Origin of the sequence: Rhizobium nepotum 39/7 (genome assembly GCF_000949865.1) — a bacterium.
Taxonomy (GTDB): domain Bacteria; phylum Pseudomonadota; class Alphaproteobacteria; order Rhizobiales; family Rhizobiaceae; genus Agrobacterium; species Agrobacterium nepotum.
Window position 1 is genome coordinate 1 of record NZ_JWJH01000007.1, and the last position, 114,023, is coordinate 114,023.

The 114,023-nt window shown below is 58.9% G+C and carries 110 protein-coding genes and 1 riboswitch (1 of these 111 running past the window's edge); of the genes, 70 read left to right on the forward strand and 40 right to left on the reverse strand.

Going from position 1 to position 114,023, the window contains the following annotated elements; translation table 11 throughout:
* Positions 1-287, reverse strand: a 287-nt coding sequence (locus RS75_RS26985) for a hypothetical protein (RefSeq protein ID WP_210165681.1), incomplete at its 3' end; no start/stop codon positions are given.
* Here RS75_RS26985 and hrpB point away from each other — a divergent pair.
* The 3 genes from hrpB (at position 286) to RS75_RS08310 (ending at position 4,767) form a co-directional block, all read left to right on the forward strand.
* Positions 286-2,772 carry an ATP-dependent helicase HrpB gene (gene hrpB, locus RS75_RS08300; RefSeq protein WP_045019220.1) on the forward strand — a complete coding sequence of 829 codons (2,487 nt, stop codon included), beginning with the start codon at positions 286-288 and terminating at the stop codon, positions 2,770-2,772. The two genes, RS75_RS26985 and hrpB, sit on opposite strands and share 2 nt — an antisense overlap.
* Before the next feature lie 29 nt (positions 2,773-2,801).
* Entirely contained in the window at positions 2,802-4,109 is a 1,308-nt protein-coding gene (locus RS75_RS08305; RefSeq protein ID WP_084686705.1) for an ActS/PrrB/RegB family redox-sensitive histidine kinase, read from the forward strand.
* Between the two features lie 70 nt (positions 4,110-4,179).
* A complete protein-coding gene (locus tag RS75_RS08310) occupies positions 4,180-4,767 on the forward strand; it encodes an ActR/PrrA/RegA family redox response regulator transcription factor (RefSeq protein ID WP_045019223.1) in 588 nt (195 codons plus the stop codon).
* Positions 4,768-4,827: 60 nt separating this feature from the next.
* On the opposite strand, the gene RS75_RS08315 is transcribed toward RS75_RS08310, so the two are convergent.
* A complete protein-coding gene (locus RS75_RS08315) occupies positions 4,828-5,313 on the reverse strand; it encodes an MmcB family DNA repair protein (protein WP_045019225.1) in 486 nt (161 codons plus the stop codon).
* Positions 5,314-5,496: 183 nt separating this feature from the next.
* Between RS75_RS08315 and RS75_RS08320 the strand changes: the two genes are divergently transcribed.
* Positions 5,497-6,210 (forward strand): L,D-transpeptidase, encoded by a 714-nt coding sequence (locus RS75_RS08320; protein ID WP_045019227.1) that lies wholly within the window; start codon positions 5,497-5,499, stop codon positions 6,208-6,210.
* Positions 6,211-6,287: 77 nt separating this feature from the next.
* Here RS75_RS08320 and RS75_RS08325 read toward each other — a convergent pair whose 3' ends face one another.
* From RS75_RS08325 to hslV, 4 genes are all read right to left on the reverse strand, one after another.
* Positions 6,288-8,456, reverse strand: a complete 2,169-nt coding sequence (locus RS75_RS08325; protein ID WP_045019229.1) for a malate synthase G — start codon at positions 8,454-8,456, stop codon at positions 6,288-6,290.
* A 121-nt stretch (positions 8,457-8,577) separates the two neighbouring features.
* Entirely contained in the window at positions 8,578-9,543 is a 966-nt protein-coding gene (locus RS75_RS08330; RefSeq protein ID WP_045019231.1) for a DUF1402 family protein, read from the reverse strand.
* Between the two features lie 189 nt (positions 9,544-9,732).
* Positions 9,733-11,040 (reverse strand): ATP-dependent protease ATPase subunit HslU, encoded by a 1,308-nt coding sequence (hslU, locus tag RS75_RS08335; protein ID WP_045019233.1) that lies wholly within the window; start codon positions 11,038-11,040, stop codon positions 9,733-9,735.
* Positions 11,041-11,126: 86 nt separating this feature from the next.
* Entirely contained in the window at positions 11,127-11,651 is a 525-nt protein-coding gene (gene hslV / locus RS75_RS08340; RefSeq protein ID WP_003516283.1) for an ATP-dependent protease subunit HslV, read from the reverse strand.
* A gap of 203 nt (positions 11,652-11,854) precedes the next feature.
* Between hslV and hisB the strand changes: the two genes are divergently transcribed.
* Genes hisB through coaA form a run of 7 tightly spaced genes read left to right on the forward strand, consistent with a single transcriptional unit; the run spans position 11,855 to position 16,479 of the window.
* A complete protein-coding gene (gene hisB, locus RS75_RS08345) occupies positions 11,855-12,451 on the forward strand; it encodes an imidazoleglycerol-phosphate dehydratase HisB (RefSeq protein ID WP_045019811.1) in 597 nt (198 codons plus the stop codon).
* Positions 12,452-12,474: 23 nt separating this feature from the next.
* Positions 12,475-12,966 (forward strand): DUF2628 domain-containing protein, encoded by a 492-nt coding sequence (locus tag RS75_RS08350; protein WP_045019235.1) that lies wholly within the window; start codon positions 12,475-12,477, stop codon positions 12,964-12,966.
* A gap of 1 nt (position 12,967) precedes the next feature.
* On the forward strand, positions 12,968-13,618 hold the full coding sequence (hisH, locus tag RS75_RS08355) for an imidazole glycerol phosphate synthase subunit HisH (RefSeq protein WP_045019237.1): 651 nt from the start codon (positions 12,968-12,970) through the stop codon (positions 13,616-13,618).
* Between the two features lies 1 nt (position 13,619).
* Positions 13,620-14,369, forward strand: coding sequence for a 1-(5-phosphoribosyl)-5-[(5-phosphoribosylamino)methylideneamino]imidazole-4-carboxamide isomerase (gene hisA, locus RS75_RS08360; protein ID WP_045019239.1), 750 nt, complete (start codon positions 13,620-13,622; stop codon positions 14,367-14,369).
* Complete coding sequence (gene hisF / locus RS75_RS08365) at positions 14,366-15,142, forward strand: imidazole glycerol phosphate synthase subunit HisF (RefSeq protein ID WP_045019240.1); 777 nt, start codon at positions 14,366-14,368, stop codon at positions 15,140-15,142. Before hisA ends, hisF begins: the two co-directional genes overlap by 4 nt.
* 15 nt (positions 15,143-15,157) lie before the next feature.
* On the forward strand, positions 15,158-15,481 hold the full coding sequence (locus tag RS75_RS08370; protein ID WP_045019241.1) for a phosphoribosyl-ATP diphosphatase: 324 nt from the start codon (positions 15,158-15,160) through the stop codon (positions 15,479-15,481).
* The gene (coaA, locus tag RS75_RS08375; RefSeq protein WP_200893621.1) at positions 15,478-16,479 is read left to right on the forward strand and encodes a type I pantothenate kinase; all 1,002 of its coding nucleotides are present in this window, start codon (positions 15,478-15,480) and stop codon (positions 16,477-16,479) included. The genes RS75_RS08370 and coaA overlap by 4 nt, the downstream gene beginning before the upstream one ends.
* 49 nt (positions 16,480-16,528) lie before the next feature.
* Here coaA and lysM read toward each other — a convergent pair whose 3' ends face one another.
* The 3 genes from lysM to RS75_RS08390 all read right to left on the reverse strand — a co-directional run bounded on the left by lysM (position 16,529) and on the right by RS75_RS08390 (position 19,241).
* On the reverse strand, positions 16,529-16,981 hold the full coding sequence (gene lysM / locus RS75_RS08380) for a peptidoglycan-binding protein LysM (protein ID WP_045019242.1): 453 nt from the start codon (positions 16,979-16,981) through the stop codon (positions 16,529-16,531).
* 87 nt (positions 16,982-17,068) lie between these two features.
* Positions 17,069-17,503: an alternative ribosome rescue aminoacyl-tRNA hydrolase ArfB gene (gene arfB, locus RS75_RS08385; RefSeq protein ID WP_045019243.1), complete on the reverse strand. Its 435-nt coding sequence runs from the start codon at positions 17,501-17,503 to the stop codon at positions 17,069-17,071.
* 127 nt (positions 17,504-17,630) lie between these two features.
* Positions 17,631-19,241, reverse strand: coding sequence for a phosphoenolpyruvate carboxykinase (locus RS75_RS08390; RefSeq protein ID WP_045019244.1), 1,611 nt, complete (start codon positions 19,239-19,241; stop codon positions 17,631-17,633).
* Between the two features lie 339 nt (positions 19,242-19,580).
* Between RS75_RS08390 and chvI the strand changes: the two genes are divergently transcribed.
* The 12 genes from chvI (at position 19,581) to trxA (ending at position 37,130) form a co-directional block, all read left to right on the forward strand.
* Positions 19,581-20,306, forward strand: a complete 726-nt coding sequence (gene chvI, locus RS75_RS08395; protein WP_084686707.1) for a two-component system response regulator ChvI — start codon at positions 19,581-19,583, stop codon at positions 20,304-20,306.
* A 56-nt stretch (positions 20,307-20,362) separates the two neighbouring features.
* Entirely contained in the window at positions 20,363-22,153 is a 1,791-nt protein-coding gene (gene chvG / locus RS75_RS08400; protein ID WP_045019246.1) for a two-component system sensor histidine kinase ChvG, read from the forward strand.
* Entirely contained in the window at positions 22,143-22,607 is a 465-nt protein-coding gene (locus RS75_RS08405; protein WP_045019247.1) for an HPr kinase/phosphorylase, read from the forward strand. The genes chvG and RS75_RS08405 overlap by 11 nt, the downstream gene beginning before the upstream one ends.
* 125 nt (positions 22,608-22,732) lie before the next feature.
* Positions 22,733-23,134 (forward strand): PTS sugar transporter subunit IIA, encoded by a 402-nt coding sequence (locus RS75_RS08410; protein ID WP_003516318.1) that lies wholly within the window; start codon positions 22,733-22,735, stop codon positions 23,132-23,134.
* A gap of 11 nt (positions 23,135-23,145) precedes the next feature.
* Positions 23,146-23,421, forward strand: coding sequence for an HPr family phosphocarrier protein (locus tag RS75_RS08415; RefSeq protein WP_045019248.1), 276 nt, complete (start codon positions 23,146-23,148; stop codon positions 23,419-23,421).
* Between the two features lie 128 nt (positions 23,422-23,549).
* A complete protein-coding gene (ahcY, locus tag RS75_RS08420; protein ID WP_045019249.1) occupies positions 23,550-24,950 on the forward strand; it encodes an adenosylhomocysteinase in 1,401 nt (466 codons plus the stop codon).
* 208 nt (positions 24,951-25,158) lie between these two features.
* A complete protein-coding gene (locus RS75_RS08425) occupies positions 25,159-27,741 on the forward strand; it encodes a sensor histidine kinase (protein WP_045019250.1) in 2,583 nt (860 codons plus the stop codon).
* Complete coding sequence (gene tsaE / locus RS75_RS08430; protein WP_045019251.1) at positions 27,738-29,249, forward strand: tRNA (adenosine(37)-N6)-threonylcarbamoyltransferase complex ATPase subunit type 1 TsaE; 1,512 nt, start codon at positions 27,738-27,740, stop codon at positions 29,247-29,249. The genes RS75_RS08425 and tsaE overlap by 4 nt, the downstream gene beginning before the upstream one ends.
* 16 nt (positions 29,250-29,265) lie before the next feature.
* Positions 29,266-30,003: a nucleotidyltransferase family protein gene (locus RS75_RS08435; RefSeq protein WP_045019252.1), complete on the forward strand. Its 738-nt coding sequence runs from the start codon at positions 29,266-29,268 to the stop codon at positions 30,001-30,003.
* Positions 30,000-33,185 (forward strand): double-strand break repair protein AddB, encoded by a 3,186-nt coding sequence (gene addB, locus RS75_RS08440; RefSeq protein ID WP_045019253.1) that lies wholly within the window; start codon positions 30,000-30,002, stop codon positions 33,183-33,185. Before RS75_RS08435 ends, addB begins: the two co-directional genes overlap by 4 nt.
* Positions 33,175-36,732, forward strand: a complete 3,558-nt coding sequence (gene addA, locus RS75_RS08445) for a double-strand break repair helicase AddA (RefSeq protein WP_045019254.1) — start codon at positions 33,175-33,177, stop codon at positions 36,730-36,732. The genes addB and addA overlap by 11 nt, the downstream gene beginning before the upstream one ends.
* A 77-nt stretch (positions 36,733-36,809) precedes the next feature.
* Positions 36,810-37,130: a thioredoxin gene (trxA, locus tag RS75_RS08450; protein ID WP_045019255.1), complete on the forward strand. Its 321-nt coding sequence runs from the start codon at positions 36,810-36,812 to the stop codon at positions 37,128-37,130.
* A gap of 49 nt (positions 37,131-37,179) precedes the next feature.
* On the opposite strand, the gene RS75_RS08455 is transcribed toward trxA, so the two are convergent.
* From RS75_RS08455 to RS75_RS08490, 8 genes are all read right to left on the reverse strand, one after another.
* Positions 37,180-38,559, reverse strand: coding sequence for a bifunctional folylpolyglutamate synthase/dihydrofolate synthase (locus RS75_RS08455; RefSeq protein ID WP_200893622.1), 1,380 nt, complete (start codon positions 38,557-38,559; stop codon positions 37,180-37,182).
* Positions 38,560-38,646: 87 nt separating this feature from the next.
* Positions 38,647-39,540, reverse strand: coding sequence for an acetyl-CoA carboxylase, carboxyltransferase subunit beta (gene accD, locus RS75_RS08460; RefSeq protein WP_045019256.1), 894 nt, complete (start codon positions 39,538-39,540; stop codon positions 38,647-38,649).
* Between the two features lie 27 nt (positions 39,541-39,567).
* Positions 39,568-40,407, reverse strand: coding sequence for a tryptophan synthase subunit alpha (gene trpA / locus RS75_RS08465; protein ID WP_045019824.1), 840 nt, complete (start codon positions 40,405-40,407; stop codon positions 39,568-39,570).
* Positions 40,408-40,411: 4 nt separating this feature from the next.
* Positions 40,412-41,632 (reverse strand): tryptophan synthase subunit beta, encoded by a 1,221-nt coding sequence (gene trpB, locus RS75_RS08470; RefSeq protein ID WP_045019257.1) that lies wholly within the window; start codon positions 41,630-41,632, stop codon positions 40,412-40,414.
* A gap of 1 nt (position 41,633) precedes the next feature.
* Complete coding sequence (locus RS75_RS08475) at positions 41,634-42,296, reverse strand: phosphoribosylanthranilate isomerase (RefSeq protein WP_045019258.1); 663 nt, start codon at positions 42,294-42,296, stop codon at positions 41,634-41,636.
* 102 nt (positions 42,297-42,398) lie between these two features.
* Positions 42,399-43,166: a M48 family metallopeptidase gene (locus tag RS75_RS08480; RefSeq protein WP_045019259.1), complete on the reverse strand. Its 768-nt coding sequence runs from the start codon at positions 43,164-43,166 to the stop codon at positions 42,399-42,401.
* A gap of 68 nt (positions 43,167-43,234) precedes the next feature.
* Positions 43,235-44,467 (reverse strand): polyhydroxyalkanoate depolymerase, encoded by a 1,233-nt coding sequence (locus RS75_RS08485; protein WP_045019260.1) that lies wholly within the window; start codon positions 44,465-44,467, stop codon positions 43,235-43,237.
* 229 nt (positions 44,468-44,696) lie between these two features.
* Positions 44,697-45,539: a fumarylacetoacetate hydrolase family protein gene (locus RS75_RS08490; RefSeq protein WP_045019261.1), complete on the reverse strand. Its 843-nt coding sequence runs from the start codon at positions 45,537-45,539 to the stop codon at positions 44,697-44,699.
* A 127-nt stretch (positions 45,540-45,666) separates the two neighbouring features.
* Here RS75_RS08490 and RS75_RS08495 point away from each other — a divergent pair, with 127 nt between their 5' ends.
* Entirely contained in the window at positions 45,667-46,269 is a 603-nt protein-coding gene (locus tag RS75_RS08495) for a nitroreductase family protein (protein ID WP_045019826.1), read from the forward strand.
* 103 nt (positions 46,270-46,372) lie between these two features.
* Here RS75_RS08495 and gyrB read toward each other — a convergent pair whose 3' ends face one another.
* The 5 genes from gyrB to RS75_RS08520 all read right to left on the reverse strand — a co-directional run bounded on the left by gyrB (position 46,373) and on the right by RS75_RS08520 (position 51,699).
* A complete protein-coding gene (gene gyrB / locus RS75_RS08500) occupies positions 46,373-48,808 on the reverse strand; it encodes a DNA topoisomerase (ATP-hydrolyzing) subunit B (protein ID WP_045019262.1) in 2,436 nt (811 codons plus the stop codon).
* 155 nt (positions 48,809-48,963) lie between these two features.
* Positions 48,964-49,329 carry a helix-turn-helix domain-containing protein gene (locus RS75_RS08505; protein WP_045019263.1) on the reverse strand — a complete coding sequence of 122 codons (366 nt, stop codon included), beginning with the start codon at positions 49,327-49,329 and terminating at the stop codon, positions 48,964-48,966.
* Positions 49,326-49,895: a Smr/MutS family protein gene (locus RS75_RS08510; RefSeq protein WP_045019264.1), complete on the reverse strand. Its 570-nt coding sequence runs from the start codon at positions 49,893-49,895 to the stop codon at positions 49,326-49,328. The genes RS75_RS08505 and RS75_RS08510 overlap by 4 nt, the downstream gene beginning before the upstream one ends.
* On the reverse strand, positions 49,892-51,004 hold the full coding sequence (mltA, locus tag RS75_RS08515; RefSeq protein ID WP_045019265.1) for a murein transglycosylase A: 1,113 nt from the start codon (positions 51,002-51,004) through the stop codon (positions 49,892-49,894). Before mltA ends, RS75_RS08510 begins: the two co-directional genes overlap by 4 nt.
* The gene (locus tag RS75_RS08520) at positions 51,001-51,699 is read right to left on the reverse strand and encodes a Tim44/TimA family putative adaptor protein (RefSeq protein ID WP_045019266.1); all 699 of its coding nucleotides are present in this window, start codon (positions 51,697-51,699) and stop codon (positions 51,001-51,003) included. Before RS75_RS08520 ends, mltA begins: the two co-directional genes overlap by 4 nt.
* Before the next feature lie 141 nt (positions 51,700-51,840).
* Between RS75_RS08520 and RS75_RS08525 the strand changes: the two genes are divergently transcribed.
* Both RS75_RS08525 and secB read left to right on the forward strand, forming a co-directional pair.
* Positions 51,841-52,389 carry an FxsA family protein gene (locus RS75_RS08525; protein ID WP_045019267.1) on the forward strand — a complete coding sequence of 183 codons (549 nt, stop codon included), beginning with the start codon at positions 51,841-51,843 and terminating at the stop codon, positions 52,387-52,389.
* Positions 52,390-52,478: 89 nt separating this feature from the next.
* A complete protein-coding gene (gene secB / locus RS75_RS08530; protein WP_003516359.1) occupies positions 52,479-52,961 on the forward strand; it encodes a protein-export chaperone SecB in 483 nt (160 codons plus the stop codon).
* Between the two features lie 120 nt (positions 52,962-53,081).
* Here the strand turns inward: secB and dnaQ are convergent, their stop codons facing one another.
* The 6 genes from dnaQ to RS75_RS26760 are packed head-to-tail and all read right to left on the reverse strand — an operon-like array spanning position 53,082 to position 56,852.
* Complete coding sequence (gene dnaQ / locus RS75_RS08535) at positions 53,082-53,780, reverse strand: DNA polymerase III subunit epsilon (RefSeq protein WP_045019269.1); 699 nt, start codon at positions 53,778-53,780, stop codon at positions 53,082-53,084.
* A complete protein-coding gene (gene coaE / locus RS75_RS08540; protein WP_045019270.1) occupies positions 53,773-54,381 on the reverse strand; it encodes a dephospho-CoA kinase in 609 nt (202 codons plus the stop codon). Before coaE ends, dnaQ begins: the two co-directional genes overlap by 8 nt.
* On the reverse strand, positions 54,381-55,241 hold the full coding sequence (locus RS75_RS08545; protein ID WP_045019272.1) for a shikimate dehydrogenase: 861 nt from the start codon (positions 55,239-55,241) through the stop codon (positions 54,381-54,383). The genes coaE and RS75_RS08545 overlap by 1 nt, the downstream gene beginning before the upstream one ends.
* Positions 55,234-55,833 carry a Maf-like protein gene (locus RS75_RS08550; protein ID WP_045019274.1) on the reverse strand — a complete coding sequence of 200 codons (600 nt, stop codon included), beginning with the start codon at positions 55,831-55,833 and terminating at the stop codon, positions 55,234-55,236. Before RS75_RS08550 ends, RS75_RS08545 begins: the two co-directional genes overlap by 8 nt.
* A 31-nt stretch (positions 55,834-55,864) precedes the next feature.
* Positions 55,865-56,686, reverse strand: coding sequence for a pyruvate, water dikinase regulatory protein (locus tag RS75_RS08555; protein ID WP_045019276.1), 822 nt, complete (start codon positions 56,684-56,686; stop codon positions 55,865-55,867).
* Positions 56,631-56,852 carry a hypothetical protein gene (locus tag RS75_RS26760; RefSeq protein WP_162484797.1) on the reverse strand — a complete coding sequence of 74 codons (222 nt, stop codon included), beginning with the start codon at positions 56,850-56,852 and terminating at the stop codon, positions 56,631-56,633. Before RS75_RS26760 ends, RS75_RS08555 begins: the two co-directional genes overlap by 56 nt.
* 241 nt (positions 56,853-57,093) lie before the next feature.
* Here RS75_RS26760 and hemE point away from each other — a divergent pair, with 241 nt between their 5' ends.
* The 8 genes from hemE (at position 57,094) to RS75_RS08595 (ending at position 65,837) form a co-directional block, all read left to right on the forward strand.
* Positions 57,094-58,128: a uroporphyrinogen decarboxylase gene (gene hemE, locus RS75_RS08560; protein WP_045019278.1), complete on the forward strand. Its 1,035-nt coding sequence runs from the start codon at positions 57,094-57,096 to the stop codon at positions 58,126-58,128.
* Positions 58,125-58,670: a protoporphyrinogen oxidase HemJ gene (gene hemJ / locus RS75_RS08565; RefSeq protein WP_045019281.1), complete on the forward strand. Its 546-nt coding sequence runs from the start codon at positions 58,125-58,127 to the stop codon at positions 58,668-58,670. The genes hemE and hemJ overlap by 4 nt, the downstream gene beginning before the upstream one ends.
* A 185-nt stretch (positions 58,671-58,855) precedes the next feature.
* A complete protein-coding gene (gene rho, locus RS75_RS08570; protein ID WP_084686639.1) occupies positions 58,856-60,121 on the forward strand; it encodes a transcription termination factor Rho in 1,266 nt (421 codons plus the stop codon).
* Between the two features lie 85 nt (positions 60,122-60,206).
* The gene (mnmE, locus tag RS75_RS08575) at positions 60,207-61,538 is read left to right on the forward strand and encodes a tRNA uridine-5-carboxymethylaminomethyl(34) synthesis GTPase MnmE (protein WP_045019283.1); all 1,332 of its coding nucleotides are present in this window, start codon (positions 60,207-60,209) and stop codon (positions 61,536-61,538) included.
* 60 nt (positions 61,539-61,598) lie between these two features.
* Positions 61,599-63,482: a tRNA uridine-5-carboxymethylaminomethyl(34) synthesis enzyme MnmG gene (gene mnmG, locus RS75_RS08580; RefSeq protein ID WP_045019285.1), complete on the forward strand. Its 1,884-nt coding sequence runs from the start codon at positions 61,599-61,601 to the stop codon at positions 63,480-63,482.
* A gap of 11 nt (positions 63,483-63,493) precedes the next feature.
* The gene (gene rsmG / locus RS75_RS08585; protein WP_045019286.1) at positions 63,494-64,111 is read left to right on the forward strand and encodes a 16S rRNA (guanine(527)-N(7))-methyltransferase RsmG; all 618 of its coding nucleotides are present in this window, start codon (positions 63,494-63,496) and stop codon (positions 64,109-64,111) included.
* Between the two features lie 19 nt (positions 64,112-64,130).
* A complete protein-coding gene (locus tag RS75_RS08590) occupies positions 64,131-64,925 on the forward strand; it encodes a ParA family protein (RefSeq protein ID WP_045019287.1) in 795 nt (264 codons plus the stop codon).
* 30 nt (positions 64,926-64,955) lie between these two features.
* The gene (locus RS75_RS08595; RefSeq protein WP_045019288.1) at positions 64,956-65,837 is read left to right on the forward strand and encodes a ParB/RepB/Spo0J family partition protein; all 882 of its coding nucleotides are present in this window, start codon (positions 64,956-64,958) and stop codon (positions 65,835-65,837) included.
* A 59-nt stretch (positions 65,838-65,896) separates the two neighbouring features.
* Here the strand turns inward: RS75_RS08595 and RS75_RS08600 are convergent, their stop codons facing one another.
* On the reverse strand, positions 65,897-66,097 hold the full coding sequence (locus tag RS75_RS08600; protein ID WP_045019291.1) for a DUF1674 domain-containing protein: 201 nt from the start codon (positions 66,095-66,097) through the stop codon (positions 65,897-65,899).
* A gap of 118 nt (positions 66,098-66,215) precedes the next feature.
* On the opposite strand from RS75_RS08600, the gene htpX reads away from it, so the two are divergent.
* From htpX to purH, 4 genes are all read left to right on the forward strand, one after another.
* The gene (gene htpX / locus RS75_RS08605) at positions 66,216-67,181 is read left to right on the forward strand and encodes a zinc metalloprotease HtpX (protein ID WP_045019293.1); all 966 of its coding nucleotides are present in this window, start codon (positions 66,216-66,218) and stop codon (positions 67,179-67,181) included.
* Complete coding sequence (locus RS75_RS08610; protein ID WP_045019295.1) at positions 67,178-68,563, forward strand: RsmB/NOP family class I SAM-dependent RNA methyltransferase; 1,386 nt, start codon at positions 67,178-67,180, stop codon at positions 68,561-68,563. Before htpX ends, RS75_RS08610 begins: the two co-directional genes overlap by 4 nt.
* Positions 68,564-68,715: 152 nt before the next feature.
* Positions 68,716-70,356 carry a heparinase II/III family protein gene (locus RS75_RS08615; protein WP_084686712.1) on the forward strand — a complete coding sequence of 547 codons (1,641 nt, stop codon included), beginning with the start codon at positions 68,716-68,718 and terminating at the stop codon, positions 70,354-70,356.
* Between the two features lie 153 nt (positions 70,357-70,509).
* Positions 70,510-72,126, forward strand: a complete 1,617-nt coding sequence (gene purH / locus RS75_RS08620; RefSeq protein WP_045019296.1) for a bifunctional phosphoribosylaminoimidazolecarboxamide formyltransferase/IMP cyclohydrolase — start codon at positions 70,510-70,512, stop codon at positions 72,124-72,126.
* A gap of 139 nt (positions 72,127-72,265) precedes the next feature.
* On the opposite strand, the gene RS75_RS08625 is transcribed toward purH, so the two are convergent.
* Both RS75_RS08625 and RS75_RS08630 read right to left on the reverse strand, forming a co-directional pair.
* The gene (locus RS75_RS08625) at positions 72,266-73,798 is read right to left on the reverse strand and encodes a UxaA family hydrolase (protein ID WP_045019297.1); all 1,533 of its coding nucleotides are present in this window, start codon (positions 73,796-73,798) and stop codon (positions 72,266-72,268) included.
* Between the two features lie 42 nt (positions 73,799-73,840).
* Positions 73,841-74,533: a FadR/GntR family transcriptional regulator gene (locus RS75_RS08630; RefSeq protein WP_045019298.1), complete on the reverse strand. Its 693-nt coding sequence runs from the start codon at positions 74,531-74,533 to the stop codon at positions 73,841-73,843.
* Between the two features lie 254 nt (positions 74,534-74,787).
* Between RS75_RS08630 and RS75_RS08635 the strand changes: the two genes are divergently transcribed.
* From RS75_RS08635 to RS75_RS08675, 9 genes are all read left to right on the forward strand, one after another.
* Positions 74,788-76,353 carry a sugar ABC transporter ATP-binding protein gene (locus RS75_RS08635; RefSeq protein ID WP_162484798.1) on the forward strand — a complete coding sequence of 522 codons (1,566 nt, stop codon included), beginning with the start codon at positions 74,788-74,790 and terminating at the stop codon, positions 76,351-76,353.
* A gap of 8 nt (positions 76,354-76,361) precedes the next feature.
* A complete protein-coding gene (locus RS75_RS08640; protein ID WP_045019299.1) occupies positions 76,362-77,384 on the forward strand; it encodes an ABC transporter permease in 1,023 nt (340 codons plus the stop codon).
* 74 nt (positions 77,385-77,458) lie between these two features.
* Positions 77,459-78,400, forward strand: a complete 942-nt coding sequence (locus RS75_RS08645; RefSeq protein WP_045019300.1) for an ABC transporter substrate-binding protein — start codon at positions 77,459-77,461, stop codon at positions 78,398-78,400.
* A 120-nt stretch (positions 78,401-78,520) separates the two neighbouring features.
* Positions 78,521-79,534 (forward strand): aldo/keto reductase, encoded by a 1,014-nt coding sequence (locus tag RS75_RS08650; protein WP_045019302.1) that lies wholly within the window; start codon positions 78,521-78,523, stop codon positions 79,532-79,534.
* Between the two features lie 4 nt (positions 79,535-79,538).
* Positions 79,539-80,360 carry an amidohydrolase family protein gene (locus tag RS75_RS08655; RefSeq protein WP_045019304.1) on the forward strand — a complete coding sequence of 274 codons (822 nt, stop codon included), beginning with the start codon at positions 79,539-79,541 and terminating at the stop codon, positions 80,358-80,360.
* 3 nt (positions 80,361-80,363) lie between these two features.
* Positions 80,364-81,374 carry a zinc-binding alcohol dehydrogenase family protein gene (locus RS75_RS08660; protein ID WP_045019306.1) on the forward strand — a complete coding sequence of 337 codons (1,011 nt, stop codon included), beginning with the start codon at positions 80,364-80,366 and terminating at the stop codon, positions 81,372-81,374.
* Positions 81,371-82,504, forward strand: coding sequence for a mannitol dehydrogenase family protein (locus RS75_RS08665; protein ID WP_045019308.1), 1,134 nt, complete (start codon positions 81,371-81,373; stop codon positions 82,502-82,504). The genes RS75_RS08660 and RS75_RS08665 overlap by 4 nt, the downstream gene beginning before the upstream one ends.
* 11 nt (positions 82,505-82,515) lie before the next feature.
* A complete protein-coding gene (locus RS75_RS08670) occupies positions 82,516-82,845 on the forward strand; it encodes an L-rhamnose mutarotase (protein ID WP_045019310.1) in 330 nt (109 codons plus the stop codon).
* A 36-nt stretch (positions 82,846-82,881) separates the two neighbouring features.
* A complete protein-coding gene (locus RS75_RS08675) occupies positions 82,882-84,159 on the forward strand; it encodes an L-fuconate dehydratase (protein WP_045019312.1) in 1,278 nt (425 codons plus the stop codon).
* Here RS75_RS08675 and cobD read toward each other — a convergent pair.
* The gene (gene cobD, locus RS75_RS08680) at positions 84,141-85,187 is read right to left on the reverse strand and encodes a threonine-phosphate decarboxylase CobD (protein ID WP_045019314.1); all 1,047 of its coding nucleotides are present in this window, start codon (positions 85,185-85,187) and stop codon (positions 84,141-84,143) included. The genes RS75_RS08675 and cobD overlap by 19 nt on opposite strands.
* Here cobD and cbiB point away from each other — a divergent pair.
* The gene (gene cbiB, locus RS75_RS08685; RefSeq protein WP_045019316.1) at positions 85,186-86,151 is read left to right on the forward strand and encodes an adenosylcobinamide-phosphate synthase CbiB; all 966 of its coding nucleotides are present in this window, start codon (positions 85,186-85,188) and stop codon (positions 86,149-86,151) included. The genes cobD and cbiB overlap by 2 nt on opposite strands.
* Here the strand turns inward: cbiB and RS75_RS08690 are convergent.
* Positions 86,138-87,595 carry a cobyric acid synthase gene (locus tag RS75_RS08690; protein WP_045019318.1) on the reverse strand — a complete coding sequence of 486 codons (1,458 nt, stop codon included), beginning with the start codon at positions 87,593-87,595 and terminating at the stop codon, positions 86,138-86,140. The two genes, cbiB and RS75_RS08690, sit on opposite strands and share 14 nt — an antisense overlap.
* Position 87,596: 1 nt before the next feature.
* Positions 87,597-88,214: a cob(I)yrinic acid a,c-diamide adenosyltransferase gene (gene cobO, locus RS75_RS08695; RefSeq protein ID WP_045019840.1), complete on the reverse strand. Its 618-nt coding sequence runs from the start codon at positions 88,212-88,214 to the stop codon at positions 87,597-87,599.
* Between the two features lie 138 nt (positions 88,215-88,352).
* Positions 88,353-88,563: riboswitch (cobalamin riboswitch) on the forward strand.
* A 118-nt stretch (positions 88,564-88,681) separates the two neighbouring features.
* Here cobO and RS75_RS08700 point away from each other — a divergent pair.
* The 7 genes from RS75_RS08700 to RS75_RS08730 are packed head-to-tail and all read left to right on the forward strand — an operon-like array spanning position 88,682 to position 96,999.
* Entirely contained in the window at positions 88,682-89,107 is a 426-nt protein-coding gene (locus RS75_RS08700; RefSeq protein ID WP_045019320.1) for a DUF1636 family protein, read from the forward strand.
* Positions 89,104-90,141, forward strand: a complete 1,038-nt coding sequence (gene cobW, locus RS75_RS08705) for a cobalamin biosynthesis protein CobW (protein ID WP_045019322.1) — start codon at positions 89,104-89,106, stop codon at positions 90,139-90,141. Before RS75_RS08700 ends, cobW begins: the two co-directional genes overlap by 4 nt.
* 4 nt (positions 90,142-90,145) lie before the next feature.
* Positions 90,146-93,496, forward strand: coding sequence for a cobaltochelatase subunit CobN (gene cobN, locus RS75_RS08710; RefSeq protein ID WP_045019330.1), 3,351 nt, complete (start codon positions 90,146-90,148; stop codon positions 93,494-93,496).
* Complete coding sequence (cobG, locus tag RS75_RS08715; RefSeq protein ID WP_045019332.1) at positions 93,493-94,848, forward strand: precorrin-3B synthase; 1,356 nt, start codon at positions 93,493-93,495, stop codon at positions 94,846-94,848. The genes cobN and cobG overlap by 4 nt, the downstream gene beginning before the upstream one ends.
* Positions 94,845-95,477, forward strand: a complete 633-nt coding sequence (locus RS75_RS08720) for a precorrin-8X methylmutase (protein WP_045019334.1) — start codon at positions 94,845-94,847, stop codon at positions 95,475-95,477. The genes cobG and RS75_RS08720 overlap by 4 nt, the downstream gene beginning before the upstream one ends.
* Positions 95,474-96,241 (forward strand): precorrin-2 C(20)-methyltransferase, encoded by a 768-nt coding sequence (locus RS75_RS08725; RefSeq protein WP_045019336.1) that lies wholly within the window; start codon positions 95,474-95,476, stop codon positions 96,239-96,241. Before RS75_RS08720 ends, RS75_RS08725 begins: the two co-directional genes overlap by 4 nt.
* A complete protein-coding gene (locus RS75_RS08730) occupies positions 96,238-96,999 on the forward strand; it encodes a precorrin-3B C(17)-methyltransferase (RefSeq protein ID WP_045019338.1) in 762 nt (253 codons plus the stop codon). Before RS75_RS08725 ends, RS75_RS08730 begins: the two co-directional genes overlap by 4 nt.
* Here the strand turns inward: RS75_RS08730 and RS75_RS08735 are convergent.
* Positions 96,966-97,748, reverse strand: coding sequence for a cobalt-precorrin-6A reductase (locus RS75_RS08735; protein ID WP_045019340.1), 783 nt, complete (start codon positions 97,746-97,748; stop codon positions 96,966-96,968). The genes RS75_RS08730 and RS75_RS08735 overlap by 34 nt on opposite strands.
* Between RS75_RS08735 and RS75_RS08740 the strand changes: the two genes are divergently transcribed.
* From RS75_RS08740 to cobM, 3 genes are read left to right on the forward strand one after another with little or no spacing between them, the layout of a single operon-like run.
* Positions 97,747-99,006 (forward strand): bifunctional cobalt-precorrin-7 (C(5))-methyltransferase/cobalt-precorrin-6B (C(15))-methyltransferase, encoded by a 1,260-nt coding sequence (locus RS75_RS08740; RefSeq protein WP_045019341.1) that lies wholly within the window; start codon positions 97,747-97,749, stop codon positions 99,004-99,006. The genes RS75_RS08735 and RS75_RS08740 overlap by 2 nt on opposite strands.
* Positions 99,000-99,419, forward strand: coding sequence for a cobalamin biosynthesis protein (locus RS75_RS08745; RefSeq protein WP_045019342.1), 420 nt, complete (start codon positions 99,000-99,002; stop codon positions 99,417-99,419). The genes RS75_RS08740 and RS75_RS08745 overlap by 7 nt, the downstream gene beginning before the upstream one ends.
* Complete coding sequence (gene cobM / locus RS75_RS08750; RefSeq protein WP_045019343.1) at positions 99,416-100,189, forward strand: precorrin-4 C(11)-methyltransferase; 774 nt, start codon at positions 99,416-99,418, stop codon at positions 100,187-100,189. The genes RS75_RS08745 and cobM overlap by 4 nt, the downstream gene beginning before the upstream one ends.
* On the opposite strand, the gene RS75_RS08755 is transcribed toward cobM, so the two are convergent.
* Entirely contained in the window at positions 100,144-101,274 is a 1,131-nt protein-coding gene (locus RS75_RS08755) for a cobalt-precorrin-5B (C(1))-methyltransferase (protein ID WP_045019344.1), read from the reverse strand. The two genes, cobM and RS75_RS08755, sit on opposite strands and share 46 nt — an antisense overlap.
* A 58-nt stretch (positions 101,275-101,332) precedes the next feature.
* Here RS75_RS08755 and cobA point away from each other — a divergent pair, with 58 nt between their 5' ends.
* The 3 genes from cobA (at position 101,333) to RS75_RS08770 (ending at position 104,808) form a co-directional block, all read left to right on the forward strand.
* Positions 101,333-102,121: a uroporphyrinogen-III C-methyltransferase gene (gene cobA, locus RS75_RS08760; RefSeq protein WP_045019345.1), complete on the forward strand. Its 789-nt coding sequence runs from the start codon at positions 101,333-101,335 to the stop codon at positions 102,119-102,121.
* Positions 102,118-103,434 carry a cobyrinate a,c-diamide synthase gene (locus RS75_RS08765; RefSeq protein ID WP_045019347.1) on the forward strand — a complete coding sequence of 439 codons (1,317 nt, stop codon included), beginning with the start codon at positions 102,118-102,120 and terminating at the stop codon, positions 103,432-103,434. The genes cobA and RS75_RS08765 overlap by 4 nt, the downstream gene beginning before the upstream one ends.
* A 123-nt stretch (positions 103,435-103,557) precedes the next feature.
* Complete coding sequence (locus RS75_RS08770) at positions 103,558-104,808, forward strand: cytochrome-c peroxidase (protein ID WP_045019349.1); 1,251 nt, start codon at positions 103,558-103,560, stop codon at positions 104,806-104,808.
* Here RS75_RS08770 and leuB read toward each other — a convergent pair.
* The 3 genes from leuB to RS75_RS08785 form a co-directional block, all read right to left on the reverse strand.
* Positions 104,789-105,901, reverse strand: a complete 1,113-nt coding sequence (leuB, locus tag RS75_RS08775; protein ID WP_045019351.1) for a 3-isopropylmalate dehydrogenase — start codon at positions 105,899-105,901, stop codon at positions 104,789-104,791. The genes RS75_RS08770 and leuB overlap by 20 nt on opposite strands.
* Before the next feature lie 225 nt (positions 105,902-106,126).
* The gene (leuD, locus tag RS75_RS08780) at positions 106,127-106,732 is read right to left on the reverse strand and encodes a 3-isopropylmalate dehydratase small subunit (RefSeq protein ID WP_045019354.1); all 606 of its coding nucleotides are present in this window, start codon (positions 106,730-106,732) and stop codon (positions 106,127-106,129) included.
* Positions 106,733-106,896: 164 nt separating this feature from the next.
* Complete coding sequence (locus tag RS75_RS08785; protein WP_045019356.1) at positions 106,897-107,127, reverse strand: hypothetical protein; 231 nt, start codon at positions 107,125-107,127, stop codon at positions 106,897-106,899.
* Between the two features lie 109 nt (positions 107,128-107,236).
* Here RS75_RS08785 and RS75_RS08790 point away from each other — a divergent pair, with 109 nt between their 5' ends.
* Both RS75_RS08790 and RS75_RS08795 read left to right on the forward strand, forming a co-directional pair.
* Positions 107,237-108,139, forward strand: coding sequence for an HpcH/HpaI aldolase/citrate lyase family protein (locus RS75_RS08790; protein WP_045019358.1), 903 nt, complete (start codon positions 107,237-107,239; stop codon positions 108,137-108,139).
* 5 nt (positions 108,140-108,144) lie between these two features.
* Complete coding sequence (locus RS75_RS08795) at positions 108,145-108,351, forward strand: DUF1737 domain-containing protein (protein WP_045019360.1); 207 nt, start codon at positions 108,145-108,147, stop codon at positions 108,349-108,351.
* A gap of 32 nt (positions 108,352-108,383) precedes the next feature.
* On the opposite strand, the gene RS75_RS08800 is transcribed toward RS75_RS08795, so the two are convergent.
* Entirely contained in the window at positions 108,384-108,824 is a 441-nt protein-coding gene (locus tag RS75_RS08800) for a metallopeptidase family protein (RefSeq protein ID WP_045019361.1), read from the reverse strand.
* Between the two features lie 329 nt (positions 108,825-109,153).
* On the opposite strand from RS75_RS08800, the gene rplU reads away from it, so the two are divergent.
* From rplU to RS75_RS08835, 7 genes are all read left to right on the forward strand, one after another.
* Positions 109,154-109,468 carry a 50S ribosomal protein L21 gene (rplU, locus tag RS75_RS08805; protein ID WP_003516451.1) on the forward strand — a complete coding sequence of 105 codons (315 nt, stop codon included), beginning with the start codon at positions 109,154-109,156 and terminating at the stop codon, positions 109,466-109,468.
* Between the two features lie 40 nt (positions 109,469-109,508).
* Positions 109,509-109,778 (forward strand): 50S ribosomal protein L27, encoded by a 270-nt coding sequence (rpmA, locus tag RS75_RS08810; RefSeq protein ID WP_003492686.1) that lies wholly within the window; start codon positions 109,509-109,511, stop codon positions 109,776-109,778.
* A 131-nt stretch (positions 109,779-109,909) separates the two neighbouring features.
* The gene (locus RS75_RS08815) at positions 109,910-110,542 is read left to right on the forward strand and encodes a GNAT family N-acetyltransferase (protein WP_045019363.1); all 633 of its coding nucleotides are present in this window, start codon (positions 109,910-109,912) and stop codon (positions 110,540-110,542) included.
* Positions 110,539-111,129, forward strand: a complete 591-nt coding sequence (locus RS75_RS08820; RefSeq protein ID WP_045019365.1) for a GNAT family N-acetyltransferase — start codon at positions 110,539-110,541, stop codon at positions 111,127-111,129. Before RS75_RS08815 ends, RS75_RS08820 begins: the two co-directional genes overlap by 4 nt.
* A gap of 205 nt (positions 111,130-111,334) precedes the next feature.
* Complete coding sequence (obgE, locus tag RS75_RS08825; protein ID WP_045019367.1) at positions 111,335-112,402, forward strand: GTPase ObgE; 1,068 nt, start codon at positions 111,335-111,337, stop codon at positions 112,400-112,402.
* On the forward strand, positions 112,399-113,568 hold the full coding sequence (proB, locus tag RS75_RS08830; RefSeq protein ID WP_045019373.1) for a glutamate 5-kinase: 1,170 nt from the start codon (positions 112,399-112,401) through the stop codon (positions 113,566-113,568). The genes obgE and proB overlap by 4 nt, the downstream gene beginning before the upstream one ends.
* Positions 113,561-114,023, forward strand: the beginning of a protein-coding gene (locus RS75_RS08835; RefSeq protein ID WP_045019375.1) for a glutamate-5-semialdehyde dehydrogenase. The gene runs 824 nt beyond the window's last position; 463 of the gene's 1,287 nt are visible here — the first part of the coding sequence; it begins with the start codon at positions 113,561-113,563; the stop codon falls past the right edge of the window. The genes proB and RS75_RS08835 overlap by 8 nt, the downstream gene beginning before the upstream one ends.

Consider the following 114,023-nt stretch of genomic DNA (forward strand, 5'->3'; position numbering starts at 1 on the left):
CCCATCGTCAAAAAACTGACATTTTTGCTATGATACTGAAAATACAGGATAATTTCGCAAACAGTGGGGCCGGGAGGGACGTGGAGGTGGAATCCTCCTCCGTTTTCGCCGCGCATGTGGGGTCCCATTCCCATGGGTTTTCGCAAATAGCCTGCCAAGAGCCGTGATTTTGCCGGAAGAGCCTTCGCTAAACCCTCAAAGCCGGCTGTCAAAGCACCGGGCCGTGCTTTAGAAACGGCATATGAGACGCTCAAACAACAACCCGATTGCCGCAGGCCTGTTTGCATGACCAGAACGCCAGCCCCTATAAAGACCGACTTACCCGAACTTCCCGTCAGCGACGTTCTGACCGATATCGCCGAAGTGTTGGGCAAAGCAAAGCGTGCGGTTCTCTCGGCCCCACCGGGTGCGGGCAAGACGACGCTGGTGCCTCTCCATCTTTTGCAGCAGGAATGGCGCGGCGACGGCAAGATCATTCTTCTCGAACCGCGCCGGCTTGCCGCCCGGGCTGCGGCAGGGCGCATGGCCGACCTGCTTCACGAGAATGTTGGAGAAACCGTCGGCTACCGCATGCGACTCGACAACCGTATCTCCTCGAAAACCCGGATAGAAGTGGTGACCGAAGGGGTATTCGCCCGGATGGTTCTGGACGATCCCGAACTTGCCGGCGTTTCGACCGTGATTTTCGACGAGTTTCATGAACGTTCACTGGATGGCGATTTCGGACTGGCGCTTGCGCTCGATGTGCAGGAGGGATTGCGCGAGGATCTGCGCATCCTCGTCATGTCCGCTACCCTTGATGTCGAGCGCATCAGTGCGCTGATGGGGGAGGCTGCGGTCATTCAGAGCCTTGGCCGGACATTCCCGATCGACATTCGCTACGAGGATCGCTGGCAGGGCGTTCCGGTCGAGGAGAAGGTTAGCAAGGCCATCACTGAAGCCCATGCATCGGAAACAGGTTCCATCCTTGCTTTCCTGCCGGGTCAGGCGGAAATCACCCGCACGGCCAACCGGCTGGAGGGTCGTTTTTCCGACGATACGGATATTATCCCGCTTTATGGCAATCTTTCCCAGAAGGAGCAGGATGCGGCGATCAAGCCGGCACCGGCCGGACGGCGCAAGATCGTGCTTGCCACCTCGATCGCCGAAACGTCGATTACCATCGACGGCGTGCGTGTGGTGATCGACAGCGGATTGCAGCGACTACCGGTCTTCGAACCAGCCACAGGAATAACAAGGCTGGAGACCGTGCGGGTGTCCAGGGCTTCCGCCGACCAGCGAGCCGGCCGCGCCGGGCGAACGGAACCCGGCATTGCGGTCCGCCTGTGGCATCCGGGACAGACGGCGGCGCTCAACGCCTTTACGCCACCACAAATTCTGGCGAGCGATCTTTCCGGTCTCGCGCTCGATCTTGCCCATTGGGGCGTTCATGATCCTGCCGCGCTTGCTTTTCTGGATGCGCCTCCCGAGGCGGCGCTGAAGGAATCGATTGCGCTTCTCAAAAATCTGGGTGCGCTTGACGAAGGCGGCGCACTGACACGACGCGGCCGCCTGATGCGCGGCCTTTCACTGCCGCCACGGCTCGCGGCAATGGTGATTGCGGCTGCGAGCGAAGGCAGCGGGAAAACGGCGGCGATGCTCGCCGTCATGCTGACGGAACAGGGCCTGGGCGGAAACGACATCGATCTCGATGAAAGACTGCGGCGCTTTCTTTCCGAGAGAAGCGAAAGGGCGCAGGCGGCGCGCAAGCTGGCATCGAGACTTCTCGATGCGATCGGCGGTGCAAAAGCGATAACCGAACAGGCAAGCGAGGCTGGTCCCCTGCTACTGCACGCCTATCCGGACCGGATTGCCCTTCAGCGCGGAGCACGCGGCCGCTATGTGATGGCGAATGGCCGCGGCGCCGAACTTGCCGAGACCGAACGGCTGGCGGCGAGCAGGATGCTGGTGGTGGCCGATGTTACCGGGCGGGCGGCGCAACCGCGCATCCTTTCTGCGGCAAGCATAGAGCGGGCCGATATAGAAGAGCGGATGCCACACCTTATCGCACAGCAGGATCAGCTGCTTTTCGACAAAGCGAGCGGCCAGGCGCGTGCACGCCGCGTCACGCGTCTCGGCGCGATCATCCTCGACGAGACGCCCCTGCCCCGCCCCGAAGGCGAACGGGCAGCGCAGGCTCTGGCCAACGGTGTTCGGGAATTCGGCATCGGCATCCTTCCCCTCTCGAAAGAAACCCTGCAGCTGCGCGACAGGATCGGCTTTCTGCACACCAGCATCGGTGAACCCTGGCCGGATGTCAGCGACGAGGCATTACTTTCGCGACTGGATGACTGGTTCGTTCCTTTCCAGCACGGCGCGCGCAGCCTGCAGGATATCCGGCCCGGCAGTCTTTCCGAGGGGCTTTTGTCTTTGGTACCCCATGAGGTCGCGCGCGATCTCGGCAGGCTGGCGCCAACGCATTTCGAAGCACCGACGGGCCAGCGGCATCCCATTCGTTACGACGCCAGCGAACCGACCCTTTCCATTCGCGTGCAGGAGCTTTTCGGACTGACCACCCACCCGGCCATCGCGCAGGGGCGGTTGCCGCTGCTGCTGGAATTGACCTCGCCGGCGCACAGGCCGATACAGACGACACGCGATCTTCCCGGTTTCTGGGCGGGATCATGGAAAGACGTGCGGGCGGATATGCGCGGGCGTTATCCGCGCCATCCATGGCCGGAGGACCCGGCATCGGCATTGCCGACCAGCCGCGTAAAACCGCGCGGAACGTGACGACGATGAAAAGCGTAGAGGAGACGAAGGTGGCTGGCCATCCGATCGAAACGACAAGGCTTGGCCGCGCCAGCCGCAGGATAAGGCTGCAAACCATCGTATGGCTGCGCTGGCTGGCTGTAGCGGGACAAAGCGCGACGATCCTGTTCGTTGCATCCGCGCTGCATTTTCCCCTGCCGCTTCTGGCTTGCAGCCTTTTGATTGCGGCACTGGCGCTCGCCAATCTGTTTCTCACCGCCCGTTTCCCCTCCACCTATCGTCTGGAGCCGTGGGAAGCGACGTTGCTGCTTGCTTTCGACCTGCTGCAACTGACGGCACTCATCTACATCACCGGCGGTCTTTCCAATCCTTTCGCCCCGCTGATCTGCGTTCAGGTCATCATCGCCTTTGCCTCGCAGCCGCTTCGGCACTCGCTTATCCTCCTCGCCTTTGCCGTCATCTGCTCGACGGCGATCGCCTTTTCGCCGTTTCCGGTCCCCTGGTATCCCGGCGAGGTGTTGCCGATCCAGCTTCTGCTACATGTCGGCACCTGGGTCGCGATCGTCGCCACGACCTCTTTCGCGGCATTCTACGCCTATCGCGTTTCGCACGAGGCGAACCAGCTGGCCGACGCGCTGGCCGCAACCGAGCTGGTGCTGGAACGGGAAAAACACCTTTCCCAGCTGGACGGGCTGGCCGCCGCCGCCGCGCACGAGCTGGGCACACCGCTGGCGACAATCAGCGTCGTTGCCAAGGAAATGGAGAGGGAACTCGGCAATGATGAAAGGTTTGGCGAAGACATAGCGCTGCTGCGCAGCCAGAGCGAAAGGTGCCGCGATATTCTACGCCGCCTCACATCGCTTTCCACCGACAATGAGGAACATATGCGGCGCCTGCCGCTCTCTTCGCTGATCGAGGAGGTGATGGCGCCGCATCGTGAATTCGGCATCCGTCTCGATCTCGTCGAAAAGAACAACCGGGTCGACGAGCCGGTCGGTATCCGGAATGCCGGCGTCATTTACGGGCTGGGCAACCTCATCGAAAACGGCGTGGACTATGCGCGGGAAAAAGTAACCGTGACCGTGGACTATGATTCGCAGAATGTCGCAGTCACCATCGAGGACGATGGGCCGGGATATGCCCATGACGTGCTTGCCCGCATCGGCGAACCCTATGTGACCGAACGTCACAACGACACGCGAGCGGGCGGGTTGGGCCTTGGGCTTTTTATCGCCAAGACACTGCTGGAACGGTCCGGCGCCACCGTTACCTTTGAAAATCGTGGCCTGAGCGGAACTGGAGCGCGGGTTACAATCGTCTGGCCTCGGGCGCTTATGGACGATAAAAGAAGCCGTTGACTTTACCATCCACGTTGAAGCGGCGATAAGAAGAAGAAAAAGCCGACTAAGTTGCCGAAAGGCCGGAAACATGACGACAGAAGACCAGACCCCATCCATCAGCGTGCCGACGGATAACGACGACCCGATCGGGCCTGACAGATCGCTGCTGATCGTTGATGACGACGGCCCCTTCCTGCGCCGGCTTGCCCGGGCGATGGAAACACGCGGATTTGTGGTCGATACCGCCGAGACGGTCAGCGACGGCATTGCGCGCTCCAAGGCTGCGCCGCCCAAATATGCCGTCGTCGATCTGAGGCTTGCCGATGGCAACGGTCTGGAGGTCATCGAAGCCATCAGGCAGAACAGGGACGATACGCAGATCGTCGTTCTGACCGGTTACGGCAATATCGCAACCGCCGTTACCGCCGTGAAACTCGGGGCGCTGGATTATCTGGCCAAACCTGCCGATGCGGACGATGTCTTCAATGCGCTGACGCAGCGCAAGGGGGAAAAGACCGAAGTTCCCGAAAACCCAATGTCAGCAGACCGGGTGCGGTGGGAACATATTCAGCGCGTTTATGAAATGTGCGAACGCAACGTCTCGGAAACCGCCCGCAGGCTCAACATGCACCGGAGAACGTTGCAGCGCATTCTGGCCAAACGCGCGCCGAAATAGAGCATTTCCAGTACAAAGTGCGAAGCGGTTTTACGTCTGGAAAATGCGCTGGAACCGGCATCACTCTCCGAAGCTGCGCCCGGTCGTCCATTCCGCCAGCATCAGCCGGGTTGCCGCCGTTCTGGAGAAATCCAGCGTCACCGATTTGCGGGTCGCCGGCGGCAATTTATGTTCCGGCGCATCCCGAAGCATATGGGCGCCATAGCCATCCGACAGGATAAGCCCGCATTCTTCCGGGAAGATTTCGAGCGGTACTTCCGGATGGGTGGCGAAAAACAGCCGGTCGCAATGCAAACGGTATTCCGGCCATTTGCGATCGACACGGAAATCCTCAATGGAGGATTTGATTTCGATGATCCAGATTTCACCTTTTGCCGACAGGCTGATGAGATCTGCCCTTCTCCCGCTCGCAAGCGGCAGTTCCGGCAACACCGAATGGCGCATCTCGTGCAAAAGCACCTGAACACCGCGACGCACCAGCATCGCCTTGTCCGACTGGCGGCCGTCGATTAACGGATTATTGTTGGTAACGGAAAGAATAGTCATGGATAAAGGCTGCTGAAACGTTTGGCCTATTGTTGCAAAAAGACAATCAACAGGCAATTTTAAATGCACATCCGTTCTGTGGCAGCGTAACCGCTTGCCAAGTCGGGTTTAATAGAAAATAACCGATTTATCCAATTAAGCCTACTCCTTCGCACAATTTGGCGAATTTTCCGCGAGAACGATATGCGCATCCGTACCTCATTGACCGTACTTGGTCTGACGGCAGCACTGGCTCTGGCCGGCTGCGCCGAAACCACATCACAAACATCTGGCCAGACATCCGGCAAGGTAGCGGCGTCAGTGCCGGTCGCCGACCCGGTTCCGGCAAAGGTCGAAACCGTCCAGATCTTCAACGATGTTTACGGCTCTGTGACCGACGCGGGCTATGCGCTGCCAGCCATTCCGATCAATCGTGTGAACGAGAAGTACCGTCGCCAGATCGTCGAGTTCCAGACGAACGAACGTCCGGGCACGATCATCGTCAACACGCGTGAGCGTTTCCTTTATTATATCATGTCCGGCAACCGCGCAGTTCGTTACGGTATCGGCGTCGGCAAGGCTGGTTTCGCCTGGGCTGGTGAAGCCTATGTCGCCTGGAAGCAGGAATGGCCGATGTGGCATCCGCCGAAGGAAATGGCGGACCGCAAGCCGGAAGTCGCCAAGTATGTCGAGGCAGGCATGGGTCCGGGCCTTTCCAACCCACTCGGTGCGCGCGCCATGTACCTCTTCAACGAAAAGGGACAGGACACGCTGTTCCGCATCCATGGTTCGCCCGAATGGGCCTCGATCGGCACCGCCGCCTCTTCCGGCTGCATCCGCATGATCAACCAGGACGTCATCGACCTTTACAGCCGCGTTCGTCCCGGCCGCAGCACCAAGGTCGTCGTGATCCAGTAAGATCAGATATCGGACAAAGAAAAAGCCGCCGTGGAATTCCCCGGCGGCTTTTTTGTTTATTAAAGCCTGGCGCGGCTTCAGGCCGCCTGCTTCGCCTTCAGTTCCAGGCGACGGCGATGCAAAACCGGTTCGGTATAGCCATTCGGCTGCTCCCGGCCCTTCAGTACGAGCTCGACGGCGGCCTGAAAAGCGACCGATCCTTCAAAGTCGGACGCCATCGGCAGATAGGCCGGATCGCCGGCATTTTGGCTATCGACCACACCGGCCATGCGCTTCATGGTCTCAACGATCTGCTCTTCCGTGACCACACCGTGGCGCAGCCAGTTGGCCATATGCTGTGCGGAGATGCGAAGCGTGGCGCGGTCTTCCATCAGCCCGACATTGTTGATGTCAGGCACCTTGGAGCAACCAACGCCCTGATCGACCCAGCGCACGACATATCCAAGAATGCCCTGCGCGTTATTGTCGAGTTCGCGCTGGATTTCCTCCGGCGTCCAGTTGGGACGCGGCACGACCGGCACTGAAAGAATATCGGAGAGCTTTGCGCGACCGCGGCTTTTCAAACCCTCCTGAACCTCCGCGACATCGACCTTGTGATAATGCGTGGCATGCAGCGTCGCCGCCGTCGGCGAAGGCACCCAGGCGGTGTTCGCGCCAGCCTTGGGATGCGCGATCTTCTGCTCCAGCATGGCGGCCATCAGGTCAGGCATGGCCCACATGCCCTTGCCGATCTGCGCATGGCCGGAAAGGCCGCATTCCAGTCCGATATCGACGTTCCAATTCTCGTAAGCCGCAATCCAGGGCGCTTGTTTCATATCGCCCTTGCGGATCATCGGGCCTGCCTCCATCGAGGTATGAATCTCGTCGCCCGTGCGGTCGAGGAAGCCCGTATTGATAAAGACGACCCGGTCTTTTGCCGCGCGGATGCTTTCCTTGAGGTTGACCGTGGTGCGGCGCTCCTCATCCATGATGCCCATTTTCATGGTGTTAGGCACCATGCCGACGAGGTTTTCGACCTGCGTGAAAATCTCGTTGGCGAAAGCGACTTCCTCCGGTCCGTGCATTTTCGGTTTGACGACATACATGGAACCGGCGCGGGAATTCTGACGCCGCCCGGACGGGCCGACATCGTAAAGCGCGATCAGTCCCGTCACGACGGCATCCATGATGCCTTCCGGCACCTCACGGCCATCCCTGTCCAGGATCGCCGGATTGGTCATGAGATGACCGACATTGCGCACCAGCATCAGGGAGCGCCCCGGCAAAGTGAGTGCCGAACCATTGGGGGCTGTATAATAACGATCGGGGTTAAGGCTGCGGGTAAAGGTCTTGCCGCCCTTCAAAACCTCTTCCGTCAGATCTCCGCGCATCAGGCCAAGCCAGTTGCCGTAGACCAGCACCTTGTCCTCGGCATCAACAGCAGCAACCGAATCCTCGCAGTCCATGATGGTCGTCAGAGCCGATTCGAGAACGACGTCCGATATGCCCGCCCTGTCACCCTTGCCGATTTCAGTCGTCGGATCGATGACGATCTCGGTGTACAAACCGTTCTTGCCAAGCAGGATCGTGGCCGGGTTACCTGCCTCACCGGTGAAGCCCTTGAATTGCGCGGCGTCCTTCAGCCCCGTCGTGCCGTCACCGATTGCAAACTGCAATACGCCGTCAACGATCCTGAAGCCGGTCACATCCGACCAGCCTACCGTTCCGAGCGGAGCCGATTCGTCGAGGAAGTTTCGCGCCCAGGCAATGACCTTGTCGCCGCGTTTCGGATTGTAGCCCCTGCCCTTTTCCGCACCATCCGCATCGGAAATCGCATCCGTGCCATAGAGCGCATCGTAAAGCGAACCCCAGCGTGCATTCGCAGCATTCAGGGCATAACGCGCATTCATGACCGGCACGACGAGCTGCGGGCCTGCGACGGCAGCAATTTCCGGATCGACGCTGCTCGTTTCCACCGTGAAGCCGGGACCTTCCGGCAGCAGATAGCCGATTTCCTTCAAAAACCCTTCATAGGCATCGAAATCCGTCGGCGCGCCGTTCTGCCGGTACCAACCATCCAGTTTTTCCTGCAAGGCGTCGCGCTTTGCGAGCAATTCACGATTAACAGGGGAAAGCTCATGGACGATGGCCGAAAAGCCTTCGAAGAAAGTTTCTGCATCGAGACCCGTGCCCGGCAAAACCTCATCCGTCAAAAAAGCATAAAGCCTGTCATCGATGGAAAGACCGAATTTATTCGTGCGGCTCACATGCGCCTCCTCTTTATCTTAAGAGCGCAGATTGGACGCGGAGGCAGGCGTTCGTCAATTGCGAGGCGCAACCAAATATTATTTCCATTTTGGAAAGAATGCGGACGATAATCGCCTTTTTCTACAAAAGCGCCTGCAGGTCCTTGATGCGGTCGTTCACTAGCCAGCCGTAATAGTTTTCTTCCGGCAGCAGCGGCTGCTCCCCGCCTGCTGCACGCTGACGGTTCTTCTGGGCGAGCGCGGCCGCGCGCTGCGTCGAGCCACCGACATTATAAAGCGTGGAGGTAACGCCCGGATTTTTGGAAACATCCATGTCGGCAATCGATCTGTAGTCGTCGATCGATTTGCGGATAGACGCCGCCATGAAGGCCAGCGAGCGGTCTGGATCCATGATCGCCGTATAAACGGCGGTAGCGTCGTTTTCGTCCAGCTTCTCGTAACCCGAGGTTTTTGACACCATGTCGGACAACATCAGCGCCGTCAGCGGATTGATCTGGCCGAGACCGAAGGTCTGTCCGGCGTAAAAGGGCTGGAAAAATACGGCACTGAGACGATTGTTCGGATAGGCGACGCCATCCACCGTCTTGCCGCGGAAGCTGTCTTCCCAGACATCTTCCCGACAGTTCCACAGGCTGTAGGAATCCTTCTTCGACTGGCACTTGGCAAATTGCGAATGCGCCAGAAACTGCGCGATGGTTTCGTCCTTGTAGCCGAAACGGAAGCTGCTGCCGGCATAGGAGGCGGCCTTGACGTAATAGGATTGCAGGCGGTCATAGGCGTCGACATTATAGGTATGCTCGCCGACGATCGCCCCGATCATATGGATCGGATCGATACCATAGCGCCCGGCGGTGGCCTTGATCTTGGCGACCAGCGCCTTGTCGGAGGACAGCAGATCGATCACCTTCTGATATTTGCGCTCGAAAGAGGTATTGGAGGCCTTGGTCCTGCGTGCGGAGGCGCCTGGAACGCCCGGCTGCTCGGCATTGCGATTGCCCGGCGGAACGACCGTTGCTGCCTCGGCATAAGAAGGCGAGACGACGGTAAACGTCAAAGCGGCGGCAAATGCCAGAAGAGTTTTGCGCACGAGCGAATGCCTTTTCTCAAGCCGGTCTTTCCCGGAACAAGGGGAAACCGGACCATTCCAACAAAGCGGTTCCAACCGGAATGCAGCCTTTCCCATAAACAAAATGGGGGCTGAATGCGAGACAAGGCGATAAAATAAAAGAGTGCGGCAAATGTGGCCGCACTCTCCTGGCGTTACTCTCCGAAATGTTCAGAGAATGTAGCGGGACAAATCCGTATCGGCGGCAAGATCACCGACATGTTTTTTGACGTATTCCTGATCGATCTTGACGGCGGAGCCGCCTCGATCCGGTGCGTTGAAGGAAATCTCGTCGAGAACACGCTCCATCACCGTCTGCAGGCGGCGCGCACCGATATTTTCGACCGACGAGTTAAGATGAACGGCCACATCGGCCAGAGCATCGATCGCATCGTCGGTGAAATCGAGGTCGAGTTCTTCCGTCGCCATCAGCGCCTTGTACTGGCGGATGAGGCTCGCTTCCGTCTCTGTCAGGATGCGGCGGAAATCCTCCTTCGTCAGCGGCTTCAGCTCGACGCGGATAGGCAGGCGACCCTGAAGCTCCGGCAGAAGGTCGGACGGCTTTGCCACATGGAACGCGCCGGATGCGATGAACAGGATGTGGTCCGTTTTCACCGGGCCATATTTCGTCGAAACCGTCGTGCCTTCGACCAGCGGCAGGAGATCGCGCTGCACACCTTCACGCGAGACGCCGGCACCCATGCCGCCATCGCGGGCGGCGATCTTGTCGATCTCGTCAAGAAAGACGATGCCGTCATTTTCCACCGACTTCACCGCTTCGCGCTGGATCATTTCATTGTCGAGCAGCTTGTCGGATTCGTCGCGGACGAGATCGATGTAGGATTTGGAGACCGTGGTGCGCACCTTCTTGGTACGACCGCCCATGGCCTTGCCGAACATTTCCGACAGGTTGAGAACGCCGATATTGGCGCCCGGCATGCCGGGAATCTCAAAGCCGGGCATGCCCGAGCCGCTGTCTGCAACCTCGATGTCGATTTCTTTGTCGTCCAGCTCGCCATCGCGCAGCTTCTTGCGGAAGTTTTCGCGTGTCGCAGGAGAGGAGGTCGATCCGACAAGGGCGTCGAGCACCCGTTCTTCGGCGCTGGCATGCGCCTTTGCCTGAACTTCGGCGCGTTTCTTTTCACGTACGAGACCGATACCGATCTCGACCAGATCGCGGATGATCTGCTCGACATCGCGGCCGACATAACCGACTTCGGTAAATTTGGTCGCCTCGACCTTGATGAAGGGCGCGCCGGCAAGCTTGGCAAGGCGGCGGGAAATCTCCGTCTTGCCGACACCGGTCGGCCCGATCATCAGAATGTTTTTCGGCATGACTTCGTCGCGCAGGCTCTCATCGAGTTGCTGGCGACGCCAGCGGTTGCGCAGCGCAATCGCGACCGCACGTTTCGCATCATGCTGGCCGATGATGTGGCGGTCGAGTTCCGAGACAATCTCCCGGGGAGAAAAAGTGGTCATTCTGTCCTCTCGGCTTTCCTGTTCCGACCGGCCATTCCGGCCCGGCCCACAGGACCCTTGGGTGAGAAATGGGGTGAGAAATATGCTTACTCGGCGTCGAGGGTTTCGATGACGAGGTTATGGTTGGTATAAACGCAGATATCGGCGGCTATATCGAGCGACTTACGCGCCACCTCCTCTGCCGATTTGTCTGTGTCCATCATGGCGCGGGCGGCCGCAAAGGCGTAGTTGCCGCCGGAACCGATGGCGATTGCGCCATGTTCCGGTTCCAGCACGTCACCATTACCCGTGATGGCGAGTGTCGTGGATTTGTCGGCCACCAGCATCATGGCCTCGAGGTTGCGCAGATATTTGTCCGTGCGCCAGTCCTTCGCAAGCTCGACGGCCGCGCGCATCAACTGGCCGGGATATTGCTCGAGTTTCTTTTCGAGACGGTCGAGCAGCGTAAAGGCATCGGCCGTAGCACCGGCAAAACCGGCAATCACTTCACCCTTGCCGATGCGGCGAACCTTGCGGGCGTTGCCTTTCATGACGGTCTGGCCAAGGCTTACCTGACCATCGCCAGCCATGACGACCTTGCCGCCCTTCCTGACTGTAATAATCGTTGTCATCAAACACCTGTCTGCCCTGCCGGGCCTGCTGTTAACGGGCCGGCATCCGGCCCTTCTCGAGTTCTATGTAAGTTTGCTTTTCACGATTGCAAATCCTGCCCGCAACGCACCGTTTTGCGCAGATCGGGCAAGACGATGGAACAACTGGATATTTGTGTCCCGTGCTGATAAGGAACGGCGACATTTTCACGGAGCGGCCACAGATGGCAGAACGTAAAGGCGAGATCATCCGCAAGACCAACGAAACCTCGGTTTCGGTGCGCGTGGATATCGACGGCACCGGCAAATCGACAATTTCCACCGGCGTGGGATTTTTCGATCATATGCTGGACCAGCTCAGCCGCCATTCGCTGATCGACATGGACATCGATGTGAAAGGCGACCTGCATATCGACGACCACCACACCGTGGAAGATACCGGCATCGCCATCGGCCAGGCCATCGCCAAGGCGTTGGGCGACCGGCGCGGTATTACACGTTATGCCTCGCTCGATCTCGCCATGGATGAGACGATGACCAAGGCCGCCGTCGATATTTCCGGCCGTCCCTTCCTCGTGTGGAATGTGAACTTCTCTGCACCGAAGATCGGCACCTTCGATACCGAACTGGTGCGTGAATTCTTTCAGGCGCTAGCTCAGAATGCCGGCATCACGCTGCATATCCTGAACCATTACGGCGCCAACAACCATCATATCGCCGAAACTTGCTTCAAGGCCGTTGCCCGCGTTCTTCGCGCGGCAACCGAGATCGACCCCAGGCAGGCAGGCCGCGTTCCCTCGACAAAGGGCATGCTGGCCTGACCGCCAAAGCTGTCAGGAAGCCCATGACAAGCTATCTCGTTCTGGAAGCCCCCAACGGGCCGGACAGGGACCACAAGACGACCCGTTTCATAGCAGACCGGTTCGTCTGGCTGGCTCTGATTGCGCCCTGGCTATGGCTGGCCGCAAACCGGCTATGGCTGGCGGCAATCGTCGTCTTTACGATTCTCGTTCTGGCCGGCTGGGCGTCAATGTTACCCGGATTCGAACCGGTGAGCATTCTGTGCTGCGTCGCCATTGCCCTCCTCACCGCACTGGAAGGGCGCGATTTTCTTATTCGGCACCTGATCGGCAAGGGCTGGACGATGACCTCGATCATTTCCGCCCCTGATCTTTCGAGTGCCGAAGAGATATATTTCTCCGGTCTCTCCGACACCGAAACGACGGAACAGCTGTCTCAGCCGGTGTGGACCCCCTCACCGCAAAAGAGCGGCGGCAAAAATTTCGCTAACGATCCCGCCGGATCGTTTCTTTTCGACTTGAATGGAAGGCGCTGACATGCGTGTCGCGATCATCGACTACGGTTCTGGCAACCTGCGTTCGGCCACCAAAGCTTTCGAGCGCGCCGCCCGCGAAGCCGGTATCAATGCAACCATCGACCTGACCGACAAGCCGGATCACGTCGCATCGGCGGACCGTATCGTCCTGCCTGGTGTCGGCGCCTATGCGGATTGCCGCGCCGGTCTCGATGCGGTTCCCGGCATGCATGAGGCGCTCATCGAAGCCGTCGAGAAAAAGGCCCACCCCTTCCTCGGTATCTGCGTCGGCATGCAGCTGATGTCCTCGCGCGGCTTGGAAAAGACTGTCAGCACAGGGCTTGGCTGGATCGAAGGCGACGTCATCGAGATGACCCCTTCCGATCCGACGCTTAAAATTCCGCAGATCGGCTGGAACACGCTGGAAATACGGCATGCCCATCCTCTGTTTGACGGCATCAGGACTGGCGCGGACGGCTTGCACGCCTATTTCGTGCATTCCTATCATCTGGCGGCGAAACATCCGGCGGATGTCATCGCCACCACCAGTTACGGTGGCGCGATGACGGCTTTCGTCGGCCGCGACAATATGGCGGGCGCCCAATTCCACCCGGAAAAAAGCCAGACGCTCGGCCTTGCCCTGATTTCCAATTTCCTGCGCTGGAAGCCCTGACATGATCCTTTTTCCCGCAATCGATCTTAAAGACGGTGAGTGCGTTCGCCTGAAACTCGGCGATATGGACCAGGCTACCGTCTACAACACAGACCCAGGCGCGCAGGCGAAAGCCTTCGAGGACCAAGGTTTCGAGTGGCTGCATGTCGTTGATCTCAACGGTGCCTTCGCGGGCGAGACCGTGAATGGCGAGGCCGTCGACGCAATCCTCAAAGCCACGAAAAATCCGGTGCAGCTCGGCGGCGGCATCCGCAATCTCGACCATATCGAAGCGTGGCTGAGCCGTGGGCTGGCCCGCGTCATTCTCGGCACCGTGGCGGTACGTGATCCGGTTCTGGTTCTGGAAGCCTGCAAGCGTTTCCCAGGCCAGGTTGCCGTCGGCATCGATGCCAAGGGCGGCAAGGTCGCCGTTGAGGGCTGGGCGGAAGCCTCGGAACTCGGCATCATCGAACTTGCCAAACGTTTCGAAGGTGCCGGCGTCGCCGCCATCATCTACACCGATATCGATCGGGACGGCATTCTGGCCGGCATCAACTGGGCCTCGACGCTTGAACTGGCGGATGCCGTGTCGATCCCGGTCATCGCCTCCGGCGGCCTTGCCTCCATCGAAGACATCAAGCGCATGTTGCAGCCGGATGCTGCAAAGCTCGAGGGCGCAATTTCGGGCCGCGCGCTTTATGATGGGCGCATCGATCCGCAGGAGGCGTTGGCGCTGATCAAGGCCGCCTCAGCCAAGGAGGCAAGAGCATGACCCTCAAAGCCCGCGTTATTCCCTGCCTCGATGTGAAAGACGGCCGTGTCGTCAAGGGCGTGAACTTCGTCGACCTGATTGATGCCGGCGATCCCGTCGAGGCGGCGAAAGCCTACGATGCGGCGGGAGCGGACGAACTCTGCTTTCTCGACATCACCGCCTCGTCCGACAATCGCGACACGATTTTCGACGTCGTATCTCGCACCGCCGACCATTGCTTCATGCCGTTGACTGTCGGCGGCGGCGTCCGCGCCGTCGCGGATATCCGCAAGCTGCTTCTCTGCGGTGCCGACAAGGTCTCGATCAATTCTGCAGCGGTGAAGGACCCCGACTTCGTTGCGCAGGCGGCCGACAAGTTCGGCAACCAGTGCATCGTCGTCTCCATCGACGCCAAAAAGGTTTCGAAGGACGGGGAAGCGGGCCGCTGGGAAATCTTCACCCATGGCGGACGCCAGCCGACCGGTATCGACGCCGTGGAATTCGCCGTCAAAATGGTCGAACGCGGTGCCGGCGAACTGCTCGTCACCTCGATGGACCGCGACGGCACCAAAAGCGGATACGATATCGGCCTGACCCGCAGCATTGCCGATCAGGTTCGTGTGCCCGTCATCGCCTCGGGCGGCGTCGGAACGCTGGACGATCTGGTGGCCGGGGTTCGTGATGGTCACGCAACCGCAGTGCTTGCCGCTTCGATCTTCCACTTCGGCACCTATTCGATCGGTGAAGCCAAGACCTATATGGCAGAGCATGGCATCGCCATGCGTCTCGGCTGATTGCAGGAACCTCTCATGAGCGCATTTTCCCTTTCCGATCTGGAACGCATCGTCGCGACACGCGCCGCCGCATCTCCTGACGAATCCTGGACAGCCAAACTCGTTGCGGCGGGCCAGGAACGTGCGGCGAAAAAACTCGGCGAAGAGGCGGTTGAGGCCGTTATCGCCGCCATCGCGAAAGACCGCGACGGGCTGACGAACGAGGCCGCCGATCTGCTTTATCATCTGCTGGTGGTGCTGAAGATTGCCGATATCCCCCTGGACGACGTTTTTGCCGAACTGGAGCGCCGAACCGGACAGACGGGGCTTGCGGAAAAGGCGGCGAGGCCGACATCATGAATGTAAAGGCAGGCAGCGGGGAGAGAGGCATGCCGAGTACACTCGATCATTTCCGGCCGGATGAATATTCGCCCTATCACTTCTTCAGTTCGGAAGAATGGGCGAAATTTCGAGCCGACACGCCGCTTACCCTCTCCGGCGACGAGGTGAAAAGGCTGCGTTCGCTGGACGATCCGATCGACCTCGACGAAGTGCGGCGGATCTACCTGTCGTTGTCGCGCCTCCTGTCATCGCATGTGGAGGCATCGCAGCTGCTTTTCGAACAGCGCAACCGCTTTCTGAACATGGCGGATATCAACAAGACGCCATTCGTCATCGGCATTGCCGGTTCGGTGGCCGTTGGAAAGTCAACGACGGCGCGTATCCTGAAGGAGCTTCTGGCCCGCTGGCCCTCCAGCCCGAAGGTCGATCTCATCACCACTGACGGGTTTCTTTACACGAACGAGGTGCTTCGGCGCGAGAACCTGATGGAGCGCAAGGGGTTTCCGGAAAGCTACGATATCGGCGCCCTGCTGCGTTTTCTCTCGGCGATAAAGGCGGGCCAGCCGAATGTGAAGGCGCCACGTTATTCGCACCTGACCTATGACGTGCTGCCGAACGAATTCACGGTCATCGACCGGCCGGATATATTGATCTTCGAAGGCATCAATGTGCTGCAGTCGCGCGATCTGCCGGCGGGCGGGCGGATCGTGCCGATCGTTTCCGACTTCTTCGATTTCGCGATCTATATCGACGCCGATGAGGACTTCATTCACAATTGGTATGTGAACCGGTTCATGAACCTGCGGCAAACCGCGTTCCGCGACCCTAATTCATTCTTCAACCGCTATGCGTCGATCAGCGAAGAAGCGGCGCTCAGTATTGCCGAGGGTCTCTGGCAGAATATCAACCTGAAGAACCTGCGCCAGAACATCGTGCCGACGCGTCCGCGTGCCGACCTCATCTTGCGCAAGGGAAAGAACCACCTGATCGACACGGTGGCGCTTCGCAAATTGTGAAAGATGCCGCGCAAGGCGGCATCTCGATAGCAGCGGTTAAAACCCGTTCTTACGCAAGGTCCGGGATACGCAGGACCTGTCCGGGATAGATTTTATCGGGATGGGTCAGCATCGGCTTGTTGGCTTCGAAGATGATGTTGTTCTTGCCGCCATTTGCCTTGCCATACTGGGCTTCCGCGATCTTCCAGAGATTGTCGCCCTTCTTGACCGTGTATAAGACGGGCTCCTTCGCCGGTGCCGCAGCCACTGTCAGCTCGCCGGCCTCGACCTTGGAAATGCCGAGCGTATTGCCGACTGCTATGACCGCTTTTTCGAAAGCGGACTGATCGGCCACTTCGCCCTTCAGAACGACCTTGTCATCCACCACCTCGACCTGAACCTTGTCCGTGCCGAGATCATGGGAAGCGAGTTCCTTTTTGACCGCTTCAACATCGGGGGCATCATCGCCACCGCCGATACCAAGCTTTTTTCCCGCGTCCTTGATGAAACTGAATAGACCCATAGCACCCTCCTTGGTTGTAGAGAGGCTTACCAGACGATATATGAAGCTCTATGACAAGTGCGAAACATTTTGCCATCCAGCTGCGACCTAGTCGCCTGATGGCTTGCCACGCATTTTCTTGACGTCCGAGCGTCCGGATTTCGCCTTGAGGCGGCGCTCGACCGAGCCTTTGGTGGGCTTGGTGGCCTTGCGCACCGGTGGCGGCGGGGCGGCTGCTTCAAGGATCAGTTCCTTCAGCCTTTCGCGGGCATCTTCGCGATTGCGCTCCTGGCTGCGAAACCGGCTCGCCTCGAGCATCAGAACGCCTTCTTTCGAAACACGCCGGCCACCCAGGCGCAGGGCATTTGCCTTCACCCGGTCCGACAGGGAGGGCGAATTGGCGATATCAAAAAACAGCTGAACCGCCGTCGAGACCTTGTTGACGTTCTGGCCACCCGGCCCACCGGCCAGCACGAATTGCTCCGTCAGCTCCCAGCCGGCGATGGTGATACGGTTATTGATGTAAAGCGGGTCGCTGGCCATGATCTTTCTCCGCGCCGGTGATGCCACAGATCGCAAAAAATGAAAACAGCCGACAAAATGAAACAAGCAGGCAAAAAGAAACCCGGCACAAGGCCGGGTTCCCTCCCCCTCACGTATGAGGCTTCATTCATTCAGCCGCAAGCAGCAGGCCGGGTGCCGCATCGCGAACCTTGCTGTCGACATGATCCTCGAACTTGGTGAAGTTGGTGACAAACATCGACACCAGCTTCTTCGCCTGCGCATCATAGGCTGCGCCATCGGCCCAGGTCGAACGCGGATCGAGGATTGCGCTGTCCACGCCTTCCAGCGACAGGGGCACGGCGAAACCGAAATTCGCATCGGTGCGGAATTCGGCACCCTTCAGTTCGCCGGTGAGAGCAGCCGTCAGAAGCGCGCGCGTCGCCTTGATGGGCATGCGCTTGCCGATGCCGTAGGCACCACCGGTCCAGCCGGTGTTGACCAGCCAGCAATCCACGCCATGCTTGCCGATCAGCTCGCGCAGCAGGTTGCCGTATTCCGCCGGGTGGCGCGGCATGAAGGGCGCACCGAAGCAGGTGGAGAAGGTCGCTTCCGGCTCCGTCACGCCTTTTTCCGTGCCCGCGACCTTTGCCGTGTAACCGGACAGGAAGTGGTACATGGCCTGTTCCGGCGTCAGACGGGCAATCGGCGGCAGCACGCCGAAGGCATCCGCCGTCAGCATGATGATCGTCTTCGGATGACCGGCAAGGCCCGTTTCCGATGCATTCGGAATGAAGTGCAGCGGATAGGCGCTGCGGGTGTTTTCCGTCAGCGAGTTGTCGTTGAAATCAGGAACGCGGTTTTCGTCCAGCACGACGTTTTCGAGAACCGTGCCGAAACGGCGGGTCGCGGCGTAGATTTCCGGTTCGGCTTCCGCCGAAAGCTTGATTGCCTTGGCGTAGCAACCGCCTTCGAAGTTGAAGATGCCGTGCTCGCCCCAGCCGTGTTCGTCATCGCCGATCAGCGTGCGCGACGGATCAGCCGAAAGCGTGGTCTTGCCGGTGCCGGAAAGGCCGAAGAACACAGCGGAATCACCCTCAGGGCCGACATTGGCCGAGCAATGCATCGGCATGACGCCCTTTGCCGGCAGGAGATAGTTCAGAACCGTGAAGACCGACTTCTTGTTTTCGCCGGCATAGGAGGTGCCGCCGATGAGGACGAGACCATTGGTGAGATCGCAAGCGATCACGGTTTCCGAACGGACGCCGTGACGGGCCGGATCGGCCTTGAAGCTCGGCAGATTGATGATGGTCAGCTTTTGGCTGAAACCCGCCAGCTTCTCCCGCTTCGGCCGGATCAAAAGGTTGCGGATGAACAGCGAATGCCAGGCAAGCTCGGTGACGACGCGTGTCGGCAAAGCGTTTTCCTCATCGGCGCCGCCGATCAGGTCCTGAACATAGAGCGTCTTGCCGGCGGCATGGGCCAGCATATCCTGGCGCAGCAATGCGAAATTTTCCGGCGACAGCGGCTTGTTGTTGTCCCACCAGATGGTGTCTTCGGTGGAGGCATCGCGGACGACGAATTTGTCCTTCGGCGAACGGCCCGTATGCTGACCGGTGACGGCGCGCAGCGCGCCATCGATGGTCAGTTCGGCTTCGCCGTTGCGGATCGCCTCTTCGTATAATTCGCCTTCGTTGAGGTTATAAAAGACGCGGGAAGCCTCGCCGAGTCCGAGTTTCTCAACTCCATTGGCAGGATTATGAACCCCAAGCTCGTTCATGACGCGTTCCTTGTTAATGACGATAAGGCCGTTGAAATTTGAACGGAAAATACGTGGCAGCTTTTAGAAACGCAAGAGTGAAACTTTAAATAATTGAGTGATTTCAATATATTAATCGATTTAAAAGATTTTATTTCTTTTTAAATCGGTTGAAGACGCATTAAAATCCAGCTGTGGCGTTTTCCCGGAAATGGCCTCTCCGCGCCCTGCGATTTTACCGCGAGTTTTCCTTTGCCACAATTTGTTCCACCTTTATACTCATGAGAGTGGCTCGCGGCGCGCAACCTAGGCTGGGTGAATGTCGGGAGTTATGAGAAAATGACGATGGAGACCAACTACATGCAGACTATCGCGCTTGTCGACGATGACCGGAATATTCTTACTTCGGTATCGATCGCGCTCGAAGCCGAAGGCTACCGGGTCGAAACGTATACGGACGGCGCCTCCGCGCTTGACGGGTTGATCGCCCGTCCGCCGCAGCTCGCCATTTTCGACATCAAGATGCCCCGCATGGACGGCATGGAGCTTTTGCGGCGTCTTCGCCAGAAATCGGATATTCCCGTTATCTTCCTGACTTCCAAGGATGAAGAGATCGATGAATTGTTCGGCCTGAAGATGGGCGCCGACGATTTCATCACAAAACCCTTCTCGCAGCGCCTTCTGGTGGAGCGCGTCAAGGCCATCCTGCGCCGCGCCAGCAGCCGCGAGGCTTCCGCCGCAACCGGCAGCACGCAGAAACCGACTGCTGATCAACAGGCACGGACGCTGGAACGCGGCCAGCTCGCCATGGATCAGGAACGCCACACCTGCACCTGGAAGGGTGAGCCGGTAACGCTCACCGTTACCGAATTCCTCATCCTGCATTCGCTTGCACAGAGGCCGGGCGTGGTGAAAAGCCGCGACGCGCTGATGGATGCCGCCTATGACGAACAGGTCTATGTGGACGATCGCACGATCGACAGCCACATCAAGCGCCTTCGCAAGAAGTTCAAACTGGTCGATGGCGACTTCGATATGATTGAAACGCTTTATGGCGTAGGATATCGCTTCCGCGAAGCGGCTTGAACGAGCGCGCCAAGCGGGAGAGACCACCCGAACTTGTGGTGGCGAGGACTTAATACGTGTTGAAGAAAACGCCGCAAACCGTCTCGGACAGTGACGATGCCGAAGATCGCGGCAGCGAACGCCGCCACCGTATCCATCCGCTGACGATCGTCCGACGCATTTTCGGCAATGCAGTGTTTTCCAGCCTGACGCGCCGTATCCTGTTCTTCAACGTGGCGGCGACCGTGGTTCTGGTCGGTGGCATTCTCTACCTCAACCAATTCCGCGAAGGGCTGATCGACGCGCGGGTGGAAAGCCTTCTGACGCAGGGCGAAATCATCGCCGGCGCCATTTCCGCCTCCGCTTCGGTCGACACCAACTCCATCACCATCAACCCGGAAAAGCTCCTCGAATTGCAGGCGGGGCAAAGTATCACGCCTGCTCCGAATGACGAGGACCTGAATTTCCCGATCAATCCGGAACGGGTAGCCCCGGTGCTGCGCCGGCTGATTTCGCCGACGCGGACCCGTGCACGGCTTTTCGATGCCGATGCCAACCTGCTTCTCGACTCCCGCCATCTTTATTCGCGCGGTCAGGTTCTGCGCTTCGATCTGCCGCCTGTAACGCCGGAAACCCAGACCTGGAGCGAATGGTTTACCAGCATGTTCAACCGCATGCTGCAACCGAGCAGCCTGCCGCAATACAAGGAAGCGCCGGGCGGTGACGGCTCGATCTATCCCGAAGTGATGAACGCGCTGACTGGCGTGCGCGGCGCGGTCGTGCGCGTGACCGAAAAGGGCGAGTTGATCGTCTCGGTCGCCGTGCCGGTGCAGCGCTTCCGGGCCGTGCTCGGCGTTCTGCTCCTGTCCACGCAGGCGGGCGATATCGACAAGATCGTGCATGCGGAGCGCCTTGCCATCATGCGCGTGTTCGGCATCGCCACGCTGGTCAACATCGTCCTGTCGCTGTTGTTGTCCTCCACCATCGCCACGCCGCTGCGGCGGCTTTCGGCCGCCGCGATCCGCGTGCGCCGCGGGGCGAGAACTCGTGAGGAAATACCGGATTTTTCGGCGCGCCAGGATGAAATCGGCAACCTCTCCATAGCACTGCGTGAAATGACGACGGCGCTTTACGACCGTATCGACGCGATCGAAAGTTTCGCCGCCGATGTCAGCCACGAGCTTAAAAACCCGCTGACCTCGCTGCGCAGCGCCGTGGAAACCCTGCCGCGCGCCAAGACCGAAGAGTCCAAACAGCGACTGACCGAGATCATCTTCCACGATGTCCGCCGCCTCGACCGTTTGATCAGCGATATTTCGGATGCGTCGCGGCTCGATGCCGAACTGGCGCGCGCCGATGCCTCGCCGCTCGATCTCGACGTGCTGATGAAGGGTCTGGTGGATTTATCCCGCCAGATCAGCACCAAGAAAAAGAGCGTGGCCATCGACTATGTCGCCGACCGGAAGGCGGGAGCCAAAACCTCTTTCGTGGTGAACGGACACGATCTTCGTATCGGGCAGATCGTCACCAACCTGATCGAGAATGCACGATCTTTCGTTGCCGAGGAAAGTGGCCGCATCACCGTGCGTCTGTCCCGTCACAAGGACCGCTGCATCGTGCAGGTGGAAGATAACGGCCCCGGCATTCAGGCCGAGGATATCGACCGGATTTTCGAGCGCTTTTACACGGACCGGCCGGCGAGCGAAGGGTTCGGACAGAACTCCGGCCTTGGTCTCTCCATCAGCCGCCAGATCGCCGAAGCCCATGGCGGCAGCCTCAGGGCGGAAAATGTGGTCGACAAATATGGCGTGATTTCCGGCGCGCGGTTTACCCTGTCGCTGCCGGCGGCTGAGACCCATGAACGCTGAACGCTTCAACCTGCACGCAACCGCTATCGTCGTCGACAACACCGGCATTCTCTTCACGGGACCGTCGGGAAGCGGCAAGAGCGAGCTTGCTTTCAGCTTTCTGACGGAGGCGGAACGGTGCGGATTGCCGGCGGCGCTGATCGCGGACGATCAGATTTTCGTGTATCGGGATGGCGAAAACATCATCGCCGAGCGGCCGGAAGCAATCGCCGGATTACTGGAACTGCGCGGCAGCGGCATTGTTTCCGTCAACAGCATCCCGAGCGCCGTACTACATTTCGCCGTGACGACAGTTCTTTCACCGGAAAATCCAAGACTTCCGGAAGATGACGAAGCGTTTTCCCTGCCCTGCGGCGGGCATCTTCCGCTTCTGCGTATTCCGCGTTCCAGTCTTGTGCCTTATGGAAAATTTGCTGCACTTGCTCACAATCTTTTTAAAACGAATGTGAAGTGACCATGATTCAGGCGATTTTAGGCTTGCGATTCGCATTTTCCTCATCAAGATGAAATCCCACCGATGGACAGGATTGCCGCGTTGCGATAGTCGGCAATGAGAGTGCGTGTGCAAGGGAGCATTTCATGATCGGACTAGTGCTTGTCACCCATGGCAAGCTGGCTGAGGAGTTTCGCCATGCGTTGGAGCATGTCGTCGGTCCCCAGAAATTGATCGAGACGGTTTGTATCGGTCCCGAAGACGACATGGATCAGCGCCGGCAGGATATCATCGACGCCGTTACGCGCGTCAATGATGGGAACGGCGTCATTATTCTGACTGATATGTTCGGCGGTACACCGTCCAATCTCGCCATCTCCGTCATGAACAACGGCAATGTCGAAGTCATCGCAGGCGTCAATCTTCCCATGCTGATAAAACTCGCCGGCGTTCGCAGCGAAGACAACATGGACAAGGCGCTTCAGGACGCATCCGACGCCGGCCGCAAATACATCAACGTCGCCAGCCGCGTTTTAAGCGGCAAATAAGAAGTCAGCCCATGTCGCCTCACTCCCGGGAATTGTCGATCATCAACAAGCGCGGTCTCCACGCCCGGGCGTCTGCGAAATTCGTGCAGATGGTCGAGGGGTTCGACGCGACGATCACGGTTTCCAAGGATGGCATGACGGTTGGCGGCACCTCCATCATGGGTCTCATGATGCTGGCGGCCAGCCCCGGATGCAGCGTCTATGTCGAGGCGAGCGGAAATCAGGCTGAAGAGGCGCTTGCCGCACTCGAGGCGCTCGTGGCCGACCGCTTTGGCGAAGAAGCCTGATCCCGCCCCATATAAAGACATAAAGACTTCTTTATATCGTTATTGCCAGATCGTTTTTGGCCTGCTAAACCCCTGCTACGTTTAAAAGCCGGGCCAATAGGCATGGCATTTCTGATCTGGAGAACCTCATGAGCCTTGAGAAGGACTACATCATCGCCGATATCAACCTTGCCGCATTCGGCCGCAAGGAACTGGACATCGCCGAAACCGAAATGCCCGGCCTGATGTCCTGCCGCAGTGAGTTCGGCGCGAGCAAGCCGCTGAAGGGCGCACGTATCACCGGTTCTCTTCACATGACGATCCAGACCGGCGTTCTGATCGAGACGCTGAGGGAACTGGGCGCGGATATCCGCTGGGCGTCCTGCAACATTTTCTCGACACAGGACCATGCGGCAGCCGCCATTGCAGCGGCCGGCATTCCGGTCTTCGCCGTCAAGGGTGAAAGCCTGACGGAATATTGGGAATATACCGACAGGATCTTCCAGTGGACCGATGGCGGCCTCTCCAACATGATCCTTGACGATGGCGGCGATGCCACCATGTACATCCTGCTCGGCGCGCGTGCCGAAGCCGGCGAGGACGTTCTTTCCAACCCCGGTTCGGAAGAAGAGGAAATTCTTTTCGCGCAGATCAACAAGCGCCTCAAGGCTTCCCCCGGCTGGTTCACCAAGCAGCGCGACGCGCTGAAGGGCGTGACGGAAGAAACGACGACCGGTGTTCATCGTCTTTACGATCTCGCCAAGAAGGGCCTCCTGCCCTTCCCGGCCATCAACGTCAACGACAGCGTCACCAAGTCCAAGTTCGACAACAAATACGGCTGCAAGGAATCGCTGGTGGACGGCATTCGCCGCGCAACCGACGTGATGATGGCCGGCAAGGTTGCCGTGGTCTGCGGTTACGGCGATGTGGGCAAGGGTTCCGCCGCCTCGTTGCAGGGCGCCGGCGCCCGCGTGAAGGTCACGGAAATCGACCCGATCTGCGCGCTTCAGGCCGCCATGGACGGTTTCGAAGTGGTTCGTCTGGAAGACGTGGTTTCCTCCGCGGATATCTTCATCACCACCACCGGCAACAAGGACGTGATCCGCATCGAGCATATGCGCGAGATGAAGGACATGGCCATCGTTGGCAATATCGGCCATTTCGACAATGAAATTCAGGTCGCATCGCTGCGTAACCTCAAGTGGACGAACATCAAGCCGCAGGTCGACATGATCGAGTTCCCGAAGGGCAACCGCATCATCCTTTTGTCCGAAGGCCGCCTGCTGAACCTCGGCAACGCCACCGGTCACCCGTCCTTCGTCATGTCGGCGTCCTTCACCAACCAGGTGCTCGGCCAGATCGAACTCTTTACGAAGCCGGGCGAATACAAGAACGAGGTTTACGTGCTGCCGAAGCACCTCGACGAAAAGGTTGCGCGCCTTCATCTCGAGAAGCTTGGCGTGCGCCTGACCGAACTTTCCGACCTTCAGGCCGATTATATCGGCATCTCGAAGCAGGGTCCGTTCAAGGCAGAACACTACAGATATTAATTTCATAGTTAATATCCACTGAAATTACACAATATGTAGATGCCGTGCGCTTGACAAAGCGCACGGCATCTTTTTTGCGCGCTCCCTTTCCGCAAATTTATGAAGGCGGTATTGTCATCGAACTTGATTCGGACACGCCAAAGGGCGGCGTGGACGAAATGGGATGTCTTGTCGAAGATGCGGCACATAGGACGGAGACAGACCGGGGATGACGGTTCACAATTCGGATCTGCGCGAGCAGACAGTTCAACGCGTTGAAAACACGCATGCTGGCGTGGCATTGAGCGCGGCTATGGCGCGTTGCCGGCTGGCGATCAGTGCTGTCCGGACAGGCCTTGCGCGGATTCCCGTTCTGATGTCTGGCACTGTTCTCGCTGGCTCTGCAAGCGTGGCATTGGCGCAGGACGGTCTCGTCGCAAAGACCGGCGCGCGACTGTTTTCGTCCGGTGAAACCATCACCTATTCGCTTTTTGTCGGCATGCTTTCGGCAACGCTGTTTTCCGTTGTCTGGCTGGTGCGCCAGCGCGGCAATATCGAGGCGGAAAGCAGCGAATACCGCCAGGCGCTTGCGCAGTCCCACCACAAGATCGCGAAATACGAAGCACTGATTTCGGACAAGAGCCGGCGCATCGTCATCTGGGACGGCGCGGACAAACGCCCCGAATTTCTGGGGCAATTGCCCGTGGAGACGGGTGCGCCGCAGGCCGATCACGATTTTCTGGCCTTCGGGCGCTGGCTGAAACCGTCATCGGCGAGCCAGCTTGAAAAATCCCTCGAAAAACTTCGCAGCCATGCGCAGAGTTTCGATCTGACCATCGAGACGCAGCGCGGCGAAGTCATTGAAGTTCAGGGGAGAGTTTCCGGCGGCAATGCCTTTGCGCGTTTCGTCGCTCTCAACAACCTGCGCGCCGAACTGGCCGAATTGCAGGTGGAGCGTGAGCGTCTGGTCGCCTCGGTGTCGACATTTCAGGAGCTTCTCGATTCGATCGAGCAGCCCGTCTGGCGGCGCAATGGCGAAGGCGAACTCATCTGGGTCAACCACGCCTATGCGCATGCTGTGGATGCGCGCGATGGCGAACAAACCATCCACGAAAAACGCGAGCTTCTGAACACCGTTACTCGGCAGAAGATACGCGCGGCCGCGACGCCGAGTTCGCCCTATCACGACCGCATTTCGACGGTTGTTTCCGGAAACCGCACCTTCTTCGACGTTGTCGATATCAAGACGGCAGGCGGTTCGGCGGGTATAGCCATCGATGCCACCGAAGCGGAAACCATTCGTGAGGAACTCAAGCGGGTTCTGAAAAGCCACGCCGAAACGCTGGATCACCTGGCAACGCCTGTCGCCATTTTCGACGGCCGGCAGCGGCTGCAATTCTACAATCAGGCATTCGCGGCTCTCTGGGGTTTCGATCTCGTTTTCCTCGAATCAGGCCCTGATAATTCCGAGCTTCTGGACAGGCTGCGCACCGCCGGCAAACTGCCCGAGCAGCTGAACTGGAAAAACTGGAAAGAGACGGCGCTTTCCGTCTACCGCTCGCTCGATACCAAGACCGATCTCTGGCATCTGCCCAACGGCCAGACGTTGCGGGTAATCGCGACCGCCCACCCGCAAGGCGGCGCGACATGGGTCTTCGAAAACCTGACCGAGCAGGTCGATCTGCAAATGCGCTACAACACGCTCGTAAAGGTGCAGGGCGAAACCATCGACCATCTGGCCGAAGGTGTGGCCGTGTTCGGGGCGGATGGCCGCATTCGCCTGTCCAACCCCGCATTCCGGGCGCTCTGGGGCGTTACCGCGGAACAGGCCGAGACAGGCACCCACATCCGCGCCATCGAGACCACCTGCACGCAATCCTATGACAGGCCGGACGGCTGGCGCTCCTTCAGCCAGTTCATCACCAGCTTCGATGATGAACGCCCGTCGAGACAGGGAACGCTCGAACTGCTTTCCGGCCTCGTGCTCGACTACGCCATCATTCCGCTACCGGACGCACAGACCATGCTGACATTCGTCAACATGACCGACAGCGTGCGGGCCGAGCGGGCGCTCAAGGAAAAGAACGACGCGCTTCTCAAGGCCGACGAGCTGAAGAACGATTTCGTGCAGCATGTCTCCTACGAATTGCGCTCGCCGCTGACCAATATCATCGGCTTCACCGATCTCCTGAAGACCCCGGGTATTGGAAGCCTCACGGAACGTCAGGCTGAATATCTCGACCATATTTCCACCTCCTCCTCGGTCCTTCTGACCATCGTCAACGACATTCTCGATCTCGCGACCGTCGATGCGGGCATCATGCAATTGAATTACGCGGAAAACGACCTTAACGAATTGCTCGACGACGTTTCGGTGCAGATCGCCGATCGGCTGCAGGAGAGCGGCATTTCGCTGGAGATCGTCGCGCCCGCACATCTTGGCAGTCTGGTCGCGGATCATCAGCGCCTGAAGCAGATCCTCATCAAACTGCTGACCAACGCCATCAATTTCGCGCCTGAGGGATCTTCCGTTCAGCTTTCCTGTCAGCGCAGCGAGGGCGACTTCCTGTTCTCCGTGGCGGATAAGGGACCGGGCATTCCCGAAGACATGATCAAGGCCGTGTTCGACCGCTTCGCAACACGTGGCAATGGCGGGCGACGCACTGGCGCGGGGCTTGGCCTTTCCATCGTGGAAAGCTTCGTCAGCCTCCATCATGGCACCGTCAGCATAGACAGCCGGCCCGGCAACGGCACTATCGTCACCTGCCGCATTCCTTCCGGCACGCGCCCGCATTCCATCGCCGCAGAATGAGCGCCGACATCTTGCCGATCACCCTTTCCCTCGAGGGAGAAAAAGACACCATCAGATTGGGTGAGGACCTCGCGCTGGCTTTGAAGGCCGGCGATTGCCTGGCGCTCATCGGCGATCTCGGTGCCGGCAAATCCACCCTCGCCCGTGCCTTCATTCGCGCGATGGCGGATGCACCGGATCTGGAAGTTCCAAGCCCTACCTTCACGATCATCCAGACCTATCCCTTGCGCATTCCGGTTGCGCATCTCGATCTTTACCGGCTTTCGGATGTCTCCGAGCTGGACGAGCTCGGCATCGACGAGTTGCTGGAAGATGGTATCTGTCTGATCGAGTGGCCGGAAATGGCCGCCGAGGTTCTGCCACCGGACCAGACCATCAGCCTGCGGCTGACCCATTCCGGCGAAGGACGCCTGGCCGTCATCGATGCCCCGCCAAAACAGAAAGCGCGGCTCGAGCGCGTTTTCGCCATTCGCGAATTCCTCGCGAAAAATGGCAGAGGTGATGCGGCCCGCCATTTTCTGAGCGGCGATGCGTCCACACGCGCCTATGAGACCATTTCCACTGATGGCCCGGACCTTATTCTGATGGACTGGCGACGCCCCTTGAGAGGTGCGATCGTCGCGGACGGCAAAACCTATGCGGAAATCGCCCATCTTGCCCAAGACGCACGTTCCTTCGTGGCGATCGGCAATTATCTGGGAAATAGCGGCTTTTGCGCGCCTGAGATTCTGGCGGCGGATATCGATCAGGGTATTCTTCTGCTGGAAGACCTCGGACGGGACGGCGTGCTTGCGCCTGACGGAACGCCGATAGAGGAACGTTATCTGCAAAGCGTCGCGTGTCTTGCCGCCCTTCATCAGGCCCCGCGGCCCGACGTCCTGCCGGTGGGTGACGGCAGCGTCTATGAGGTTCCCGCCTTCGACCGGGAGGCGATGAAGATCGAAGTTTCGCTGCTGGCGGAATGGTATCTGCCGCATAAACGCGGCAAACCGCTGTCCGATGCCGAGAAGCGGGACTATTACGCCCTTTGGGACGGCCTGATAGATACGCTAGCCAGCTGCGAAACGGGACTTTTGCTGCGCGACTTCCATTCGCCGAACATCCTTTGGCAGGAGCAGAATGTCGGCATCCGGCAAGTCGGCATGATCGATTTTCAGGACGCGATGATCGGGCCGACGGCCTACGATCTTGCCTCCATCGTGCAGGACGCCCGCGTCACCATCTCACCTGAGCTGCAGGCCCGCCTGCTTTCGCACTATCTGGAACGCAGAAGAAAAACGCCGTCTTTCGACGAGGCGTCTTTTCTCAAGGCTTTCGCCATCATGTCGGCGCAGCGAAACTGCAAGCTGGCCGGTATCTGGGTGCGGCTGATGGAACGGGATGGAAAACCCGGTTATATGAAACATATGCCGAGGACGTTCCGCTATCTCACCGCCACGCTTTCGCATCCCGAACTGGCACCGCTCAAAGACTGGTGCGTCCGCATGGGCATGGAATTTAAAGACTGAAAGACGGTTGACCACGATGACGATCAAGAACGCGATGGTGCTGGCCGCAGGGCTTGGCACACGGATGCGCCCGATTACGGATACGATCCCGAAGCCGCTCGTCAAGATCGCCGGCAAGCCGATGATCGACTATGCGCTCGACGCCCTCGTCGAGGCCGGGGCGGAGAAGATCGTCGTCAATGTGCATCACCATGCCGAACAGATGATCGCCCATCTCGAAAACCGCTCCGACGCCGAAATCCTGATTTCCGACGAGCGGTCGCAACTGATGAATTCCGGAGGCGGGCTTGCCAAGGGCCTGAAACTTCTGGAGCCCGGTCCCGTCTTCGTCATGAATGCCGATCTTTTCTGGATTGGCGAACAGCTGAATGCCGTCAGCAACCTGCGCAAGCTCGCTCAATTCTTCGACGCCACGCGCATGGATATGGCGCTGCTCTGCGTCGACATGGACCGCACCACCGGCCATAACGGCAAAAGGGATTTCAACCTTTCTGCCGATGGAAAATTGGTGAGATATAGTGATAGCGACCCGAACCCCGTGGTTTATGCCGGCGCCATCGCCATGGATTCGCGCCTGCTGGACGACGCCCCGGCGGATGCCTTCAACCTCAATATCTATTTCGACCGCGCCATCGAAAACGACCGGCTTTTCGGGCTTTCGCTTGATGGCCACTGGATCACCGTCGGCACGCCCGACGCGATAGAAGACGCCGAGAGCATCATCCGGCAATTCAGGGAAAAGCGCTCTGCATGACTTTGACCCACCACGCAAAGCGCGTCCTGACGATCGCTGCGGGAACACCGTTCCTCAAAACGCTCGCGGAAACGCTGTGTGACGGGACACTGACAGCAGGCTATCAATATGACCCGGCCGATCCCCTTTCGCTCGCCAAAGTGACGATCTATGTGCCGACCCGGCGCTCCGCCCGCGTGTTGCGCTCGGAATTCGTTGATCTTCTGGGTGGCCGTTCCGCCATTCTGCCGCTGATCCGGCCGCTCGGCGAAACGGATGACGACAGCGGTTTCTTCGAAATCGAAAATCCTGAGATCATGGATCTGGCGCCGCCGATTTCCAGCACCGGCCGGCTGGTCGAACTGGCGCGCCTCATTCTCGCGTGGCGCAACAGCCTGCCGGACGCCATCCGGGCGATCCATTTGGATTCGCCGCTCGTCGCTCCCGCCAGCCCCGCCGATGCCATATGGCTGGCGCGCGCGCTTGGCGAAGTGATCGATGCGATGGATACGGAAGAAAAGGAATGGGAGGCGCTTGCGCATCTCGATACCGGCGATCACGCCCAATGGTGGCAGCTGACGGCGGATTTCCTGAAGATCGCCAGCGTGTTCTGGCCTGCCCGTCTTGCCGAACTCAACCGCACCTCCGCAGGCCGACATCGCAACGGCATCCTGCGGGCGGAGGCGAACAGGCTTGCCAACCTGCCGGATACGGGACCGATTATCGTGGCCGGCTCCACGGGCTCCATTCCGGCGGCAGCAGACCTCATCGCCTCCGTCGCTTCCCTGCCCCAGGGCGTCGTCGTGCTTCCGGGCCTCGATCTTTTGATGCCGGAGGAGCAATGGGAGGCGATTGCCGAGGATCCCACCGATCCTTCGAGCCGCACCCATTCGCAATATGGGCTCTACATGCTGTTGCAGAAGCTTGGCATCATGCGCGACGATGTCGTTCAGATCGGCGCCATCGATGACGATCTCGAAAAGCGTGCGACGGTATTTTCGGCGGCACTCGCGCCGGCCAAATCCACCAGCGACTGGAACCGGTGGCGCGAGGACCGGCAACCCGGCTTTTTCGACGATGCTTTCGCAGCGGCGTCCCTGATAGAGGCTGCCAACGAGCGCGAAGAGGCTACCGCGATCGCGGTGGCACTGCGGCTGGCGCTTGAAGCGCCGGGCGCTGGCCGCCCGTCTCAGGCAGCGCTGATAACCCCGGATCGCGGGCTGGCGCGGCGCGTGGCGACGGAGTTGCAACGCTTCGGCATCGAAGCCGACGATTCTGCCGGCACACCATTATCCGCCACACCACAGGCGGGACTGACGCAACTGGCGCTGGAAGCGATTTTGAGACCCGGAGACCCGGTGCCGGTCATTTCCCTTCTGAAACATCCGCTCAGCCGTTTCGGGCTTTCTGAAGAAGCATTCACGAAAGCATCGAAAGCACTGGAGCTGATCGCACTCAGGGGAGGCCGCGTCGAAACCGAAATCGGCAATCTGGAAGCGGTTCTCGATGCGCAACTGGCAGCACAGCGCGATGACAGGCACCCGCCCGCTTGGCGGCTGGCACTGCCGGAAGGAAGCGTCGATGCCGCGCGCGATCTTGCCCGCCGGATCGCCGTTTCGACAGACCCCCTTGGCAGTGCATTCATCCGCCGCGATCGGTCGGGCCGGTCTTTCACGGACAAATTGCCGCTTTCCGACTGGGCGGAGCGCACAGGCCGGGTGATCGAAGCCATCTGCGCGGATGAAAACAACGAACTTGCCGCGCTCTGGTCCGGCGAAGCGGGTGACAAGCTTTCCGGCCTGTTTGGCGAATTGATGGAAAGCGGCGAAATCCTCGATGCAGACGGTCCGCAATGGGCTGATATCTTCGCGGCACTGGTGGCCGGCGAATCGATCAAGCCACGATCCATGCGCCATCCGCGCATCTTCATTTTCGGCGCGCTCGAAGCACGATTGCAGAGCGTCGATACCGTCGTGATCGGCGGCCTTAACGAAGGGCTTTGGCCGGGGCAGACGGCAAACAATCCGTTTTTGTCCCGCAACATGAAGACAGCCATCGGTCTGGAACCACCGGAACGACGCATCGGCCAGCTGGCGCATGATTTCGAGATGGCGAACGGCACCCGGCAGATCTTTTACACCCGGGCGCTCAGGCAAGGCTCGACACCTGCCGTCACATCACGCTGGCTGCAACGGCTTCTGGCACTCGGCGGCGAGGATTTTGCCGGCCAGCTGAAAAAGCGCGGCGAGACCTATCGCCACTGGGCGGCCCTTATGGATGCAAGCATCGACCAGGAGACGGCAAAGCGCCCTGCCCCGAAGCCGCCGGCCGAGTTACAGCCGAAGAGTTATTCCTTCAGCGAAGTTGGCAGGTTACGCCGCGACCCCTATTCGATCTATGCGCGACGCATCCTGAAGCTCGATCCTCTCCACCCGTTCAACCGTGACCCAAATGCCGCCGACCGTGGCACGCTCTATCATGCGATCATCGAGCGTTATTCCCGCGAGGGGCATATTCCCGGTACACCGGCATCGCTCGAAGCCATGCAGCGTATTCTGGATGAAAGTTTCGACGCGCAAGACCTTCCCTTGCATGTCGATGTCATCTGGCGTCCGCGTTTCGAGGCGGTGGCCCGCGCCTTCATCGACTGGGAGAAGGAACGGTACCCATCCATCCGTCGCAGCTTTTTCGAAGCCCGTGCCGGACAGGAAATCCCCGAAGCGGGCGTAAGACTGACCGGCATCGCCGACCGTATCGACATCAAGACCGGCGGTCAGGCGGATATTATCGACTACAAGACGGGGCTTGCGCCTTCGGTCAATCAGGCACGTGCCCTGCTCGACCCGCAGCTTGCGCTGGAAGCAGCGGCGCTGATGCGCGGCGCGTTCCGCGAGGCGGGTTCGCACACGCCGGAAAACCTCATCTATGTGCGCCTGCGGCCGGGTGAACGTTTTTTTGCCGATCAGGTGAACAACGAGCATTCCAACCGGGGCGGCAAGAAAGCACCTAAATCAGCAATTGAGCTGGCAACCGAATCGATCGACCAGCTGGCCAAATTCGTGCGTTCGCTGCGTGATGGCGAAAACGGTTTTGCTTCGCGGCTGGTGCCGGAGGAGCAACAATCCTACGGCGGGGAATATGACCATCTCGCCCGCGTTTCGGAATGGTCAACGGCGGAACCGGGAGACGGCGATGATGATTGATCCTATCGATCACGGGCCTGCCACGGACACCCCTCAAAGCTGGATCGACTGGACCAGCGACCGGCAGCGGCTCGCCTCCGATCCCGCGAGTTCCGCGTGGGTTTCGGCCAATGCCGGTTCCGGCAAAACCCACGTGCTGACCCAGCGCGTCATCCGCCTTCTTCTGGCCGGATGCCGCCCCTCCGCTATTCTGTGCCTGACCTATACCAAGGCGGCGGCGTCCGAAATGTCGAGCCGCGTTTTCGATCGTCTGGCGGAATGGGCGACTTTGCCGGATGCCGATCTTAGGGATCGCGTCGCCGCCATCGAAGGAAAAACGCCGGATCGCATCAAGCTCGCCGAAGCGCGGCGGCTGTTCGCCAAGGCGCTGGAAACGCCGGGCGGGCTGAAAATCCAGACAATCCACGCTTTCTGCGAAGCACTGCTGCATCAGTTCCCGCTGGAGGCCAATGTCGCCGGCCACTTCTCCGTTCTCGACGACCGCGCCGCAACCACCCTGCTGGCCGAGGCGCGGCGCTCGCTTTTAACGGCAGTTTCGACGGAGGGAGACACTGATCTCGCGCAATCGCTCGCCTATGTGCTTGATCTCGCGGATGAAAGCGGGCTGGAATCGCTACTCACCGCCATCATCGCCAATCGCAGCGCCCTTCGCGCCTTTTTGCTCGAGGCAAAACAGACGGGCGGCATCGATGCGCGATTGCGGCAGGCGATGCAGATAGAAGCGGGTGAAACCGAAGAAACGGCGGCGGCGGCGTTCTGGCCCCTGCCCGGTCTCTCGGGGCTTTCCCTCGACACCTATCTGACGCTTGCCGATGAAGTAGGCGGATCGCGCGTCATCGATGTCGCCTATGCCTTGCGGGAAGCAAAACGGCAGGCGGATCCCGTGCGGCGCATGGAATTCATCGAAGCAGCCTTACTGACGGCCAAGGGCGAGAAAAAATCCGATGCCTTTGTCATCAACAAGGGCATGCAGAAATCGGCACCCGATCTTGTCGACGCGCTGACGCTTGCGCGAGATCATGTCGTTGCCTGCCGCAACCGCTATCGTCTGGTGCGGATGCTGGAGGCGACGAAATGCGCCCTTGTTCTGGCCGAAAGGTTGATCGGCGATTTCGAGGACCTGAAAAAGCAGCGAAGCCAGCTCGATTTCGAGGATCTGATCGAACGCGCCGCCAACCTCCTCAACCGCGATACGGCGGGCGCCTGGGTGCATTACAAGCTGGACCAGGGTATCGACCATATTCTCGTCGACGAGGCGCAGGATACCAGTCCGGTGCAATGGTCGATCATCCAGTCGCTGGCGGCGGATTTCTTCACCGGCGAGAGTGCCCGCTTGGGCCGGCGCACGCTTTTTGCCGTGGGTGACGAAAAACAGTCTATCTATTCGTTTCAGGGCGCGCGGCCGGAACGATTTTCGCAGGAGCGCGACGAGACCAAAAGGCGTGTCGATTCGGTGGAGCAGGCGTTTCACCGCATCCGCCTGCCGCTTTCCTTCCGTTCTACCGAAGATGTGCTGGCCGCCGTCGATCAGGTCTTCTCCGACCCCAAAAATGCCAGCGGCCTCAGCGCCGATAACGAGCCCGTCGAGCACCGCTCCAACCGCGCCGGCCACCCCGGCACCGTTGAAGTCTGGGATATTGTAGCGCCGGAGACCGCGGAGGACGAGGAAGACTGGACAGCACCTTTCGACGCATTGCGGGAAAGCGCGCCGGCCACCATCGTTGCCCGCCGGATCGCTGCGCGCATTGCCGGAATGATCGGGAATCAGACCATCATTGAAAAGGACGTGGAACGGGCCGTCGAGCCGGGCGACATTCTGGTGCTGGTCAGAAAACGCCACGCTTTCGTCAACGCGCTGACCCGTGAGCTGAAGCGACGCAAGAATATTCCCGTCGCCGGTGCCGACCGTCTTCGCCTGACCGACCACATCGCCGTGCAGGATCTTCTGGCGCTCGGCCAGTTTGTCGTCCTGCCCGAAGATGATCTTTCACTGGCCGCACTTTTAAAAAGCCCGCTTTTCAATCTTGCCGAAGACGACGTTTTCGACGTCGCTGCAACGCGATCGGAGACGGAGAGCGTGTGGCAGAGGTTACGAACGCTTTCGCAGGAAGAGAACAGCCACTTTCCCACAGTCGTCAGCAAGCTCGAAAACTTCATCGCGCTTTCAAAAACGGCAACGGTGCATGATTTCTTCGCGGCGGTTCTGACCCTGCATGACGGGCGCAAAAAGTTCTTGGGTCGTCTCGGCAACGAGGCGAGCGATGTTCTGGACGAGTTCCTGTCCTTTGCGCTGGACCATGAAAGAACGGGCCTGCCCGGCGTGCAAGCCTTCCTTTCCGTTCTGGAAACCGATTCGCCGGAGGTGAAGCGTGAACAGGACAAGGATCGCGGCGAAGTGCGCATCATGACCGTGCACGCCTCCAAGGGCCTGGAAGCGCCGGTTGTTTTTGTCGTCGATGGCGGTTCGAAAGCCTTCAACCACAGCCATGTGCCGAAACTGCGCTTCATCGAAGCGGATGGGGATGCCGTCCCCGTCTGGCTGCCCGGCAGCGGCTTTTCCAATCATCTCATTCGCGCCGACGAGGACCGCCTGAAGACGGCCGCCGAAGACGAATATCGCCGGCTGCTTTATGTGGCGATGACGCGCGCTGCCGATCATCTGGTCGTTTGTGGTTATCGCGGCCAGAAGGAAAATCCCGAGTGCTGGCATGCCATCGTCAAGGCAGCGCTTGCCGACAATGAAAAGCACAGCCAGCCGCAGCTCTTTACGGCCGATGGCGAGGAATGGCAGGGGCTGGTCTGGCGCAAGTCGGAGGCTCGCTCGACACCTGCCCCGCAAAGGCTGCCGGAACCGCAGGGGCAAGAAGAATATGCTCTTCCGGCAGGACTTCTCGCCCCCTTGCCTGCCTTGCCCTCATTGCCAAGGCCGCTTAGTCCTTCCGGCGCTGGCACCATCATCGATGACGGCGCGGACGATCTGGCCGTGCGTTCGCCGCTGTTCGGTGAAAAGGCCGGTGCTTCCTCCCTGGCGCTGCAACGCGGTCGGCTGGTGCATCGCATGCTGCAGGCCCTGCCGGATTTTGCCGAGGCCGAACGCGAAGAAGCGGCCCGCCGCTATGCCGACCGTGCTGCCCGTTTCTGGCCGTCCAGTGAGCGCGAGCAGCTGATACAGGCGGTTTTGCGGGTCATGTCCGAACCGGCCGTGCAACCGGCATTTTCACCCAACAGCCGCGCGGAAGTTTCCATCATGGGGACCATGACGATCGGCAGGCAGCATTATGCCGTTTCCGGCCGTATTGACCGGTTGGCGGTGGATGGCAACCGCGTCATTCTGGTCGATTACAAGACGAACCGCGTTCCGCCGCGCGACGCGCGCGAGATCCCCTTCTCCCATACGGCGCAGCTTGCCATTTATCGCGAAATTCTGGCACCGCTTTACCCCGGCAAGGAATTTGTCTGCGCGCTGATCTATACCGAAAATGCCGCATTTGTGACGGTTGGCGATGATGCGATGAAGCAAGCCCTTGCCGCAATAAAGACAAAGTGAGATACCGGGGCATTGAAATTCCGACGCGCCCGCATCACATCGATAGCGGAAAAGATTCACTGAAAGGAGAGCCAGATATGGCTACCGTAAAAGTCGACGCCGCCAACTTCCAGTCCGAAGTCCTCGAATCCTCCGAACCTGTCGTGGTGGATTTCTGGGCCGAATGGTGCGGCCCGTGCAAGATGATCGCGCCGAGCCTTGAAGAAATTTCGTCCGAGCTTGCCGGCAAGGTCAAGGTCGCAAAGCTCAATATCGACGAAAACCCGGAACTGGCCGCCCAGTTCGGCGTTCGCTCCATCCCGACCCTTGCAATTTTCAAGGGCGGCGAAGTGGCCGACATCAAGGTTGGCGCCGCACCCAAGACAGCGCTTTCGGCCTGGATTTCCGGCGCCGCTTAAATCGTTTTTGATGGAATAAAGAAAAGCCCGGCAGCGATGCCGGGCTTTTTTACTGGGGAACCGTACCGTTCAACGCAAGTGCGTTTCCGGCGAGATAAAGCGAGCCGCCGATCAGGATGCGCGGCGGCGGCCCTTCAGGATCAACCCGGCGCGACAACTCGTCCAGCGCTTCGGTCAGGGAAGAAGTCGGTGCCGCCACCAGACCGGCATCGAAGGCCGCATGGGCGAGCACGACGGGATCGATCGCCGCATCGGTGCCGCCGATCGGCACAGTGAAGACATATTCGGCAATATCGGCGAAAGCCTTGAAATATCCCACTGGGTCCTTGGTGTTGATCAAGCCCGCTATGATGAAAAGCGGGCGCGGTGTCTTTTCTTCAAACCCTGCCATGGCCTCGGCAATGACTTCGCCCGCGCCGGGATTGTGACCGCCATCGATCCAGATTTCCGCGTCCTTCGGGGCCATTTCGGCGATCTTGCCGGTTACGATGCGCTGTAGACGGCCGGGCCATTCCACCGAAGTCATGGCCTTTTCGATCATCCGTTCCGTCACTTCGAAACCTGCGGCCTTGACGGCGCGGATCGCGGCGGCGGCATTGGCGAGCTGGTGGCGACCGGGAAGCCGAGGCAGCGGCGCATCGGTCAGGCCGAACTCGTCCTGATAGACCATGCGGCCAAACTCTTCATGCGCGGAAAAATCCTGTCCATAGACAGACGCCGGGCAACCAAGCCGCTCCGCCGTGGCAACGAGGGTATCCAGCGCCGCATCATGCTCCTGATGGCCAATGACGACGGGTGAACCCTTCTTCATGATGCCCGCCTTTTCGGCGGCGATCAGTTCAACCCGGTCGCCGAGATAGGCCTCATGATCGAGCGATATCGGCATGATGATGGAAACGGCCGGGTGGTTGATCACATTGGTCGCATCGAAACGCCCGCCAAGCCCCACCTCAACGATGGCCGCATCGGCTGGATGTTCCGAAAAAAGGAGAAACATAACCGCAGTCAAAATTTCGAAAACGGTGATTTTTTGTCCTTCGTTCGCCACTTCGATGCGACGCAGGGCGTCCGCGAAGACGGCATCCTCGACAAAGCGGCCTCTCTCGCCAGCGACGCCGATACGATAACGTTCGTGCCAGTTTACGAGATGCGGCTTGGTATGGACGTGCACCGCCAGTCCGGCCGCCTCCAGCAAAGCCCGGCAAAAGGCGCTGACCGAACCCTTACCATTCGTGCCTGCGACATGGATAACCGGCGGCATCCTCTTTTGAGGATCGTCGAGTTTTTCCAGAAGACGGGAAATTCTATCCAGCGAAAGATCAAAACCCTTGGGGTGGAGCTGCATCAGCTCTTCGATGATCTGTTCGGCCTCGCCGATTGCGGGCTTCGTCATATCTTCTGTTCGCCTTTCAGGCGTCGTCTTGGCCATTTTGTCCGCCGCACCCGAGATGAAATCATACAACGTATAACATCATCCCGAAGGCGATTTCCCGCCTCCGGGCGACATATTTTTCCGTCAGGCCGAAGCCGCAAGCGGAACGACCGCGTTCGCTTCTGCCGGAGCCTTCGTCATGATCTTGAGAAGGCTCGCCAGCGTATCGGGAATTTCGCGGCGGTCGATCACCATATCCACCATGCCGTGCTCGAAAAGGTATTCCGACGTCTGGAAGCCTTCGGGGAGCTTTTCGCGAATGGTCTGCTCGATCACGCGCTTGCCAGCAAAACAAATCTCGGCACCCGGCTCGGCGATATGGACGTCGCCCAGCATCGCGTAGGAAGCGGTCACCCCACCCGTCGTCGGGTTTGTCAGAACCACGATGTAGGGCATGCCCGCTTCTTTGAGCATGTTCACCGCAACCGTGGTGCGCGGCAGCTGCATCAGCGAGAGAATGCCTTCCTGCATGCGGGCACCGCCGGAGGCCGGAAACATGACGAGCGGGCAACGCTCGGAAATGGCGCGCTCGAACGCCTTGACGATGGCTTCACCGGCCGCAATGCCGAGCGAGCCGCCCATGAACTGGAATTCATGCACGACGGCAACGATCTTCAGCCCCTTTAGATGACCGACGCCGGCAAGGATCGTGTCTTCCTGTTCGGTCTTCGTCCGACTGTCGCGCAGACGATCGGTATATTTCTTGGAATCGCGGAACTTCAGCGGATCCTGCGCCACCTTCGGCTGGGGCAAGGCCTCATAGACGCCGCCATCGAAGAGATCGATAAGGCGCGCCTTTGCCGGCATCTTCATGTGATAACCGGAAGCCGGAATGACCCACTTGTTGTCTTCCAGATCCTTGTGGAAGACCATTTCGCCCGTTTCCGGGCACTTGATCCACAGGTTCTCCGGAACCTCCGGGCGGCGGCCAAGCATGGAATTGATCCGGGGCCGTACGTAATTGGTGATCCAGTTCAACTGACTACTCCTTACTGGGCCGCGCGCTTATACCGCAGCGGCAAGGCGCGACGCACGCACGCCCGTTGAAAGTCCCTTTACCAGCGTCGTAACGGCCGGCACGGTATCGGTGGTCGCCTGTCCGTCCTTCGTCAGGCTACCGGCGATCTGGTTGACGATGGCCGAACCGACCACCACACCATCCGCCACAGCACCGATTGCCTGAGCATGATCGGCCGTCTTGACGCCAAAACCGACACAAACCGGCAAATCCGTATGCGCCTTGATACGACCGACCGCGCCCGAGATCAACGAGGGATCTGGAAGTGCGGAACCGGTAATGCCGTTCATGGAGACATAATAGACGAAGCCTGAGGTATTTTTAAGAACGGCAGGCAGGCGCTTGCCATCCGTCGTCGGCGTGGCGAGACGGATGAAATTGACGCCGCGCGCCAAGGCAGGCACGCAAAGCTCGTCGTCCATTTCCGGCGGCAGATCGACCACGATCAGGCCATCGACACCGGCCGCCAGCGCATCGTCCAGAAACCTGTCGACGCCGTAGATATAGATCGGATTGTAATATCCCATCATCACGATCGGGGTCGCATCGTCGTCTTTGCGGAACTCGCGGGCGAGATCAAGCGTGGTTTTCAGCGTCTGGCCGCCTTTAAGCGCCCGCTGTCCTGCCAGCTGGATCGCCGGGCCGTCCGCCATCGGGTCGGAAAACGGCATGCCGAGCTCGATGACATCGGCACCCGCTTCCGGCAAGGCCTTCATGATGCCGAGGGAAGTTTCGAAGTCCGGGTCGCCGCCCATGAAATAGGTGATCAGGGCCGGGCGATTTTCCGCCCGCAGATCGGCGAAGCGCTTGTCCATACGTGCAGTCATGATCTTATACATCCATTCCAAGGAACTTGCTGACGGTGTGGACATCCTTGTCGCCGCGACCGGAGAGGTTCATCAGGATGATTTCGTCCTTGCCCATCTTCGGCGCGCGCTTGATGACTTCCGCCAATGCGTGGCTTGGCTCCAACGCCGGAATGATGCCTTCAAGGCGGGTCAGCATCTGGAAGGCTTCCAACGCCTCATGATCCATGATCGGCACATATTCCACGCGGCCGATATCGTTCAGCCAGGAATGCTCAGGGCCGATGCCGGGATAATCGAGACCTGCGGAGATGGAATGGCCTTCCTTGATCTGGCCGTCGCCGTCCTGAAGCAGATAGGTGCGGTTTCCGTGCAAAACGCCCGGCGAACCGGCCGTGATCGATGCGCAATGTTCATCACCCGAAAGACCCTTGCCGCCAGCTTCTACGCCAACGATGCGGACATTCTTGTCATCAAGGAAAGGATGGAAGATGCCGATGGCGTTCGAGCCACCGCCGACAGCCGCAATGATCATATCCGGCAGACGGCCTTCCGCCTCCAGCATCTGTACCTTGGCTTCCTCGCCTATCACCGCCTGGAAATCGCGGACCATTTCCGGATAGGGATGCGGACCGGCCGCCGTGCCGATCAGGTAATAGGTATCGTCGACATTGGTGACCCAGTCGCGCAGGGCCTCGTTCATGGCATCCTTCAGGGTGCCGTGACCGGCCGTCACCGGCTTCACTTCAGCGCCCAGAAGCTTCATGCGGAAAACATTCGGCGCCTGACGGGCAACATCCGTCGCGCCCATATAAACGACGCAAGGCAGGCCAAAGCGCGCCGCGACGGTGGCGGAGGCAACGCCGTGCTGGCCGGCGCCGGTTTCGGCAATGATGCGGGTCTTGCCCATGCGCTTGGCAAGCAGGATCTGGCCCAGACAATTGTTGATCTTGTGCGAGCCGGTGTGGTTCAGCTCTTCGCGCTTGAAATAGATCTTCGCGCCGCCGAGTTCCGCCGTCAGGCGTTCCGCGAAATAAAGCGGGCTTGGACGGCCGGTATAGTGGGTGCCGAGATATTTGAGTTCGGCCTGGAACTGAGGATCGGTCTTGGCCTTGTCCCATTCCGCCTGCAAATCCAGAATGAGCGGCATCAGCGTTTCGGCAACGAAGCGGCCTCCGTAAATGCCGAAGCGGCCGTCCTCATCGGGACCAGCGCGGAAAGAATTGGGTGTTGGCGCGTCGTTCACTTCAAGCTCCCTTTGGGCCTTTCGACCAATCATTCACCACATCGAAGAATGCGTCGATCATGGCCAGATCCTTGACGCCCGGCGCGCTTTCGACACCGGACGATAAATCTATTCCGCTTGCCCCCGTCTCGGCCAGAGCCTCGGCGACATTATCCTTATTCAAGCCCCCGGAAAGCATGTAATCTATACTTCCGTCAAGAGAGCGCAGGATGGTCCAGTCGAAGGAGACGCCGTTGCCGCCCGGCAGATCGGAACCGGCAGGCGCCTTGGCATCCAGCAGGAAACGGTCGGCTATGCCGATATAGGGATCGATCTTGGCAAGATCAGCGGCATCGCGAACGGAAAGGGCTTTCATCACCGGGAGACCGTAGATCGCCTTGATGTTCAGCACCCGTTCCGGGCTTTCGCTGCCGTGCAACTGCAGAATATCCGGCTTCAACAGATCGACGATCTCATCCAGATCGTCATTATCGGCATTGACGGTAACGGCGACCACCTTGGCGGCGCCACGGGCGGCTTCCGCCAGCCTGCCGGCGATATCGGGCTCGATGTTGCGCGGGCTTTTTTCAAAGAAAATAAAGCCGACATGGGAGGCACCGCGCCTAACGGCACGTTCCAGCGCTTCCGGTGTCTTCAATCCGCAAATCTTGATATCCGGTTTCATATCCGCGACCTGACACGAAATGCGACAAGAGTCGAGCCAAATCGCACCCGTTTTCCATGGAATGTTTCACGTGAATCCAGATGGCGATCCACGTCTCCACTTTCAATCAAAATCGATGGCGTGGAGTTTGGAGCCATGGCGTTTCAGCCATTCCTTGGCTTCCTGTGTGTGTGGGCAAAGCTTTTCGCACAGCGCCCAGAATTTCGGGCCGTGGTTCATTTCGCGCAGATGCGCAACCTCATGGGCGGCGAGATAATCGATGATCTTCTCCGGTGCCATGACGATGCGCCATGAGAAACTCAGATTTCCATCATGGGAGCACGAACCCCAGCGGCTGCGGGTATCTTTCATGCTGATGGACCGCACCGGCTTTCCGGCGGCGCTTGCATGAACGGCAACCAGTCTTTCCAGATCGGCCTTCGCTTCCTTTTTCAGAAAGGTCGCCACCCGTCTGCGCAGATGTTCGGGCGCGCCGCTGACCTTTAAAACCGCCGTGCCGTTCTCGTCTTTGGCGATATGGGTCAGGCCCCGCAGGCTGCCAGTGTGGTGGATATGATGGGATATGCCGCGAATATCGATGGTCGCACCGTGATGCAAGCCGTCATCGGCGCCGAACTTTAAAAGCTTGCCTTCCAGCCAGCCTTGATGCCTTTCGAGAAAATCATCCACCTGGCCGTGGTGAAGCCCGATCGGGATCGTCAGCGCCAATGCCCGACCACCGGGTTCGATGCGCAGGGTGATACGCGTGGCACGCGGATTTTCCTTCACCGTAATCGGCACATGCCGACCGGCGACCTCGACCGTGCGCTGGCTCGGTGCCGTCTTTTTTTGCGCCGGCGACTTCACGGATTTTCTGAGGAACGAAAACATGAGTGGTTCATAGCCGATTCGACACCGGCTTGGCCACGCAAATGCGCGGCTTCGCCTGCCATTCCACTCTATGCGGTCTCATGCTTGCGGATGAATTCCAGCATACGCGGCACGATCTCCTTGCGGAAACGCGACCCGTTGAAGACACCGTAATGGCCGACATCCGGCTGCATATAGTGGGCGCGTTTTTCATCAGGGATATTCCGGCAAAGATCGTGGGCCGCCCTGGTCTGGCCAACGCCGGAAATATCGTCATTCTCGCCTTCCACGGTGAACAATGCGACATTGCGAATGGCAGCGGGATCGACCGCCCTGCCCCTATGCAGCATGTTTCCCTTCGGTAATGCGTGTTCGATAAAGACCGTTTCCACCGTCTGTAGATAGAACTCCGCCGTCAGATCCATGACGGCCAGATATTCGTCGTAAAAATCGCGGTGCTTTTCGGCGGAATCGCCATCGTTCTTGACGAGATTAAGGTAGAAATCCTTGTGCGCCGTCATGTGCTTGTCGAGGTTCATGGACATGAAGCCGGATAATTGCAGGAAGCCGGGATAAACGGTCCTGCCGAAAGCGGGCTGCGGCCACGGCACCTGCATGACGACATTGTCGCGGAACCATTCGATTGGCTTGGCCGTGGCAAGACCGTTGACCGCAGTGGGATTGATGCGCGTATCGATCGGGCCGCCCATCAATGTCATGGATGCCGGCGCGAAACTATTCCCATCGGCTTCCATGAGAGAGACGGCGGCCAGCACCGGCACCGACGGCTGGCAGACGGCGACCACATGCGCGCCCGGCCCGATCTCGCGCAGCATATCGATGACATAGCTGATGTAGTCGTCGAGATCGAAGGTCCCGTCGCTTACCGGCACCATGCGGGCATCGATCCAGTCGGTGATGTAGATATCCGCCGATGGCAGCAGTGCTTCGACCGTCCCCCGCAGCAATGTGGCATAGTGGCCGGACATCGGCGCTACCAGCAACACCTTCGGATCGGACTTGCGGGCCGTATCGAGTTCTTTTTTGAAATGAACGAGATTGCAGAATGGATGCGACCAGACGATTTCTTCGGTCACAGCAACGGTCTCGCCATCGACAACCGTGGTGCCAAGACCGAATTCCGGCTTGACGTAACGGCGTGTCAGGCGTTCGAACACCTCAAAGCCGGCATCGAGGCTGCGCCCGAAAGCGGTGCTGGAAAGCGGGTTCAGAGGATTGCTGCAGGCCTGGCGCATCATATCGGCACCTGCGCGCAGTGGCGCCATTGCCGCATGGTTCATTTCATAAAGGTGGTAGAACACTGATTACGCCTCCCTCGCGGATCAAGCTCTTTTTTTGACCATAGCAGCTTTTCGCAACTGCACAAAACCGAAGACGCCGACGGTTTCCCGCCGGCGTCTCAATTCAGTTGAACGCTAGAGCACGTCCAGTTTAAACGGAATCGTTAGACGTGCTTTATCTGTTTGGCGTTACGCATTTTCCGGACATAAAACCCCTGCGCGCTTTTACTGGAAATGCTCTGGTCGACAATCAGATGTCGGCGACAAAAGTCTGCTTCTGGGAACCGAGGCCCTCGATGCCGAGTTCAACGACATCGCCGGACTTAAGGTAACGCGGCGGCTTCTGGCCCATGCCGACGCCGGGAGGCGTGCCGGTGGAAATGACATCACCGGGATGCAGGGACATGAACTGGCTGAGATAGGAAACGACATGCGCGACGCCATAAACCATGGTCTTGCTGGAGCCATCCTGCATCGTCTGACCGTTGACCTTCAGCCACATGCCGAGGTTCTGCGGTTCAGTGATTTCTTCCTTCGTCACCAGCCAGGGGCCGATCGGACCGAATGTGTCGCAGGACTTGCCCTTGGTCCACTGTCCGGCGCGCTCCGTCTGGAAGGCGCGTTCGGAAACATCGTGCGAAACGCAATAACCGGCGACGTAATCGAGAGCATCGGCTTCCGAAACATATTTAGCCGTCTTGCCGATGACCACGCCAAGCTCGACTTCCCAGTCGGTCTTTTCGGAACCGCGCGGAATGACGACATCATCATTCGGGCCGACGATCGCAGACGTTGCCTTCATGAAAATGACAGGCTCCGGCGGTACGGTGGCACCGGTTTCAGCGGCGTGGTCGGAGAAGTTGAGGCCGATGCAGATGAATTTTCCGGTTCCGGCAACGCAGGCGCCAATGCGCTCTTCGCTAAGCACGGGAAGAGTGCCAAGGTCGATGGCGGCGATCTTCTTCAGGCCTTCCGGAGAAATGGCTTCCCCACCGATGTCTTTGACATGGGCGGACAGATCGCGGACTTTTCCTTCCGCATCGAGGATCGCAGGTTTTTCCTGGCCGGGCTGGCCAACGCGCATCAATTTCATGGAACTCTCTCCCGGTTGTCAGACAAGATAATGCATATATGAACGATGCATTCATACTTGTCACCCCTTGACTGCTCTGACTTTCGAAAAATACCTTTTCCTTCCCGTCAACCAAAAGGACACGTCTGTGACGAACAGCAATTCCCGGCAATCCGAATATCCCGTCGATCCCCTCTTCCTCGATCGCTGGTCTCCGCGCGCCTTTGATGGCGGCGCCATGCCGCACGAACATCTGCTGACCATTCTCGACGCAGCGCATTGGGCGCCCTCGGCTTCCAATCAGCAGCCGTGGCGGTTTGTCTATGCGCACAAGGATAGCGAAAACTGGCCGCTTTTCGTGGAACTTCTGGTGGAGGCAAACCAGCGCTGGGCGAAAAATGCCTCCGTGCTGCTCTTCGTCATCTCCCGCAGCTACAATATCTCGCGCGAGGGCGAGAAAAAACCATCCGGGACCCATTCCTTCGATGCCGGCGCGGCGTGGTTTTCGCTTGCCATGCAGGCGCATCTGCTTGGTTACCACGCCCATGGCATGGCTGGCATATTGAAAGACCAGATCGTTGAAAAGCTTGATGTTCCTGATGGATACAAGGTGGAGGCGGCGGTTGCCATCGGCACCATGACCGACAAGGGCGTTCTTCCAGACGATCTGGCGGAACGGGAAGTGCCGAGCAAGCGGCTGCCCCTTTCAGACGTAGCTTTCGAAGGGCGGTTCATCGTCAAGGCCGATTGATATGCGGCAAGTCCGATGACAAAAGGCCCAGAGGAAATCAACCACCGGGCCTTTTGTTAAAGTTTCGTTTCACGTGAATCGTTATGCGAGACGCCCCACAGGACTAGATATCGAGGTTCGCAACGCTCAGGGCATTTTCCTGAATGAAGTCGCGGCGCGGTTCCACCTCGTCGCCCATCAGGCGGGAAAACAGGCCATCGGCATCCGTCGCATCAGGGACCTTGACCTGCAGCAGCGATCGGGCATTGGCGTCGAGCGTCGTTTCCCACAGCTGCTCGGCATTCATTTCGCCGAGACCCTTATAACGCTGCATGGAAAGACCCTTGCGGCCTGCAGCGAAAATCGCCTCCAGAAGCGCCCGCGGACCGGGGAGTTCCATCGTACCGTCCTTGCGTTGCAGGACCGGCGGGGTGGCGTAGATGTCGCGCGTGCGAGCTGTGAGCTGATCGATATGCCGGGCATCGGCCGAACCGATGAGGCCCATATCCAGCGTCGAGACTTCTTTTACGCCGCGCACCATGCGCTCGAAGCGCAAACCGCCGTCTTCCAACACCGTGCCAGACCAGCCGCGTTCGGTTTCTTCCGCAATCATGTCGAGACGCCGCGCCACTTCGGCAACGGTTTCCTCGGCACGCGCGGCATTGGCCGAAAGCTCGGGGTTGAGCGCACCGGCAATGGCGGCCTGCTCCACAATCGAGCGGCTGTAGCGGGAGTGCAGGCCATCGATCAGCATGCGCATGCGCACAGCGTCGAGAATGACCTCGCGGAGATCGGCGCCGATGCGCACTTCTCCAGAGCCGAGCGTGAGCGACGCTTCCTCAAGGCCCATGGAGATAAGGTATTCTTCCAGCGCCTTCTCATCCTTGAGATACTGCACGGATTTGCCGCGCGTCACCTTATAAAGCGGCGGCTGGGCGATGTAGAGATGGCCGCGCTCGATCAGTTCCGGCATCTGGCGGAAGAAGAAAGTCAACAGCAGGGTACGGATGTGGGCGCCGTCGACGTCAGCATCCGTCATGATGATGATCTTGTGGTAACGCAGCTTGTCCGCGTTGAATTCATCCTTACCGATCGACGTGCCGAGCGCGGTGATCAGTGTGCCGATTTCCTGGCTGGACAACATCTTGTCGAAACGGGCGCGCTCAACGTTCAGGATTTTACCGCGCAGCGGCAGGATGGCCTGCGTTTCGCGCGAGCGGCCCTGCTTGGCCGAACCGCCAGCGGAGTCGCCCTCGACGAGGAAGAGTTCGGATTTCGCCGGATCACGCTCGGAGCAGTCGGCAAGCTTGCCGGGCAAAGAGGCGATATCGAGCGCACCCTTGCGGCGCGTCAGTTCGCGCGCCTTGCGGGCGGCTTCGCGGGCAATAGCCGCTTCCACCACCTTGCCGACAAGGATCTTCGCGTCAGACGGATGTTCTTCGAGCCAGGTGGACAGAGCCTCATTGACGAGACTTTCCACGACCGGGCGTACTTCGGACGAAACGAGCTTGTCCTTCGTCTGCGAGGAAAACTTGGGGTCTGGGACCTTGACGGAAAGAATGGCTGTCAGACCTTCGCGGCAGTCCTCACCCTGCAAGCTCACCTTTTCCCTTTTCATGATGCCGGATGTCTCGGCATAGGATGTCATCTGGCGTGTCAGCGCTGCGCGGAAGCCGGCCATATGGGTGCCGCCGTCGCGCTGGGGAATGTTGTTGGTGAAGCAGAGTACATTTTCATGGTAGCTGTCGTTCCACCAAAGGGCGACCTCAACCGTGATGCCGTCCTTTTCGCTATAAATGGCGATAGGCTTGTCCACCAGCGGTTTCTTGGCCCGGTCGAGATAACGCACGAAGGCTTCAAGACCGCCATCGTATAGCAACTCTTCCTGCTTGATATCCGAATGACGCTTGTCGGTGAGCACGATACGCACGCCGGAATTCAAAAACGCCAGTTCGCGCAGGCGGTGTTCCAGCGTACCAAAATCGTAATCCGTCATGGTGAAGGTTTCGGGACTGGCCAGGAAGGTGACTTCCGTGCCGGAGCGGCCTTCATATTCGCCAATGACGGAGAGCGGCGCATCGGCAACGCCATGGGTGAAGGAAATCTCGTGCAGCCTGCCGCTGCGGCGGATCCTGAGCTTCAGCCAGACGGAGAGCGCATTCACCACCGACACGCCAACGCCGTGCAGACCGCCGGAAACCTTATAGGAGTTCTGGTCGAATTTTCCGCCGGCATGAAGCTGCGTCATGATGACTTCCGCAGCGGAAACGCCTTCGGACGAATGGATGTCGGTCGGGATGCCGCGTCCGTTATCCGTTACCGTCACAGATCCATCGGCGTTCAGCGTCACCGTCACCAGATCGGCATGACCCGCGAGTGCCTCATCGATGGCGTTGTCGACCACTTCGTAGACCATGTGATGCAGGCCGGAACCGTCATCGGTATCGCCGATATACATGCCGGGCCGTTTGCGCACAGCATCAAGACCCTTGAGGACCTTGATCGAATCGGCTCCGTATTCAGTGTTCGCGCCGACTTCGCTTGACGATGTTTCGGTCATAAGTACTCTTTCCAAAATTTCCTGGCCAAGTTTTCAGTGAGAAGGCCCGAAGCCTGCGAATCACTCAAATCCGACATACGACTATAGAAATTCTACACCCAAACCCAAAGGCTGCATGCCTCAGGACGCTGCATAAAGCAGGGGATAGAGGGGTTTCAATCGCAAGAACGGCTTTTTTGCAGCACCGCTGACAGTTCCTCTATCACACTCGGCGGCAGCTTGCGAATATCCCGCGCCAGCCGATTGGCGAAAGCCGTATATTGCGGCGGCAGACCCACCGTGTCGATCGCCACCTTCGGGTCGGAGGAACCGGCGAGAAAGAACAATTCCTCTGCCTCGTCCCAGATAATGTTGAAATATCCGGCGATGCGCTGGAGAAGATCGAAGCTCGGCTTGCCGCGTTTCCCGTGTTCCAGCGCCGAGAGGTAAGCGGGAGAGACGCCGATTGCCGCCGCCATTTCCCTCTGCGTTACACCCTTGCGCTCGCGAAGCAGCCGCACGGCCTCGGCAAAGGGCGTCATGATTTTTCACCCTTGCGGCGCGCCAGCCGGACATAGAGCGCACCATCGCCGCCGTGATTGGCCGATGCATCCTCATAGGACGAAATCAGGTGACGATATTCCGGTTTGGAGAACCACATGGGCACAGCTCTTTTCAGCGCACCGTCACTGCCGATGGAGCGCCCCTTGCCGGTGATGACGAGCACATGCCGAAGGCCCCGTTCGTGCGCCCGCAACAGAAAATCGAGCAGAACCGCATGGGCTTCGCTCTGGAACATGCCATGCAGATCGATACGTCCTTCCAGCGGCAGCCGGCCGCGCGTCAGCTTACGCTTGACCGGCTTTTCCATCGGCTGATGAATTTTGAGCTTCTTGTCCGGCGTGGCGGGCAGCACCTCCACCGGCTCAGCAAGCATGCGCGGGAAGACACCGATGCCGGTTTGCGGAACGACGGGTTCCGCCGGGGTTTCCTCAATATCGTCGAAAGCCAGCAAATCCTCCAGCCTGCCGGAGATCGGCCGCGCAGTTCTTGCGACTTTACCCCACAGAATGCGTTCTTCCTTGCCGAGCTTCCGACTACCCTTCATCGCCGATACCTTTCCGCAGCAACATGCGGCAACAGTATATAAAAATCGGCATCGTTGCGCACCGTGCCCGCAAGTTCTCCCGCTTCTAAACCGGAACCGGTGAAAATATCTCCCCGGGCAGGTCCGACAATGGCCGACCCCGTATCAAGCGCCAGCATCAGCCGCGCGAAGGATTTTCCTTCATCCAGATGGGTCAATGACGGCGCATGGATGAAAAAGGGAAAACCGAAAGTATGGATAAGCCTGTCCACCGCAAGCGCCCGTCCAGCGACCAGCGGCACTTTGGCGGCGGCGATCGGTCCCATGCCCAGCTCGGCGACATCGGCCACCCGGAAAAAAATATAGGAGCGGTTATGCCACAACACCCCGTCCACCTCATCCGGATGGTCGGCAAGCCATTTGCGGATCGTCTGCATGGAGACCGTTTTAGGATCGAGTTCCCCACGATCCAGGAGCAGCCGGCCGATCGGCGAAAACGGATGCCCGGCCTTGGCGGCGTAGGTAATGCGTTTTACCTCTCCGTCAGGAAACAGAAGACGGGCAGCGCCCTGAACATGGACGAAAAACAGATCGACCTTGGATTTAGCCCAGGCGATCTCAAGTCCCCTGCCCTCCAGATATCCTTCATCGATCGCGCGGCGATCGGGAAAAAAGGAAATACCGTCCTCGTCTTCCTTGCCGAAAGCAAAGGACGGATCAAAACCGGCGGGACGATTATTATCGTCTATATCCACCAACTCCGGCGGACGACTGTAGATTGGATACCGCCAGGTATCGTCACGGGCGGACGATACCTCGATCTCCGGCTCATAAAAAGCAGTTACGAAACCGCTTTTTCCTCCGGGCGGTGAAATTTTAAAAGGCACACAATTCGTTTCGAAAAACCGGCGCGCCTGTTCCGGACTATCGGCCTGTCCCTGATCGGCCATATCCAGAAGAGAAACCAGATCGGCGGCGGTGAGCCCGAGAGCGCCGGTCCTGTAAGGTTTTGCGGTCCGGAGATGCGACAGGATGGTCCGCATCGTCGGGAAAAGCGTGCGCGGATCGTCTTCCTGCCATCCCGGCAGATCACCGAAAGAAACTTCTTCGAACGAAAAGGGCGTATTCATTGCTCGGATTCGGTGGCAATCAGCTTCCAGTTCGGGTCACGCGAGCGAACGTCACGCGAGAAGGTCCAGATGTCGTCCACTTCCGCAACGTTATCCGGATCGCCATCCACCAGCTTGCCGTCCTTGTCATAGGTGGCCGAAATCAGCTGGCTGACAATTCTGATCGTGATCTGCTCTTCGGAATCGCGGATACCCGCCTGGGTGATATCGGCTTTTTCTATTCCGATGAAAGTGGACTTCACGACCTCGCCGCGACCTTCCCGCTCGGAAATAGCCGCATCGAACCCGTCGAAAACCTCTTTCGACAGCAGGTTCCTGAGTGTCTTGCGATCGCCATCGGCAAAACCCATAACGATCATCTCATAGGCCATGCGGGCGCCGTTCAGGAATTCCTTGGGGCGGAATGTCGGGTCCTTGGTCATCAGCTCGCGCAGGGATGTATTCAAGGCGGTATCGACAGGTGCCAGAGCATCCGCCTCGGCAAAGCGGTTTTCATCCTCCCCCTCGGCGCGTTTCGGCAGGGTCACGACCTTGTTATCGTCCGTGACCGGGCCTTTCGCGACATCGCGCGGGCTATAGGGATCGAATGGCGGCTTCTCATTGCCGGTTCGGCGCCCGAGAACGCTGCGCAGCTGAAGAAAGATCAGCACCGCCGCAACGAGAAAGAACAATGTGATAAAGTCGCTAAAGCCCATCTTTTACCAAAACCGCCATTTAAATTCAAAAACCTGAACATCATATAGTCTGCATCTTATCATCATTCAAATGTGCAGATTCAATCATCGGTGTTCTCGGGAACCCGCAATCTGCCAGAGAAGCACACGCAAGGCTAGAAGATGCGTTTTTCCTTTCTCCCTATCGTCATCCTCATGATGCCAATTCTGGAAATCGCCGGTTTCATCATCGTCGGCAAAACGATCGGCCTGTGGCTGACATTGGCGCTCGTTCTGTTCACGTCGTTTCTGGGGTTACTGATCCTGCGGCTCGGCGGCATTGGCCTGGTGAGAAATCTCCAGGCTGCCGGGCGCACCGGCGCCCAACCGGCAGATGAGCTGGTCAATGGTGCGATGCGGGTCGTCGCCGGGATCCTGCTTTTCATTCCCGGTTTTATCACCGACATTCTCGGCCTTCTGCTTTTGTCGCCGGTGGTCCGCCGTTTTTTCTGGAAAGCGTTTGGGCCGCGTGTTGTCGTGGCGGGCTCTTTTCGCCAGCCAGGTAGCCAGGCCGGTCCTCAGCCCGGCGATTATTCCGGGTCTCGCAATGATCAGGGAAATGCCGGCAATTCGAAGGTGGTGGACCTCGACGAGGAAGAGTTTCACCGCGAAGGACCGAAGGATTCTCCCTGGTCCAACAAGCCGGATGATCGCGACCTGCCCAAACCCTGACGGCCCGGCGGAAGGGATCGCGAAGGGTTGTAAGGCTCGGGTCGAAATGATAGACCGCCTTCCACGAATTCACGCCGCGAGGAAACGTAATGACCGCTGAAAATGGCGCACAGGGCGCAGTAAGTCCTTCCCTCAACATTCTTACCCAGTACATCAAGGATCTTTCGTTCGAAAATCCGGGTGCTCCTCGTTCGCTTCAGGCTCGTGACAATGCGCCGTCGATCAACATCAATGTCAATGTCAACGCAAACCCGATCTCCGGTTCGGATTTCGACGTTGTGCTGACACTGAACGCCGAAGCCAAGGATGGCGACAAGGTTCTGTTTGCAGCCGAGCTGGTTTATGGCGGCGTGTTCCGCATTGCCGGCTTCCCGCAGGAACATATGCTGCCGGTGCTGTTCATCGAATGCCCTCGCCTGCTGTTCCCCTTCGCACGCCAGATCATCGCCGACGTGACCCGCAATGGCGGCTTCCCGCCGCTGATGATCGATCCGATCGATTTCGCGCAGATGTTTTCGCAGCGCGTTGCCGAGGAACAGGCCAGAGCAAAGGTTCAGGCCGTACCGAACTGAATGGCGCACGACGCCGCTCTTTTTAGAATTTAGACAAAACAAAACCCGGGTTCCTCGCCCGGGTTTTTTATTTGATGGCATTCGTCATTTTTCAGCGTTGCATCTCAGCGCCTGGCGCGCTCAATTCTGGTAACGGTTCCAGATCGCCTTGTCGCCCATGCCGAGAACGAGCTTGCCATGCGCCGCGACGGTCTCTGCATCCAGTCTTGATGGTAGAGGATGCGGCCTTTGCAGCGGCTCATGCGATACGTCATCTTCAATAATGACCGTTTGCTGTTTGGCAGCGGAACCGAAACCGAGCGCCGTCTGACGTCCGCCGATCATTTCGATATAGACTTCTGCAAGCAACTCGGAGTCGAGCAACGCACCGTGCTTGGTGCGGTGGGAATTATCTATCCCGTAACGCCGGCACAGGGCATCCAGGGAATTTGGACCCATGGGATGCTTGCGGCGGGCGAGTGAAAGCGTGTCCGTCACCAAATCGGCTGAGACCGGCGCAATACCGAGACGGGCAAATTCCGCATTGATGAAGCCCATGTCGAATGTCGCATTATGCGCCACCCAGCGGGCACCTTCGAAAAAGTCGCGGATCTGGTCGACGACATCGGCAAACTTCGGTTTGTCTTTCAGAAAGTCGTCGGTAATGCCATGAACTGCAAGCGCATCGGGGTGAACCTTCCGGTCTTCCGGGCTGATGAAAAGATGCAGCGTTTTTCCGGTTGGAAAATGGTTGATCAGCTCAATACCGCCGATTTCGATCACACGGTCCACTTTCGATTCCAGACCTGTGGTTTCCGTATCGAAAATGATCTCACGCATTGTTTTCTCCTTGGCCTGAATCGGTAGCCAATCTCTGCAAAATCCCTCTTACCTGATCCTGCGCCGCTTCGACACCCTTTCCGGTATCGATGACAAAATCGGCGCGACGGCGCTTGTCGGCGTCGGGCAGCTGTCGGGCAAGGATCATTTCAAATTTCTCTTCAGTCATGCCCGGTCGGGATAAAACCCGCTGGCGCTGTATTTCCGGCGCGCAGCTAACGACGACGATTTTATCGACACGTGCGTCCGCCCCGGTTTCAAACAGCAAGGGAATATCAAGAAGAGCAAATCGCTGATCTTCCTTCCTCGCCTTCTCAAGGAAGGATTCCTGTCTCTCGCGAACCAGCGGATGGACGATCGCTTCCAGCTTGCTGAAATTAGCCGGATTCTTCCGCAGGACACCGCCGAGTTTTTCACGATCCACCACGCCGGAAATAGTTGTTCCCGGAAAGGCGGATTCGATCAGCGGTACAGCTTCTGCCCGATAAAGATCGTGCACGACCGCATCCGAGTCGAGGACCGGAACACCTTCCCCGGCAAACAGCTTCGCCGTCGTCGTTTTTCCCATTCCGATCGAGCCGGTAAGACCGATGACGATCATCAATGTTTCTCCATATCCTCGATGATGAGGGAGCGGAGGGTTTCGTCGACCTCAGGCGTTTCGCCAAACCATTTTTTGAAGCCGGGTTTTGCCTGATGGAGGAGCATGCCAAGCCCGTCGACAGTCACGATATCCTGCGCCTCGGCCATCTGCAAAATAGGCGTTCTCAGGGGCACGTAGACGATATCGGTCACGACGGCATTTGCTGCGAGCGGCGAAAAATCGAGTTCGGGCGCTTCGGTCCCGTCCATACCGAGCGATGTGGTGTTCACGAAAAGCCCGGCACCCTGCATGACCTCATGAAGCGCGCCCTGAGGATGGGAAAAGACCCGCGGGCCAAAACGGTCGGCCAGTTCCCGGGCGCGTTCGATCGTGCGGTTCAAAACGTGGATCTCAGCAATGCCGCGGTCCCGTAGCGACTGAACCACAGCCCGGCTAGCCCCACCGGCTCCGAACACCACTGCGCGGTCGGTTTTATCCCAGCCGGGATGACGCTCATCGAGATTGGAGACGAAACCGTAACCATCCGTGTTAGTGGCGCGAAGCCTGCCCTCTTCCATCCAGATGGTGTTGGCGGCACCCAATTCCTCCGCCAGTTCGTCAGGACTATCCGCCAACCTGTAGGCGGCTTCCTTATGTGGAATAGTGACATTTCCACCGACTGCGGATCCCGGATCTTGCTCCTTCAGCGCCGCAATGAAATTCGGGAAGGCATCCGGGGAAACTTCAACAGCCTTATAGGAACCGGCAATGCCGAATTTCTTCAGCCAGTAGGAATGGATGATCGGCGATCTGGAGTGCTTGATCGGGTAACCGACGACGAAGGCGTTTATAGTTAATGTTTCACGTGAATCAGCCATCGATGACATCCATGTCGCGCAGTTTCGATAAAAGAGGCAGAAGCGGCAGACCAAGAATGGTGAAGTAATCCCCCTCTATCGAGGTAAATAGCTGGATTCCTTCCCCCTCAAGCTGATAGGCGCCGACACTACTCAAGGCCCTGTCTCCCACGCGTTGCAAATGACGGGAGACAAATTCGGCGCTTAAATTGCGCACGGAAAGCTCAGCGCTGGAAACCGTCTGCCATACCACCTCACCGCCGCGGACAAGAACGGCCGCACTGTTCAGGCGATGAACCTTGCCGGACAATGACAGCAAGTGCGCTTCAGCTTCCGCCATGTTTTTCGGTTTGTGGTAGACACGCGCGCCGAGCGCCATGGTCTGGTCACATCCAAGAACAAGCGCTTCTGGATGCAGCCTACCGACAGCGAGGGCCTTGGCCTTGGCGAGTTCCAGTGCGACCTCTTCCGGCCCAGAACCGTTTTTTTCCAGCTGTTCATCGAGCGCGCGCTCGTCGATATCCGCCGGGATCGCCGAAAATATCAGTCCCGCATTGCGCATCAGCATCTGGCGGGATGCGCTGGACGAGGCGAGGATCAACTCTTGTTTCATCGACTGTCTGCTCCTGATGGTGCGATCCGGATTATCGCGTCCTCGAACGAAGGGCAAGGATGGCCGCAGCCGTTTCCTCAATGGAACGGCGTGTGACATCGATCAGCGGCCAATTATTACGGGCGCAGAGCGCGCGCGCATATTTCAGCTCCTCCATGATGGTGGCGCGATCCGTGTAACGACCGCTGTCAAATCCACCGGTGGTGCCGAGTTCCCGGTTTTCGCGCACCTGCGATATACGATCCGACGTCGCGACGAGACCGACGATCAGCGGCCTTGTGGCCGCGTAGAGGCTTTCCGGCAAAGGCACATTGGGAACGACCGGAATGTTGGCGGTCTTTATTCCCCTGTTGGCGAGATAGATGCTGGTCGGGGTTTTCGATGTCCGGCTGATCCCGATGATGACGATATCGGCCTCGTCATAGGTTTCCGGCATTTGCCCATCGTCGTGATCCATGGCGAAATTGAGCGCTTCGATCCGCGCGAAATATTCAGCGTTCAACGCGTGCTGCGCTCCGACCCGCCGTCTCGATGGCGCACCGAGATAGGTCTGGAAAATGCCGATGATCGGCTCAAGGACGTTAACACAAGGCACCCCGATCGCGTGGCAGCGCAAATCCAGGAATTCGGCCAGCTGCTGGTCGACAATGGTATAAAGGACGATCCCGGGTTCCTTGTCGATCAGATCCACCACCTGGGCGAGCTGCTTCTGGTTCCTGATCATCGGATAAACGTGTTCCACCGGCATGGAGGCATGGAACTGCGCCGAGACGGCACGGCCAGCCGACATAAGAGTCTCACCCGTTGAGTCCGAAATCAGATGCAAATGGAAGAAACTTTTTTTGTTCTCCACGCTGTTTTTCTCCCGCTGTTGATAAACCGGGACAAACTCCCGAATTGTCCTGCGGGCCGATCCGCGACGTGAATAAGGTGGTGTTTTTCCACAATTCGCAAGTGGCTGCATTGCTATTGGGCATGCCTGTGAATTGTTTGAAGAAGGTGGACTTGCTAAAATCCATCCACAATCAGTCCACAGATAGATTCCCTTTGATTGTTATTTTAACTTGCTGAAAATATTATATAAACTCCTGTTTTCCAATTTATCCGAAACAGGCAGGCTTTTGAGATGCCCAAGCCACCAGATCAAGGTCCCGCTGCGGCATTTCGACTGGAAAGATTTTAATCCTTGCTACTCACCGACTCTAAGAAATAGAAAATCTTTTAAATCTCTTAGATTTTATTTTTTAGAAGACGGATGCGATGAGCGAGCGTAAGATTATCACGGTGTTGAATGGGCAGACGGTCACACCTCCACCCATCTGGCTGATGCGACAGGCAGGTCGCTATCTTCCCGAATACAGGGAAACACGAAAGAACGCCGGAAGCTTCCTCGATCTCTGTTATAATCCTGAATTGGCAACGGAGGTCACTCTTCAGCCAATTCGCCGATTTGGTCTGGATGCGGCAATTCTCTTTTCCGATATTCTGGTGATACCGGACGCCCTTCACCGCAACGTTTCCTTCAGCGAGGGAAAAGGCCCAGCCATGGACCCGATCGATGTGGCCGGCATAGACCGACTGGATACGGCGGATGTCATGACGCATCTTTCGCCCGTTTTCAAAACGGTCTCTCGCTTGCGCAGGGAGTTGCCGGATGAGACGACGCTTCTCGGATTTTGCGGCGCGCCCTGGACGGTGGCCACCTACATGATTGCTGGCCACGGAACACCGGATCAGGCGCCGGCGCGGCTATTCGGTTATCAGGAGCCGGCCGCAATGGAGAAGCTTCTCGCTTTCCTGGCAGAGGTTTCCGCCGATTATCTGGTGGCGCAGATCGATGCCGGGGCCGATGCGGTCCAGATATTCGATTCATGGGCCGGCGTGCTCGGCGAAAGGGAATTCGAGGAATTTGCGATAAAGCCTGTCGCGCGTATCATCGCCTCGGTGCGTGCCCGCCGTCCGTCCGCGAAGATCATCGCGTTTGCCAAGGGCGCGGGTTATCTTCTGAAGGATTATCGCCGTAAGACCGGTGCGGATGCCATCGGGTTGGACTGGTCGGTGCCGCTCGGTTTCGCGAAGGATTTGCAGAAGGAAGGTCCCGTGCAGGGCAACCTTGACCCCATGCTGATGGTGGCGGGGGGCAAGGCGTTGCAGGACGGTATTGACGCCGTGTTGCAGGCTCTTGGACAGGGCCCGCTGATTTTCAATCTCGGCCATGGCATAACCCCGCAAGCCGATCCGGAAAATGTCGCGAGACTGGTGCAGCGGGTACGCGCCGGCGGAGCTGGGGCATGAGCGACGAGAAACAGACCTCCGCCCGATCCGGAAACAAGGCCGCTCTTCGTGCAGGCATCGCGCTTAGCGCCTTTGCTGCTTTTGTCGCCCTGTTGTTTTACAGCGATCCGGCCGATCTCTATCTCTGGATCAAGGCGCTTCATATCATCGCGGTGATTTCCTGGATGGCGGCGATTTTTTACCTGCCGCGGTTGTTCATCTACCACACCGATGCGCCCGCCGGTTCGCAGCAATCCGAAACCTTCAAGGTGATGGAACAGCGGCTGATTAAGGTCATCATGAACCCGGCCATGATGATTTCCTGGACATTAGGGCTTTATCTCGCCTGGTCGGTTTATGGTTTTTCCGGCGGCTGGCTGCATGCGAAGATCACGCTGGTGGTGCTTCTGACCGTCACCCATGTATACTTCACCCGCAGTGCCAAACGTTTCGCGCGGGATGAAAATACCAGGCCTGCCCGTCACTGGCGGTTGATGAACGAGGTTCCGACGGTATTGATGATCCTCATAGTCATACTTGTGGTTGTGAAACCCTTCGCTTAGGAGGTTTCGACGATAAATTTCGCGGAATTCGTGCTTTCCTCTTGCAGTAGCTCTATTCAATCGCTATTTTCGCATTACTCATCTCGTGGCATGTGAATTATTCAGTCATCTGCGGCATCTCCCACAGCATCTGATTCGCGAACACGCCCTCCCCCGACATTACATTATCAAACGGTCTTTCCTTCATGGCTGAAATGAAGCTTCAGGAACTTAAGAGCAAATCGCCTACCGACTTGCTGACTTTTGCTGAATCCCTGGAAGTTGAAAATGCGAGCACCATGCGCAAGCAGGAGCTTATGTTCGCAATCCTCAAGGTTCTCGCGAGCCAGGACATCGAAATTATCGGCGAAGGCGTCGTTGAAGTCCTTCAGGACGGTTTCGGTTTTCTGCGATCCGCAAATGCGAATTATCTGCCCGGTCCGGACGATATCTATATTTCGCCGTCACAGATTCGCCGCTTCTCGTTGAAGACGGGCGATACTGTCGAAGGCCCGATCCGTGGACCCAAGGAAGGCGAACGTTATTTCGCGCTTCTCAAGGTCAACACGATCAATTTCGACGATCCTGAGAAGATCCGTCACAAGGTTCACTTTGACAACCTGACGCCGCTTTACCCGAATGATCGGTTCAAGATGGAACTGGATATTCCGACGACCAAGGATTTGTCGGCGCGGGTCATCGATCTTGTCGCGCCGCTCGGCAAGGGCCAGCGTGGACTGATTGTCGCGCCGCCGCGTACCGGTAAAACGGTTCTGCTGCAGAACATCGCTCATTCCATCACGGCAAACCATCCGGAATGTTACCTGATCGTTCTTTTGATTGACGAACGCCCCGAAGAAGTCACCGACATGCAGCGTTCGGTCAAGGGTGAGGTCGTGTCCTCCACCTTCGACGAACCCGCTGTACGCCACGTCCAGGTCGCTGAAATGGTCATCGAAAAGGCGAAGCGCCTCGTCGAACATGGCCGTGACGTCGTCATCCTGCTCGATTCCATCACCCGCCTTGGCCGCGCGTATAACACCGTCGTTCCGTCTTCTGGCAAGGTTCTGACCGGTGGTGTGGATGCCAATGCGCTGCAGCGGCCGAAGCGTTTCTTCGGGGCCGCGCGTAACATCGAAGAAGGCGGTTCGCTGACGATTATCGCGACGGCGTTGATCGATACGGGTAGCCGTATGGACGAAGTGATCTTCGAAGAATTCAAGGGTACGGGCAACTCGGAAATCGTGCTTGATCGCAAGGTCGCTGACAAGCGTATCTTCCCGGCGCTTGATATTCTGAAGTCCGGTACACGTAAGGAAGACCTGCTCGTGCCGCGTCAAGATCTGCAGAAGATCTTCGTGCTTCGCCGAATTCTTGCACCGATGGGAACGATGGACGCCATCGAGTTCCTGATCGACAAGCTGAAGCAGACCAAGACCAACTCGGATTTCTTCGAATCCATGAATACCTGATCCGGAGTTCTACCGGGCCCATCGACAAAGCTTTAAAGCCGCATCCGTTTGCTCGGATGCGGCTTGACTGTTTTAACCGAGGTGAATGATGCCAGCTTCCGCCGATACCATTTACGCGCTCTCAAGCGGGGCACTGCCGGCCGGTGTCGCCATCATCAGGATCAGTGGGCTTAAGGCATTCGAAGCCTTTGTGAGGCTGACTGACAGGGAACTTCCTGCGCCGCGGCAGGCGATATTGTGTTCGATTCGAAACCGAAACAAAGAGACAATCGACCAGGCGCTGATGATCGTTTTCCCCGGTCCGAATTCCTTTACGGGTGAGAACTGTATCGAGATTCACAGCCACGGCAGCCGGGCGGTTGTCGCCTCCATTTTTTCCGAGCTCGAACAGCTCGATGGATTTCGGCCGGCGGATGCCGGTGAGTTTTCTCGCCGCGCTTTTGAAAATGGCAAGATGGATCTTCTGGAAGTCGAGGGTCTTGCAGATCTGTTGCAGGCTGAAACGGAGATGCAGCGCCGATTGGCGGTTGAACAGAGCACCGGCAAATTGTCGGCACTCTACGATGGTTGGGCTAGTCGATTGACGCGCGCCCGCGCCCTGATCGAGGCGGAACTGGATTTTGCCGACGAGGAGGACGTGCCGGATTCAGTTGCAGCGCAGGTTTGGGATGCGATGAGGCTGCTGAAGGGTGAAATCACCGGTCACCTGCAGAACGGTGGAAGCAGCGAAATCATCCGTGACGGGTTCAAGGTGGCGCTGGTGGGAGAACCCAATGCGGGGAAATCCACACTTCTCAACGCTTTGAGCGGCCGCGACGTTGCCATCGTTACTGACATTGCCGGCACCACCAGAGACGTCCTAAGTGTTGATATCAATCTCGACGGGTACCTGGTTCGGATATTCGATACGGCTGGAATTCGGGAGACTCTGGATGTTGTTGAAAAGGAAGGTGTGCGGCGCGCCGTTCTAACGGCGGAAACCGCTGATCTGATCTTGTTGCTACAGGATAACGATTCGACTCCGAAACAATTTCTCATATCATTCGAGAATGCACGTCGTTTGCGTGTGCGGACAAAAGCAGCACTGTCATCTTCTTCGGCTAATGATGATTTTGATCTATCCATCTCGGCCAAGGAAGGTCTTGGTCTGGAAGAATTGCGGTTATTGATCAAGCAAGAGATCGAAAGCCGCGTTGGCGCGGTGCAGACATTGGCCCCTGCCCGCGCTCGCCACAAAAAACGACTTGAAGAGACGCTGAACTATGTTAGTGATGCACTCAATTCCGAGACCATGGACCTTGCGATAAGGTCGGAATATTTGAGGCTCGCCGGGACATCGCTCGGACGTATTACCGGTCGGGTAGATGTCGAAGACTTGCTGGGCGTGATCTTCTCGGAATTCTGCATAGGAAAATGATTCACGTGAAACATTGGCGGCGATGGAGCAAGCCGGTGATCTAGGATAAGGCGCAACGATATGCACCAGTCATTTGACGTCATTGTTATCGGGGGCGGTCATGCCGGCAGCGAAGCTGCTGCTGCTGCTGCGCGGCATGGGGCGAAAACCGCTCTTGTCACTCATAAGCGTGATACGATTGGCGTTATGTCCTGCAATCCGGCGATCGGCGGCCTGGGCAAAGGGCATCTCGTCCGCGAAATCGATGCGCTGGATGGTCTGATGGGTCGTGTTGCTGATGCCGCCGGGATCCAGTTCCGTATGCTCAATCGCAAAAAAGGTCCTGCTGTTCGCGGCCCGCGCACCCAGGCTGATCGGAAGCTTTACCGCGAGGCGATGCAGCGGGAAATCAGTGCGATTGAAAACCTGACTATTATCGAAGGTGATGCGTTCGATATTGAAATGGCCGAAGACCGGGTCTCCGCCGTTATCATGGCGAATGGTAGCCGGATTCCCTGTGGCGCGGTTGTATTGACCAGCGGCACATTTCTGCGCGGCCTTATTCATATCGGCTCCGAAAAGATTCCTGCTGGCCGAGTTGGCGAAAAACCCTCGGTCGGTCTCTCTGACACGCTCGCCCGCCTAGGCCTTGCCATGGGGCGACTGAAAACCGGCACCCCTGCCCGGCTTGACGGCCGTACGATCGACTGGAACGCCGTCGATCGGCAGGCGGCTGACGAGAATCCCGTTCCGTTTTCCTTTATCACGGATCGCATTCTCAATCCGCAAATCGAATGTGGCGTAACGCGAACGACGCCGGCAGGGCATAAGGTCATTCAGGACAACATCCACTTGTCGGCGATGTATTCCGGGCAAATCGAAGGGGTCGGTCCGCGCTATTGTCCGTCGATAGAGGACAAGATTACCCGTTTCGGGGAACGGGACGGTCACCAGATTTTTCTGGAACCGGAAGGTCTGGACGATCACACCATTTATCCCAACGGGATTTCAACATCGCTTCCCGCTTCGGTTCAGGAGCAATTTATCCGCACCATACCCGGTCTCGAGCAAGTGACTATTCTTCAACCGGGTTACGCAATCGAATATGACTATGTCGATCCGCGGGAGCTTAAACCTTCACTGGAATGCCGCAAAATTGCGGGCCTGTTCCTCGCTGGACAGATCAATGGCACGACGGGTTACGAAGAGGCTGGCGCCCAAGGCCTGGTTGCCGGGCTGAACGCTTCGCTTTACGCGGGCGATGCCGATCCAATCTATTTCAGCCGAACGGAATCCTATATCGGCGTGATGATCGATGATCTTACTTCGAAGGGTGTCAGCGAGCCCTATCGCATGTTTACGTCCAGAGCGGAATATCGGCTTTCGCTACGCGTCGATAACGCCGATCTACGGCTTACACCTATTGGTCAGATGGCTGGTATCGTGGGTCATGACCGACAAAAACGCTTCACGGATTTCATCTCCGATCTGGATCGAGGTCGCGAGCTGATGAAGAACATTTCCATCAGCCCTTCCCAGGCTGCCAAACAGGGATTGAAACTTAACCAGGACGGTCAGCGTCGTTCGGTTTATGAAATGCTCGCCTACCCTGATATCACGATGGAAACTCTTACTGGACATTGGCCGGAACTACTAACGCTTAGTGGCAAGGTTGCGGAGGTTTTGGAAATCGAAGCGAGTTACGCTGTCTATATGCAGCGTCAAAGCGCGGATATTGTCGATATCAAGCGGGATGAAGACAGAAAGATTCCGGACGACTTTGATTTTCAGACGTTGTCCGGTCTCTCCAACGAATTGAAACAAAAGTTGGAAAAGGCCCGTCCGGAAAACATTGCACAGGCTGCCCGTGTTGACGGTATGACACCGGCTGCGATATCGCTGCTTCTCGCACTTCTGCGGAAAAGCTCCGCAATAAGAAGCGAAAAATTGCATATGCACCAATAGCGAGTCGGACAATGAAGATAAACGGCCAGAGTGTTTCACGTGAAACACAAGAGAGGCTCGAACATTTTGTCGAGCTTTTCAAGAAGTGGAATAGAACCACAAATCTGGTGGCGCCTTCGACCCTTACCGAGCTTTGGAGCCGGCACGTTGCCGACAGCGCGCAGATATTTCAACTCTCCCCGTCGCCGCAAAAATGGATCGATCTGGGTAGTGGCGGCGGCTTTCCGGGTGTCATTACTGCGATTTTTCTGGCGGAACTTGGCGACGGTTGGGTCGATCTCGTTGAAAGCAACAATAAAAAAGCTGCATTTTTGCGAATCGCCTTGAAGGAAACCAGCGCAAGAGGTGCCGTTCATCCCGTCCGGATTGAAAAAGCGCCTGAAACCGTTGAGAATTGCGATGCGGTTTCCGCAAGAGCGCTTGCGGAGCTGGACTTACTTCTCGATTATATCCATCCATGGGCGCGGAATAATCCAAATCTCAAGGCTTATTTCAACAAAGGCCGGGATTATGATTCCGAAGTGCAGAAAGCGCATGGCCGCTGGCTGTTCGATCTGATAAAACACCAAAGTGCCCTTGAGGCAGATTCTGTTGTTCTTGAAATCAGTAACCTCACTCTGAGGCGCTGACGAGCTAGTCAGGTGCGGTATGACTTCTGAAAAAAACCGGATTATCGCAGTTGCAAACCAGAAGGGTGGCGTCGGTAAAACGACGACAGCCATCAATCTGGCCACTGCACTCGCGGCTATCGGCGAGCGTGTGTTGATCATCGATCTCGATCCGCAGGGTAATGCCAGCACCGGGCTCGGTATCGACCGCAAAGAGCGCAAACTTTCGTCCTACGACCTTCTGGTGGGTGATAATACCGTTGCTCAAGTTGCAGTACCGACGGCGGTTCCCAACCTCGACATCGTGCCTTCGACGATGGATTTGCTTGGTTTTGAGATGCAGGTCGCGAATGTTGCCAACCGCGTCTTTCTTTTGCGTGCCGCCATGGAAACGCAGGAAGCCAGGGATTATTCCTACATTCTCGTCGATTGCCCCCCTTCTTTCAATCTTTTGACCATGAACGCCATGACGGCCGCACATTCTGTGCTTGTGCCGCTGCAGTGTGAGTTCTTCGCGCTGGAAGGCCTAAGCCAGTTGCTGGATACGGTCAGTCAGATAAGGGGCTCGGTCAATCCGCAGCTGGATATTCAGGGTATCGTTCTGACGATGTTCGACGCGCGGAACAATCTCGCGCAACAGGTCGTCACCGATGTACGCGCGCATCTGGGTGAAAAAGTTTATCACACCCTCATCCCGCGTAATGTGCGTGTTTCCGAAGCGCCGTCTTATGGCAAGCCGGCAATTCTTTACGACCTGAAATGCGCTGGTAGCCAAGCCTATCTGCAACTGGCGTCTGAAGTGATCCAGAGAGAGCGTCTGCGCAAGGCCGCGTGACGTTTGCCGGAATGTATGGAGTAATATCTTATGAGTGATGATCTTTCCAAGCGTCGACTCGGACGCGGTCTTGCGGCGTTGATCGGAGAAATGGATCAACCCGTCCCCGTGGGCGAACCGCAGCGTGCCGTCAATGCCGACCGCACTATTCCGATCGAGTTCATCGCTCGCAGCCAGAGAAATCCGCGACGTCATTTTGATGAGAACGAGTTGCAGGATCTTGCTGCATCCATTCGCCAGCACGGAATTGTTCAGCCTGTGGTCGTGCGAACGATCGGCGTCAACCGTTACGAGATTATTGCCGGCGAACGGCGCTGGCGGGCAGCGCAACTGGCCGGTTTTACGGATGTGCCCGTTATTGTTCGTGATGTGGACGACCGCACGGCGCTGGAGTTGGCCATTGTCGAGAACGTGCAGCGTTCCGATCTCAATCCGCTTGAAGAAGCCATGGGTTACGAGCAGCTGATTGCCGAACACGGATACACCCAGAACGACCTCGGTGAAATCATCGGCAAAAGCCGAAGCCATGTTGCAAACAGCCTTCGGCTTCTGAAGCTTCCCGATCCTGTACGGGATATGCTGGCGGATGGTTCCCTTTCCGCCGGTCATGCGCGGGCGCTTGTTTCCACGTCCGATCCGTCAAGCCTGGCGCGAACCATCGTTTCCAAGGGTCTCTCGGTGCGCGATGCCGAGCGTTTAGCGCAAAACGATATTAAATCGCATGGTGATGTTGCTGAGAAGCGCGCGCCGGCTGAGAAGGATTCCGATACGGTCGCGCTCGAACGCAGCTTGTCGGATGCTCTCGGTCTGGATGTGAAGATTCACCACAAGGGCGGCTCGGGGCAGATCCGCATTGGATATCGCACGCTCGAGCAATTGGAAGCAGTGTGCCGATTGCTGGAGCAAAAATAAGTAAGTATCTGTTTTTATTGAAAAATACCCGCTTTTAGCGGGTATTTTTGTATTGGTGCTCAAAAGTCGATGGCACGGCCGTTTATTTCGTAGTCACCGAACCGAACCGGTTCTGCACCGCCGCGTCCGCCGGTCTCCAGTGGCAATTGAATATCCGCCTGCTGTTTGCGCCGTTCTTCCGCTTCCTTCAGCGCACGTTCCGCCGCTGGCGACAGCCGCGTGCGCATTTCCGTGCCGTTGTCATTGTCCGCATCTTGCATGAGTAATCCTCCCTATGACGGGATATTGAAATATGTTCGCCGTGCACCAGATTATATAAAGAGACCGGCTTTATAAACCCCTGGATATTCGCTGATGGGCGACAAGGAGAGTTGACTGATGAACATGATGCGCACGGCAATGCTTCTGGCCTTCATGACGGCATTGTTCATGGGCGTCGGCTTTCTGATCGGCGGTACGGGCGGCATGATGATTGCCTTGCTTATTGCTGCCGGTATGAATCTGTTCTCTTACTGGAACTCGGACAAGATGGTTCTCTCGGCCTATCATGCGCGGGAGATCGACGAGGCAAATGCGCCTGAATTTTTTTCGATGATTCGCGATCTTTCGCACAATGCCGGCCTGCCAATGCCGAAGGTCTATATTTACGACAGTCCGCAGCCTAACGCCTTCGCGACTGGACGAAACCCGCAGAATGCTGCTGTCGCCGCGTCTACGGGCCTGCTGGAACGGCTGACCCCTGAAGAGGTCGCGGGTGTGATGGCGCATGAGCTGGCACATGTGCAGAACCGCGATACGCTGACGATGACTGTTACGGCGACACTGGCCGGCGCCATCTCCATGCTCGGCAATTTCGCCTTTTTCTTCGGCGGCAATCGCGGAAACAACAGCAATCCGCTGGGATTTATCGGCGTGCTGGTAGCGATGATCGTCGCACCGCTGGCTGCGATGCTGGTGCAGATGGCGATCAGCCGCACCCGGGAATATTCCGCCGACCGGCGCGGCGCGGAAATCTGCGGAAATCCGCTCTGGCTCGCTTCGGCATTGCAGAAAATTTCGAGCATGGCGCAGCGCATTCACAATGACGATGCCGAGCGTAACCCAGCAACGGCGCATATGTTCATCATCAATCCGTTGTCCGGTGAACGCATGGATAATCTCTTCTCCACACATCCGAATACGGAAAACCGGGTGGCGGCACTGCATGCCATGGCGCAGGAGTTTCCCCCGCAAGGATCGACGCCAGCGCCATCGGGTGATAAGCCTCAGCGCAAATCAACCTCCGTTCCCAATACGGGCTGGGGACGAGGCAATGAAAACGAGCGCAAGGGGCCGTGGTCTTGACATCCGATACTCAGAATAAGCCATCGCGGTTCAAAAAGCCGAGGGCGGAACATGGAGGGGGCCGTGAAGACGGCCCTTCGTCTTTCCAGGATAAACCCGGCCTTGCCGCACGTGTTGCCGCGACCCGCATTCTTGCAGCCGTTCTGGAAAAGAAAACTTCGCTGGACGGTATGTTGGACAGCGAAAACGGCAATCCCGTCTATCGCGCGCTGTCTCTTGCGGACCGGGCGTTGGTGAGAGCCATCGTCAACAGCGCGCTTCGCCATCTCCCGCGCATCGAAGCGGCGCTGCCGATGCTGCTTGACGGGCCTCTGCCACAAGGTGCGCGATCGCTGCACCATGTCCTTGTCATCGGTGCGGCGCAGATGCTTTATCTCGACGTTCCCGATCATTCGGCAGTCGATCTTGCTGTGGAACAGGCACATCGCGATCCGCGCAACAAGCGTTTCGTGAAATTGGTGAATGCCGTTCTCAGGCGATTGGGCCGGGAAAAAGCGGAAATCGAGAAGGCCATCGCTGATGTGCCGGTACTGCCGGGCTGGTTCCACGATCGGCTTGTTTCGGCTTACGGCGACGAGGTTGCCCAACGGATTTCCGAGGCGCAACTGACACCCGCTTCCATCGATCTCACGGTGAAGGCCGATCCGGCTCTCTGGGCTGAAAAACTTGGTGGTACGGTTTTGCCGAATGGCAGCGTCCGTCTCGGACAATTCGAAGGTCAGATTCCGTCACTCGAAGGCTTTGCCGAGGGCGCCTGGTGGGTGCAGGATCTTGCTGCCAGCATACCGGTGAAGCTGATGGGCGACATCTCCGGCAAGCGTGTTGCCGATCTCTGCGCGGCTCCGGGCGGCAAGACCGCCCAGCTTGCCCATGCGGGTGCGAAAGTGACCGCGCTCGACCAGTCCGGTAATCGCCTTCGTCGCCTCAGGGAAAATCTCGACCGGCTTGGCCTTCAGGCCGAAACGGTGGAGGCCAATATGCTGAAATACCAGCCGGAACAGCTTTTCGACGCCGTCCTCCTCGATGCGCCCTGTTCTTCAACGGGGACCCTGCGCAAACATCCCGATGTCTGCTGGACCAAGGATGAAAACGACATCGCCAAACTTGCCGCCCTCCAGGGCCAGATGTTGCGACATGCGCTCACTCTTGTTGGACCCGGTGGCATTGTGGTGTTTTCCAATTGTTCGCTTGATCCCTCGGAAGGCGAAGAGATGATTGCGCAGGTCCTGACGGAAAACCCCACCTTCGAGCGTGTTGCCGTTCGTAAGGAGGATTGGCCTGGAATGGAGGCCGCCGTTACCGCCGAGGGAGATCTTCGCACGACGCCGGATATGTTCGGCGGTGTCGATGGGTTTTTTAGCAGTGTCTTGCGTAAGAAGTAGAAAAAAGCCAAGATTCCGCGAATCATTGGATAATTGCAGATAACGTTCCGATCATCACGGTTCACTCATAAAAACAAAACATGTGAAACGGGAAACACAGCTTGTCAGGGTCCTTTGCAGGCAGCATCAATGCCGCCGGTCTTCTTTCGCGAATGGCGTATCGTCATCTGTGTATGGGCCTTGCCCCTTTGCGCCTGCATGTATCCCGGTTTGCCAATCGAGTTCCCGATGGCCTGGTAGCTGCGCCGACCGATCTCAGGGCGATCGATCCCTATTTTGCCGAGGAATTGCTGCGGGGCCGGATCGCGCTTGCCGGTCGCGTCGTTGAAACCGAAGGTCTCTCGCCATTTCAGGTGGATTACCCTTCGCTGGTTTTCGAAGAGCGGCTGCATGCATTCGGTTGGTTGCGGCATATCCGTTCCGACAGATCGAGCGAGGCCAGCAAACGGGCACGCCGTATCGTTGCCGAGTGGATCGCTATTCATGGCAAGCGCATTGCAGGGATCGCGTGGTCACCCGAAATTGCGGCGCAGAGGCTGATCGCGTGGCTTTCGCATTCTCCCGTCGTTTTATATGAGGCCGATGCGGGCTTTTATCGCCGCTTTTTGAAAAGTCTCGCCTTTCATGTGCGTTATCTCGACAGGATCGTCAAACACGCACCGGATGGCGAAGTACGGCTGCGGATCAGGATCGCGCTCGCCGTCGCGTCCATCGCTATGCCTACCCGCCTGTCGCGGATCACCCGGCATGGAATGAAGCTGGCTCAGGAAATGGAACGTCAGATTCTTCCCGATGGCGGTCATGTTTCCCGCAATCCGCGGGTCATGCTGGATTTGCTGCTCGATCTTTTGCCGCTTCGGCAAAGCTACATCAATCTCGGTCACGATCTGCCCTCGGGGCTTGTGCCGGCGATAGACCGCATGTTTCCGGCAATCCGGTTTTTCCGGCATCAGGGCGGCGATCTGGCGCTGTTCAACGGTGCGACCGCCACGCTCGCCAACGAGCTTGTGTCGGTACTTCGTTATGATGAAACGGCGGGCCGACCCTCTAAAATGCTGCCGGATGTGAATTACCATCGGCTTGCAACCGATGAGACGGTTATCATCGTGGATACGGGTCATCCCGGTTCGGCGGAGCTTTCGCGAAACGCCCATTCGGGCTGCCTGTCTTTCGAAATGTCGTGCGGGAAAAACCGGTTCATCGTCAATTCCGGCTTTCCGAAAAATGCAGCACCTGAATATCAACGGGCGAGCCGATCGACGGCGGCCCATTCTACCGTCACACTCGCCGATACGTCGTCCTGCAGGCTGTCCCGGTCAAGGTTGCTCGGGCCGATCATGATTTCCGGTGTCAGCCAGGTCGATAGCCATCGCGGAACGGATGCGAACGGCAATGATGTCCTGTGGGCGTCACATGACGGCTATTTGCAGAATTTTGGCTGTTATCACGAGCGGGAAATTGAGCTGAATGCGGCCGGCACGAAGATAAAGGGCCGCGACGTGCTTCGGGCCGACGAGAATGCGGCGAAAAGGCCGCTGCAATCGGTTTCGGCGGTGTCACGTTTCCATATTCACCCTCATATCCAGCTGGAGCAGCGGGATGAGGAGTCGGTTTATCTGGTGGCTGCAGATGGGACCGCCTGGCTGTTTTCGACGCCGGGGCTGGAGCTTTTCGTGACCGAGGATGTTTTTATGGCTGATGCATCCGGCATGCGGCCTTCGCAGCAGATCGAGCTGCCTTTCAATCTGGCGAATACACGCGAGATCCGCTGGATCATCGAACGCAAGGCATAGATGTTTCTGGGCGGGTTTCCGGCAAAAACCGTCCATAGTTTCGCTGTCCCGCATCCACGCTGTTTATTAATCAGGTAAGCTGTGTTAACGCGGCGGCAATTGCTGGATCAATCCCAGTCCAGCCTGTCCTCCCCGTAGAACGGAGTATGCCTGATGGCTGTCGTTTCCAAAAAAATCCCCGCTCCCGATAAGGTCAAAATCCGCACGGCTCTTCTTTCGGTGTCCGATAAAACGGATATCATCGAGCTGGCGACGGTTCTTTCCAAGCTTGGTGTCAAGCTTCTGTCGACGGGCGGAACGGCAAAGGCCATCGCAGATGCGGGATTGCCGGTGACGGATGTTTCCGATGTGACCAACTTTCCGGAAATCATGGACGGCCGCGTCAAGACCCTGCATCCCAACGTGCATGGTGGGCTTCTGGCTATCCGGGATGATGCGGATCACGTCGAGGCGATGAAGGCTCACGGTATCGAGGCGATCGATCTCTCCGTCATCAATCTGTATCCCTTCGAGGAAGTTCGCGCCAAGGGTGGCGACTATCCCACGACTGTCGAGAATATCGACATTGGCGGCCCGGCGATGATCCGCGCTTCTGCCAAGAACCATGCCTATGTCACTGTTGTCACAGACCCGTCGGACTATCCTGCCCTCGTCGAAGCCCTGCAGGCCGATGACGGTCAGACTTCCTACGCGCTCCGCCAGACATTTGCCGCCAAGGCCTATGCCCGGACGGCTGCATATGATGCAGTGATCTCCAACTGGTTTGCGCAGGCGCTTGCGATCGAGACGCCACATTATCGCGCTATCGGCGGTGCACTGAAGGAAAAGATGCGTTATGGCGAGAACCCGCACCAGAGCGCAGGTTTTTATCTGACAGGCGAGAAGCGCCCCGGCGTCGCAACGGCGACGCTTCTCCAGGGCAAGCAGCTTTCCTACAATAACATCAACGATACGGATGCGGCCTACGAGCTGGTGGCGGAGTTCCTGCCGGAAAATGCGCCGGCCGTTGCGATCATCAAACACGCCAATCCCTGCGGTGTCGCGACAGGTCCCACGCTTGCCGAAGCTTATCGGCGGGCGCTGGCTTGCGATTCCGTTTCGGCCTTCGGCGGCGTCATCGCCCTGAACCGCACGCTCGACGCGGAAACGGCGGAAGAGATCGTCAAGCTCTTCACGGAAGTCATCATCGCACCGGATGTTACGGAAGAAGCCAAGGCCATTATCGCTCGCAAACCTAACCTGCGCCTGCTGGCGGCCGGTGGCCTGCCCGATCCGCGCGCGGCCGGCATTACGGCCAAGACGGTCTCCGGCGGTTTGCTCGTTCAAAGCCGCGACAACGGCATGGTCGAGGATCTGGAACTGAAGGTTGTCACCAAGCGTGCGCCGACGCCGCAGGAACTTGAAGACATGAAATTCGCCTTCAAGATCGCCAAGCATGTGAAGTCCAATGCGGTCATCTATGCTAAGGACGGCCAGACGGTGGGTATCGGTGCGGGCCAGATGAGCCGGGTAGATTCCGCCCGGATCGCCGCCCAGAAGGCGGAAGATGCGGCCAAGGCGCTCGGCCTGAGCGAGCCGTTGACGCGCGGCTCCGCTGTGGCTTCGGAAGCGTTTTATCCGTTTGCCGATGGTTTGCTTGCCGCGATCGCCGCAGGCGCCACCGCAGTTATCCAACCTGGCGGTTCCATGCGCGATCAGGACGTGATCGATGCGGCCAACGAGTATAATGTGACGATGGTCTTTACCGGAATGCGTCACTTCCGCCACTGAGCAGGAACGTCACAGACAAATTGAAAAGGCCCGGAAGCGATTTCCGGGCCTTTTGTTTCACGTGGGACAACGTGGATTTTGTTCTTCACATTTTCCGGGCTTAAAATCGCTGTGTACTTTTACTGGAAATGCTCCAGGTTCAGGTCACGGCACCCACCTGCCACGGCACGAATTCGTTGTCGCCGTAGTCGTAAATCTCGCTGACGGTCTTGTCGCCAGAGGCCACCGCCAGAATGTGTTCGAAGATTTTTTTGCCGGATTCCTCGATGGTTTCCGCTCCGGTGACGATCTCACCGCAGTTGAGGTCCATGTCTTCCTTCATGTGTTCGTACATTTCGGAATTGGTGGCGATCTTGATGCAGGGCGCGGGCTTGAAGCCCGAGACGGAGCCGCGGCCGGTGGTGAAACAGATGACATTGCAACCGCCGGCGACCTGGCCGGTCACGGCGACGGGGTCGTAGCCGGGCGTATCCATGAAGACGAAGCCCTGTTCGGTAACGGTTTCGGCGAATTCGTAGACGGCTTTCAGCGGCATCGAGCCGCCCTTCGCCACCGCGCCGAGCGATTTTTCCAGAATGGTGGTCAGGCCGCCGAGCTTGTTGCCATGGGAAGGGTTGTTGTTCAGCTCGTCGCCGTTGCGGGCGGTGTAATCCCGCCACCAGTCGATGCGCTGCAACAGCTTCTCGGCAACCGCAGGTGTGATGGCCCGCTTCGTTAGCAGGTGTTCGGCGCCGTAAATCTCGGGCGTTTCGGCAAGAACCGTCGTGCCGCCGTTGCAGACAATGAGGTCGGAGGCATAACCCAATGCCGGGTTTGCGGATATGCCGGAATAACCATCCGAACCGCCGCATTCCAGTGCTACCTTCAATTTCGAAAGCGGCTGTTCGGTGCGCTGGGCGGCGTTGACTATCGGCAGCATCGCCTTGATCTCGGTAATGGCGGCATCGATCGTCTTGCGCGTGCCGCCATGCTGCTGGATCGTCATGGTGCGTAGGCGCTCGCCTTCCTCCATCTTGTAATGTTCGAGGATGGGGGCGATCTGGTTGGTTTCGCAGCCGAGGCCGATCAGCAGGATGCCGCCGAAATTCGGATGGCGGGCATAACCCTGAATGGTGCGGATCAGAAGACGGTAACCTTCCGATTTGGTATTGAGCGCGCAGCCACCGCCATGGGTCAGCGCCACGACGCCATCGACATTGTCGAAACCGTCCAGACCACCCTGTTTGTTGAAATAATCGGCGATGTAACGCGATACGGTGGCGGAACAGTTCACGGAAGCGATGACGCCGATGTAGTTGCGCGTGCCCACGCCGCCGAGACCCCGGTCAAAACCCATGAAGGTCCGGCGAGCGCCTTCGGGCAGCATGCCTTTTTCCTCGATATCGACGCTGAACTGATGCGCGTGTTCAGAGGGCACCATGGCAAGATTGTGCAAATGCACATGCCGTCCGGGTTCGATATCCTGTGTGGCGATGCCGATCACCTGCCCGTATTTCAGGACTTCGTCTCCGGATCTGATGAACGTCAGGGCCACCTTGTGGCCGCGCCCGATCAGTTCCCGGGCCGTCAGATCGCCTCTGCCCGTCGCACCACCGGCCGGAATGGACCGGCGCGCCACCGCGACATTGTCGTTGGCGTTCAGCAAAATGGTCGCCTCGGAATTCTCACTCACGGGTTTTCCTCCTCCCGGTACATTGCCTGCTATGTTTTGAATTTAACCGTCTACCCAGCGTCTCTTGGAGCCTTCCAGATGGGTATGCATGGCCGCCTGCGCCAGCAGCGGATCTTTCAGGTCCAGTGCCGCCAGAATGGCTTCATGCTCCTGGAGGGCCTGGGTCCAGGTATCGCGATCCTCGAATTTCACGCGCAATTGCGCCGAAATGGGGCTGTGCCGTTCATCGAAAAGGTTCATCACCAGCCGCGCCAGAACGCTGTTACCGGATTGCTCGGCGATGGTGACGTGAAAAAGCCGGTCCTGATCGAGAGGCTTGCGTCCAGCCTCGATTTCCCCTTGCATCGTATTCAGGATCTGGCGAAGGCTTGCGATCGTCTCATCGGTCATGCGGCTTGCCGCCAGCACGATTGTCGCGCCCTCCAGCGCTGCACGCGCCTGCATCAGTTCGGACGGGCTGTCGCCCAGAGATTTGGTGTTATGGGTTGTTTGAAGAACCTCGGTGGATACATAGACGCCAGAACCCATGCGAATTTCGACAGTATTATCGATTTCAAGCGCAATCAGCGCCTCGCGCAATGACGGCCTTGAAACTCCAAGCTTCTGCGCCAGTTCCCGTTCGGCAGGAAGCCGCGCTCCCGGCAGGAACTCGCCCAGATCGATCAACTCGCGTATCTGGTCCGCTATCTGCTGATAGAGCCTGCGTGGTTCCGCTATTTTGGCCTGACCATTCATGTGTTTTCTGACGAACCTTGTCTGCTGTCTGTATTTGGCCTTACCGTACCGCCTAGCGTATCAATACGCAAGAAATTACTTAAATATAAGAATTTGCAACGTTTTTGTGAATTTCGTTTCAAAGTGCTTCTTTAGCTTTTAGAACCCTGATTCAAATTTTGGCCTAATTGGCTTGACCATTTTAAAAAACCGGCCTAACCATTTGGCTCAATATTGCCCCCGGTGGAGCGGGGAGCGCGGGTGGAGGTTTCTTGATGTCGCAGGGCGCATCGACAATTCGAGGCGATTTTTCGCCTGAGGAGATGGCGCGCGGCCAAGTTTCTGGCCTCCTGCGTCTTGAAAACATCAGCAAGGAATTTCCGGGCGTCAAAGCGTTGTCGAATGTGCATTTCGATCTGCGCAGCGGCGAGGTTCATGCCGTCTGCGGCGAGAACGGTGCCGGAAAATCGACGCTGATGAAGATCATCAGTGGCGTGTACCAGCCGAGCGAAGGAACCATCCTGCATAAGGGCGTCAAGGTGCAATATGCATCGCCGCTGGAATCCGAAGCCGCCGGCATCGCCATCATCCATCAGGAACTCAACCTCGTTCCGCATCTTTCCGTCGCCGAAAACATCTATCTTGCGCGTGAGCCGCGCCGTGGCTTCCTCGTCGACCGCAAGAAACTGCGCCTCGACGCCAAGCGCTGTCTCGATCGGCTGGGGGTCGATATCGACCCAGACCAGATCGTTCGCGGTCTCTCGGTCGCCCAGTGCCAGATGGTGGAAATCGCCAAGGCACTGTCTCTTGATGCGGAAGTCCTCATCATGGACGAGCCGACCTCCTCGCTGACCGAGCAGGAAACGCGGCTGCTGTTCAAGGTGATCCGCGATCTCAAGGCGTCGGGCGTCGGCATCGTCTATATTTCCCACCGTCTCGATGAAATGGCTGAGATCGTCGACCGGGTGACGGTTCTGCGCGATGGACGCTATATTTCGACCGACGATTTTGCGTCGATCACCGTTGACGATATCGTCACGCGCATGGTCGGGCGTTCGCTGGAGGATAAGTTCCCCGAGCGTACTTCGCGCCCTACGGAAGACATTATTTTCTCCGTCGAAGGGCTGACGCGCACCGGCGTGTTCCATGATGTCGGCTTCTCGCTGCGGCGCGGTGAGATTCTCGGTTTTGCCGGGCTTATGGGTGCGGGCCGAACGGAAGTCGCGCGGGCAATCTTCGGCGCCGATCCTCTGGATGCGGGCAAGGTCGTTTTCAACGGACGCGAACTTTCAATCAGTTCACCGCAGGACGCCATCAGGGAAGGCATCGCCTACCTCTCGGAAGACCGCAAAAGTGACGGTCTTGCTATCAAGATGTCGGTTGCGGCCAATACGACGCTCGCAAATATCGGCGAGGTTTCCAACCGCTTCGGGCTGATCGACTTCAAGAAACACGACGATGTCGCCAGACGGTATGTCGATCTCCTGAATATCCGTACCCCCTCGATCGAACAGACGGTACGGCTGCTTTCGGGCGGTAATCAGCAGAAAATCATCATCGGCAAATGGCTGTTCCGGCAGTCGCGCGTGCTGTTCTTCGACGAGCCGACACGCGGCATCGATGTCGGCGCAAAATTCGCGATCTACAAGATCATGGACGAGCTGGCCGCGCAGGGTATCGGCGTCATTCTCATCAGCTCGGAACTGCCGGAAATTCTGGGGTTGACGGATCGTATCGCCGTTTTCCACCAGGGCCGGATCACGGGCGTGCTTGAGACCGCCAAGACCAATCAAGAAGAAATCATGCGGTACGCGTCCGGTTACGGCCGGACTGCGCAGTGAGGAACGACATGGCTAATATTGCAGAACCCAAGAAAAGCTTCTCTTTTAGCGAACGCCAGAAGGACATCATCCAGAAGTTTGCGGCTCTTGGCAGTCTCGTTGCGCTGGTCATGGTGTTTTCCGCCACCAGCAGCGCCTTTTTCTCCGTCAACAATGCCATGACCATTGCGCTGCAGGTGACCTCCATCGCCCTTCTCGGTATTGGTGCGACCTGCGTCATCATTACCGGCGGCATCGACCTTTCCGTTGGCTCCGTGCTTGCGCTTGCCGGTGTCGTTGCCGCACTTGCGGTGAAGGAACTGGGCATGCCGGTGCCGATCGGTATGTTGCTCGGCATTCTGACGGGCTCGCTTTGCGGCCTCATCAACGGCCTCATGGTCACGCGTTTCAAGCTTCCGCCTTTCATCGCAACGCTTGGCATGATGCTGATCGCCCGCGGTGTCGCGCTTCAGATTACCGGTGCGCGAGCCGTTTCCGGTCTCGGCGAATCCTTCGGCGAACTCGGCAACGGCGCTCTCTTCCGCATCGTCAATATCGGCGACGACGGATTTCCGAATGTGGTGTTTCCGGGCATCCCCTATCCCGTCATCCTGATGGTGGTGATTGCGCTCGCCGTTTCCTTCATGCTCAACCGCTCGATCCTTGGCCGGCATATCTATGCTGTCGGTTCGAACGCGGATGCTGCGCGCCTTTCCGGCGTGAACGTCGCACGCGTCACCAATTTCACCTACATCCTGTCCGGTACGCTCGCCGGGTTGACGGGCTGCGTGCTGATGTCGCGCCTCGTCACCGCCCAGCCGAACGAGGGCGTGATGTATGAGCTGGACGCCATTGCCAGCGCCGTTATCGGCGGCACATCGCTCATCGGCGGCGTCGGCACGATTTCGGGTACCGCCATCGGCGCTTTCGTCATAGGCATTCTGCGCAACGGTCTCAACATGAACGGCGTATCCGCCTTCACGCAACAGATCATCATCGGCCTCGTCATTCTGGTCACCGTCTGGATCGACCAGTTGCGCAACCGCCGCTGATCAAGGGCTGCGGACCCTATCCGCAAAAAAGATCGGCACGGGAGGCCCGGTATGCCGACATCACGGAGGAAGAAATGAACAAACTTACGACCGCCCTTCTGACATCCGCAATCGCGCTGTGGAGCGTCTCCACCGTGCAGGCCGGTGAAATCGCCGTCATCGTCAAGACCGTCAACTCCACCTTCTGGCAGAACGTTCAGAAGGGCGCCGATGCGGCGATGAAGGACTCTGCCGGCAACACCATGACCTTCCAGGGTCCGGCTTCCGAATCGGCCATCGCCGATCAGGTCAACATGGTCGAAAACGCCGTAAACCGTAAGGTTTCGGGTATCGTTCTTGCGCCTTCCGATCCTGACGCGCTGGTTCCGGCTGTCAAGAAAGCCTGGGAAGCCCGCATTCCCGTGGTGCTGATCGACTCGCAGCTCGCCAAGGGTTCCGAGCAATATTACCAGTCCTTCCTGGCGACCGATAACAAGAAAGCCGGCGAACTGGCTGCGCAGGCGCTGATCGACAAGGTGGGCAAGGAAGGCAAGATCGCCGTCATGTCCTATGTCGCAGGCGCCGGTTCGGAAATCGGCCGCGTTGGCGGTTTCACCGATTATATCCAGCTGCATTCCAATCTTAAGATCGTCGGTCCGTTCTATTCGCAGTCGCAGATGGCAACCGCGCTGAACCAGACCACTGACGTTCTGGCCGCCAATTCCGACCTGAAGGGCATCTTCGGAGCTAACGAACCCACCGCCATCGGCGTGGGCCGCGCGCTCGCCCAGACCGGCAAGGCGGGCAAGGTTATCGGTATCGGTTTTGACGGTAACCAGGACCTTCAGGGCTTCGTCAAGGACGGCACGCTGACCGGCATCGTCGTTCAGGGTTCCTATCAGATGGGTGAAAAGGGCATCGAAACCGTTTCCAAGCTCATCAAAAAGGAAAAGGTCGAGAAGTTCGTCGACACGGGCGTCGTTGTTGTCACCAAGGACAATATCGAAAAGCCGGAAGCCAAGAACGTTCTCTATTAATGCATGATGGCGCGCCGCTTTGCGGCGGCGCGCCTCACAAATCTGAGACGCGGTATTTCAGGCAAACTACACATGGTTTTGACCGTCCGCTCTACCTAAAAATTCAGGAAGCCCCCTGCGATGAAAGTCTCCGATACACGTAAATTGCCACGCCGCGCCGTGGACGTCACGGTCATGGGCCTCGGTTGCGCCCAGATGGGTAACCTCTACCGCGTCACGCCCTATGAGGAATCCAAAGGCGCGTTCGACAAGGCATGGGAAAGCGGCATTCGCTATTTCGATACCGCACCTTTTTACGGCTACACGCGTTCGGAGCGTCGTCTTGGAACAATGGTGACGGAGCATGACCGTGGTGAGTATACGCTCTCCACCAAGGTCGGCCGCGTCATGGTTCCGGACGAAACAGTTGGCCCGGAAGAGGACGCCTATATTGCGCCGCTACCCTTCCGTCCGGTTTATGATTATTCCTATGACGGTATCCTGCGTTCCTTCGAGGCCAGCCAGCAGCGGCTCGGCATTCTGAAGCCGGATATTCTTTATGTGCACGATATCGGCTCCTTCACGCATGGCGAAAAGCAGCAGCATTATTGGGAGCAGCTGACCACCGGCGGCGGCTTCCGGGCGCTCGGCAAGCTGCGCGAGGAAGGGTCGACGGGGGCTATCGGCCTCGGCGTCAACGAGTGGGAAATCGTCGGCGACGCCATGGATGTTTTCGACATCGACGTTGCCATGCTCGCCGGCCGTTACACGCTTCTGGAGCAGCAGAGCCTTGCCTTCATGAACCGGTGCGCTGAAACCGGCGTTGCCATCGTTGCCGCCGGCGTTTTCAATTCGGGCATTCTGGCGGGCAACCGCAAATTCAACTATGCCGATGCGCCTGCCGACATCATTGCACGCGTGGACGCATTGCAGGGCGTGTGCGACGAGCTGGGCGTGTCGCTGCCGGCTGCTGCGCTGCAATTTCCGCTCGCGCATCCGGCTTCGGTTACCGTCGTGTCGGGCGCGCGCAATGCGCAGCAGCTCACCTCCAACATCGAATGGTTCGAACAGGCTATTCCGGATGAATTCTGGTCGGAGCTGCAAAAGCGCGGCCTGATTCCTGAAGGCGCGCCTGTGCCTGGCACAAAGGCCTGATGCGATGATCATCGATGCCCACCAGCATTTCTGGCTGATGAAGGATCGTGCTGGGCAGTGGCCGCCGCCGTCTCTCGCAGATATCTACCGGGATTTTCTTCCGCAGGATCTGTCGCCTCTGCTGGCGGCGGCTGGAGTTTCCGGCACGGTGCTGGTGCAGACGATGGAAAGTGCGGCCGACACGGATTTCATGCTGGATCTGGCGGATAGCAACGGTTTCATCAAGGGCGTGGTTGGTTGGGTGGACATGAAGTCCACCGACGCGGCGGCGGAAATCGCCAGCCGGGCAAAACATTCGGCCTTCAAGGGCGTGCGCCCGATGCTGCAAGGTCTGGAGGATGTTACCTGGATCGACGATCCGGCGCTCGATGCCGCCGTGGATGCACTGGTGGAACACGGGCTGGTGTTTGATGCTCTGGTCCTGCCGCCGCATCTGCCACATCTTCTGGCCTTCGCGCGCCGACACCCGCAATTGCCTGTTGTCATCGATCACGGTGCCAAGCCGCTTATCGCTACCGGTCACTATAGCGACTGGCGCAGGGACATGTCGGCTCTGGCGGCCCTTCCCAACCTCCACTGCAAGCTGTCCGGCCTGTTGACCGAGCGTGGCGAGCAGAGACCGGAAGCTGTCCGGCCCTATGCCGAAACCATTCTGGAACTATTCGGCGGCGAACGCGTGATCTTCGGCAGCGACTGGCCGGTGTTGCGGCTGGCTGGCGACTACCAGCAATGGCTGGACTTCTGCCGCGATATCGTGCCCGAGCACGACCATGCGGCAGTCTTTGGCGGCAACGCCGCTCGTTTTTATTCCCTTTCCCACAGGTGATGCATGCTGGCGATTTTCTGCGAGACCCCCGGTCAACTTGTTTCCAAGGAACTACCGAAGCCCGCGCGTGGTGAAGGTGAAGTGCTGGTGCGTATCCGTCGCATTGGCGTCTGCGGTACGGACCTGCATATTTTTACCGGCAATCAGCCCTATCTTTCCTATCCGCGCATCATGGGCCACGAGCTTTCCGGCACGGTGGAAGAGGCGCCGGAAGGCAGCCATCTATCGACGGGCGATGTCGTTACCGTCATACCCTATATTTCCTGCGGCGAATGCAGTGCCTGCCTTAAGGGCAAGAGCAATTGCTGCCGCAATATCGGTGTGCTCGGCGTTCATCGCGATGGCGGCATGGTTGAATATCTGAGCGTTCCGCAGAAATTCGTGCTGAAGGCGGATGGCTTGAGCCTCGATCAGGCGGCAATGACTGAATTTCTGGCGATCGGTGCGCATGCCGTGCGCCGTGGATCGGTGGAAAAAGGCCAGAATGTCCTGATCGTCGGTGCCGGTCCGATCGGCATGGCGGTTGCGGTTTTCGCCGTTCTCGATGGCGGTGAGGTGACGATGATCGACGGGCGCACCGACCGACTGGATTTCTGCAAGCAGCATCTCGGCGCCGCCCATACGGTGACGCTCGGCGAGGGCGACAAGGACCGTTTGTCGGAGATTACCGGTGGCGATTTCTTCGATGCTGTCTTCGATGCGACCGGCAATCCGAAAGCCATGGAGCGCGGATTTTCCTTCGTCGGCCACGGCGGCTCCTATGTGCTGGTTTCCATCGTCGCCAGCGATATCGCCTTCAACGATCCGGAGTTTCACAAGCGCGAAACCACGCTGCTCGGCAGCCGTAATGCCACGCCGGAGGATTTCGAGCGGGTGTTGCAGGCCTTGCGGGAAGGCAAGGTGCCGGAAGCGCTGATCACTCACCGCATGACGCTTGCCGATGTGCCTTCCAAATTCGCCGGACTGACCGATCCGAAAGCCGGAGTCATCAAGGGCATGGTGGAGGTTGCATGACGACTGAGACGCCCATCCTGCAATTCGGCACCAGCCGCTTTCTTCTGGCGCATGCGGATCTGTTTATTTCGCAAGCGCTGGATAAGGGCGAAGCCCTTGGGCGCATCGCCATCGTCCAGACGACCGGCAATGCGAAAAGCCTGAAGCGCGTAGCAGCGCTGAACGGCGGCGCGCCCTATCCGGTGTGCATTCGCGGCATTCGCGACGGGCAAGAGGTGGACGAGGAAATTCCGGGCAAGGCTGTCGCTTTGGCGCTGACGGCTGCTGCGGACTGGGCCGAGGTTCGGCGCATCGCCTGCGTGGCCGAGGTCATTCTCTCCAATACGGGCGATCGCGGTTATGAGCTGGATTCGTCCGACGGTCCCGACCTGGCGGCGGATTTCAGCCTCGTGCCGAAGAGTTTCCCGGCCAAGCTCTGCATGTTACTGCTGGAACGTTTTCAGACCAATCCGGAAGCGCCCCTCTCGATCTTCCCCTGCGAGCTTGTTCCGCGCAATGGCGACCGATTGAAGGAAGTCATTCGCCAGCTTGCCGACGGGTGGCAGCTGCCTGCGGGTTTCGGCTTCTATCTGAATGAAAAATGCCGTTTCGCCAATAGTCTGGTGGATCGCATCGTCTCCGAGCCGATCGATCCGGTCGGTGCGGTTGCCGAACCCTATGCGCTCTGGGCAATCGAGAGGCAGGAAGGTCTCGTTCTTCCGTGCACCCACCCGGCAATAGTGCTGACGGATGATCTCGACCACTACGAAAAGCTGAAGCTGTTCCTGCTCAATCTCGGCCATTCCTATCTGGCAGAGCGCTGGTTGCAGGATGCCCGTGCGAAAGACGAGACGGTGCGGCAGGCAATGGCCGATGGTGCTCTCGTCGCGGATATGGAAACGCTCTGGCGTGATGAGGTTCTGCCAGTTTTTGCTGCGGAAGGCATGGGGAGCGAGGCACAAGTCTATATTCATGCGGTGCGGGAGCGTTTCATGAACCCGTTTCTCGCGCATCGGCTCGCCGACATTGCCGGCAATCACGACGAAAAGAAACGCCGCCGTTTTGTCCCGGTCATCGCTGCGGCGGAACGTCTGGGATTGAATTTGCCGCAGCAGAAATTGCGTGCGGCGCTCGCCACCATCAAGCAATAACGGAGTTTTTCATGCAGCGCATGGGCATGGTCATCGGTGTCAAGCCGGAAATGATCGCAGAATATAAAAGGCTGCACGCCGCCGTCTGGCCTGAGGTTCTGGCGCTTATCAGCGACTGCAACATCCGCAATTACACGATCTTCCTGCGTGAGCCGGAAAATCTGCTGTTCGGATATTGGGAATATCACGGCAGCGATTTCAGCGCCGATATGGCGAAGATGGCCGCAAGCCCGAAGAACATGGAATGGTGGTCTTTCACAATACCCTGCCAGCAACCGCTCGAAAGCCGCAAGGAAGGCGAGTGGTGGGCCATGATGGAAGAAACATTCCACCTCGACTGAACGATATCCATACACACTGACCGCGAGTGAACGGCCATGACAAAAATTACAGATCTGCGTGTTTTCGACCTGCGCTTCCCGACCTCCCAGAGCCTTGATGGTTCGGATGCGATGAACCCCGACCCTGATTATTCAGCGGCTTACGTCATTCTAGACACTGACGAGCCAGGACTGAAAGGCCACGGGCTGACCTTCACCATCGGCCGTGGCAACGAGATTTGCTGCATGGCCATCGAGGCGATGCGCCATCTGGTGGTCGGCACCGATCTCGCCACCGTGACCGAGAACCCGGGCAAATACTGGCGGCATCTGACAAGCGACAGCCAGCTGCGCTGGATCGGCCCGGACAAGGGCGCGATGCATCTTGCCACCGGTGCTGTCGTCAACGCGGTGTGGGACCTACTCGCCAAGAAGGCGGGCAAACCCGTCTGGCAGCTCGTTGCCGATATGACCCCGGAAGAAATCGCCGACATCGTCGATTACCGTTATCTGACCGATGTGCTGACGAAGGACGATGCGCTCGCGATCCTCAAAAAAGCCGAAAGCGGCAAAAAGGAACGCGTCGAGACGCTGAAGAACGAAGGCTATGCCTGCTATACCACGTCCGCAGGCTGGCTCGGTTATGACGACGCCAAGCTGCGTCGCCTTTGCCAGGAAGCGATCGATGCAGGTTTCAACCATGTGAAGATGAAGGTCGGCCGCGATCTGGAAGACGATATCCGCCGTCTCACCATCGCCCGCGAGGTGATCGGTCCCGACCGTTATCTGATGATCGACGCCAATCAGGTGTGGGAAGTGGATCAGGCGATCGACTGGGTCAAGAAGCTGGCCTTCGCCAACCCCTTCTTCATCGAAGAGCCGACCAGCCCCGACGATATTGCCGGCCATCGCAAGATCCGCGCGGCTATCGGCTCCGTGAAGGTGGCGACCGGCGAAATGTGCCAGAACCGCATCATGTTCAAGCAGTTCATCGCCGAAGGCGCGATCGATGTGGTGCAGATCGACAGCTGCCGCATGGGCGGCCTGAACGAAGTGCTGGCGGTTCTGCTGATTGCCGCCAAATACGGCCTGCCGGTCTGGCCGCATGCCGGTGGCGTCGGCCTTTGCGAATATGTGCAGCATCTGTCGATGATCGACTACCTGGTGGTTTCCGGCACCAAGGAAGGCCGCGTGATCGAATATGTCGACCATCTGCACGAACACTTCATCGAGCCTTGCGATATCCGCAATGCCGCTTACATGCCGCCGAAGTTGCCGGGTTTCTCCATCGAAATGAAGCCGGAGTCGATCGAGACCTACACCTTCGAGGAATGAACAAAGGATGACAGCGCTTCTTCGAGGCGCTGCCAGTCCTCTTCGCCAGCGGGAAGGCCGAAACGCATGTCGTTCGGCCTTTCATCAAAAATGCGCACCAGAATACCATGCCGACCGAGGTGATCGAACAGTCCGGCGGCGCGGTGGTCTCGCACCAGGGTAAACAGGCTCGTGCCGCCCGCAATCGCCAGTCCCGCTTTTTCCAGCAGGTCGTTCATGCGTCGCGCTTCTTCCGCAAGCCGGAGACGCATGAATGATTGCCACTCTCTGTCCGCCAGAGCCTGCGTCGCGATATGCAGCGCCGGGCCGGAAACCGCCCACGGCCCAAGCCTCGCCTCCAGTTCCGCAGCGATGTCGGGATGCGCAATTGCAAAACCCAACCGAACGCCCGCCATACCGTAAAACTTGCCGAAGGATCGCAGGACGACCAGTGCATCCTGACCGGCAGCATTCGCAAGGCTTTCAGCGCCTCCCGTTTCGATAAAGGCTTCGTCCACGACGAGCAGGCCGCCTCTACGGCGCATGGCCTCGGCCAGCGACACTAAAGCTTTGCGATCCGTGACGCGGCCATCGGGGTTATTGGGATTGACCACGACTGCATAGTCGTGAGCCGACAGATCACTGATGTTTTCTACCTCGGTCACTGTCAGTCCGGCCATGCGGGCGGTTCGGGCGTGTTCCGCATAGGCGGGGGAGAGCACCGCACCGCTTTTTGCGCCACGTTCGAGCGCGATGCGAGCCAGCAATGGCATCAGCATCTGCGTGCCGGGGGATAGCGTTATATGTCGGAGGGATGGTGCGCCGAAACTTGTGGCGGCGAGCCGTTTCAACTCTTCGGCGTCATCAGGCTCCGGCAGGCGGGCAAATGCACTGGCGGGAACGGGCGAATGCGGGTAGGAGTGCGGATTGATCCCGGTCGAAAGGTCGATCCAAGGTTCCGGCACTTCAGGAAACATCAGGCGCGCCTTGCCGAGATTGCCGCCGTGACGGATCGCAGCCTGCGCCTTTTCTGGTACTGTTTCGCCCATGTTCTTTGCTCTCGCTTTCCTGTCGCTCGTCATCGAACGCCTGACCGGTTATCCGGACTGGCTGTATAAGCGCATTGGCCATCCCGTCACCTGGATCGGATCGCTTATCGCGCTGCTGGATAAAAAATGGAACCGGGAGAGTGCGTCATTTTCGCAGCGAAAGGCGGCAGGCGTGACAGCGCTGGCGGTTTTTGTGGGACTGACGGTGTTTCTCGCGTGGTTCGCGCAATCGGTTCTGCTCCTCTTCCCCTTCGGTCTGTTGCTTGTTGCGGTGCTCGGCGCGTCACTTCCGGCGCAAAAAAGTCTGGAACAGCATGTGGAGGCCGTCGCCATCGCGCTGGAGCGCGACGGGGCGGAAGGTGGCCGCAAGGCGGTTTCGATGATCGTCGGGCGTGATCCGCAGGCGTTGGACGAGGCGGCGATCTGCCGGGCGGCGATCGAAAGTCTGGCCGAGAATTTTTCCGACGGCATCGTCGCCCCTTCCCTGTGGCTTGGTCTTTTGGGGCTGTCGGGCGGTGCGGGTTACAAGGCGATCAATACGGCCGACAGCATGATCGGCCATCGCTCGCCACGCCATGAGGCCTTCGGTTGGGCGTCGGCCCGGCTGGACGATCTGGTCAATCTACCGGCCTCGAGGCTCAGCGGTGGTCTTTTCGTGGTCGCCGCGCTTTTTGTGAAAGGCGCTTCGCCGAGTGGGGCCATTGCCGCGATACGTCGCGATGCGCGTCATCACCGCTCCCCAAATGCGGGTTGGCCGGAAGCGGCGTTGGCTGGCGCACTTGGCTTCGCGCTTGCCGGGCCGCGCTCCTATGGCGGGCAGATGATCGAGGCCCGCTTCATGGGCGAAGGGGGAAGATCGGCGCTGGTCGCCGGGGATATCCGCACGGCGCTCCGGCTGGCGCGCATTGCGGACCTGTTGTTGATCGGCCTGTTCGGGTTGCTGGCGATGCTTATCGCGCTATAGAAAGCAGCCTGTCGAGGTCGAGATGGCTCTCCATATGCGCTGCGAGGCGGTCAAGAACGGCGTCCACCTGTGCATCGTAGTTCAATTCTGTGCCCTGCCCGCCAAGCCGCTCCAACCATGCACTGCGCTGGCGGTCATCCGCGAAAAGACCGTGGATATAGGTGCCGAAGATGCGGCCATCAGGCGAGATAGTTCCGTCTGCGTGTCCGTCGATGGTCGAAAAAGGAATGCCGTCCACCGTGCTTTTGGTTTCTCCGACATGCATTTCATAGCCGGATAAAGGAATTCCGTCGAAACTTCTACCCTGCACGGAAACAAGCCTCTTATCGCCGGTCAAAACCGTCGTCACATCCAGCAGGCCAAGCCCATCGACCGTCGCTGGCGGCCCTTCGATGCCGTCAGGATCGGCAACGGTTTTCCCCAGCATCTGGTATCCACCGCAGAGGCCGAGAACGTAGCCGCCACGTCTTACATGCGCCTTGATATCGATGTCGAGACCCGCATTTTTCAGCACGGCGAGATCGGCAATGGTGGATTTCGAACCGCAAAGCAGAACCAGCCTGCAATCGGCGGGAATGGTGTCGCCCGGCCGCACGCGGATCAGTTCCACATCCGGCTCCATGTCGAGGGGATCGAGATCGTCGAAATTGGAAATATGCGGCAGGATCGGCACGGCGATGCGGATTTTCGCGCCGGATTTTTTTTGCGCTGGGCCGGAAAGCCCGAGAGCATCCTCCGCCGGCAGTTTCGCGGCATCGGAAAAATGCGGCAGAAGTCCGATGGAGGTCCAGCCGGTCTTTTCCGCAATCATCCGCATGCCCTCCGAAAACAGCGCAGCATCGCCGCGAAAGCGGTTGACGATGAAACCTTCTATCATCGCGGCATCGTCGGGATCGAGCACAGTCTTGGTGCCGACGAGGCTGGCGATGACACCGCCCCGATCTATGTCGCCGATCAGGATCACGGGCGCATCGGCTGCGCGGGCGAAACCCATATTGGCGATGTCGTTGGCGCGCAGGTTGATTTCGGAAGCACTGCCCGCCCCTTCCACCAGCACCAGATCGGCCTGTTTTTTCAGGTATTCGAAGCTTTCCAGCACGCGCGGCATCAGTCCGGCCTTCATGTGCTGATAATCGGCAGCTTTCGCGTTGCAGAGAATTTTCCCCTGAACCACCACCTGAGCGCCGGTTTCGCTCTGCGGCTTCAGGAGCACAGGGTTCATATGAACCGAGAGCGGCACGCCCGCTGCCCGCGCCTGCAGCGCCTGCGCCCGGCCGATCTCGCCGCCATCGGCGGTGACGGCTGCATTGTTCGACATGTTCTGCGGCTTGAACGGCATGACGGACAGGCCACGCCTGACGAAAGCGCGGGCAAGGCCGGCCACCATCAGCGATTTGCCGACATCCGAGCCGGTCCCCTGAAACATCAGCACGCGTGCAGTCATGTCAGAATTCTATCCCCGCCTGCGCTTTCACGCCCGCCTTGAAGTGATGTTTGACGAGGGTCATTTCGGTCACCATGTCGGCAGCGTCGATCATCGGTTGCTTGGCGTTGCGGCCGGTGACGATGACATGCAGATCGGGCCGACGGCTGGAGAGCGTTTCGACGACCTCTTCCAGTGGCAGGTAATCGTAGCGCAGCGCGATGTTCAATTCATCGAGGATCAACAGGCCGATCGTCTCGTCGGCCATCAGGGTTTTGGCTTCTTCCCAGGCCTTTGCGGCTGCCGCGACATCGCGTGTCAGATCCTGCGTGTCCCAGGTGAAACCCTCACCCATGGTACGCCATTCCACCTTGTCGCCAAACAGGGTCAGAGCCTGTTGTTCGCCGGTCGACCATGCGCCCTTGATGAATTGCACCACGCCGACCCGCCGCCCGGTGCCGAGCATGCGCAAAGCGAGGCCGAAAGCGGCCGTGGATTTGCCTTTGCCGGGGCCGGTATTGATCATCAGCAGACCTTTTTCGATGGTCTTTTCCGCAACTTCGGCATCCTGGGCCGTCTTGCGATTGACCATTTTCTGCCGGTGGCGTTCGGCTTCGCTCTCGCTGATATCGCGTGTCATCGCGTTTTCCTTCTCGTCCAGCGGCATGGGGACCGGATGCCCCGCCATTCGGAGCGGCGACTATACCCAATTTGCCGAACCCGGCAATGCGCAAGCCGGAGGGCCGCAGCATTGACCCCCACGCCCGTTCAGCCTAAGGGTAGAAGGACTGACGGTCTTTTCCCGGTAACGGGAAAAGCTAAGAGGGAACACGGTTCCGCCCGATACCGGGTCATTCCGTGGCTGCCCCCGCAACTGTAAGCGGTATGCCCGCACTGTGAGCCACTGGATCAACAGAAAGATCCGGGAAGGTGGTGCAGGGTGTTTTAAAGCCGCAAGCCAGGAGACCTGCCGTTTCAGGAAAAAACGTCTGCCGGGCGGGGTGCTCCGGTCAGTCGGTCGAATTGACTGATGGCTACGCCTTTCAGCGTGCCGTTTTCGACATCCGCACCCCGATGAGTTTTTAAAGGCGCGGAAAGCGAAACGGTTTGGATATTACAGCGGCATCTTCTTTTCCGAACGGCAAGGCGGAGGGCGAAACGGCTCTCGGCGTGGTGGTTTTTATCTGCCGAAGCTGTCGCGACGACACCGATCCCGATGCGGACCCGCGCCCTGGCTCCATCCTTGCCGAAGCCGCCATTGTGAAGGCGCAACAATCCGGCATCGATGTTCGCTCCGTCAATTGCCTTGCCAATTGCAAACGCGGCCTCAGCGCCGTGTTGCGCGGTGCCGACGGCTGGTCCTACATCTTTGGCGGGCTGACGCCCGGCGATGCGGAAGACCTGCTGACCGGCGCGCGAATGCTGGCCGCTTCCCCCGATGGACTGATGCCCTGGCGCGGCCGCCCCGACACATTGAAGCGCGGCATGGTGGCGCGCATTCCCCCATTCGATTTTACCGAGGAGAGATCATGAGCACCGTTCTGGACCGCGTTCCCTGCACCATCGTCACCGGCTTTCTGGGGGCTGGAAAAACCACGCTGCTGCGCGGCCTTCTCGAAAAGCTTGATGGTAAGCGGCTGGCCATCATCGTCAACGAATTCGGCGATATCGGCATCGATGGCGACATCCTCAAGGGCTGCGGCATCGAAAGCTGCCCGGAGGAAAATATCGTCGAACTGGCCAATGGCTGCATCTGCTGCACGGTGGCCGATGATTTCCAGCCCGCGATCGAACAGATCCTCAGCCGCCAGCCGAGGGTGGAGCATATCCTCATCGAGACCTCCGGCCTCGCGCTGCCGAAGCCGCTGGTGCAGGCCTTCCAGTGGCCCGCAATCAAGAGCCGCGTGACGGTAGACGCCGTTGTGGCCGTTGTGGATGGCGCTGCCCTTGCCGAGGGTCAGGTGGCGCATGACATGGAAGCACTCGCCGCCCAGCGCGCAAACGATGAAGCGCTCGATCACGACGATCCGGTCGAGGAGGTTTTCGAAGACCAGATCGCCTGCGCCGACCTCATCGTCCTGACCAAGGCCGATCTTCTGGACAGCGCCGGTCTGGAAAAGGCGAAGGCTCATATTCTCGAGCATCTGCCAAGGGCGGCAAAGATCGTCGTCGCCTCGAACGGCGCAATCGACCCCGCCGTACTGATCGGCCTCGGCCTTGCGGTGGAAGAGGATATCGAAAACCGCCGCACCCACCATGATGGCGAGCTTGACCACGAACACGACGATTTCGACAGCTTCGTTATCGATCTGCCGGCTGTGGCCGATCCGGAAGCGTTGGCGGCCCGCATTGCCGAGACGGCGGCTGCGGAAAACGTGCTTCGCATCAAGGGTTTCGTTGAGGTCTCCACTAAACCGATGCGTTTGCAGGTGCAGGCTGTTGGCAGCCGGGTCAACCATTATTACGACCGTCCGTGGGCGGTTGGCGAAGAGCGCCGCAGCCGTCTCGTCGTTATCGGCGAAAAGGGCCTCAATCGCGAAAAGATCGAACAGATGCTGGCCGCCTGACAAGATGCACATCCTCGCCACCACATCCTCGTCTCTGGACGATCTGATCGAGCCGGTTGATCTCAACCAGCCCCGTTCGGATGTGGTGATGCTGTCTTTTTCAGCGAGCGATATTGCAGGGCTGGAACAGGTTTGGCGGCAGGCGGGAGGTGCGCTTCCCACCCTGTCCGCCGCCAATCTGTCCGAGCTTCGGCACCCCATGTCGGTCGATCTGTGGATCGAAAAAACGGCGGAACATGCCTGCGTCATCCTTATCCGGATTCTTGGTGGAGCGGAGCGCTGGCGTTACGGCGTCGATCAGCTTTCTATTCTGGCGCGCAGGCGCGGTATCAGGCTTCTGCTTTTGCCGGGTGAGTGCAGTGAGAGAGACGAAAAGCTCGAAGCGGCCTCGACCGTCGATAGGCAAATTTTGGCCTCGGCCCTCTCCTTCTTCCGCGAGGGCGGACGGAAGAATATGGACCGACTTGCCGTTGGTCTTGCGGCACTTTCAAGTGGTGATGCATGGCCGGATATCGAGGCTGAATCGCTGCCGAAGGCCGGTTTCTACCGGCCGGGCGAAGGCGTCGTGGATCAGGCGCAAGCCTGCGCGGGTTTTCCCGCCGGCGCGGCTATCCTGCCCGTTCTCTTTTACCGCTCCATGCTTCTGGCAGACGATGTGGCGCCGGTGGATGCGCTCTTCAATGCTCTCTTGCAGCGCGGGTTTGCGCCCTTGCCGATTTTTGTCAGCGGCCTGAAGGATGGGGAGGCGATCCGTTTCCTCGAAACAGTGCTGCCAAGTCTTGAGCCTGCTGTCATAATCGCTGCTACTGCCTTCGCAAGCCAGATGGATGACGGTGGCAAGACGCTGTTTGACCGTCTCGGCGTGCCGGTGTTTCAGGTGGTTATGGCGACGACGCGGCGGGATGGCTGGGCAGAGAACGCGCGCGGCCTCAACCCGTCAGATCTTGCCATGCATGTGGTGTTGCCGGAACTGGATGGCCGGATTCTTGCCGGTGCGATCTCATTCAAGCAGGCGCGAACGGATGGCGGTGCCAGCCTGGTGAATGCGCCCGAAGCGGATCGTATCGAGCAGGTTGCAAATCGAATTGCCGCCTTTGTCCGGCTGAAACATTCAGCATCAAAGGATCGCCGCATCGTCATTCTGGTGCCGGATTATCCGGGTGCGGCGCCGGGGCGCACCGGTTATGCCGTCGGTCTCGATGTCCCGCAAAGCGTGCTTGAAATGCTGCACGACCTTTCCGGGGCGGGATACGCTGTTGAGGACATTCCCGAAACGGTGCGGGCTTTGCTGGATTGCGTCGAGCGGCAGGAAGCGGCTGTCGAACTTTCAGCCTATCAGGATTTTCTTGCGGCCTTGCCTCAGGGAGCTGCCACGTCCGTGGATGCGACGTGGGGGGCAGCCGAGCAGGATGATGCGTTTGCCGACGGCGCATTCCGGTTTCGCGTTGCCCGTTTCGGCCAAGTGTTTGTAGCGCTCGCGCCGGATCGGGGGCGCAATGAGGATCGGCGGGTGGACTATCATGACCCCGCCCTGCCGCCTCGCCACGCGCTTGTCGCCTTCGGTGCGTGGATGCAGCGGGTCGTGGATGCGCATGCCGTCGTGCATGTGGGGGCGCACGGCACGCTGGAGTGGTTGCCGGGCAAAACGGTGGCGCTTTCCCGCGATTGTTTTCCCGAAATCGTCACCGGTTCGCTGCCAGTGGTCTATCCGTTTATCGTTTCCAATCCGGGCGAGGCGGCGGTCGCCAAACGGCGGATTGCTGCCGTTACCATCGGCCATATTCCGCCAGTGCTGATAGATGCCGGGCTTTCGCCGGAACAAGTGGCGCTGGAACAGCTGGTCGATGAATATGCGCAGGCGGATGGGCTGGATCGCCGCCGCCGCGACCGGCTGGCGAAGCTGATTGTTGAAAAGGCGCTGGAAACCGGGCTTGCGGCCGATGCGGGCGTGGGCGCGAAGGACGACGCGGATGCGGCGCTGTCACGCATCGATGCCTTTCTCTGCGACCTCAAGGATTTTGCCATCAAGGACGGTCAGCATGTTTTCGGCCGCAGCCCCGAGGGCGAGACCGATCCCCTGAGGCTTGAAAGTGCCGCAGCGGAGAAAGCAGCTCTGCTTGCCGCGCTTGATGGTGGGTATGTTGTCCCCGGCCCTTCCGGCGCGCCGGCGCGCGGACGTCTGGACGTGCTGCCGACAGGCCGCAATCTCTATGCCGCCGATCCGCGCACCATGCCGACACCGACAGCTTTCGAGCTGGGCCGCATGGCGGGCGAAGAAGTGCTTCGGCACCATCTGCAGTCCCATGGCGACTGGCCGAAACATCTGGTTTTCGATCTCTGGGGCAGCGCCAGTCTACGCAATGGCGGCGAGGATGTGGCGCAGGCGCTGCATCTGATGGGGGCGAGACCGATCCATGATCCGGCCACCGGGCGCGTTACCGGCATCGAGGTTCTGCCGCCGGCCAGTATCGGGCGGCCGCGTGTTGACGTCACATTTCGGATTTCCGGCCTGTTCCGCGATATGTTTCCGGCGCTGATCGCTCTTCTCGACGCTGCCGCCAAGGCCGTCGCGCGGCGGGAGGAAGCGCCGGGGGACAATCCGCTGGCTGAAGAGGCGGCCGCACTCGGGTTTATTCCGGCCCGTATCTTCGGCTCCGCACCCGGCACCTATGGTGCGGGCATCGAGGAAAAACTCGCCAGCGGAAAATGGGACGAGCGTGAGGAGCTGGGGCAGGCCTATCTCGATGCTGCAAGCCACGCCTTCGGTGGTGCGGATGGGCTGGAGATTTTCGCGAATGCCGGTTTCACGGAACTGGTGCGGCGCGCCGATCTTCTGGTGCATACCGGCGATGATCCGGGCCGCGACCTTCTGGACGGTTCGTCCGATGTCGCCTTCATCGGCGGTTTTTCCGCCGCGAAGGCTGCTCTTGGCGGCGTCGCTGATATTGTGGCGCTGGATACGACCGATCCGGGGCGTCCGCGTGCCCGGTCCATTTCGCAAGCGCTGACACGGGTGGTGCGTGCCCGCGCCGTCAATCCACGCTTCATCGCCGGCCAGATGCGGCATGGCCCGCGCGGGGCGGCGGAATTTGCCGAGACGGTGGACCGGCTGATCGGTTTTGCCGAAACCACCCATGCGGTTTCCTCCTCGTTGATCGAGGCGCTTTACGACGCCTATTTCGGCAATGACGAAGTGCGCGATTTCATTCTGCGGGAAAATCCGAAGGCGGCGGAGGTGATGGCGACGCGCTTTTTATCCGCCCGCCGTCGCGGCCTGTGGCACAGTCGCCGCAACGCGGTCGATGCCGAGCTTGAAATGCTGATCTTGCCCTGCTCCGAGAGGGTCGGCGCATGAGGGCGGCGGCTTCCGATCCGGTCCAGTCGTTTGGCCGTCGTGGCACATGTCCGGCCTTGTCGACCCCGATGCTGACCGGTGACGGGTACCTGTCGCGGATCGCATTCGAGGCGGATATTACGCCCCGCGATATGATCGCGCTTTGCGAACTTGCCCAGCGGCACGGCAACGGGTTGATCGACATTACCGCACGCGGCAGTCTGCAATTTCGCGGCCTGACGCCCGAAAGCGCCTGCACCCTGGAAAATGATGTTCTAGCACTGGGTTTGCCGCTTCGCGACGGACTGGCCGTCGAGACCTCACCTCTGGCCGGAAGGGACGATCAGGAAATCGCCGATGGCAGTCTGCTTGCCGAAGAAATTCGCAGAGGGACCGAGGCACTGGCGCTGCATGAAAAGCTCGCGGCCAAGATGTCCGTCATCATCGACGGTGGCGGTCGCATCTCTATGGGAGATTTGGTTGCGGATATTCGCCTGAAGGCGGTGTTGCTGGACGGTCGAATCTTCTGGCGATTGCTTGTCGGCGGGGCAGAGCGCACGGCGCTCAATGCGGGATTGGTTGAGACGGATGTGGCGGCGCGTATTGTCCTGTCTCTGCTCGTCTATCTGGCCGGCAAGGGGCCGCTTTCCCGTGGTCGCGATCTGGATTTGCGGACGATAAAAGCGATTGGTACCAGCCTGGTTGACCGTGCAATCAAGAGCGAGGCTCAAGCGTCTTCTTCACCTCTGGGGCTGACAGCGGTGGGCAAGGGCATTATCGCGGCCGGTATTGCACCCGCATTCGGGCAAGTCCAAGCTTGCGATTTGGCACTCCTCTGCGAGCAGGCGCAAGCAGTTGGTATCGAGGCATTGCGTCCGTCGCTCAATCATGGCCTGCTATTTTTCGGATCGCCGGATGCATGTGGGACGTTGCTGGAGACTGCAAGAATTTCCGGTTTCGTCACGGCAGCGGGTGATACGCGGTCTTCCATCGCCGTCTGCCCCGGCGCGCCGGGCTGCGCCTCGGCTTTTCTGCCCACGCATGAACTGGCCGCCTTTGCATCGAAGGAACTCGCCTCGTTGCTCGATGGCTCCTTCACGCTGCATATTTCCGGCTGCGGAAAGGGCTGTGCGCACCCCGCTGCGTCGCTTCTGGCCCTTTCCGGCAACGCCGATGGTCTGGCCTTTTCGATCTCGGGACGCGCCTGCGGCCCGCATGACAGTATTTTACCTTTCGAGCAGCAGAGGACGGGACTTTCGCGGCTTGCCCGTCTTTACGAAAAAGAACATAAGCCCGGGGAAAACGCTGCCAACCTGTTTGCCCGCCTGGGTAAAGGGGCAATCGCTGCGGCGCTTCGACAGGATGACCTATGACCGACCATGACTATATTCGCGACGGCAATGCGATCTATGAGCGCTCCTTCGCCATTGTCCGCGAAGAAGCGGATTTATCCGCCTTTACCGAAGAACAGGCGGATATTGCCGTTCGCATGATCCACGCCTGCGGGCAGGTGGAGGCGGCCAGCCATTTCCGGTTCTCGCCGGATTTCGTTGTCGCTGCGCGTGGTGCGCTTCTCGCCGGCAAGCCCGTTCTATGCGATGCGGAAATGGTTGCGCATGGTGTTACCCGCGCCCGGCTTCCGGCTGATAACGATGTGATCTGCACCCTTCGCGATCCGCGCACGCCGGAGCTTGCGAAAAAGATCGGCAATACGCGTTCCGCTGCCGCGCTCGATCTCTGGGCGGAGAAGTTGGACGGCGCTCTCGTTGCCATCGGCAATGCACCTACCGCGCTGTTCTATCTTCTGGAGATGCTGGAGAAAGGCGCCGCACGTCCGGCCGCCATCATCGGCATGCCGGTTGGTTTTGTCGGCGCGGCGGAATCAAAGGATGCGCTGGAGGTAAGTTCGCTCGGCATTCCCTATGCGATCGTCAAGGGACGCATGGGCGGCTCGGCCATGACGGCTGCCGCCGTCAACGCGGTTGCGAGGGCGGGTCTGTGAGCGCGGCTCTTTTCGAGATTCCGAAGGGCAAACTCGTGGGTGTCGGCACCGGCCCCGGCGATCCCGAGCTTCTGACACTGAAAGCGGTCCGCGCCATCGAAAATGCCGATGTCCTCGCCTTCTTCTGCAAGAAGGGCAGCAGCGGCAACGGTCGCGGCATCGTTGAGGCTTTCATTCGTCCGGGCACGCTGGAAATGCCGCTGGTCTATCCGGTGACCGTCGAGAGCGATAAAAACGGCGAAGAGTATCGCGGCGCGATCGCCGCGTTTTTCGATCAGTCGGCGAAGGACATCGCCGTCCACCTCGATGCAGGGCGCAACGTTGCCGTGCTCTCGGAAGGTGATCCGCTGTTTTACGGCTCCTATATGCACCTTCATTTGCGGCTTGCGCCGTCTTATGCGGCGGAGGTCGTCGCGGGTATCACGGCCATGTCCGGTTGCTGGTCCATGGCCGGTCTGCCGCTGGTGCAGGGCGACGACATATTGAGTGTTCTTCCCGGCACGCTTGGCGAAGATGTTCTGACCGAGCGTCTGTCCGGTACGGATGGCGCCGTCATCATGAAGGTGGGGCGCAACCTGCCGAAGATCCGCCGGGCATTGGAAAAGGCCGGCAAGCTTGAACAGGCGCTTTATGTGGAGCGCGGCACAATGGCGAACAGCCATGCGGTGCCGTTGATCGAGCGTGACGCATCGCCAGCCCCCTATTTTTCGCTGGTTCTCGTGCCGGGCTGGAAAACCAGGCCCTCTGCGGGAGAAGCGTCATGACCGGAAGGCTGGTCGTTGTCGGCGTCGGCCCCGGCAGTGCGGGGCAGGTGACACCGGAGGCGCTCGCCGCCGTCGAGGCGTCGGAGGATTTCTTCGGCTACATCCCCTATCTCGACCGCCTGTCGCTCAGACCCGACCAGCGCCGTCACGCTTCCGATAATCGCGAGGAAATCTCCCGCGCCGAACAGGCGCTGCGGCTTGCAGCCGTTGGCGGCAAGGTGTGCGTGGTTTCCGGCGGCGACCCAGGTGTTTTCGCGATGGCGGCGGCGGTTTGCGAGGCGATTGAAAACGGTCCGTCCGAATGGCGCGACATCGACTTTTCGGTCGTGCCGGGCGTAACAGCCATGCTTGCAGTTGCGGCAAGGGCCGGCGCGCCGCTCGGGCATGATTTCTGCGCCATTTCACTGTCGGATAATCTCAAGCCCTGGGGCATCATCGAAAAACGGCTGATCGCGGCGGCGGAAGCCGGATTCGTGATGGCCTTTTATAATCCCGTCAGCAAGGCGCGGCCACACCAGCTTGGCACCGCCTTCGATCTGTTGCGGGCGCATTTGCCCGGCTCGGTGCCGGTGATCTTCGGACGGGCTGCCGGCCGGACGGATGAGCGTATCCGTGTCGTGCCCCTGTCGGAAGCATCGAGCGATATGGCGGATATGGCCACCTGCATCATCGTCGGTTCTGTGGAAACCCGTCTGATCGAGCGTTCGGACAAAGACCCGCTGGTCTATTCGCCGCGCTTTTCGAGAAGAGAGAGCTGATGGCGAATGGCGGTGAGCGCAGCTGCGATATCCGGCACGGGCGCGTCACTCACGCTCGTCTCGTCCAACTGCGGAGGCCGCTCGATCATGATGACGGGCAGGCCCAGCCGCCGCGCCGCTTCGATCTTGCCGTAACTGGCGCTGCCGCCGGAATTCTTGGAAACCACCGTGCCGATACGGTTTTCCTCCAGCATGCGGATTTCGTCATCGAGCGCAAACGGTCCACGCGCTGTGATGTAACGCGCATCCGGCACCTTCAGCGGCGGCTCCACCGGATCGACGCTACGGATGAGATAGCTGTGTTGGGGTGCGGCTTCGAACGGAAGAAGCTCCTGCCGGCCAAGCGCCAGAAACACGCGCCTGCTTTCATCACCAAGCGCGGTCACGGCCTGTTCGACGGTGTCGGCACTGTGCCATGTGTCACCCGGTTGGCGCTGCCAGACGGGGCGCGAAAGCGCCACGAGCGGCACTTCGGCAAGCCGTGCCGCCTCGATGGCGTTGGCGGAAATTCTGGCCGCATAGGGATGGGTGGCGTCCACGAGAATATCGAAACCCTCGGCCCGAATGAAGTTCGCCAAACCCGTCGCACCGCCAAAGCCGCCGCTGCGCATAGGCACAGGCTGCTCGACCGGCGAGAGCGTGCGACCGGCCATGGAGAGCAAAATTCGGTAGCCGGATTCATCCGCCAGTTTGCCGGCCAGAATACGGGCATCCGCCGTGCCGCCGAGAATGAGTATGGAGCGTGTCATGACGTCTGAATATTCCGGAACGGGCAATGCTTCCACCGAAAAGAAAGAAAAGCCCTGGCTTTCCATCATCGGCATCGGCGAAGATGGGCTTGAGGGTCTTGGCCGGAATGCGATTGAGGCTATAGAGGCTGCCGAGATTGTTTTCGGCGGTAAACGCCATCTGGAGCTGGCGGCTGCGGCCATTCGCGGCGAAGCGCGCGCCTGGCCAGTGCCGTTCGATGCGGAGATGCGCGATGTCGTGGCCTTGCGCGGCAGCCAGATCTGTGTGCTGGCCTCCGGCGATCCATTTTTTTATGGCGTCGGCGTCACGCTTCTGCGGCAGATCGAGGCGGATGAGACCATCTGCTATCCATCGCCTTCCGCTTTTTCTCTCGCGACCGCGCGGCTTGGCTGGGCATTGCAATGGGTCGAATGTGTATCGCTGCACGGGCGATCCATCGATCTTTTGCGACCGTATCTGCATCCCGGCGCGAGGATAATCGCGCTCACTTCGGATGCCCGAGCGCCTGCTTTGATCGCGGAATTGCTGGCGGGTTCGGGTTTCGGCCAGTCGGAGTTTATTCTGCTCGAAGCCTTGGGAGGAGAGCGGGAGCGACGGCGGCAAATCAGGGCGGCCGATTTTGCCTTTGAAGACATCGATCCGCTGAATGTGGTGGCTGTCGATGTCGTTGCGGCTGAGGGCGCACGCGTCCTGCCCTTTGCGCAGGGGCTGGATGACAACCTGTTCGAGCATGACGGGCAGATCACCAAGCGTGAAATCCGCGCCGTGACGCTGTCGTCGCTGGCGCCACGCCGGGGCGAGTTGCTGTGGGATATCGGTGCCGGTTCGGGTTCTATCGGCATCGAATGGATGCTGTCGCACCCCTCGCTTCGTACCATTGCCATAGAGCAGCATCCGGAACGGGCAGAGCGTATCGCCCGTAATGCCGAAGCCTTCGGCGTTCCTGGGCTTGAGGTCATGATCGGCACGGTACCTGCGGCTTTCGAAGGTCTGCCTTCACCGGATGCGATTTTCATTGGCGGTGGCGGCAGCGAAACGGGTGTGCTTGAGGCTGCCATAGAGGCTTTGAAGCCGGGCGGGCGGCTGGTTGCCAATGCCGTGACGCTGGAAATGGAGGCGGTGGTGCTTGCCGCCCATGCCAGGTTCGGCGGTTCGATGATCCGTCTCGACGTGTCGCGTGTGACGACCATCGGTTCCATGTTCGGCTGGCGTCCGGCCATGCCGGTGACACAGTGGAGCTGGATCAAGCCATGGTGACCGTGGCCGGCATCGGCTGCCGCAGAGGCACGGGTTCGGATGCTATTATTGCAGCTGTGCGAGCTGCCGAGCACGCTTTTGGCATGACTGTCGAATGTCTGGCGACTGCGCCGCTCAAAGCGGAGGAAGCTGGACTTGCGGAAGCGGCTAAATGCCTATCGCTGCCGCTTGAAATTGTATCGCAGGAACGGCTCGAGGCGGTTGCTTCGAAAACAATGACATTTTCACAACTAAGTCTCGATCATGCCGGGACGCCAAGCGTCAGCGAAGCTGCGGCACTTGCTGCCGCTGGAGAGAATGCAAGGCTGGTCGCGCCACGGCTTGTGGTTGGCGATGTGACGGTGGCGATCGCAACGACGGGCGACGCGCTACATGATCGCGACCGCGCCGTTGAACATGGAGAAAAACAATGACGGTTCATTTCATCGGCGCCGGTCCGGGTGCTGCCGATCTCATTACGGTGCGCGGGCGCGATCTTATCGCCGCATGCCCGGTCTGCCTTTACGCCGGTTCGCTGGTTCCGAAGGCGCTTATCGATTATTGCCCACTGGGCGCGCGTATCGTCGATACGGCAGCGCTTTCGCTGGACGAGATCGAGGCGGAATTCGTTGCCGCGGCCAAGGCGGGCAAGGATGTGGCGCGACTGCATTCCGGCGATCTGTCGGTCTGGAGCGCCATGGGCGAACAGATCCGCCGACTGGAACGGCTGGGTCTCGATTATACCGTCACGCCCGGCGTTCCCTCTTTCGCCGCTGCCGCTGCCGCCTTGCAGCGGGAACTGACGGTGCCGGAAGTGGCGCAAAGTCTCGTGCTGACCCGTATTTCGGGCCGGGCCTCGAAGATGCCGGAAGGCGAGACGCTGAAAGCCTTCGGCGCGACAGGTGCGACGCTGGCCATCCACCTCGCCATCCACGCCATCGGCAAGGTGGTGGAAGAGTTGACGCCGCTTTACGGCTCCGATTGCCCGGTGGCCATCGTTGTCCGCGCCTCCTGGCCGGATGAGCGGGTCATTCGCGGCACATTGTTCGACATTGAGGGAAGGCTGGCGGCCGAACCGGTCGAGCGGACGGCTCTGATTTTCGTCGGGCACGGGCTTGCCTCGACGGATTTTCGAGAGAGCGCGCTCTATAGTACCGACTATGTCCGTCGGTTCCGGTCTCCGAAGGAAGATACGAAGGGCTGATGCGACGGTGTGGAAGCGGTGCGACCCTTGAGCGTACCCTGACGATCGAACACCAGAATATCGAGCGCGATGGCGGGCGTCTTCAGCGCCGCCGCCGCCGTTACCCAGGCTTTTTCCGCAACGACCGCACCGAGATCTATCCCAGCGCCTTCGGCCAGCTCAAAGGCGTGCGCGACCATGTTGGCCTGACGGATGGCGATGGCAAGATTTTCATCCCCTCCCGCCTCGGTTGCCAGCGCCGCCAGCGCTTCGAGATCGGCGAGACCTTTTTTGGAGTGCACGTCGAGCATGCCCTGGGCGAGCTTGGTCATCTTGGCGACGCCGCCGGCAATCGTCACCCGCTCCACAGGGTGGCTGCGCAGATATTTCAGCATGCCGCCGATGAAATCGCCCATGTCGATCAGCGCGGTCTCAGGCAGGCCGTAAAGCGCCTGTCCGGCTTTTTCGGAGGTATTGCCGGTCGCGCCGAGCAGATGGGCGCAGCCGGTGGCACGCGCCACGTCGATGCCGCGCCAGATGGAATGGATCCAGGCCGAGCAGGAAAAAGGGATGACGATGCCGGTGGTGCCGAGAATGGAAATACCGCCGAGGATGCCGAGCCTGCCATTGAGGGTTTTTTCCGCGAGTTTCTCACCGTCGCGAACCGAAATCTCGACCTCGAAGTCGGCATTCTCTCCGGCCACCTCGTAAATGGCGGTTTCGATCATTTTGCGCGGCACGGGGTTGATGGCGGGTTCGCCCGGCGGCAGGGGCAATCCCGGCCGGGTGATGGTGCCGACACCTTTTCCAGCCTTGAAGGTGATGCCGCTTCCAGGCTGGCCTCGTCGCACCGTGCTCTCGATCAGCGCGCCGTGGGTAACGTCGGGATCGTCGCCCGCATCCTTGACGATGCCGGCGCGGGCGAAGTTTTCACCTTTTTCCTCGGTGGCGAGGGAAAATGCCGGCCGCGCGCCGCTTGGAAGTTCGACTTCGACAGGGTAAGGAAATTCGCCGGTCAAAAGGGCAGCGCAAGCCGCCTTCGTAGCGGCTGCCGCGCAGGTGCCCGTGGTCCAGCCGCGGCGAAGGGTCTTTCCATCTGTTTCCATATGAATTCCTATAGCCGGGACGGCATTTTCCGTCATCGTTAAAAAAGCAGCCGAGAGAATGTCGATAGTAGAGGTCTTAAACAACATCGCCGCAAAAGGTCCGGTCTTTAAGGCCGGCCACGTCTGGCTTGCGGGTGCGGGGCCGGGCGATGTGCGTTATCTGACGCTCGAAGTGGCGCTCGCGCTTTCGCAGGCTGATATTATTGTTCGGGATGCGCTGGTGAGTGACGACGTCGTTGCCCTCGGCCCCCAGGCGGAAATTGTTTTTGCCGGCAAGCGCGGCGGCAAGCCTTCGGCCACACAGGATGACATTACCGCGTCGCTGATCGATTTTGCCCGGCACGGTAAAAAGGTGTTGCGGCTTAAGGGTGGCGATCCCTTTATTTTCGGGCGTGGCGGCGAAGAGGCAGAGGCGCTTGTCCGCGCCGGCATTCCGTTCCGTATCCTGCCGGGCATGACCTCGTCGCTCGCGGCCCTTGCTTCTGCGCGTATTCCCGCCACCATGCGCGGTATAAGCCGCGCTGTCACGCTTGCCACGGGCCATGCGGCCGGAACCGAAGAGGATCTGGACTGGCTGGCGCTGGCGAAAACACAGGAACCCATCGTCGTTTATATGGGGCTGAAGAATATAGGCTCGATTGCCGATCTTCTGATGCAGGGTGGCCGTTCGGGCAAAACGTCGGTCGCCGTCATCATGTCGGCAACGACGGCGCAGGAGCGCATTTTTATCGGCACGCTGGAAAGCATAGCTGACGATGCAAAGCGGGAAAATTTCGAGGCACCGGCCCTGATCGTCATCGGCGAAATCGTTTCGATGCGAAACCGCCTCGGGGGTGACAGTTCATGACGGCGCGGGCAATCATCATCGGCGCACCGCGCTCGGGTTCCGGCAAGACCAGCGTGACCATCGGCCTGCTCAGGGCTTTTGCGCGGCGCGGCATCAAGGTGCGTGGTATCAAGACGGGGCCGGATTATATTGATCCCGGTTTCCATGCCTTTGCCACCGGCACGCCCGGCCTCAATCTGGACAGCTGGGCCATGCAGCCGGAACTGTTGCGGCATCTATTTTCCCAACAGACCGACGGCGCTGACCTTATTCTGATAGAAAGCGCCATGGGCCTGTTTGACGGCATTCCCGTGGCGGAAAACCGCACCGGTTCGGCGGCGGATCTGGCGCGGCTGTTTGGCATTCCCGTGCTGCTGGTGCTGGATGTGTCCGGCCAGTCGCAGACGGCGGCGGCTGTCGCCTATGGTTTTGCCCATTATGATCCGGCCGTCACCATGGCGGCGGTGGTGCTGAACCGGGCCGGCAGTGAAAGACACAGGACGCTGTGTACGGAGGCCATCGAAAAAATCGGCCTTCCCGTTGCGGGCTGCGTCCTGCGCGATCCGTCGCTCGTCCTGCCGGAACGGCATCTGGGCTTGGTGCAGGCCAGCGAACATCCGGAAATCGACGCGCATATAGAACGGCTGGCGGATGCGATGGAAAAATCCATCGATCTCGATGCATTGCTTTCCCTCGCAGCGCCGGTGGACGTGCCGTCCGGCTCGGCGGAGGCGGCGATTGCGCCGCCCGGCCAGCGCATAGCACTTGCGGACGACGCGGCTTTCACCTTCCTCTATCCGCATCTCAAGAACCATTGGCGCGCAGCCGGAGCAGAGATCGTACCCTTCTCGCCACTTGCCGACGAGGCGCCGGACGAGACCTGCGATATTTGCTGGCTGCCCGGCGGTTATCCCGAACTTCATGCCGGAAAGCTCGCTGATGCGGCCCGCTTCAAAGCGGGTATCACCCGTTTTGCCGCGACAAGGCCGGTGCATGGCGAGTGTGGCGGGTACATGGTGTTGGGAGCAGCTCTGGAAGATGCCGATGGCGTGACCCATGCCATGACCGGGCTTTTGTCGCACGCCACCAGTTTTGCGACACGCAAGATGAATCTCGGCTACCGGCAGGCCTCAATAGTGGCGAATGGGCCGCTCGGCAGGACGGGCGAGGTTCTGCGCGGCCATGAGTTTCACTATGCCCGTGTTATCGATCCGGGCGACGATGAGCCATTCGCCCAGATCGCCGACGGGCAGGGTCGCCCGCTCGGCCCTTCGGGTGGTCGACGAGGCCGCGTGTCAGGCACCTTCTTCCATGCCATCGCCAGGGGCGGATAGGCAATCCGACGACCAGATGCAGGGCTGCGGCAAAGTGGAGCGGACGGCGAAAGTTTGTAGTCTGGTGTAGTAGGTAAGTGCTATATAACCGCTATCGTCCAGAGTTTCCGAAACGCTACTTCAATGAAAAGACTGCGCCTCTTCATTTCCGCCGCCCTCGCCGTGGCTGTAATATCGGTTCCGCTTGGCACCGGTCTCGGCCAAATGCAGGCTCACGGCGGCGAAAATTATGCGACCATGGAAAAGCTCGGCGCGGCCCTGTTCGACGATGCCAATCTTTCGATGAACCGCACGATGGCCTGTTCCACCTGCCATATGCAGGCGGCGGGTTTTTCCGATGCGCGCGAGAGCGACAAGGTCGGGCGGGACGTATCGCTCGGCGATGACGGCATCTCACTGGGCGACCGCAATGCGCCAACCGCAGCCTATGCCCGGTTCACGCCGCCTTTCGGCAAGAACGCGGCGGGGGAATATGTCGGCGGGCAATTCTGGGACGGCCGCGCCTCGATGCTGGAAGATCAGGCGGGCGGGCCGCCGCTTAACCCTGTTGAAATGGGCATGCCGGACAAGGCGTCGATCGTCAAACGGCTGAAGGAAAACCCGGATTATGTTGCGGCCTTCGGCACGCAATTCGGCAGCGACGTTTTTCAGAGCGATGAAACCGCCTATGCGGCGATGACGAAAGCGTTGGCGAGCTTCGAACGCTCGGATGAATTCTCCACCTTCGATTCCAAATATGACCGTTTCCTGCGCGGAGAGGAAAAGCTGACCGATCAGGAAGAGCTCGGCCGGGTTCTGATTTCCTCGACGCAGTTCACCAATTGCAATACCTGCCATGAAATCCGTGGCGCCAAGGGTCTGGAAGACGGCCTCTTCACCAACCACAAATATTTCAATATCGGCGTTCCTGCCAACACTTCGGTCAGGGCCGCCAATGGCTCGAAGCCGGATGCGGTCGATCTCGGGCTGGCGCAAAATCCTGCTGTGGCTGGCGATCCGGCGCAGCGCGGCAAGTTCAAGGTGCCGACGCTGCGCAACGTCGCCGTCACCGGCCCCTACATGCACAATGGCGTGTTCAGGGATCTGCGCACGGTGGTGCTGTTTTACGTGAAATACAAAAGCAAGAAACCCAGCCGCCAGATCAACCCCGAAACGGGTAAAACCTGGGATGCGCCGGAAGTGCCTGATAATATCGCGATGACAGAGCTGACTTCCGCGCCGGCGTTGGACGACAAGCGTGTGGATGCCATCGTCGCTTTTTTGAAGACGCTGACTGACAAAAGATATGAGCATCTTTTGTCTAAGGAAGATGGGCAAGCGACCGTGCCGCCTGCCCAACCGGTTTCGTCAAGCGTTACGCCGAAAGCGCCTTGAATTCGGAAAGAACCGCGTCACCCATTTCGGAGGTGCTGACCTGACGGGAGCCCTCGGACATGATGTCGGCGGTGCGGATGCCCTTCTCGAGCACGTTGGCGATTGCCGTTTCGAGCTTCGTCGCCTCATCCACCATGTTGAACGAATAACGCAGGCACATGGCGAAGGATGCGATCATGGCGATCGGATTGGCGATGCCCTTGCCAGCGATATCCGGTGCCGAACCGTGCACCGGCTCATACATGGCCTTGCGCTTGCCGGTCTTGGCATCCGGTGCACCGAGCGAGGCCGATGGCAGCATGCCGAGCGAGCCGGTCAGCATGGCGGCGACGTCGGAAAGCATGTCACCGAAGAGGTTGTCGGTCACGATCACGTCGAACTGCTTGGGCTTGCGCACCAGCTGCATGCCGCCGGCATCCGCCAGCATATGTTCCAACTGAACGTCCTTGTATTTGGCGGCGTGGGTTTCGGTGACGACCTGGTTCCACAAAACGCCTGATTTCATGACGTTGCGCTTTTCCATCGAGCAGACGCGGTTGTCGCGGGTGCGCGCCAGTTCGAATGCGACGCTGGCAATGCGCTCGATCTCGAAAGTGTCGTAGATCTGCGTGTCGATGCCGCGCTTCTGGCCGTTGCCGAGATCGATGATCTGCTTCGGTTCGCCGAAATAGACGCCGCCCGTCAGTTCGCGGACGATGAGGATATCGAGACCCTCGACCAGTTCCGGCTTCAGCGAGGAGGCGGCGGCGAGCGCCGGGTAGCAGATGGCGGGGCGCAGGTTGGCGAAAAGTTCGAGATCCTTGCGCAGGCGAAGCAGGCCGGCTTCCGGGCGATGCTCGTAGGGAACGCCATCCCATTTCGGACCGCCGACCGCGCCGAACAGGATCGCATCGGCGGCAAGCGCCTTTTCCATATCCGCGTCGGAAATCGCCACGCCATGGGCATCATAAGCCGAGCCGCCGACCAAACCTTCCTGAGTAGTGAAACCGGCATTTTTTGCGCTGTTCATATAGTCGATCAGCTTGCGGACTTCGGCCATGGCCTCCGGGCCGATACCGTCACCGGGCAGCAGGAAAAGCGTGCGGACTGTCATGAGAACCCTCCTTGGGCGGCGCGCCGGAAACCATCATGAAGGGTTTTCGATTGCGGCGAGCGCGGCATCAAACTCGTTTCCGTCCTGCCGCAGGTCAAGTCGTATTGTCAGCCGGACGGGATCGGGGGCTTCTTATCTCCGCCTCAAGGGCATTTCAAGCAAAGCAAAAGCCGATCCGGTACGGTTTTGTACGGGATCGGCTTTTTTAACGGCATGGAAATGTAATCAGGCCCAGGGGCGAACCGAGGCGTTTGTCTTTTCGAACGTGTCGATGGCGCCGGAATGCTCCATCGTCAGGCCGATGTCGTCGAGGCCGTTCAGCATGCAATGGCGCTTGAATTCATCGATCTCGAAGGTGATCGTGCCGCCATCGGGGCCGCTGATTTCCTGACGTTCCAGATCGATGGACAAAACGGCGTTCGATCCGCGCGAGGCGTCGTCCAGCAGCTTTTCGAGGTTCTCGGGGCTGACGACCACCGGCAGGATGCCGTTCTTGAAACAGTTATTGTAGAAGATATCGGCGAAGCTGGTGGAGATCACGCAGCGGATGCCGAAATCGAGAAGCGCCCACGGCGCATGTTCTCGCGAGGAGCCGCAGCCGAAATTGTCACCTGCGACGAGAATCTGGGCATTCTGGTAAGCGGGCTTGTTCAGCACGAAATCCGGATTGGGCGAGCCATCCTCGAGATAACGCGACTCGGCAAAAAGGCCCGCGCCGAGACCGGTGCGCTTGATGGTCTTCAGATAGTCTTTCGGAATGATCATATCGGTGTCGATATTGACAACCGGCATGGGCGCTGCGACGCCCGTCAGCTTGGTGAATTTTTCCATCTGTCGCTTCCCGAGTTTCCCTTGAACAAAATCCGGCAGAGCCGAAGCCCACCGGATGTTCTCTGCCGGGAAATACTGCAAAACGGATCGCTTTAGAAGCGCAAACCCGCACTCTCCGGTACGCCTCATCGGGCGTTTTCGCATTTTGACCGGATTAAACGATCTCAGAGATCGATAATCGTGCCTTTGCCATCGTTCCAGACGCGCATGTCACGCTGGTTGCGGCGCTTGACCGGGATGGGAGCCGGCTTCAGACGCGCCGAAAGCAGACGGGCAGCGCTGAGAACGGCAAGCACGCCGATAAAAGCGACCGTGAGCGACGCGGTAAAAAGAGCCGCCAAAGCCAGAAGTGCGATGCCGGATGCGGCGATGAAAAATGAACGGATGCCTTGCATGATTCAACCTTTCTTTCCAGACGAATGTGGGCCTTCTTCTTCCGGCTTGCAAGAGGATTCAGTGGATTGTCAGCTTGCAGATGTCACAAAAGCTTGACACAAGTGCGGCATGGTCAATTTTTCCGAAAATATTCTTGCGAGACCGCGCCGTTCGCTGCTGTCCGTTCCGGCCATCAATGTCAGGGCGCTCGAAAAAATCCGCGATCTCGATTGTGACGGGGTGATCCTTGATCTGGAGGATTCCGTCGCGCCCGACATGAAGGGCAAGGCGCGGGAAAATCTCAACAGGCTGTTTTCGGATGCGCCGTTTTTCGGGCGCGAAACCATCATCCGTATCAATCCGCTCTCCACGCCGGATGGCAAGGCGGATTTGAGGTTTGTGCTCTCCTGCCAGCCGGATGCGGTTTTGCTGCCCAAGGTGGAGCAGCCGGCCGATGTCAATGATGTGGCCGACCTTCTGGCGGAGGCTGATGCGCCGCAGGGCTTGAAAATCTGGGCAATGATAGAGACGCCGCTCGGTGTTTTGAACGCCGCGTCCATCGCCGACGCGGCTCATACGCCGGATGCGCGGCTTGCTGCTTTTGTCCTGGGGTTGAACGATCTGCGCAAGGAAACACGCGTTCCAGCCCTGCCCGGCCGAACCTACCTCGTGCCATGGATGATGCAGGTGCTGCTTGCCGCCCGCGCCTACGGGCTCGATGCCATCGACAGTGTGTCCAACGACTTTCGCGATATCGCCGCTTTTGACGGCGAATGCGAGCAGGGCCGTGCCATGGGCTTCGACGGCAAGATGCTGATCCACCCGGCCCAGATCGAGCCGGCCAACCGGCATTTCGCCCCGGATGAGGCGATGATCGCGGAAGCCAAAGAGATCATTACCGCTTTCGCAAAACCCGAATCTGTGGAATTGAACGTCATCAACATGAACGGGCGGATGATCGAACGGCTGCATGTGGGGCAGGCCGAGAGGCTGGTCGCCATGGCCGATATCATCGCACAACGAAGGGCGTAAAAGACGTGAAGGTCTATCGTTTCATAACCGGTCCCGATGACGCGAAATTCTGTCACCGGGTCACCGAAGCGCTGAACAAGGGATGGGAACTCGCCGGCTCCCCCAGCTATGCCTTCAACGCCGCAAGCGGCGTCATGCATTGCGGCCAGGCCGTGACCAAGGTGGTCGAAGGCAAGGAATACCATTCCGATATGAAGCTCGGCGAGCAATAGAGGCGTTGTCGCCCCCTGCGGACGCCACGGGGTCAGCGCTCTGCGGCAGCCTCGTCGGCGCTTTCCTCGATCCGCTCCATGTCGTCGTCCGACAGGCCGAAATGGTGGCCGATCTCGTGGATGAGGACATGGGTGATGATATCGCCCAGCGTTTCCTCGTTCTCAGCCCAGTAGTCGAGAATGGGGCGGCGATAAAGCGTGATGCGGTTGATCATCTCGCCCGTTTCCATGGTGAAACGTTCGGAAATGCCGCGTCCCTCGAATAATCCGAGAAGATCGAAGGGGGTTTCGAGCGCCATGTCCTCGAACACTTCGTCGGTCGGGAAATCCGCGATCTCGATGATGAGATCTTTTGTCAATGCGCGGAATTCTTCTGGCAGGTGGCCATATGCCTCGATCGCAAGCGACTCGAAGGCGGAAAGTGTCGGCGCATGGCGGTCCCGCCAATCGTCGGTCTGGTCTATGCGGGCCATTTCTGCTCCTTGTTGAAGGCCCATATAAACACTTGCTGGGCAAATTTCGAGACCTGACTGCCGCACTCGCCGAAAAAGCATGAAATTCTCGGCGTTACAGTTACTTTTCAAACGTTCGTCATCTTGACATAAATGGGCGTGTCGCGTAATTCGCACCCAAATTGATGGCGTATTGCGCCTTCCGTTTATTCCGCCCTTTAAAAGGCGGTTTCACCGGCAGACATTCAAAGGGACATTTGGTTCCGACGGATTTCCGCTATTCCGACTGATAAAAAGACGGCCAGCTTGCATTTGTGGGCAGAGCCGGAACGAACATGAAAGGATAACAAATGTTCGCAGTCATCAAGACCGGCGGTAAGCAGTACCGCGTAGCAGCCGACGCCGTGCTGACCATCGAAAAGCTGGAAGCAGAGGCAGGCGCAACTGTAGAATTCACCGAAGTTCTCGTGATCGGCGAAGGCGCTGACGCACAGTTCGGTGCTCCCTTTGTCAAGGGTGCCATCGTCAAGGCTGAAGTTGTCGAGCACAATCGCGGCAAGAAGGTCATCGCCTTCAAGAAGCGTCGTCGTCAGAACTCCAAGCGTTCGCGCGGCCATCGTCAGCATCACACTGTCGTCCGCATCACGGACATCGTCGCTGCCTAATCGGCGCGACACGGGAAACAAGGTTTAAAGGAGAACTCCAATGGCACACAAAAAAGCTGGCGGTTCCTCGCGTAACGGTCGCGATTCCGAATCCAAGCGCCTTGGCGTAAAGAAGTTCGGCGGCGAAGCTGTCATTCCAGGCAACATTATTCTGCGTCAGCGCGGAACGCAGTGGCATCCGGGCGCCAACGTTGGCATCGGCAAGGACCACACGATTTTCGCACTGACGGCTGGTAACGTGAACTTCCGCACGAAGGCCAATGGCCGCGTGTTCGTATCCGTGGCACCGAAAGCGGAAGCCGCAGAATAAGCCGGTAAGCGTCATATGCAGCCGGTGTCCCATCGACCCGGCTGAGACGTATCAGGTTCAGTCAAGAAAACAGGGGAGATGGGGTACCACCCAACTCCCCTTTTTCTTTAACCCCCAGGAGGGACTGAACCATGCAAGCTGAATTGTTGAGGGTCGACCAATCACGGTCACCCGAAGAGCGGCCGAGGCCTGATCGGTCGAGGAGCGATTGCCCCGTTTTACTGTCGCAGAGGCTGGTTTTACGCAAGCCTCACGAAGAAGACATCGACGCCCTTGCCCATCTTGCCAACAATGCCAATATCGCGACCATGGTGTCGCGTATGCCGCACCCGTACACGGCCAAAGACGCCGCGGACTTCGTGCGACGCACCAATGCTGGCGAGATCGGCAAGTGCGTCTATGCGATTACCCGCATGGACAATGGCGAGTTTCTGGGTTGCTGCGCGCTTGAACCGCAGGAAAACGAAAAGACGCTGGAAATCGGTTACTGGCTGGGGGAACCCTACTGGAACCGGGGCTATATGACCGAAGCCACGCATGCGCTGATCGACATGGCCTTCCGCACGCGTGAAATCGACCAGATCGACGCGCGCTGCCGGGTCACCAACATCCCTTCGCGCCGGGTTATCCAGAAGTGCGGTTTCCAGTTCCAGGGCTCCGGCATGGTTGGTTCGCTGGCGCTGGGCGGCATGGTGCCGGTCGAATGGTACAGGCTGGATCGCAAGACCTGGGTTTCGCTGAAGAGTTGGGGGGACATGGGATGAGCACGCTCGAGCTTACCCGTCACCGGGCAGCTGGCACGATAGCGCCGCCCGGTCCCTGCCCGGTCATCGAGACGTCGCGTCTGGTGCTGCGTCCGCAGCGGCTTTCCGATGCCGGCAGCATTGCGGAATCGCTTGGCGATTTTGCCGTGACCAGGATGCTGGCCCGCGTTCCCGCGCCCTATCACCGACAGGATGCGCTGGAATGGCTGGTGTTGCGCACTTCCGGCACCCTGCCCGATTGGGATTTCGCCATCACCTGTGGTGACGATACCCTCATCGGCGTCGTCTCGGTCGAATTGCGGCACGGCGAGTGGCATCTGGGCTACTGGTTGAACCGCTTCTACTGGGGCAAGGGCTACATGACCGAGGCGGTTGCCGCCGTGGTCGAGCGGTTTTTCCGCCGCATGCCGGGGGTGGTTCTCCATTCCGGCGTGTTCGCGGATAATCCAGCGTCGCTGCGCGTACAGGAAAAACTGGGGTTCCGGGTCACCGGTTGCCACCAGATCTATGCCACGGCGCGCGCCGCCATGGTGGCGCATATCGATACGGCGATAACGGCGGAGGACTTCATTCCGCCGCGTCGCTGACACTTGCTTTGAGCAAGGCCGGTTTTTAATCAAACCGGCCTTGTACCGCTTTGGCGCTTTCATCACGATAATCTTTGACCTTGTGGGGAAGCGCTTGTATTCGAAACGACAGAACTTTTTTACCGCAATGCGTAACGCGACATGGCAAGGCACTTCGGCCGGTATCGCTTCAAGTTGCGCCGCAAGCTGACAGAACGGCAGTCCGATGAAATTTCTCGATGAAGCAAAAATCTATATCAAGTCCGGCGACGGCGGCTCCGGTGCCGTTTCCTTCCGGCGTGAAAAATTCATCGAGTTCGGCGGCCCGGACGGCGGTGACGGCGGACGCGGCGGCGACGTCTGGATCGAAGTAGTCAACGGTCTCAACACGCTGATCGATTTCCGCTTCCAGCAGCATTTCAAGGCCTCGATCGGACAGCACGGCATGGGTAAGACCCGCACCGGCGCCAAGGGTTCGGACGTGGTTCTAAAAGTGCCCGTCGGCACGCAGATCTTCGAGGAAGACAACGAGACGCTGATCATCGACCTGACCAAGGAAGGCCAGCGCTTTCGTCTTGCCGCCGGCGGCAACGGCGGTTTCGGCAATGCCTATTTCAAGTCTTCGACCAATCAGGCGCCCACCCATGCCAATCCGGGCCTTGCGGGCGAAGAAAAGACGCTCTGGCTTCGCCTGAAGCTGATTGCCGATGCCGGTCTCGTTGGACTGCCGAATGCCGGCAAGTCGACTTTTCTGGCGACGGTGACCCGTGCGCGGCCGAAGATCGCCAATTATCCCTTCACCACCCTGCATCCGAATCTCGGCGTCGCGACCATCGATGGCCGTGAATTCGTGCTGGCCGATATTCCCGGCCTGATCGAAGGCGCGCATGAGGGCGTGGGTATCGGCGACCGGTTCCTCGGCCATGTGGAGCGCACCCGGGTGCTTCTGCACCTCGTCTCCGCGCAGGAAGAAAAGGTCGGACAGGCCTATAAGACGGTCAAGGCCGAGCTGAATGCCTATGGCGGCGGGCTGACCGACAAGCCGGAGATCGTTGCGCTGTCGCAGATCGACGTGCTGGACGAAAAAGAACTGAAAAAGAAGGCAAAGGAGTTGGAGAAGGCCTGTGGCCGCCCTCCGCTGCTCCTGTCCGCTGCCGCCCATATCGGCATGACGGAGGCGCTGCGCTCCCTTCGCGATATCATTGTCTCGGCGAGCAATGGCGGCGAGACCGCCCTTCCCGATCGTTCGATGCCTGTGGATAGCGAGGCTGAGGAAGAGGACGATCGCCTATGAGCCTCACCCGCAAACCGCTGGGAAGCCACCACCGGATCGTCATCAAGATCGGTTCGGCACTTCTGGTGGACCGGAAAAGCGGGCTTAAAAAAGATTGGCTGAATGCCATCTGCGAGGATATCGCCGCGCTCAAGAAAAACGGCGCCGATGTTCAGGTCGTGTCTTCGGGCGCGATCGCGCTCGGCCGCACGGTGCTCGGGCTGCCCTCCGGCGCATTGAAGCTGGAGGAAAGCCAGGCGGCGGCGGCTGTCGGCCAGATTGCTCTGGCGCGGGCATGGTCGGAAAGCCTGTCGCGGCAAGAGATCGTTGCGGGCCAGATTCTGCTGACGCTGTCCGATACCGAGGAGCGCCGCCGTTACCTCAATGCGCGCGCCACCATCAATCAGTTGCTGAAGATCGGGGCCATTCCGATCATCAATGAAAACGACACGGTGGCGACCACCGAAATCCGTTATGGCGACAATGACCGTCTGGCCGCCCGCGTGGCCACCATGACGGGTGCGGATCTTCTGGTGCTGCTGTCAGATATTGACGGGCTTTACACCGCTCCGCCGCATCTCGATCCGGACGCGAAATTCCTCGAGACGATTGCGGACATCACCCCCGAGATCGAGGCGATGGCCGGCGGCGCAGCGTCCGAGCTTTCGCGGGGCGGCATGCGCACCAAGATCGATGCGGGCAAGATCGCCACCGCTGCCGGCTGCGGCATGATCATCGCCTCCGGCAAGACGCTCAATCCGCTGAAGGCGATCGAAAACGGCGCTCGCTCCTCGTGGTTTGCGCCATCAGGCACGCCGGTGACGGCGCGCAAGACCTGGATTGCCGGACAATTGCAGCCTGCGGGCGAGATTCATGTGGATGCGGGTGCGGAAAAAGCGCTCTATGCCGGCAAGAGCCTGCTTCCCGCAGGCGTGCGGGTGGTGAAGGGCAATTTCGGACGTGGCGATGCGGTCGCCATCATCGGCATGGAAGGCCGCGAGATCGCACGCGGTCTTGCAGGCTACGATGCGGAGGAAGCGCGTCTCATCATCGGTCACAAGTCCAACGAGATCGAGGCTATCCTCGGTTATGTCGGGCGTGCGGCGATGATCCATCGCGACGATCTGGTGATGACCGGCGCTGCCGTCAAAGTTAAAAATACCAAGAAGGATGAGGTCCATGCCTGAACTGGCCGTGAAGCAGAGCCATGATATCGATGCGCTGATGATGACCATCGGCGCTCAGGCAAAGGCTGCTTCGCGACCGTTGTCCATCGCAAGCACCGATCAGAAGAATCGTGCGCTTCTTGCCATGGCGTCGGCCATCGAGGCATCCAAAGACGTGATCCTTGCCGCCAATAAAAAAGACCTGGCGGCGGCGGATAATACCGGCCTTGCCGCCTCCTTCGTCGACAGGCTCACCCTTAACGATGTGCGGATCGCCGGCATTGCCGAAGGCATCCGCTCGGTCGCGGCGCTGCCCGATCCGGTGGGCGAGATCATTGCTGCCTGGGATCGCCCGAACGGGCTGAAGATCGAGCGCGTGCGCACACCGCTCGGTGTCATCGGCGTGATCTACGAAAGCCGCCCGAATGTGACGGCGGATGCCGGAGCGCTTTGCCTCAAGGCGGGCAATGCAGTCA

Bases quoted from the DNA above. Each gene is read 5' to 3' on its own strand.
- hrpB (WP_045019220.1), top strand. From the start codon at position 286: ATGACCAGAACGCCAGCCCCTATAAAGACCGACTTACCCGAACTTCCC.
- RS75_RS08310 (WP_045019223.1), top strand. From the start codon at position 4,180: ATGACGACAGAAGACCAGACCCCATCCATCAGCGTGCCGACGGATAAC.
- RS75_RS08315 (WP_045019225.1), bottom strand. From the start codon at position 5,313: ATGACTATTCTTTCCGTTACCAACAATAATCCGTTAATCGACGGCCGC.
- RS75_RS08320 (WP_045019227.1), top strand. From the start codon at position 5,497: ATGCGCATCCGTACCTCATTGACCGTACTTGGTCTGACGGCAGCACTG.
- hslU (WP_045019233.1), bottom strand. From the start codon at position 11,040: ATGACCACTTTTTCTCCCCGGGAGATTGTCTCGGAACTCGACCGCCAC.
- hslV (WP_003516283.1), bottom strand. From the start codon at position 11,651: ATGACAACGATTATTACAGTCAGGAAGGGCGGCAAGGTCGTCATGGCT.
- hisB (WP_045019811.1), top strand. From the start codon at position 11,855: ATGGCAGAACGTAAAGGCGAGATCATCCGCAAGACCAACGAAACCTCG.
- RS75_RS08350 (WP_045019235.1), top strand. From the start codon at position 12,475: ATGACAAGCTATCTCGTTCTGGAAGCCCCCAACGGGCCGGACAGGGAC.
- hisH (WP_045019237.1), top strand. From the start codon at position 12,968: ATGCGTGTCGCGATCATCGACTACGGTTCTGGCAACCTGCGTTCGGCC.
- hisA (WP_045019239.1), top strand. From the start codon at position 13,620: ATGATCCTTTTTCCCGCAATCGATCTTAAAGACGGTGAGTGCGTTCGC.
- hisF (WP_045019240.1), top strand. From the start codon at position 14,366: ATGACCCTCAAAGCCCGCGTTATTCCCTGCCTCGATGTGAAAGACGGC.
- RS75_RS08370 (WP_045019241.1), top strand. From the start codon at position 15,158: ATGAGCGCATTTTCCCTTTCCGATCTGGAACGCATCGTCGCGACACGC.
- coaA (WP_200893621.1), top strand. From the start codon at position 15,478: ATGAATGTAAAGGCAGGCAGCGGGGAGAGAGGCATGCCGAGTACACTC.
- lysM (WP_045019242.1), bottom strand. From the start codon at position 16,981: ATGGGTCTATTCAGTTTCATCAAGGACGCGGGAAAAAAGCTTGGTATC.
- arfB (WP_045019243.1), bottom strand. From the start codon at position 17,503: ATGGCCAGCGACCCGCTTTACATCAATAACCGTATCACCATCGCCGGC.
- RS75_RS08390 (WP_045019244.1), bottom strand. From the start codon at position 19,241: ATGAACGAGCTTGGGGTTCATAATCCTGCCAATGGAGTTGAGAAACTC.
- chvI (WP_084686707.1), top strand. From the start codon at position 19,581: ATGCAGACTATCGCGCTTGTCGACGATGACCGGAATATTCTTACTTCG.
- RS75_RS08405 (WP_045019247.1), top strand. From the start codon at position 22,143: ATGAACGCTGAACGCTTCAACCTGCACGCAACCGCTATCGTCGTCGAC.
- RS75_RS08410 (WP_003516318.1), top strand. From the start codon at position 22,733: ATGATCGGACTAGTGCTTGTCACCCATGGCAAGCTGGCTGAGGAGTTT.
- RS75_RS08415 (WP_045019248.1), top strand. From the start codon at position 23,146: ATGTCGCCTCACTCCCGGGAATTGTCGATCATCAACAAGCGCGGTCTC.
- ahcY (WP_045019249.1), top strand. From the start codon at position 23,550: ATGAGCCTTGAGAAGGACTACATCATCGCCGATATCAACCTTGCCGCA.
- RS75_RS08425 (WP_045019250.1), top strand. From the start codon at position 25,159: ATGACGGTTCACAATTCGGATCTGCGCGAGCAGACAGTTCAACGCGTT.
- tsaE (WP_045019251.1), top strand. From the start codon at position 27,738: ATGAGCGCCGACATCTTGCCGATCACCCTTTCCCTCGAGGGAGAAAAA.
- RS75_RS08435 (WP_045019252.1), top strand. From the start codon at position 29,266: ATGACGATCAAGAACGCGATGGTGCTGGCCGCAGGGCTTGGCACACGG.
- addB (WP_045019253.1), top strand. From the start codon at position 30,000: ATGACTTTGACCCACCACGCAAAGCGCGTCCTGACGATCGCTGCGGGA.
- addA (WP_045019254.1), top strand. From the start codon at position 33,175: ATGATGATTGATCCTATCGATCACGGGCCTGCCACGGACACCCCTCAA.
- trxA (WP_045019255.1), top strand. From the start codon at position 36,810: ATGGCTACCGTAAAAGTCGACGCCGCCAACTTCCAGTCCGAAGTCCTC.
- RS75_RS08455 (WP_200893622.1), bottom strand. From the start codon at position 38,559: ATGGCCAAGACGACGCCTGAAAGGCGAACAGAAGATATGACGAAGCCC.
- trpA (WP_045019824.1), bottom strand. From the start codon at position 40,407: ATGACTGCACGTATGGACAAGCGCTTCGCCGATCTGCGGGCGGAAAAT.
- RS75_RS08475 (WP_045019258.1), bottom strand. From the start codon at position 42,296: ATGAAACCGGATATCAAGATTTGCGGATTGAAGACACCGGAAGCGCTG.
- RS75_RS08480 (WP_045019259.1), bottom strand. From the start codon at position 43,166: ATGTTTTCGTTCCTCAGAAAATCCGTGAAGTCGCCGGCGCAAAAAAAG.
- RS75_RS08490 (WP_045019261.1), bottom strand. From the start codon at position 45,539: ATGAAATTGATGCGCGTTGGCCAGCCCGGCCAGGAAAAACCTGCGATC.
- gyrB (WP_045019262.1), bottom strand. From the start codon at position 48,808: ATGACCGAAACATCGTCAAGCGAAGTCGGCGCGAACACTGAATACGGA.
- RS75_RS08505 (WP_045019263.1), bottom strand. From the start codon at position 49,329: ATGACGCCCTTTGCCGAGGCCGTGCGGCTGCTTCGCGAGCGCAAGGGT.
- RS75_RS08510 (WP_045019264.1), bottom strand. From the start codon at position 49,895: ATGAAGGGTAGTCGGAAGCTCGGCAAGGAAGAACGCATTCTGTGGGGT.
- mltA (WP_045019265.1), bottom strand. From the start codon at position 51,004: ATGAATACGCCCTTTTCGTTCGAAGAAGTTTCTTTCGGTGATCTGCCG.
- RS75_RS08520 (WP_045019266.1), bottom strand. From the start codon at position 51,699: ATGGGCTTTAGCGACTTTATCACATTGTTCTTTCTCGTTGCGGCGGTG.
- RS75_RS08525 (WP_045019267.1), top strand. From the start codon at position 51,841: ATGCGTTTTTCCTTTCTCCCTATCGTCATCCTCATGATGCCAATTCTG.
- secB (WP_003516359.1), top strand. From the start codon at position 52,479: ATGACCGCTGAAAATGGCGCACAGGGCGCAGTAAGTCCTTCCCTCAAC.
- dnaQ (WP_045019269.1), bottom strand. From the start codon at position 53,780: ATGCGTGAGATCATTTTCGATACGGAAACCACAGGTCTGGAATCGAAA.
- coaE (WP_045019270.1), bottom strand. From the start codon at position 54,381: ATGATCGTCATCGGTCTTACCGGCTCGATCGGAATGGGAAAAACGACG.
- RS75_RS08545 (WP_045019272.1), bottom strand. From the start codon at position 55,241: ATGGCTGATTCACGTGAAACATTAACTATAAACGCCTTCGTCGTCGGT.
- RS75_RS08550 (WP_045019274.1), bottom strand. From the start codon at position 55,833: ATGAAACAAGAGTTGATCCTCGCCTCGTCCAGCGCATCCCGCCAGATG.
- RS75_RS26760 (WP_162484797.1), bottom strand. From the start codon at position 56,852: ATGGATTTTAGCAAGTCCACCTTCTTCAAACAATTCACAGGCATGCCC.
- hemE (WP_045019278.1), top strand. From the start codon at position 57,094: ATGAGCGAGCGTAAGATTATCACGGTGTTGAATGGGCAGACGGTCACA.
- hemJ (WP_045019281.1), top strand. From the start codon at position 58,125: ATGAGCGACGAGAAACAGACCTCCGCCCGATCCGGAAACAAGGCCGCT.
- rho (WP_084686639.1), top strand. From the start codon at position 58,856: ATGGCTGAAATGAAGCTTCAGGAACTTAAGAGCAAATCGCCTACCGAC.
- mnmE (WP_045019283.1), top strand. From the start codon at position 60,207: ATGATGCCAGCTTCCGCCGATACCATTTACGCGCTCTCAAGCGGGGCA.
- mnmG (WP_045019285.1), top strand. From the start codon at position 61,599: ATGCACCAGTCATTTGACGTCATTGTTATCGGGGGCGGTCATGCCGGC.
- rsmG (WP_045019286.1), top strand. From the start codon at position 63,494: ATGAAGATAAACGGCCAGAGTGTTTCACGTGAAACACAAGAGAGGCTC.
- RS75_RS08590 (WP_045019287.1), top strand. From the start codon at position 64,131: ATGACTTCTGAAAAAAACCGGATTATCGCAGTTGCAAACCAGAAGGGT.
- RS75_RS08595 (WP_045019288.1), top strand. From the start codon at position 64,956: ATGAGTGATGATCTTTCCAAGCGTCGACTCGGACGCGGTCTTGCGGCG.
- RS75_RS08600 (WP_045019291.1), bottom strand. From the start codon at position 66,097: ATGCAAGATGCGGACAATGACAACGGCACGGAAATGCGCACGCGGCTG.
- htpX (WP_045019293.1), top strand. From the start codon at position 66,216: ATGAACATGATGCGCACGGCAATGCTTCTGGCCTTCATGACGGCATTG.
- RS75_RS08615 (WP_084686712.1), top strand. From the start codon at position 68,716: ATGGCGTATCGTCATCTGTGTATGGGCCTTGCCCCTTTGCGCCTGCAT.
- purH (WP_045019296.1), top strand. From the start codon at position 70,510: ATGGCTGTCGTTTCCAAAAAAATCCCCGCTCCCGATAAGGTCAAAATC.
- RS75_RS08630 (WP_045019298.1), bottom strand. From the start codon at position 74,533: ATGAATGGTCAGGCCAAAATAGCGGAACCACGCAGGCTCTATCAGCAG.
- RS75_RS08635 (WP_162484798.1), top strand. From the start codon at position 74,788: ATGTCGCAGGGCGCATCGACAATTCGAGGCGATTTTTCGCCTGAGGAG.
- RS75_RS08640 (WP_045019299.1), top strand. From the start codon at position 76,362: ATGGCTAATATTGCAGAACCCAAGAAAAGCTTCTCTTTTAGCGAACGC.
- RS75_RS08645 (WP_045019300.1), top strand. From the start codon at position 77,459: ATGAACAAACTTACGACCGCCCTTCTGACATCCGCAATCGCGCTGTGG.
- RS75_RS08650 (WP_045019302.1), top strand. From the start codon at position 78,521: ATGAAAGTCTCCGATACACGTAAATTGCCACGCCGCGCCGTGGACGTC.
- RS75_RS08655 (WP_045019304.1), top strand. From the start codon at position 79,539: ATGATCATCGATGCCCACCAGCATTTCTGGCTGATGAAGGATCGTGCT.
- RS75_RS08660 (WP_045019306.1), top strand. From the start codon at position 80,364: ATGCTGGCGATTTTCTGCGAGACCCCCGGTCAACTTGTTTCCAAGGAA.
- RS75_RS08665 (WP_045019308.1), top strand. From the start codon at position 81,371: ATGACGACTGAGACGCCCATCCTGCAATTCGGCACCAGCCGCTTTCTT.
- RS75_RS08670 (WP_045019310.1), top strand. From the start codon at position 82,516: ATGCAGCGCATGGGCATGGTCATCGGTGTCAAGCCGGAAATGATCGCA.
- RS75_RS08675 (WP_045019312.1), top strand. From the start codon at position 82,882: ATGACAAAAATTACAGATCTGCGTGTTTTCGACCTGCGCTTCCCGACC.
- cbiB (WP_045019316.1), top strand. From the start codon at position 85,186: ATGTTCTTTGCTCTCGCTTTCCTGTCGCTCGTCATCGAACGCCTGACC.
- cobD (WP_045019314.1), bottom strand. From the start codon at position 85,187: ATGGGCGAAACAGTACCAGAAAAGGCGCAGGCTGCGATCCGTCACGGC.
- RS75_RS08690 (WP_045019318.1), bottom strand. From the start codon at position 87,595: ATGACTGCACGCGTGCTGATGTTTCAGGGGACCGGCTCGGATGTCGGC.
- cobO (WP_045019840.1), bottom strand. From the start codon at position 88,214: ATGACACGCGATATCAGCGAGAGCGAAGCCGAACGCCACCGGCAGAAA.
- cobW (WP_045019322.1), top strand. From the start codon at position 89,104: ATGAGCACCGTTCTGGACCGCGTTCCCTGCACCATCGTCACCGGCTTT.
- cobN (WP_045019330.1), top strand. From the start codon at position 90,146: ATGCACATCCTCGCCACCACATCCTCGTCTCTGGACGATCTGATCGAG.
- cobG (WP_045019332.1), top strand. From the start codon at position 93,493: ATGAGGGCGGCGGCTTCCGATCCGGTCCAGTCGTTTGGCCGTCGTGGC.
- RS75_RS08720 (WP_045019334.1), top strand. From the start codon at position 94,845: ATGACCGACCATGACTATATTCGCGACGGCAATGCGATCTATGAGCGC.
- RS75_RS08730 (WP_045019338.1), top strand. From the start codon at position 96,238: ATGACCGGAAGGCTGGTCGTTGTCGGCGTCGGCCCCGGCAGTGCGGGG.
- RS75_RS08740 (WP_045019341.1), top strand. From the start codon at position 97,747: ATGACGTCTGAATATTCCGGAACGGGCAATGCTTCCACCGAAAAGAAA.
- RS75_RS08735 (WP_045019340.1), bottom strand. From the start codon at position 97,748: ATGACACGCTCCATACTCATTCTCGGCGGCACGGCGGATGCCCGTATT.
- RS75_RS08745 (WP_045019342.1), top strand. From the start codon at position 99,000: ATGGTGACCGTGGCCGGCATCGGCTGCCGCAGAGGCACGGGTTCGGAT.
- cobM (WP_045019343.1), top strand. From the start codon at position 99,416: ATGACGGTTCATTTCATCGGCGCCGGTCCGGGTGCTGCCGATCTCATT.
- RS75_RS08755 (WP_045019344.1), bottom strand. From the start codon at position 101,274: ATGGAAACAGATGGAAAGACCCTTCGCCGCGGCTGGACCACGGGCACC.
- cobA (WP_045019345.1), top strand. From the start codon at position 101,333: ATGTCGATAGTAGAGGTCTTAAACAACATCGCCGCAAAAGGTCCGGTC.
- RS75_RS08765 (WP_045019347.1), top strand. From the start codon at position 102,118: ATGACGGCGCGGGCAATCATCATCGGCGCACCGCGCTCGGGTTCCGGC.
- RS75_RS08770 (WP_045019349.1), top strand. From the start codon at position 103,558: ATGAAAAGACTGCGCCTCTTCATTTCCGCCGCCCTCGCCGTGGCTGTA.
- leuB (WP_045019351.1), bottom strand. From the start codon at position 105,901: ATGACAGTCCGCACGCTTTTCCTGCTGCCCGGTGACGGTATCGGCCCG.
- leuD (WP_045019354.1), bottom strand. From the start codon at position 106,732: ATGGAAAAATTCACCAAGCTGACGGGCGTCGCAGCGCCCATGCCGGTT.
- RS75_RS08785 (WP_045019356.1), bottom strand. From the start codon at position 107,127: ATGCAAGGCATCCGTTCATTTTTCATCGCCGCATCCGGCATCGCACTT.
- RS75_RS08790 (WP_045019358.1), top strand. From the start codon at position 107,237: ATGGTCAATTTTTCCGAAAATATTCTTGCGAGACCGCGCCGTTCGCTG.
- RS75_RS08800 (WP_045019361.1), bottom strand. From the start codon at position 108,824: ATGGCCCGCATAGACCAGACCGACGATTGGCGGGACCGCCATGCGCCG.
- rplU (WP_003516451.1), top strand. From the start codon at position 109,154: ATGTTCGCAGTCATCAAGACCGGCGGTAAGCAGTACCGCGTAGCAGCC.
- rpmA (WP_003492686.1), top strand. From the start codon at position 109,509: ATGGCACACAAAAAAGCTGGCGGTTCCTCGCGTAACGGTCGCGATTCC.
- RS75_RS08815 (WP_045019363.1), top strand. From the start codon at position 109,910: ATGCAAGCTGAATTGTTGAGGGTCGACCAATCACGGTCACCCGAAGAG.
- RS75_RS08820 (WP_045019365.1), top strand. From the start codon at position 110,539: ATGAGCACGCTCGAGCTTACCCGTCACCGGGCAGCTGGCACGATAGCG.
- obgE (WP_045019367.1), top strand. From the start codon at position 111,335: ATGAAATTTCTCGATGAAGCAAAAATCTATATCAAGTCCGGCGACGGC.
- proB (WP_045019373.1), top strand. From the start codon at position 112,399: ATGAGCCTCACCCGCAAACCGCTGGGAAGCCACCACCGGATCGTCATC.